The sequence below is a fragment of the Stutzerimonas sp. KH-1 genome, assembly GCF_054483855.1.
In genome coordinates, this window is record NZ_CM137011.1 from 446,392 (window position 1) to 557,033 (window position 110,642).

A 110,642-nucleotide genomic window follows, 5' to 3' on the forward strand; every position below is an offset into this window, starting at 1 on the left:
AGGCAAAAAGCCAAGAAGCGGACACTGCTCTAAACGTTTCGTCTGTTGAGTGGGATGAATGGGTTGAGATAAAAACAAAATGGGGAAAGCAGAGGCAAAAGAAGTCGTTTTCGGCTAAAGATTGTAGTTTGCGTTTCTCTGGAAGACGTATCTATATCAAGCTTCCGGACGGCAGAGAATTAATAAAATTAGAGTCGAACGTGCGTTGGCAAACGATATCTGGCGTAGAAGATATTATTACATCAGATTTGAAAGAGCAGGCCTGACGTCCAAGCAACTGCTGCTCTGCAGGAACTTGACCAATACTTCATTAAACGGCAAGTTTCGGCATGAATGCCTGAGCACTGGTCACTCGCGGCGGCGAGCGAGCCAGCACCAACGGTGCTTAATCTGAGGGCAGGCCTGCTAATGCCTCTAAAATTGGGCCGCGTAGTGATTGTAGAATAAACGGTTATAAAACAAGTAAGCCGCGCCGCCTGCGCATACCGCTACGATGCTGGACAACGCCATGGCACCGTAGAGCGGGAGGGAGAGGGCCGGCAGGTATTCGCCTAAGTTACGAAGGATGGCTTCATGTAATGCGACGGCAGAGGAGGGAGCCAGGGTAACCCCATAGACCAAGCAGCCGACGTATGTCGAGATGGCCCAGCGAAAGCCAAGCAGACGGCCAAGGGGTGCAGACCATTGCCGTAGGCGTTGGACAGGTACTTGCAACAGCTCATGACAAATAGCCTGACAATCGCTACGTTCGGCGGCCAGCTCAGAGATTTCCGTATTCAGTCTGGCGCCCAATGCGCTGCCGGCGTGAAATAAGCCATCCTTGCGGCGCCGCAGTTGCTGGCCTTCTATCTGAATTCGCTGCAGACGCTTTTCGATTGTTAGCATGCGTTCCTGAGCTTCGGACAGCTCGTCTTCCTCCTCCGCATTCAGCAGGATGTCTGCTTCATCGGGGACACGAGGATGCTTGGCGTAAAGCAGCTCGGAGATGAGCCAGCCCACCCAGATAAAGGAAGTGGCTAGCAGAGTGAAGACGAACACCAGCCAGCCAATCAAGAGGATTACCAAGCCAAGTGGGTTGCCTTCTTGTTTTCTCTTTCTGCTCATAAGGCGTTACTCGGGAAAAGCGATATTGGGGTCAAGCGACGGGGCCTTGCCCTTGACGCGCCGGATGACTTGCACGAGCAAAGCCCGACACTCATCGCGCTTCTGCTTGTGACTGAACATCAGTTGGTAGGAGCCGAAGTCACCAGACAGATTCAGGCCATAACGTCTGCGCCGGCTGCGCCCCTGTCCCACCCGCTGTGTATCGTTGTCTAGCCGCTGTATATCGTCGACGGCTATCTGGATGCGTTGGGCGTGGTCGAAGAAGCGCCGCAGACTGAGGATGTCGTGCAGGCTGTTTTCCAGATCGTCAGCGCTGAAACTCAGCGTCGCGGATGACGGGTCGATGCGTATGCCGGCTGACTGGGCCTGCCAGACTCGCCAGCCAAATACGCTGGCCGCAACCACGCTGCCGCAACACCAGATACCGACCCAGAGTGCTGGTCTGAAATCGCTTAGCAAGAGCAGGATTAATAATGTGCCGATCAAGCATAGGCTGATCAGCAGGGCCAGCCAGCAACCGAAGGTGGCGCGTATGGCATGCCAGATATCCACCACCGTATAGGCTTTACCATAGACGGAACGATGATGACGACGACTCATGACAGCCAACCTCGCAAAAGAAAAACGGTGACTGCCAAGGCCGCTACGATCGCCGGCAGTTGGAAATGCCACCGCGCAACCGGTACGAGTATTGGCTCGGGTGGTGTCTGCTCATGGTTGTGCACTGGTTCACTTTCAGGACTTGGTGCATCACGGCGCGCCTCCGCCGCAACAGGTTCGGCTACACTCTCGAAGTTGACGGAGAGATCGCTTTGCTCGTCGCCGTCATCCGTTTCATCTATGTCTTCGTGCTGTTCCAGAGCTTGCCGGAAGAGCATCTCCACATCCTGCAGCAGATCGACGCCATAAGCATCGATATAGGCGTGCGTATGCCGCAGGCTGGTTTTAAGTAGCTCGCGGTTCATCCGGGAATGTCCTCAAGCGTGAGGGTGCGGAGTTGGTCGCGGCTGGGCTTTTCTATTTGCGAAAGGCGATTGGCATGGGCTTGCATCACCTCCTCGAAGAATGTCCTTATTTCGCGTGCATTGCCGTAATGAGCGCCGCGCGATTCCCAGCGATTCTTTATGGTCTGCCTGCTCTTATGCCAGGCCTCGGCACGAAAACGCAGTTCGTTTCTGTCGCAAAGACGACGGAATACTTGCAGCAGGTCGTCAGGTTCGTAGTCGTCGAATTGGATGTAACGGGTAAAGCGCGACTTCAAACCGGGGTTCGAGTCAATGAACGTCTGCATTTCCTCGGTATATCCGGCCACTATAACTATGAGGTCGTCGCGGTGGTCTTCCATCAACTTGAGCAGGGTGGCGACCGCCTCGTGCCCGTAATCGGTTTCGTGAGCGCTTTTAACCAGTGCGTAGGCTTCATCGATGAAAAGCACGCCACCGAAGGCGCTTTCAACGACTTCACGAACGAGTCCGGGCGTCTGGCCAAGGTACTGCCCGATCATCCCTGAGCGATCAGTTTCCACCAGATGGCCTTTGCGCAGCAGGCCGATGTCGCGGTAGATATCGGCGACCAGCCGGGCTACGGTAGTTTTGCCTGTGCCTGGATTGCCGGTGAACACCATGTGCATGGAAACGGGCGGAACCGGCAGGCCATTCATTTTGCGGTTGAGGATGTAGCGGGCGAAGTTGATGCTATTGCGCACCTCGCGCTTCACGCCCTCCAGGCCAACCAGACTTTCCAATTCCTTCAAGGCTTCGCCGGGCGCCATTGCAGAGTGGCCGGAGCCCGGTTCGGATTCAAGCTCAAAGTGCTTGCGAATAGGTTCCAGCACCTGCTCAGCCCTATCCATGTCCTGCGGCGTCTTGTCACCATCCCAGGCCACGGCTGCCTGGATCAGATCGTCCAGACAGCTATAAGCCTCCTCGCAGAACCCCGGCTGCAAGCGCTCGGCAATCAGCAAAAAGGCCGGCAAAATCTGTGGGTCGAATGAGACCTGCTGGTCACGCAGTGCACCATCAGCCAGATTAAGTTCCTTCACGCTAAGATCGTTAGCCAGGATGGTGTTAATGAACTCTTGGTGCCGCGAGCGCATCAGGCGGTCGCCGGTCATCACGAAATCGAGCATCGGAAACAGCCAACCCAGCGTTAGCCGCACCAATGAATGAGGCAGCTTGGGATTGGCCCGAGTGAATCGCTCGTCCAGCCCGCCGGTTATCAGCAGATCTAGCAGGTGCATCAGGGCGATTTTGGCTTGGTCGAGGTAGGAGACTGGTGAACTCATGGATTATTCGAGCAGCTCAAGGTCGTATTCGTAGTTGGCATAATCGACTATGCGTGAAATTAGGTCATTCTTTCTGCCCTTGTCATCCGATAACAAATGGAATGCGACGGATTTTATTTCATCTTCCGAAATTCGGTTGGATGTTTTTTCAAAAAACTCTTCAACGCTAAAATAATCAAATATCTCAAAGAAAATGTCGAAACTGCTGCGGCGATTCTCAAGGTCAAGCTGCAATTCGTTCTCTGCCATGGATATGGCCTTAGCTCTTTTTTCGTGGCTTTTATAAGTTTTTGAAAAAGCGTCTATTATTTCGTTGATACGGTCTCGCTCTTCAGTTTCCTCAGAAAACTCTCGGTATTCTTTGTTTAGGATCCAGTTGCCCATGTTGCTTTTGATGTACGATGCATCTCCAGTGTTGTCAATATGAAGGTCCTTGCATATATTCTTGAGTAGGCCGAGGCTGAGCGACTCAGCTATCGCGTCAATGATAGGCAGGCTTTTGGTCTGGCTGTTAAATAAAATTCTGAGCTTGCTGGATAAAAAGGCTATTATTTCTTCTGTTGCCTTTTCTCCGCCTAAGCTTTCGAAAAGGCCTATGAGTGTTTTGCTCTGCTCTTCCGTAGAGATGTGCCTTAAGTTTCTTATATAGCTTTCAATTAGTTGGTCTTTGTTTGTTGTTATTCGACTGAGTAGTTTTGAAAGTTCGGGCTCAAAGTGATCGTGGCCAAAAGTTAGAGCGTCCCTTCTGCATATATCTTCGATGCCGGGAGGGAGAATTGCAGGGAAACCTTGCTCGCCATTAACAAAGATAGGGATTATCGGTTTTCCGCTTGCCAACGCGATGCGTATTTCGCGATATACCCAGTCTGCGTCGGATAGCAGGGGGTCGTACTGGCCATTAGCATTTTTGCCCCGATCAAAGAGGCCGGGGGAAACTATTAAGATGAAATTTCGTGCGGCGTGTAGGTTGTGTTCAATGGCATCATCGAAATTACCCTCGCCTAAGCTTTCTTTATCAAAAAATATGCTTATGTTGCGCTGTGTTAGGACATCGCACAGAAGCCGCGCAACGGTTGCGCCACTGCTTCTTCGGTAGCTGATGAAAACGTCTTTAATTTCTGCTGTGGTATTCATTCGGTTAATTTGGGATTTCAAATTTACGTTGGCGATGTAAAAGTAGCCATTCGCCATTCTCGGCGAGAGCTTCTTTGCCTATGAGCTTCAGAACGCTTCTGGCTGACTCAGTGTTTCCTGCTTCAATATGCTGACTGAGCACGATGATTGCGCGGTCGAATAGATTTCCCATTTTTTTATATCTATTGGCATCTTCTTCATAGGCCATTAGGTCCGAATGGTTTCTGAAGATCGCCGACAGCACGAAAAGGATCGCTGCGAAGAATGTGAGCCATGGCAAGAGTTGAATTGACAAGCTAGTGAATGACTTGAGCAAAAGTAGTAGGGTAGTGGCGCCGCCTGAAAAGAACAGGATACGGCTATACAGCATACGCTTTGCAAGTTTCTGCTGTTTTTTTGGTGCGCTACTTCCCCCCCTCAAAAAGTAAATTTTTTGATCTTCCAGCCAGCGCTCTTTTACCCATGGAAAATCTGAGCTGGCCAGGGAGGTACTCCCAGTTCTAGTGCTATTTTGAATGGCATAACGAATCCAGCCGAGCTCATCGTTTTGGCTGCTCAGGTAATATTTGCTGGCGCACTCGTCTATACCAGCCGCCTTCCAACAGATTTGTACGCGTAACCCCTCCGCCAGCGCGCGCCAGTCCATATATTGGACTTCGCTATTTCTTGTCCCGCTGAAAAATGCTCGGTGGCTGGCGAAAGCAATTAGGCCAAAACCGATATGTAAGGTCAGCCAGTACCATTGCGTGTCTGGTCCCAGATGCAGTTGCTGGAAAAAAATAGACAGGAAAACAAGCGAACTGAGCAGCCATAGGGTGGTGGTGCGTTGCTTTTGCTTGCTACGGGATAGAGCATCGGCAATGGCGAATGTCTGTAAGCTGGATTCTATGACAGAAGGGTAGTTTGTCTTACCAGTCAACCACTGGTGGCTTTTGACTATCTCGTCTGGAGCTGCTTGTTGAATCTTTATTGCTGCTTGGTTGAAATCTTCTATGGATTGGAATATTTCATTCCAGCACTTTCGTGTGCCGATAGCGATATCTGTGATTGTGGGGGCCCAACTGCTGGCCTCTTCGGCCGTATAAGCCAGTGGGTTCTTTCGTCTATTGCAGCGCAGATGCCGAACCTGACATGTTTCCGGCTGTGCCAGCGGATTTTCTCCGTTCTCGATGCCTTCACGACAAAGCCTCACAACATCTGCGGTTCCGCCAGGCAAGGAATTTTCTGTGCTACCGTCCCACAGAGCATAGAGACGCTGTGCTTGCTGCGCTAGGTACATTCCCAAAGCTCGGTAGCGCGCATCACGTGATGAGTCGCGAGCGAGAAACCTTGGCAGGGGCGCTACTTGAATTTCGGTAGCCTTGCTCAGCAGCAGTCGAAATCTTGCAAGTGTTTCGGGTGTAGAGAAATCCTGTTCGTATGCTGCTTGGGGCATGGGCAATATGGCTATCAGCTCAAAGCCATGTTCCAGCGCTTCTTCGGCGATTAGCCAATCGGCCCCCTCGGCAAGGCCGTTCATTAATTGAAAGCGTGTGCCAGGATATTGCTTACGTAGTGTTGTGAACTCGGTATGCAGCGCCTTGCGAATCGAGGGGATTTCTGTATCCAGTAAATCGCGATGGCCGCTGGTGGCCAGCACAACAGGAATTGGCCCGAATGTCATTGATCACTCCAAGCAAGGTCAATCAGAGCTGATGTCAGGTTTTCCGGATTGCGCTTGTGCTTGGCGCGTTGCATCAGGCATACACAATCGGTCAGCGGCTCGCCGGCGGTTCCCAGTGGCATTTGCGGATTGAATTTGCCCAAGGCAGCCGAAAATGTGTCCAGAAGGGTATCTCGATCATCGGCATAGCCCTTTTCGGCGAGCGCCAAGGTTTCCAGCACTGCAAGTTCGATAAGTAACGAATCAAGCCAACCGACTTCATGGCGGTAGGCAAATACCCATCGAGTCTTATTGATAAGGATGGGCGCCCATAGGTTGGATTCCCGCGAGCCGACTAAGCAACTGCTGACGATGACCCCTTCTATTTTGTCACCGTGAAGCGCCACCTTTTCCAGCAGTGTGCTAGCGCGCCCATTGGCAATGCCGCTCTTACTGCCATGGGCACCTATATATAGAATCTGGCGTTTTTCTTGGGTATGAATCAGATCCTGCGAGAGGGCGACCTCGAAGCTTCTGGTGTCGTAGAAAGTCGAATAATAAATATTGAAGTAATCATGCAGGCGCTCCAGCCCCTGAAAGAAGGGCAGGGATGAAGCGCGGGTAGGGTTGCTTTTAGGTGTCCACCAAGGGGACTCCAGCAAAAGAAGGGCAAAATCGTCTAGCATTGGAAGTCATGGTCATGTCCTGAGAGGCAAATTGATATCACACTGTTAGACCTAGGTCACTTACATCTGCAGCCATGCGGCTGCGCCAGTGCCCAGATCAGATGTTGTGCGGTCAACGCGACAGGCAGACACATATCAGTGATAATCCAGAGCAGTTTCGCCTTCGCCTTGACGCGTGCATCAAGCGTAGCCGGCTGGTTTGGTAGATTTTGCGCGCTCGTCAAGACCGTAACTGAGACCTATCGCCGCGGTGAATGAACGACTGCCTATACCACTCGATCAAATGTTAACCGCGTCGCCGTGTCTTAACCGTCGCAAGCCACGCATCATGCAGCCAGGGCAGGTTTTCAGCTTGACCTGGTCGGGGTGCTCCAAGTACGAGAAGCGTTCCATCATGGCGTTGAACACCAGCGTGATGCGCATGTAGTCGCTGGTGAAGTAGTGACAACCCGCTCGCCGTTGCAGTGAGGTTGATGCGCGGACGGCTGAAATTCTAGGACAAATTTAGGACAAAACGCCGGCCTTTCTAGGCCGTCGTAGCCCATTTTTAACGGTAAGAACTTCCGATTTCAGCGGCCTCAAGCGGACTAGGAATTATGGTCATAGCCTTCAAATCCCTATCTCTCCGCCATTACATGTAGCCTGAACCCCTGTACTCGCGAGAGTGCGGGGGTTTTTGCTTTTGGGTTGGCGTTTACCGTGCGGTGCATCGGTATGCGATACGACCTGCCCGGGAGAGGACGGGCTTGCTGTTCATTCAGGTGCCGGGGAGGCTGATGTCGCAGTTGCAGCAGGGTTTTATCCTGACCCGCCACTGGCGAGAGACGCCTGCGGGTACCGAGGTGAGTTTCTGGCTCGCGACCGACAGCGGGGCGCGGCGGGTGTGCGTGCCGCACCGGCATTCGGTTGCCTTCTTTGCGCAGGAGCGGTGCGCCTTCGTCGAGTCCGTGCTGCGACAGGAGCCTGACGTCGAGCTGCGGCCGCTCGACCTGCACGACTTCCATCATCGCCCGGTCATGGGGCTGTACTGCCGGTCGCATCGCCGACTGATGGACTGCGCGCGGCGGCTGCGCGATGTCGGTGTGGATGTCTACGAGGCGGATATCAGGCCGCCCGAGCGTTACCTCATGGAGCGCTTCATCACCGCACCGGTGTGTTTCGAGGATGGCGCCGATCGCGATGACGCCTCACCCGTGCAGCTCAAACCCGCGGCGGACTATCGTCCGAGGCTCAGGCTGGTCTCGCTGGACATCGAGACCACGGCCCGTGGCGATCTGTATTCTATTGCCCTGGAAGGCTGCGGCCAGCGTCAGGTCTATATGCTCGGCCCGGAAAACGGCGATGCTTCGGCCGTCGATTTTTCTCTGGAGTACTGCGAAAGCCGAGGGCAACTGCTGGAACGGCTGAACACCTGGTTCGCCGAACACGACCCGGACGCGATCATCGGCTGGAATCTGGTGCAGTTCGACCTGCGGGTACTGCATGAACATGCGCAGCGCTTGCAGGTGCCGCTGCGCCTGGGGCGCGCCGGGGCGACGATGGAATGGCGCGAGCATGGCGCACGCAGTAATCACTTCTTCGCCGCGGCCGAGGGCCGGCTGATCATCGACGGTATCGAGGCGCTGCGTTCGGCGACCTGGAGCTTCCCCTCGTTCAGTCTGGAGAATGTCGCCCAGACCTTGCTGGGGGAGGGCAAGGCGATCGACAACCCCTACCAGCGCATGGCGGAGATCGACCGTATGTTCGCCGAGGACAAGCCGGCGCTGGCCCGCTACAACCTCAAGGATTGCGAGCTGGTGACGCGCATCTTCGCCCATACCGAGCTGCTGACCTTTCTCCTCGAGCGAGCCACTGTCACCGGCCTTGCGGCAGACCGCAGCGGCGGTTCGGTGGCGGCGTTCGAGCATCTTTATCTGCCGTTGATGCACCGGCAGGGCTTCGTTGCGCCTAACCTGGGCGAGCGCCAGGGCGAGGCGAGCCCGGGCGGTTTCGTCATGGACTCGCAGCCGGGGCTATACGAATCGGTGCTGGTGCTGGACTACAAGAGCCTGTACCCATCGATCATTCGCACCTTCCTCATCGACCCCGTGGGGCTGATCGAGGGGCTGCGCCAGCCGACCGACGAGGCATCGGTCGCAGGCTTTCGCGGGGCGCGCTTCTCGCGCACCCGGCACTGCCTGCCAGCCATCGTCGAGCGCGTCTGGGAAGGGCGCGAGGCGGCGAAGCGCGAGCACAACAAACCGTTGTCACAGGCGCTGAAGATCATCATGAATGCCTTCTACGGCGTGCTCGGCTCCAGTGGTTGTCGCTTCTTCGACTCGCGGCTGGCATCGTCGATCACCCTGCGTGGCCACGAGATCATGCGCCGCACGCGGGAACTGATCGAGGCCGAGGGTCACGTGGTGATCTACGGCGACACCGACTCGACGTTCGTCTGGCTGGGCCGAGCGCATTCGGATGTGGCGGCCGAACGCATCGGTCGCGACCTGGTACGGCGGATCAACGACTGGTGGCGTGGGCATCTGCGTGACGAGTATGGCCTGAGCAGTGCCTTGGAGCTGCAGTACGAAACGCACTTCCGGCGCTTCCTGATGCCGACTATCCGCGGCGCCGAGGAGGGTAGCAAGAAGCGTTATGCCGGCCTGGTCACGCGCGCGGATGGCAGCGACGGGATGGTATTCAAGGGGCTGGAAACCGTGCGCACGGACTGGTCGCCGCTGGCGCAGCGCTTTCAGCAGGAGCTGTACCTGCGCATCTTCCACCGTCAGCCGCACCAGGATTACGTGCGTGAGTATGTGCGCCGAACCCTGGCTGGCGAGTTCGACGAGCTGCTGGTCTACCGCAAGCGCCTGCGCCGCCGGCTGGACGACTACCAGCGCAACGTGCCGCCGCATGTGCGGGCGGCGCGCCTGGCCGACGAGTGCAATGATCGTCTTGGTCGGCCGCGGCAGTACCAGAACGGCGGCTGGATCAGCTACCTGATTACCGTTGCCGGGCCTGAGCCGCTGGAGGCGCGCGCCTCTGCCGTCGATTACGACCACTACGTGACGCGCCAGCTGCAGCCGGTGGCCGACGCGATCCTGCCCTTTGTCGGCGACGATTTCGCCTCGTTGATCGACGGGCAGCTGGGGTTGTTCTGACTGCCGGCCGGGCGTCATCTCCGGCAGTGCGGGGTCGAAAGCTTGCTCCCACTTTCCTCGCCGAGGTCGCGTATGTTCCTTGTCCAGTTGCTGTTGCCGCTTTACGACAACGATCAGCAGGCGTTGCCGAGGTCGCTTTTTCGCACCGTGAGCGAGGAGCTGATCGAGCGCTTCGGCGGTTTGACCACCTACAGCCGTGCGCCGGCTAATGGCTACTGGCTGGAGGACGGCGAGCACGCGGTGCGAGACGAGACGGTGGTCTACGAAGTGATGGTCGATGAGCTGGACCGGGACTGGTGGGCGCAGTATCGCGTCGATCTGGAGTGCAGGTTTCGGCAGAAGTCGCTGGTGGTCAGGGCACACAGCCTGACGCTGCTGTAGGCGTCGATGGGCGGTGGGAGCGATGGCCAGGCAGGCCCGGCCATCGTCTGAGGTCACTTGCGGACCCAGTTGCCGTTGAGCTGGATGATCTGGCCGGGCGGCGTCTTTTCGATGGCCTTCTTGCCGGCGATGGCTTCGACGTCGCTGACGCTGATGCCGTTCTGCTTGGCGACGCGGTGATACTCGGCGCGGCGCGCCTGGTTGATCTGGCTGGCGATGTCCTCGGCGTTCTGGCTGGAGCGCACCACGCCCAGGTAGCCGTCGGGCTTCTCACCGAGCACGCCACTGGCCTTGGCTTCGCCCAGGGCGGACATAGCTTCGTTGAGGGTCATGGCCGCGGCGGGCAGGGCCAGCAGGAGCGCCAGGAGCAGGCTGGTCAGTTTCAGATAGGCTTTCATGGTCGTCCTCAGAACAGTCCGCTGTCTTGGTTGATGATCGAGTCGAGCTGCTTGTCCACGCGGATATAAATCTCGTGCTCGATCTTCACGTTCAGGTTGATATTGATTGGCTCGTTCGGCACGGCCAGTTCCACCCGCGGTGTACAGGCGCTGGCGAAGAGACCCAGCAGCACAATGGTCAGCGTATGGCGCAACCGCATGGCGGTTTCTCCTGTGTCTATTGCGGGTCTGCATTGCCTTGCCTGAGGCGTTCCTGCACCCGTCGTTGAATGGTCTCGCTTACCCGGTCGCTTAGCTGCAAGCTGGTCAACAGCGCCGGAATGTCCTCTTCCAGATTGATCGAGAAGTTGATCGGCCGACCGCCTTCCAGGGCCGGGTTGTGGCCGTTCAGGCGCAGCCCGAGGTTCAGCTTGCCGTTCTCATCATAGCGAACGTCGCTGGTGAGCAGATCATAGTGAAAATCGTGCAGGGCTTCGGTGACGATCTTCATGGCCGGGTTCGCCTGGCCGAGGGCTTCGATCTTCGGCGAGCGAAAGCGCAACACGCCGCCAGGCGCACGCGCGGCGAGCTTGCCATCCCGCACGCTCAGCCCTTCTGCGCTGCGCTGCACGTCGAAGCTGCCGTCGATCACACCGCTGCCGCTGAGGCCTTCGGTCGGATAGGCGGCGAGCACGTCGCCTAGTTGTACGCCCTCGAGCCGGGCGCTGAGCCGTTGCTGTGGTGCCGCAAGGTCAAGGGCGCCGGCCGGCAACCAGAAGCGCCCACCGAGAATCTGGGTTTCTGCGATCTGCCAGGTCAGGCGTCCCTTTGCCGGCTGGTCGATCGCGGCCTCGTAATGCCCGCGCAACAGCAACGGGCCGAAGGTGAAGCCGGGGTTGAGCTCGACCAGCCGTAGTTCGCTGACGTCCAGTCGTAGGCGGTCGCGCCGCAGTTGGGCGGTCAGGCGTGCATCGAGTCCGGAAATCTCGCTGCGGTCGAAGATGCCGGCCAGGCCTCGCGCTTCGAGCGTCAGGTTTGCAGTTGGTTTGCCATTGCCAGCGGGCAGTGTCAGCTTGCCGTCGCCCGACAGGCGACCACTGCTGAGCTCAAGCGACGCCGGCCATGTGACCAGGCTGCCGGCGATCGGGTTGCCGGCGCGCAGGAAAATTTTCTGCAGCTTGCCGCCGACCTGCAAGGGTCCGTTCCAGCGCTGCTCGAGGTTAACCGCCATTGTCAGTCCGGCATCGTTGCTCACGGAGCCATTGGCGTCCAATGCGGTACTGTCGGCTTTCAGTTGGCCGCTCCAGCGCCAGCCCTGGGCGAGCAGCAGCGGGTGTTCGAGACGACTCAGGCGCAGCTCCAGCGGCCCTTCGGCACGCCAGGCGGTTGGTTGCTCAAGGTTGCGCTCGATCTTCAGAGCCAGTGTGCGTGGCAGCGTCGCGCTCAACTGACTGGCGACGACCTCGCCCGTGGCGAGGCGGGCCAGCTTGGCTTGGGATGATTTCTGCAGCTGCAGCTCGACCTTCTGGAGGTCGGCACGACCAGAGAAATCCAGAGTGGCGTCGAGGTTCTGCAGCGTCAGGGCGTCCAGCTGCAGCCGCGTACTGCGTGTCTGTAGGCGGGCCTGCTCGATGTCCAGCGAATACGGGGGGGAGGTCGCCAGTCGCATGCGCGCCTGCAGGCTGGACGGTGCGCCGCCCTGGGCGTCCAGTCGAAGTTGCACGGGTAGCTGCCCTCGCGTCACCTGAGTGGCAATTGGCTCGACGCTGATATTCAGCTGGCTTGGGCGTAGCGCGGCCGGCACGTCCGTCAGCAGGGTGGACGCTGGACGCAGTTGTAGGTTGGCTTTCAGTTCGGTGGGCAACCACAGTCCATCCTGCCCTCGAGCGGCCAGGTCGAGGTCGCCCTGCAGCTCCCCGAGGCCTACGATCGGCCAGGCGGCCGGGATGTGCGCAGAGAGGCGCAGCTCGCCGGCTGCGTTCGACCAGTCGTAGGTGCCGCCGACGGTCTGCGCCAGGGCCAGTGCCCAGCCCGCACCGATGCGCATGTCGGTTGGCATATCTGGCAGGGCGGCGGTTGGGGTGGCCGTCCACTCGCCGAGCCAATCCAGGAGCCAGGGTGCCTCCGGTAGGTTGCCCATGGAAAGGGTGCCGTCCCATTGCAGCGTCTCGCCTGAGTGCTGCAGCCGGTTGCGGGCTTCCAGTCGTGGTTGGTCGTCGATAGCCAGTGTGGCCAGAATGAGGCTGTTCCCTGGCCCAGCGCTCTGTGCATCGATGATCATTGAAAGCCTATGTTCGTTGCGCCGGAGGTCGAGGCGGCCAGCCAGCGGCAGCAACGATTCGCCCTTCCGCTCGAACCGCAGTGCCCCCCGTTCGTCGCAGCGCCCCTTGGCGCAGGGTAGGCTGACCCGCAGATCCGCTATGGTTAATCGCTGCGGGAGCCAGGCGGCCCATCGTTCGTACTGCTCGAGATTCGTTGCTGGCGGCTCGCTATCGCCGGCGGAGGTAAATGAGCGGATGTCCAGCTCAAGCTGTTCGATATGCAGCGAACGAGGCGGTAATGGGTGAAAAAAGCTGGCTAAATCCAGTGTGATGTTGGTGGCCTCGGTAGCCAGGCTGGGGCCGTTTTCCGGCGCTTGGATGTAGCGCACGCGTTTTGCCGAGATACCGCTGGATGAGAGCCGCAGCCCTTGCCAGTCCAGCTGCTCGATGCCCTGTTCGTGTTTGAACCCCTGCCACTGATGCCAGGCGAACGCGGCGAGCACCAGGAGCAAGGCGAGCAGCCCGACGCACAGTAGTAAAACGGTTCTCCACGGTTTGGTCATGGCTGCATCCATAAAGCGAGGGCTACAGCATAGCCGTAGAACGGCCGTGGCGACCGTGCGCCGGCGAGGTGCACCGCAGGACACCAAGATTACGAAAAAGTTCGTTCCTGTAGCGCTGCAACCCTTGTGGCAAGCCGCTTTGCGTCCGGTGCGCTGAACTTGTGCACATTTGGGAAAGCCGTCTGTCAAGCGCTTATGACAAACTGTCGCAAACGCCTGGAATCCATAGATCGTTAATAACCAATTGAAAAATAAGCAATTTTTTCATTGGTGAAAAAAGCGTCAGTTTAACCGCAGCCCCCATGAGACGCGGGATCGAGAGATTTGTCTGCTGTTTGTCCACCGAGTTATCCACAGCTTCTGTGGATTACTAAGGTGTGTGATATGGATCTAATTTTTTCGCTTTTGACAAGACTTTAACTCTGTCGAAAAAGGAGTAGAGTGCGCGGCCTTATCCATCCAGCCCTTGATGTGCATGAGACCGCGTACTTCTGTTTCCGCTAGTCAGATCCCTTCCGCTTCCCCGTCGCGTCTGCCGCTGCGTATGGCGCTCTGGCTGCTCGACAGCCAGCGGCTGGGCAGCAAGCAAGGGGTCAAGCGGATTGCCGGCCGGCTGCTCAAACAGCCGGCGCGCGAGGGTGTGGTCGAAGCACAGAGTCGCCTTGGTCGCTTGCTGTGTTGCGAGTGCGATGGCCAGCGTGACCGCCGGATCGGCCTGGAGCTGCTGCGTCAGGCGGCTCGCGCCGGAGACTGCCAGGCGCAGCTGGAGCTTGGCCGGTTGTACAGTCAGGCCGAGCACGCTGAGCCCGCCAAAGCACGGCAGTGGCTCGAACAGGCTGCGGCTCAGGGGTCTCAGGAAGCCCTGCGCTTCCTTCAGCGCGTCAAGGGCTGACCGGCTCGCCTGACCGGCCTCCTGCGGCTGGTTATACTGCCCGGCATTTCGCCGGAGCCTCTCATGTCGTTCGATCCCCTTCATCTATTGGTTGGCCTGGCGCTCGGCCTGATCGCCCTGGCCGGGCTCTGTCTGTCCCTCCAGCGGCGCCTGGCTGCTGGTCGCGCCGAGCAGGCAGCCCTCGATGAGCGCCTCCGTCAGGCGGTGCTCGCCGAGCAAGGTCTGGCGGCTCAGCTCGACGGCTGCAGGGGCGAGCTTGCCGAGTTGAACGGCATTCGATCAGCACAGCATGCCGAGCTGGCGGCGTTGCGTCGTGAGATCGAGTTGCTGCGAGCCCAGCGTGACGAGGATCTCGAAAGTATCGCCGACCTGCAGGCCGAACGTGACGCGCAGCAGGGCGAGCTGCGACGCCTGAGCGCGGCCCATGCCGCCCTGGATGCCGAACTGCGCGAACAGCAGAACTCGCATCAGCAGCGTCTCGCTGATCTTCAGGCTGCCCGTGACGAGCTGCGCGCACAGTTCGCCGAGCTCGCCGGCAAAATCTTCGACGAGCGCGAACAGCGCTTCAGCGAGTCCAGTCACGAGAGGCTGGGGCAGCTGCTGGAGCCGTTGAAAGAGCGCATCCAGACGTTCGAGAAACGCGTCGAGGAAAGCTATCAGAACGAGGCGCGCGAGCGCTTTTCCCTGGCCCGCGAGCTGGAACGTTTGCAGCAGCTGAACCAGCGGCTGGGCGATGAAGCGACCAACCTGACGCGCGCGCTGCAGGGCCAGAAAACCCAGGGCAACTGGGGTGAACTGGTGCTGGAGCGAGTGCTGGAACATGCAGGGCTGGAGAAGGGCCGCGAGTACCAGACGCAGGTCAGTCTGAAGAGTCCCGATGGCGAGCGCTTTCAGCCGGACGTGCTGATTCGCTTGCCCGGTGACAAGCAGGTGGTGGTGGATGCGAAGGTCAGCCTGACCGCCTATCAGGCGCTGACCTGTGCCGAAGACGATAACAGTCGTGCCTTGGCGCTGAAGCAGCATGTGCAATCGCTGCGCAGCCATTTGAAAGGGCTGTCGGTGAAGGATTACCAGCGTCTGGATGGGCTGCACAGTCTGGACTTCGTATTGCTGTTCGTTCCGATCGAAGCTGCGTTCGCGGCGGCCTTGCAGGCCGACCCGGAGCTGTTTCAGGAGGCCTATGGTCGGCATGTGGTAATCGTCAGCCCGACCACGCTGCTGGCCACCCTGCGAGTCATCGACAGCCTCTGGCGGCAAGAGCGGCAGAGCCAGAACGCGCGCGAGATCGCCGAGAAGGCCGGGGCACTGTACGACAAGTTCGTCGCCTTCATTCAGGACCTCGACGAAATCGGCAGCCGGTTGCAGCAGCTCGATCGCGCCTACCTGGCAGCGCGCACCAAGCTCAGTGATGGGCGCGGCAATCTGGTAGGGCGCGCCGAGCAACTCAAGGCGCTTGGGGCTAGGGCCAGCAAGCGCCTGCCGGGCGACTGGCTGGAGCGGGCCGGCGCCGAAGCGTTTGGCGAGGCGGGCGACTGAGCGTCGTCTGGCTCAGCCCAGCAGTAACACCGCAAGCGCTGTCAGCAGGCCAGCGAACATGATCGGCAGCGTGCGCACGGCCAGCTCGCGGCCGCCTATCACCGCGATCAGCATGGCCTTGACCAGGCTATTGCTCAGCGCCGCAAACACGATGCCACGCGCCGCTACCTCGTGGCTCAGTCCGTCGCGCGCCTTGCTGGCCAGCGACAGGGTAATCGCATCGACATCGGTCAGGCCCGCCAGCAGCGAAACCAGGTAGATGCCGGCGTCGCCCAGCCAGCGCCGGGCGCCTTCCACCAGCAGAAGAATCAGCACGAGCAGGGCGGCAAAGCGCAGGGCCGGGCCCAGCTCGAACGGGTTTCTGAGCAGCGGTTCGGGATTGTCATCGGCTGTTCGCGCGGCGCGCAGATAGTAGAAGAGCGCGCCGACGGCGTAGATGGCACCAGCACACGCCAGCGGCAGCGTCAGACCGGACAGCAGCAGCGGATTGACCAGCCCCACCTCCAGCAGCACGCGCGGAAACATCAGCGCTGAGGTCGCCAGCAGGCCGGCCGCCAGAGCGGCGCGCAGCTTCGGTGCGTCAAGCCGGGCCAGCGTGATGGTCATGGCCGTGGAGGAGACGATACCGCCAAGCAGGGCGGTCACCAGCAGGCCATGACGAGTCCCGAGGACACGAATAGCGACGTACGCGGCGAAGCCGATACCGGCGATCAGCACGACCATCATCCAGGTCGTGTAGGGATTGAGCGCTTGCCAGGGGCCATAGCCCTGATTGGGCAGCGTCGGCAACAGGACGACGGAGATGAACAGCATCTTCAGGGCGCCGCCCAGCTCGGCTTCGCTGAGGCGCCTGAGCGCCTGGTGCAGGCGCGCCTTGAGGCTGAGCAGCAGGGCCACGACGATCGCACAGGCCGCTGCCAGCTGACGGCTTTCCGCCACGGCCAGGCTGCCGAGGACGAAAGTCAGCAACAGGGCGACCTCGGTAGTCATGCCGTGATCGCCGCTGCGCCGGGCATCGATCACGTAGCCGGCGATCACCAGCAGCGCCAGCATGCAGAACATGGCGACCCAGGCGATTGCGCCTAAATGGCTGATGCTGATTGCGGCGAGCCCGCCGAACAGACCGGCCAGGCCAAAGGTGCGGATGCCGGCGACCAGCTCCTGGCCGGGACTCTCCCGGCCACTCCAGCTGCGTTCGGTACCGATCAGCAAGCCGACGGCCAGGGCCATGGCGAGATTCAGAAATAGCTCGATTGTCATCGCTCACCTAGCGGCGCTGTCAGCAGATTGCCAGCAGTGTAACCGGCCGTGCGGCAGAGGGCTCGTGGCGCGGCAGGTGGTCTGGCGCCCACGGACCCGATGCGCTCAGCGCAGGGTCAGGTGGCGGCTCATCAGTGCACGCAACGCAGCGGGTTTGACCGGCTTGGCCAGATAATCCAGGCCGCTGGCATGGATTGCCGCCACCAGCTCCGGGCGGCCGTCAGCGCTGATCACCACGCCAGGTATCGGCTCGCCAAGACGAGTGCGCAGCCAGGCCATCAGTTCGGTACCGGTCTGGCCTTCGTCCAGGTGGTAGTCCACCAGCACCAGCTGCGGGCGGATGTCCTCGGCCAGCAGCGCCTCGCAGTCGGTGCGGTTGCGGGCGGTCCAGACCTGGCAGCCCCAGCGCGTGAGCAGGCTGTTCATGCCGACCAGGATACTGTCCTCGTTATCGATGCACAGCACCTGGGTGCCGGTCAGTGCGCTGAGCTGCGGCTCGCCGCGCTTGACTGCTGGGCGGGGCTGGCTGACCGCACGCGCGATCGGGACGGTGACGCTGAACACGCTGCCCTTGCCGGGCCAGGAACGGACCTCCAGCGGATGGCCGAGCACGTGACACAGGCCGTCGGCGATTGCCAGCCCAAGTCCCAGGCCCTTCTCGGCACGCGTCTGATGGCTGTCCAGCCGTTTGAACTCCTCGAAGATCACTTTCAGCTTGTCCTGTGGAATGCCCGGGCCGCGGTCCCAGACTTCCAGCCGCAGCGACGATCCCTGCCGGCGTACGCCCAGCACCACGCGACCCTTGGCGTAGCGGAACGCATTGGTCAGGAAGTTCTGCAGCACCCGTCGCAGCAGGCGTATGTCACTGTCCACGCGCAGCTTGCTGCCGTGCACTCGCAGGGTGATGCCTTGCTCGCGGGCGAGCGCCGTGAATTCGGTGCTCAGCGTGTCGAACAGCGTCGCCAGCGGGAACGGATTGCGATCCGGAGTGACTCGGCCGCTTTCCAGGCGTGAGATGTCCAGCAGGTCGGTGATCAGGTCCTCGGCCGAACGCAGCGAGCTGTCCAGGTGCTGGATCAGCTCCTGCGCCTCCTTGGGCAATGCGCTCTGCTGGTGCGACAGCGCCGCGGAGAACAGCCGGGCCGCATTGAGTGGCTGCATCAGGTCATGGCTGACCGCAGCGAGGAAGCGGGTCTTCGACTGGTTGGCGGCTTCGGCGGTGCTCTTGGCTTCGATCAGTGCCTGGTTGAGCTGCGACAGCTCCTGGGTGCGCTCGCTGACGCGCTGCTCGAGCCCCTCGTTGGCGTCTTTCAGCGCGCGTTCGGCCTCGCGGTAGGCGGTGATGTCGCTGAAGCTCATGACGAAGCCCCCGCCAGGCATCGGGTTGCCGATCAGCTCGACTACGCGACCGTTGGGGAACAGCCGCTCCGAGGTGTGAGCGCGGCCCTGGCGCATCCAGTACAGGCGCTTGGCCACGTGGGTATCGGGATCGCCGGGGCCGCACAGGCCGCGTTCGGCGTTGTAGCGGATGATGTCGGCGATCGGTCGGCCGATGTAGACCAGCCCGTCCGGGTACTCGAACAGTTCGAGATAGCGGTGGTTCCAGGCCACCAGGCGCAGCGACTGGTCGACCACGCTGATGCCCTGGGTGATATTCTCGATCGCCCCTTGCAGCAGGGCCCGGTTGAACTGCAGCACTTCCGAGGCCTCGCCGACGATGCGCACCACGTCATCGACCTGCATATCGCGGCCTTCGAGGGCGGCCTTGACCACTGCACGGGTGGAAGAAGCACCGAGCACGCCGGCCAGCAGGCGCTCGGTATGTGCGATCCATTGGCCGTCGGCCTGCAGCTTGGGCGAGAAGTCTTGGCCATGGCGGCGGGCGAAGCGATGGAAGCTCTGTTCGGCCCGCTCGGCGCCGACGAAGCGGGAGGCGAGCATCAGCAGGTCTTCGACCCGTACGGCAAGCAGACGGCGGCCGCCAGTCGGCGAGGCGATTTCCTGGCCGATGAAGCGGCTTGCCTGCCAGTGTTCGGCGACATGTGTCTGACTCAGGATCGACACCCAGAAGAACAGCGTCGCATTGCCCACCAGCGAAAGTGTCACGCCAAGGGTCAGGCCGCTGAGGCCGAAGCCCAGGCCGCCGTTGTACATCCAGCTCAGCCCGGGGAACATGTCCAGCGGCCAGCCCAGCAGGGGCAGGATCAGCGTATAGAACCAGATTGCCGCACCGGCGGTCAGGCCGGCGAACACGCCTCGGCGGTTGGCCTGTTTCCAGTACAGTGCGCCGACCATCGCCGGCGCCAGCTGGGTGATAGCGGCGAATGCGATCTGGCCGATGGTAGCCAGCGAGGCGGTTGAGCCGAGCAGTCGGTAGCTGACATAGGCCAGGAGCAGAATCACCACGATGCTGATGCGGCGTACCGACAGCATCCAGTGGCGGAACGCCTCGAACGGGCGCTCCGTTTCCTGTCGACGTAGCAGCCAGGGCAGCAGCATGTCGTTGGAGACCATGGTCGACAGCGCCACGCTGGCGACGATGACCATGCCGGTCGCCGCCGAAGCGCCGCCGATGAAGGCCAGCAGCGCCAGCCACGGATGCAGTTCGGCCAGCGGCAGGCTGATCACGAAGGAGTCAGGAGTGACGCCCGCCGGCAGCAGCATTTGCCCGGCAAGCGCGATCGGCACGACGAACACGGCGGCCAGCACCAGGTAGAGCGGGAATACCCAGCGCGCCAGGCGGAAGTCGCGCGGCTCGATGTTTTCCACTACCGAAACGTGAAACTGCCGCGGCAGACAGACGATCGCCATCATCGCGACGGTGGTCTGGACCAGCATGGCTGACCAGTTGACGTTCTCGCTCCAGAAGTCGGCAAGTTCGGGGGCGTCGTGGGCGCGGTTGAACAGGTCGCCGAAGCCGTCGAACAGGCCGAAGGTGACGAAGGCGCCCACCGCCAGGAATGCCAGCAGCTTGATCAGTGATTCGAAAGCGATCGCCAGGACCATGCCTCGATGGTGCTCGGTGACATCCAGGTTGCGCGTGCCGAAGAGAATGGTGAACAGCGCCAGGACGATCGAGACGATGAGCGCGGTGTCGCGGGTGCCGGTTCCTGCAGCCTCGATGTTGATGCCGCTGAGCACGTTCACCCCGAGCACGATGCCCTTGAGCTGCAGCGCAATATACGGCAGCACACCGACCAGGCAGATCAGCGTGACGACCACTGCGAGCAGCTGCGACTTGCCGTAGCGTGCCGCGATGAAGTCGGCGATGGAGGTGATGTTTTCCTGCTTGCTGATCATGATCATCTTCTGGATCACGTGGGGTGCGAACAGCAGCAACAGAATCGGGCCGAGGTAGATCGGTAGGAACGCCCACAGTTGCTCGGCGGATTGGCCGACCGCACCGAAGAATGTCCAACTGGTGCAGTACACCGCCAGCGACAGGCTGTAGACCCACGGCCGGAGGCGGGGTGACAGGGAGGCGTTGTTGCGGTCGCCATAGAAAGCGATGGCAAACAGAATGGCCATATAGACGAGGGCGACCGCAGCGATCAGCCCGCCTGACAGCGTCATGCAAACTCCAGAAGCAAGGGGGTGCCGGACCGGCATCGGCGTGCCGTGGCGGGCGCCGAATTTAATCAGTCCTGGCGACTCATTAGTATGGTGAATTCGTGAAGTTTCGCAGCATTGGCGTGCCCGTGTACGGTGTTGCTACCAAGGTCGCATGTGTCTAGCACGGGCATGCCGGCCGTCCTTTAACTACCGCATCACGCGCGCTGCTGGAGTTGCCCGGCAACGGCCAGCCATCCACAAGCCTTTACAGGAGATCGCCATGTTCAGCCCACTTCCGGTAACCCTGCAACGCGGAGCGCTGCGTCTGGAGCCGATGGTGGACGCGGATATCCCCGAGCTGGTCGCCCTGGCTGAGAGAAACCGCGCCGAGCTGGCCTACATGAATGGCCCGCTGCGCCCGGATTGGTATCGCCAGGCCGTTGCCGAGCAGCGCGACGGCAGGGCTGTGGTATTCAGCATTCGGATGGCCGAGCGCCTGGTCGGCACCACGCGCTTCGCTGACTTCGTCAGCGGTCTTCCGGCCGCCGAGCTGGGCTGGACCTGGCTCGACCAGGCGGAGCATGGCAGCGGCTTGAACGCCTCGATCAAGTTCCTGCTGTTGCGCCATGCATTCGAGGAGTGGCAACTGGTCCGGCTGCAGTTGAAGACTGCGGCCAGCAATCTGCGCTCCCAGCGCGCGATCGAGAAGCTCGGCGCACAGCGCGAAGGCCTGCTGCGCAACCATCGCCGGCTGGCGGACGGCCGGCTCGACGACACGGTGCTGTACAGCATCACCGACCGCGAATGGAGCCAGGTCCGGCAGCGGCTCGCGGCCGACTGACCTCGGGCGCCGCTCTGGATCGCCTGTTGCCGTCAGTTCGGTTATCGTGCGGTGCTTTGTCGCAACAGTCCGCCTGATCGACCGAAGCCTTTCGTCGTGCCATGCCCGTACAGCCGGTGGTGCGGCGTATGGTTCGTCGACGCGAGGCCTACAAGGAGTTCCTATGTCCCGCTCGCAAGAGTTCGCCCACGGTTGCCGTGACATCCTGCCGCTGATTCTCGGGGCGATCCCCTTCGGCGTCATTTTCGGCACGCTGGCGGTGGGGGCGGGCCTGACGGGCTGGCAGGCGATGGGGATGTCCACGCTGGTATTCGCCGGCTCCGCGCAGTTCATCGCGATCACCCTGATCACCGGTGGGGTCGGCGCGGCGGTAGTGCTGCTCACCACATTCGTTGTGAACCTTCGCCACGCCTTGTACAGCGCCGCCTTGCAGCCGTTCGTTCGCCATCTGCCTGGCCGTTGGCGTGCGCCGTTGGCGTTCTGGTTGACGGACGAGGCATTCGCTGTGGTGCAGAATCGCTATGCGCGCGACGACGCATCGCCCTACAAGCACTGGTTCTTTCTCGGGGCGGCGTTGACCATGTACGTCAACTGGCAATTGTCGACGCTCGTGGGGATCGCCTTTGGCCAGGCCGTGCCGGATATCGCCAGCTGGGGACTGGACTTCGCCATGATTGCCACCTTCATCGGCATTGCCGTGCCGATGATGCGTACCCGCCCTCAGGTGGCGTCGGCATTGGTGGCCGGTGCCGTCGCGCTGCTGACCTGGGAACTGCCCTACAAGCTCGGGCTGATTGCCGCCGCGCTGGCGGGCATCGTCATCGGCGTATGGCTGGAGCGACGGGCCGATGCCGCGGCCCGACCGCAGGGGGCGCTATGAGTACCTGGCTGCTGATCCTCGGCATGCTGGCGATCACCTTCGTGATCCGCTACAGCTTCTTTGCCTGGCCGAATCTGCGCTTTCCACGCGCCATCGAGCAGGGCCTGCATTACGTGCCGGTGGCGGTGCTGACCGCGATCGTGGTGCCCGGCATGCTGATGCCTGACGGACGGTTGGCGTTGAGCTGGGACAACGCCTATCTGTTGGCCGGGCTGCTGGCTATCGCCATCGCCGCGCTCAGCCGCAACCTGCTGGCGACCATCGCCGGCGGTCTGCTGAGCTTCTTCGTGCTGCGCTGGGCGCTCGGGCAGTTGCCGATATGAGCGGCGAGTCAGCCAAACGCGCCGCGCGATCGGCATCGGCCAGGGACGAGCAAGCGCCACGCTCGCAGTTCCGTCTGCTCGGCAAGCGCCGCTTTCTGCCGTTCTTCTGCACTCAGCTGCTCGGCGCGTTCAACGACAACGTGTTCAAGCAGGCGTTGATCCTTGCGATTCTGTTCAAGCTCGGTACGACCGCCGACAAGAGCCTGCTGATCAATCTCTGCGCTCTGCTGTTCATTCTGCCGTTCTTTCTCTTTTCCGCGCTGGGCGGGCAGTTGGGTGAACGCTTCGAGAAGGCCGTGCTGATCCGTCGGATCAAGTTCGCCGAGATCCTCATCATGCTGGCCGGTGCCCTGGGGATGCTGTTGGGCAACCTGCCGCTGCTGCTCTTGGTGCTGTTCTGCATGGGGACCCAATCGGCGCTGTTCGGCCCGGTCAAGTATTCGATCCTGCCGCAACAGCTGGCCGAGGACGAACTGGTCGGCGGCAATGCACTGGTGGAGATGGGAACGTTCCTGGCCATTCTCGGCGGCACCATCGGTGCGGGTGTGCTGATGGCGAGCGACGCCTATGCGGAGTGGGTGGCGCTCAGCGTGGTGCTGATCGCCTTGATCGGGTATCTGGCCAGCCTCGCGATTCCCGCTGCGACGGCCGCCTTGCCAACATTGCATATGGACTGGCGCGTGCTGCGCCAGTCATGGCGAATCCTGCGGCTGGGCTTCGGCCAGCAGCGCGCCGTGTCCCGGGCGATGCTGGGCAATTCCTGGTTCTGGTTTCTTGGCGCAACCTACCTGACGCAGATCCCGGCGTTTGCCAAGGACTATCTCGGCGGCGATGAAAGCGTGGTCACGCTGATCCTCACCCTGTTCTCGGTGGGCATCGCGCTGGGGTCGCTGCTCTGCGAACGACTGTCCCGGCATCACGTGGAGATCGGCCTGGTGCCATTCGGGGCGATCGGTCTGAGCCTGTGCGGGGTGCTGCTTTGGTGGCATGCCGGCGAGCATCCGTTGCCTGCGGCCAGCGTGGACTGGCTGACCCTGCTTGGTGAGCCTTCCGCCTGGTGGATACTGGCGGACATCCTCGGGCTGGGGATCTTCGGCGGCGTTTACATCGTCCCGCTGTATGCCCTGATCCAGTCACGCAGTGTGGTGCACGAGCGCTCGCGGGTGGTGGCGGCGAACAACATTCTCAATGCGCTGTTCATGGTCGCCTCGGCGATCATCGCGATCGTGCTCTTGGTCGTGCTGAAACTGTCGATACCGCAGCTGTTCCTGGTCGTCTCGCTGCTCAGCGTACTGGTCTGCGGCGCGCTGTTCATCGATGCCCCGGAGTTCATCGAACGCTTCATGCTCTGGGCATTGGGGGATCGGCTGGGAGGGAAATTGCTGGTGCAGCTCGGATTGCGCTGAGGCGGGGAGGGGGCGCCGAGCGGCGCCCCGTGCGGGTCAGATGCCCTGCGGAACCTCTTCGCCGCCGAACGCCTCGAACAGCGCCGGCAGAAATTCGCGGAAGGTCATCATCATCAGCAGGAAGCTGGCGTCCTGCTGGGCGAGGGCGTCGTCGCCACCATCCTGTTCGGCCTGGTCCTGCAGCAGCTCCTCGAAGCGCAGGCGCTTGATGATCAGCTTGTCGTCCAGTACGAAGGACAGCTTGTCCTGCCAGGCCAGTGACAGCTGAGTGACCTGCTTGCCGGCTTCCATATGCTGCTGGATCTCGTCGCTGGTCAGGTCCTGGCGCTTGCAGCGCACCACACCGCCATCTTCGTGGGTGTCGCGCAGTTCGCATTCGTCGAGCACGAAGAAGTCCTCAGCGGCCTTCTGTGTCTTGACCCAGTCGGTGAGTGTGGCGCTGGGCGCGATCTTCACCGTCAGTGGGCGCACCGGCAGCGAACCGATCGCCTCGCGCAGCGTGGAGAGCAGGTCCTCCGCCTTCTTCGGGCTGGCCGAGTTGACCAGGATCAGGCCGCGCTCGGCGTCGATCGCGGCGAAGGTGCCGGACTTGCGAATGAAGGCGCGTGGCAGGAAGGCCTGGATGATCTCGTCCTTGATCTGGTCGCGCTCCTTCTTATAGACCTTGCGCATCTGCTCGGCTTCGATCTCGTCGACCTTCTCCTTCACCGCGTCCTTGACCACGCTGCCGGGCAGGATGCGTTCTTCTTTGCGCGTGGCGATCAGCAGGAAGCCCTGGCTGACATGCACCAGCGGGGCGTCTTCGCCCTTGCCGAACGGCGCGACGAAACCATAGGTGCTTAGCTCCTGGCTGGCGCAGGGGCGGGCGGGTTTGGCGGCCAGTGCAGCTTCGAGCGTCTCCGCATCTAGCGCGACATCCTGGGTGAGACGGTATACGAGCAGGTTGCGAAACCACATGGCGGGGTAGATCTCCGGAAAGCAAAGGGGTGCATTATTCCTGCCTGGCCAGTTCAGGCCAACCCTGCCGGCGGTTAATGCGCAGCAGGTGGGGAAAAACGGCTGGTAAACCGGGTGTTTCCTAAGTCTTTGGAACTTCTGCAATTTTTTTTTCAAAAGGGGGTTGCCAAGGTGCGGAACCCTCTCTAGAATGCGCCCCACTTCGAGAGCAAACGGGTGATTAGCTCAGCTGGGAGAGCATCTGCCTTACAAGCAGAGGGTCGGCGGTTCGATCCCGTCATCACCCACCACTCGAGGTTTAGCGCAGCGGTAGTTCAGTCGGTTAGAATACCGGCCTGTCACGCCGGGGGTCGCGGGTTCGAGTCCCGTCCGCTGCGCCATATTCGCTTCACGGGAATACTGAACGCCCTGAAGCAACGAAGAAAACGGCCTTAGGGGCCGTTTTTTTTTGCCCGCTTTCTGGCGGTCCGGATCGCTGCCCCGGTTCATTCATCGCCCCGCGCAGAAATGCTACGCGCTTCCTTTCTTTGCCATCTCTTTACGATCGTTGCCGGGAGGCGCGGTAGCCAGTGTCCGGATGCACTGATAAGCTCGGCCATTCGTTATCGATATGCCTCCAGCGTAATTAAGGAAACAGCATGAGACTGAGACATCAACGTTTGGCACCTGCGGTTGCGCTGGTCGGCCTGGTACTTGCCGGCTGCGATTCGCAGACCAGTGTCAAACTGGACACTCCGGCGCAGAAGGCGTCCTACGGTATCGGCCTGAACATGGGCAAGAGCCTTGCGCAGGAGGGCATGGATGATCTCGATTCCCAGGCTGTAGCGCAGGGTATCGAAGACGCCATCGGCAACAAGGAGCAGAAGCTCACCGATGAGCAGCTGATGGAAGCCTTCACGTTCCTGCAGACGCGCGCCGAAGAGCGTATGGCCGAGATGAACGCCAAGGCGGTCGAGGCCGGCAAGAAGTTTCTCGAAGAGAATGCCAAGCGTGAGGGTGTGAAGACCACCGAATCCGGCCTGCAGTACGAAGTCATCAAGTCGGCCGAGGGGCGTCAGCCGACTGAGAACGACGTAGTGACCGTTCACTACGAAGGCAGCCTGACCGATGGCACCGTTTTCGATAGCTCGATCAAGCGCGGCAGTCCGATCGACCTGCCGGTTGGCGGTGTGATTCCTGGCTGGGTCGAAGGCCTGCAGCTGATGCACGTCGGCGAGAAGTTCAAGCTCTATATCCCGAGCGAGCTGGCCTACGGCGAGCAGAGCCCGAGCCCGCTGATTCCGGCCAATTCGGTGCTGGTATTCGATCTCGAACTGCTGGACATCAAAGGTGACGAGGCCGAGGAGTCGGCTGCCGAGCAGCCTGCGGAGGCCCCGGAGCAGCAGTAAGCTAGATCGCTGGAAACGAAAACGCCCCGATCTGATCGGGGCGTTTTGTTTTGCGACTGTGCTTGGTGGATCAGTCGTCCATTTGCGACTGCAGGTAGTTCTCCAGGCCGACCTTGTCGATCAGGCCCAGCTGGGTTTCCAGCCAGTCGATATGTTCTTCCTCGGACTCGAGGATGTCTTCCAGCAGCTCCCGGCTGCCGTAGTCGCCGACGCTTTCGCAGTAGGCGATCGCGACCTTCAGATCCTGTACGCCGCCCTGTTCCAGCTTGAGATCGCACTCGAGCATCTCGCGGGTGTTCTCGCCGATCAGCAGCTTGCCGAGATCCTGCAGATTTGGCAGGCCTTCGAGGAAGAGGATGCGCTTGATCAGCTTGTCGGCATGCTTCATCTCGTCGATGGATTCGTCGTACTCGTGCTTGCCGAGCTTGCCGAGGCCCCAGTCCTCGTACATTCGCGCGTGCAGAAAGTACTGGTTAATGGCTACCAGCTCGTTACCGAGGATCTTGTTGAGATGCTGAATGACCAGCTTGTCGCCTTTCATGGAATTGTCTGCCTGGGCCGGTGGAAATAAATGCAGTCTGGGCACGCCAGGTCGAGCTGTCAAACCGTAACACTGTGCTAAGTGCTTGAATCAGAAAGCCAAAATCCAATGAGAATGGTTGCGTTCTGCGTCGCTTTAGCAAGCCTATGATTTGCGGGCAAAAAAAAGCCGGGTTCGCCCCGGCTCTTCTGGAATCCGTTTTTTCAGGCCTGGGCGAAACTGGCAGGGAAGGCGAGGGAGGCCTGGGCATTCTGTACGTCGCTGAGTGTTTCGCGCACCACCTGCTTGGCGACGCAGGCGCATTTGCCGCATTGGGTGGCCACGCCGGTGGTCTCGCGGACCTCACGATAACTGCAGCAGCCATCGTAGATGGCATCGCGAATCTGACCGTCGGTGACGCCTTGGCAAAGACAGACGTACATAAACACTGCTCGCTGTAGTTCGTTGATGCGGGTGATGCTAATCAGAATGAGAATAGTTGTCAAAGATCGTTCGTCGGCTTGTTGTCAGGGAGTGGGGAAAGAAGGGCTGCTGCGCTGCATTGTGCTCATGCATCCGAGCGACGCCCTGGCGCCCGTCGGTGCTCGCTGGCTTCTTGCCTCAGGCGCCGCGTAAACTGCCGTCCTCTTTGATCCCGCCTTTATCCGAGCCCAGTGAAGGATGCGGGGCTATTCCTGCGGAGCTGCACTGTGCATCTGGACGTTCCCACCCTGACGCTGGTGGACATATATGTGCTGCTCCTGCTCGGCGTACTGGTATTCTGCGCCTGGCGTAGCGGGCAGCGGGATTCGACGCTGGGTTGCACCTGTCTCATGCTGCTGTTCGGGACCGTCTCTACGGTGCTTGGCTCTCTGCGAGGCCTCGGTATCGACGTGGTGCCGATCGTGCTCGGCAACATCGCCCTGCAGCTGGCGCTGGCCATGAACTGGACGGCGATGCGCACCTTCGCCGGCCGGCGGCCTTATCTGCCTGGCATCGTTGCCGGGGCGCTGCTTTGGGGCGGGCTGTGTCTGGTGCCGGCGTTTTACTCGTCGCTGACTGCTCGGCTACTGCTGGCTTCGGCGCTGACGGTCATCTATACCGCGCTTGCCATGTTCGAACTCTGGCGTAGCCGGCTGCAAATATCCGTGTCACTGCGGCCCGCCATCGGGTTGATGATGTTCCATGTGGCGTTCTATCTGCTGCGCATGGTGGTGGACCGCGGCCAGCCGTTCGGTGACCCGGAGGCGGTGAGTTTCTTCGCCTTCGTGATCTTCGAGACGTTGCTCTATGCCATCGGAATTTCCTTCGTCACCCTGGCGATGGTCCGTGAGCGCGCCGAGCAGCAATATCGGCACGCCTCGCTCAGCGATCCGCTGACCGGCATCGGCAACCGGCGTTCGTTCATCGATGCCGGACAGGCTTTGCTCCAGCGTGGGCGCCTGCGTGGTGAACCGGTGGCTTTGCTGCTTTGCGATCTGGACTTCTTCAAGCGGCTCAACGACACCTTCGGTCATCAGGCTGGTGATCGCGCGCTGATCGATTTTGGCCAGGTGATCGCACGACGAATGCGGCGGCAAGATGTGTTCGGGCGGATCGGTGGTGAGGAGTTCGCCTGTCTGTTGGCCGATGCCGACGCGCTTGTCGCTCGCGAGGTGGCCGAGCGTATCCGTGCTGAGTTCGCGGCCATGCCCTTCGCCGAGCAAGGGCGGTTGAGCGTCAGCATCGGTGTGGCGGCTACCACCTCGCGTTACGAACTCGATGAGCTATTGGCGCAGGCTGATAGGGCGCTTTACGTGGCCAAGGCTGCGGGCCGCAATTGCACCCGCCTGGCCTGCGAAGATGGTGGGGCGCTGGTCGAGACTGCCACCGCTGCGCGGGGCGCGCCGGGGGTCGAGCTTTGAGGTAGACTGCCTGCCTTTTTTCCAACACGAAGCCCGCCAAAATGGCCCTGCAAGCTACGCCTTACAAAGTCGAGCTGAACCTCACGGACTTGGACCGTGGCGTCTATGAGAATCTGCGCTTCACCGTTGCCAGGCACCCTTCGGAAACCGAGGAGCGCCTGGGTGTGCGTCTGATCGCTTATGCGCTCTGGTATAGCGAGCAGCTGGCGTTCGGCCGCGGGCTGTCGGATGTGGATGAACCGGCGCTCTGGGAGAAGAGCCTGGATGGCCGCGTCCTGCACTGGATCGAGGTCGGTCAGCCGGACGCCGAGCGCCTGACCTGGTGCTCGCGGCGCGCCGAGCGAGTCAGTCTTTTGGCCTACGGCAACCTGCGGGTCTGGCAGGGCAAGGTGGTCGAGGCGGTTAAGGGGCTGAAGAACCTTTCCATCGCCACGGTCGACTCCGAGTCGCTTGCCGACCTGGTGAAAGACCTGCCGAGAAGCCTGCAATGGGGGGTGATGATCAGCGACGGTACGCTGTTCATCACCGACGAGCGCGGGCAGTTCGAAGTGTCGCTCAGCTGGCTGCTCGGCGAGCGCTGATGGCATGACCTGTTCGCCGCGTTGAGCCTAGCGCCATTGGTTGAGCAGCGACCGTTGCTCGCGCTGCGCAGCCTCCAGCGAGACAGGTCTGAGGCGGATCACGCTACCTGGCAGGCACTGCGCCAACTGCGCCACAGCAAAGGGTGTCAGTGCGCCGAGCCGAGGGTAGCCGCCGATTGTCTGGCGGTCGTTGAGCAGGATGATCGGCTGGCCGTCGGCCGGGACCTGAATCGCGCCCAGCGGAATTCCTTCGGAAACCATCGACGAAGCCTTGCAATGAAGCGTCGGGCCGAGCAAGCGGACGCCCATTCGATCGGCGCGCTGATCGACGACCCACTCGCCATTGAATGCCGCAAACAGGCTCGTCCCGCTGAAGGCGGCGATCTGTGCCCCTGGCACCACTGAAAGGACACCGCCGGACAGCGCCGTTATCGCTTGTGCTGGCAGTTCCCTCGAGACGGCAGCGTGGCCCTGCCAGCACAAGCGGTCGCCCTCGCGCAGCGCGCGTCCGTCGCCGGCTAGCCCACCCATCTGCTCCCGTCCCACCGTTGCGCAGCTCCCGAGCACTCGCGGGGCCTGAAAGCCGCCCGGAGCGGCGAGATAGGCGCGGACGCCATGACGTGGCTGGCTGAAGGTCAGCAGCTGGCCCCGGCTGATCGTGAAGGCGTGCCCCGGTGCGATGGGCTGGCCGTCCAGCGTTGCGCCGAGATCGGCGCCACAGATGGCGAGGCGGGCATCGGTCTCGGCGCGTAGACGGAAGTTTCCGAGGGTCACCTCCACCACCGGCGCGGCAAGAGGGTTGCCGAGCAGCCAGTTCGCCCAGGCGCAAGAGAGCCAATCCACCGCGCCGCCCTGGGTCACCCCGAGGTGGCGAACACCGAAACGCCCACGGTCCTGAATGCTGGCGAGTGCGCCGGCCTGCTCGACGACCAGGCTCATGGCGCGGCCTCGAACGGGCTGTCGTCGCCGCCCAGGCGGATGAATTCGGTGCGCTCGACCGCGACGAAACGTACCCGGTCGCCAGGTTGCAATAGGCTGTGTTGGTCGGACTCGCGGTCGAACAGGCGCGTCGGACTGCGGCCGATCAGGTTCCAGCCGCCCGGTGACTGCGCCGGATAAATCGCGGTCTGCCGGTCGGCGATACCCACGCTGCCAGCCGGTACCTGCTTGCGCGGCGTGGCCAGGCGCGGGCTGGCGAGCCGCTCATCGATTAGTCCGAGGAAGGCGAAGCCCGGCGCGAACCCGAGGGCGAACACCTGGTAAACATGCGCGCTGTGTCGTTCGATGACTCCGCCGACGCCCAACCCGCTGCGCTCGCCAAGGTACTCCAGCTCAGGGCCGACGTGGCGGTCATACCACACCGGGATCTCGTGCAGGCGGCCGCTTCGGGTCGTTGCCGGGCGCAGGCCATCCAGGGCGGTGGCGATCAGGCCGCGCGCCTGGCGATCATCGAGCAGGGTCAGGTCATAGTGGACGAGGAGTGTGGTGTAGGAGGGCACCAGGTCGATCAGCGCGGTATCGAAGGCCTCCTCGATGCGGTCCCTGGCGGCGAGCAGCCAGGGCATGTTGCCTTCGTCGATCTGGTCGAAAAGTCGCAGCATCAAGCAATCGACACCGACCACCTCGATTTGCGGCTTCACGGTGTGATCGCCTGTAAGGACTGGCGAATGCGCTGCACGGCGAGAATGGAAGCGGCGTTGTCGCCATGCACGCAGAGCGTGTCGGCCTGCAGGGTCAAGGTGCCGCCATCGAGGGTGGTGAGGGCCTCGCCGCGAGCCAGGCGCAGGGCCTGGTCGGCCACCCTGTCGCTGTCATGGTGTACCGCGCCTGGCAGCTTGCGGTTCACCAGCATGCCGGCGTTGTCGTAAGCGCGGTCGGCGAAAACCTCGAACCACAGGGTGATGCCCATCTCCGCTGCCATCGCCTGGCTGGCACTGTTGTCACGAGTGGACATCAGCATCAGCGGCAGGCTGTCGCTGTACGCCTTGATCGCTGCCATTACAGCCCGTAGCAGCTCCGGGTCACGCATCATGTCGTTGTACAGCGCGCCGTGAGGCTTGATGTAGCGGACCTGGGTTCCTTCGGCACGGCAAATTCCCTCGAGGGCGCCGACCTGATAGAGCAGCATGTTCTCCACTTCGGCTGGCGTACAGGCCATTGAGCGACGGCCGAAACCGACCAGATCCGGATAGCCCGGATGTGCGCCGATGAGCACGCCATGCCGTTGTGCGAGTGCAACCGTGCGGCGCATGACCTGCGGGTCGGATGCATGGAAGCCGCAGGCGATGTTGGCGCAGTCGATGAGCGGCATCACTTCGGCGTCGAGGCCCATCGTCCAGGCGCCGAAGCTCTCGCCAATGTCGCAGTTCAATAACAGACGTCCCATTTGGAGGGCTCCTTCGAATGGTCGATGCGCAGCGGTGTAGCGGATGGCCAGGCGCCGTGGTTGCGTTAGATTATCCGACATAGCGCCGGCAGCCTGCACGAGTGCCGGATTCGACATTGCTGTATGCTTGCCCGCCTCGTCGGCCAAGCCGGCGGAGCCAGGTCATGATCCGTTCCGATCCGCTGAGTCCCTTTGCTTCGCAGGCGGCCCGCAGGGCAAGCAGTTCACGCCCTCAATCCGTTTTGACCGAGACCGGAACCCATGCGTATCGAACCCCGCCCCCTGCCCGAGCAGCTGCCCGACCTTGGCGAGCTGCCGCCGCTGCTGCAGCGCCTCTACGCGGCGCGTGGCGTGACTTGCGCGGAGGAGCTGGACAAGGGGTTGGCGCGGTTGATTCCTTATAAGCAGCTCAAGGGCATCGATGCCGCGGTCGAGCTGCTGGTCGAGGCGCTGGAAAAGCGCCAGCGCATCCTGTTCGTCGGCGACTTCGATGCCGACGGCGCCACCGCGAGCAGCGTCGGCGTGCTCGGCCTGCGTCAGCTGGGGGCGGCGCATGTCGATTATCTGGTGCCCAATCGCTTCGAATACGGCTACGGGCTGACGCCCGAAATCGTTGCCGTCGCCTTGCAGCGCGAACCCGACCTGCTGGTGACCGTGGATAACGGCATTTCCAGCGTCGACGGTGTCGCGGCGGCCAAGGCGGCCGGGCTCAAGGTGCTGGTCACCGACCACCATCTGCCGGGCCACGAACTGCCTGCGGCGGATGCCATCGTCAATCCCAACCAGCCGGAATGTACCTTCCCGAGCAAGTGCATCGCCGGTGTCGGGGTGATCTTCTACGTGCTGCTGGCCCTGCGCGCACGGCTGCGTGACCTCGGTTGGTTCGCCCGTCAGGGCTGGCCCGAGCCGAACCTGGCCGAGCTGCTCGATCTGGTGGCGCTGGGCAGCGTCGCCGACGTGGTGCCGCTGGACGCCAACAACCGCATCCTCGTCCATCAGGGCCTGGCGCGAATTCGCGCGGGGCGGGCTCGGCCGGGGCTGCGGGCGATTCTCGAGGTTGCCGGGCGGGATCATCGGCGCATCACCTCCACCGACCTGGGCTTCATCCTCGGCCCGCGATTGAACGCGGCCGGTCGGCTGGATGATATGTCGCTGGGCATCGAATGCCTGCTCTGCGAGGACGAGGCGCTGGCGCGGGATATGGCGACCCAGCTCGATCAGCTCAATCAAGACCGCAAGAGCATCGAGCAGGGCATGCAACGCGAGGCGCTGGCGCAGCTCAAGGACCTGCCGCTGGAGGACCTGCCGTTCGGCCTGTGCCTGTTCGAGCCGGACTGGCACCAGGGCGTGATCGGCATCCTCGCCTCGCGCCTGAAGGAGCGCTACCACCGCCCGACCATCGCCTTCGCCGATGCTGGCGACGGGCTGCTCAAAGGGTCGGCGCGCTCGGTGCCGGGCTTTCATATCCGCGATGCGCTGGACGCGGTCGCCGCCAGGCATCCCGGCCTGATCAGCAAGTTCGGCGGGCACGCCATGGCGGCCGGGCTGTCGCTGCCACAAGCGAACTTCGGTGCCTTCGCCGCGGCCTTCGATGCCGAAGTGCGCCGCCAGCTGTGCGAGGACGATCTTACCGGTCGGCTGCTCACCGACGGCCAGCTCAGCGTCGAGGAATTCCATCTGGAGCTGGCGCGTGCGCTGCGCAACGCCGGACCCTGGGGCCAGCATTTTCCCGAGCCGATGTTCCATGGTGTGTTCCAGCTGGTGCAGCAACGTATCGTCGGCGAGCGCCATCTCAAGCTTGTGCTCAAGAGCGAATGCGGATCGCTGACGCTGGACGGCATCGCCTTCAACGTCGACCGCGAGATCTGGCCGAACCCGACGGTGCGCTGGGCGGAGCTGGCCTACAAGCTCGACGTCAACGAGTACCGTGGCCAGGAAAGCGTGCAGCTGATGGTGGCGCATATCGCCCCGCGCTGACCGATGCATGCCAGCCGACGATAGGCCGGCTGAATCGGCCGGCATTCCCCGCCGGAACGTTCGATTGTTGCCTGCCGCCGCCGCGCCTAGAGTGGCGAGACAACAACAGCGCCATGCGGGAACCCGAAATGAGCGATATCAGCGTCCATCACCGTGCCTGCCATCTGTGCGAAGCCATCTGCGGCCTGACCATCCAGACCGAAGGCGAGCGCATCCTTTCGATCAAGGGCGACCCCCTCGACAGCTTCAGCCGCGGCCATATCTGTCCGAAGGCAGTGGCGCTGCAGGACATCCAGGACGACCCCGATCGCCTGCGCCACCCGATGCGCCGCTGCGGCGAAGAGTGGCAGGCCATCAGCTGGGACGAGGCCTACGAGCTGGTCGCCGAGCGCCTGGCCGAGATCCGCGAGCGCCACGGCAGCAATGCCGTGGCCATCTACCAAGGCAACCCGAGTGTGCATAACTACGGGCTGACGACCCACAGCAACTATTTCCTCGGCTTGCTGAAAACGCGCAACCGCTTCTCCGCGACCTCGGTCGACCAGCTGCCGCACCACCTAACCAGCCATCTGATGTACGGTCACGGCCTGCTGCTGCCGGTGCCGGATATCGATCACACCGATTTCATGCTGATTCTCGGCGGCAACCCTTTGGCCTCTAACGGCAGCATCATGACCGTGCCCGATGTGGAAAAGCGGCTGAAGGCGATCCGCGCCCGCGGCGGCAAGCTGGTGGTGGTCGACCCGCGCCGCAGCGAGACTGCCGCCATCGCCGATCAGCATCTGTTCGTGCGGCCCGGACAGGACGCCGCGCTGTTGTTCGGCCTGCTCAACACCCTGTTCGAGGAAGGGCTGACGCGTGCCAGCGAACTGCCGCTGGACGGCATCGAGGAAGTGCGCACGGCGATCGCCGCCTTTACGGCAGAAGCGATGAGCGCCCGTTGCGGAGTACCGGCCCAGCAGATCCGCCAGCTGGCGCGGGACTTCGCGGCAGCGGACAGGGCGGTTTGCTACGGACGCATGGGCGTTTCGACTCAGGCCTTCGGCACGCTCTGCCAGTGGCTGGTGCAGCTGATCAACCTGATCACCGGTAATCTCGATCGGGTCGGTGGCGCGCTGTGCACCGAGCCGGCGGTGGATCTGGTGGAGACCACCAAGGGCGGCCATTTTGACGCCTGGCGTAGTCGGGTTTCGCAACTGCCCGAATACGGCGGCGAACTACCGGTAGCGGCATTGGCCGAAGAGATGCTCGAGCCTGGGGACGGGCAGGTACGTGCGCTGATCACCGTGGCCGGCAACCCGGTGCTCTCCACGCCCAACGGCCGCAAGCTGGAGCAGGCGCTGGATGGCCTGGAGTTCATGCTCAGCGTGGACTTCTACATCAACGAGACGACCCGCTATGCCGACGTGATCCTGCCGCCGACCGCACCGCTGGAGCACGACCATTACGACACGACATTCAATCTGCTCGCCGTGCGCAACGTCACCCGCTTCAACCAGCCGGTGCTGCCCAAGCCCGTGGGCGCGCAGCACGACTGGGAAATCTTTATCGGCCTGGCCAAGGCCTACGCCGGGCGGGTGGGCGTCGAGCTCAAGCCGACCATGCCGCCGCAGCAGATGATGGACCTGGCGCTGCGTCATGGGCCCTATGGTGACAAGTCCGAGCGCAAGCTGAGCCTGGCAGCGCTGGAGGATTATCCCCACGGGCTGGATCTCGGGCCGCTCAAGCCGAATCTGGCGCGGCGCTTGAAAACGCCGAACAAGCGCATCCAGGCCGCGCCGGCGCTGATGCTGGACGATCTGCAGCGTTTCGCCGCGCAGCCCCAGGCGGGGGCCGACGAGCTGTTGCTGATCGGCCGTCGCCATGTACGCAGCAACAACTCCTGGATGCACAACTACCAGCGCCTGGTGAAGGGCAAGCCGCGTCATCAGCTGCTGATGCACCCTGCGGACATGGCGGCGCGGACGTTGCAGGACGGCCAGCGGGTGCGCGTGCATTCGCGGGTCGGCGTGGTCGAGGTGGAGGCGCTGGCCAGCGAGGAGATGATGCCCGGCGTGGTCAGCCTGCCGCACGGCTGGGGCCATGCGCGGCCGGGCGTGCAGCTGGATATCGCGCGACAGCAACCGGGCGCCAGCAGCAACGACCTGACCGACGAGCGCCAGCTGGACGTTTCTGGCAACGCCGCGCTCAACGGTGTGCCGGTGCAGGTCAGCGCCGCCTGACCAGCGACTTTGCCCGCCGCGGGCTGGGCATGGCCGCGGAAACGGTCTCTACTGACGGGTGTCCAACCCGCATCCACGACAGTAGAGGCCGTCATGTCCCAGCTCTTCCAGCCGCTTACCCTGCGCCAGCTCAAACTGCCCAACCGGATTGCCGTATCGCCCATGTGCCAGTACTCGGCGAAGGCGGGGATGGCCAACGACTGGCATCTGGTGCATCTGGGCAGTCGAGCCGTCGGTGGCGCCGGGCTGGTGATTGTCGAGGCGACGGCGGTCAGCCCTGAGGGGCGTATTTCGCCGGACGACCTGGGTATCTGGTCCGACGAGCATGTCGAGCCATTGCGGCGGATCACCCGCTTCATCGAGGCGCAGGGCGCATTCGCCGGTGTGCAGCTGGCCCATGCCGGGCGCAAGGCGAGCACCTGGCGGCCCTGGCTCGGCAAGCATGGCAGCGTACCGATCGCTGCCGGCGGCTGGACCCCGGTGGGGCCGTCCGCCATCGCCTTCTCGCCGGAACATGCCGTGCCCACGGCGCTGGACGATGCCGGCATCGCGGGCGTCGTGCAGGCGTTCGTCGAGGCAGCCGAGCGCTCGCTGGCAGCTGGTTTCAAGATCGCCGAAGTGCATGCGGCCCATGGCTACCTGCTGCATCAGTTTCTTTCACCGCTTTCCAACCAGCGTCAGGATCGCTATGGCGGCTCGTTCGACAATCGCATCCGTCTGCTGCTGGAGGTCACCGCTGCGGTGCGCCAGGTCTGGCCCGAGGAGTTGCCGCTGTTCGTCCGCCTCTCGGCGACCGACTGGGTCGATGATGGCTGGAATGCAGACGAAACGGTCGAGCTTGCACGGCGGCTCAAGGATGTCGGCGTCGACCTGATCGACGTGTCGTCGGGCGGCACCGCGGCCAACGCCGATATTCCAGTCGGGCCGGGCTACCAGACTCAGTTTGCCGAGCGCGTGCGTAAGGAAGCGGGTATTGCCACCGGAACGGTCGGCATGATTACCGAGGCGGTGCAGGCCGAACATATCCTGCGCACCGGCCAGGCCGACCTGATCCTGCTCGCCCGCGAACTGCTGCGCGACCCGTACTGGCCGCTGCATGCCGCCGAATACCTGCGCGACGGGTCGGTGGCCTGGCCGGCGCAGTACGTGCGTGCCGCCCATCGCGATACGCCGATCCGTCAGGTGCCCGAGTCGTTTGACTGAGCACTGCTGTTCAATCCTGATCTAATCCTTTTGGGGACTTCGATGAAAACCAGTGGCCTTCTCGATCAACTGCTCAGGTCCGGTCAGGACCTGCTGCAGAAGCAGCAATCCAGTGCAGGTGGCAAACCTGGCAAAGGCGGTTTGAGCGACCTGCTTTCCGGCGTTGGCGGCGGTTCGCTCGGCAATGCCCTGTCGGGCGCCGGTGGCGGCGCGCTGGCGGCCGGTGCCATGGGCTTGCTGCTGGGCAACCGCAAGGTACGCAAGATGGGAGGCAAGGCGGTGACCTACGGCGGTCTGGCGGCACTCGGGGTGCTGGCCTACAAGGCTTACAGCAACTGGCAGGCACAGCAGGGCGGGACACAGCAGCAGACGCCTCAGACCATCGATCGCCTGCCGCCGGCAGAGGTCGAGGTCCACAGCCAGGGCATTCTCAAGGCACTGGTGGCAGCAGCCAAGGCCGACGGCCATGTCGATGCCCGAGAGCGTCAGCTGATCGAGGCGGAGCTGGGCAAGCTGGCCGATGCTGATCTGCAGCAGTGGCTGGAGGCCGAACTGAACAAGCCGCTGGACCCGGCCGACGTGGCCAGTGCCGCCAGCACCCCGGAGATGGCTGCCGAGATGTACCTGGCCAGCGTACTGATGGTCGACGAGGAGCATTTCATGGAGCGTGCCTACCTCGACGAACTGGCTCGCTGCCTGCAGCTCGATCCGCAACTCAAAGGCGAACTGGAAAGCCAGGTACGTGGTGTCAGTGCCTGACCAGCCATCATGAGGGCAAATCCGTTTCCTGACCGTCCGCCGGCACGCCCAGCGGGCTGTCAGCACGGGTTGGCTGAGTTATAATCGCCGGCTTTTGCACCGTCCGATTGAGAGCTGCCTACCTATGGAAATCAACCCGATCCTCACCAGCATCAAGGACCTGTCCGAGCGCACCCAGTCAATTCGGGGGTATCTTTGACTACGATCAGAAGCATGATCGTCTCGTCGAAGTAAACCGCGAACTCGAAGACCCGAACGTCTGGAACAAGCCCGAATACGCCCAGAGCCTGGGCCGTGAACGCGCTACCCTGGCGCAGATCGTCGAAACCATCGACGACCTGACCGGTAGCCTGGCCGATTCGCGCGACCTGCTGGAAATGGCCGCCGAAGAAAACGACGAAGGCGCCGTGAACGACATCGTGGCCGAAGTCGAGCGCCTGCGCGAAATTCTCGAGAAGCTCGAGTTCCGCCGCATGTTCAGCCACGAGATGGACCCCAACAACTGCTACCTCGATATCCAGGCTGGCTCCGGCGGTACCGAGGCCCAGGATTGGGCCAACATCCTGCTGCGCATGTACCTGCGCTGGGCCGACAAGCGCGGCTTCAGCGCCGAGATCGTCGAGCTGTCCGAGGGTGAGGTCGCCGGCATCAAGGGCGCCACCGTACACATCAAGGGCGAATACGCCTTCGGCTGGCTGCGCACCGAGATCGGCGTGCACCGCCTGGTGCGCAAGAGTCCGTTCGACTCCGGCGCCCGTCGCCACACCTCGTTCTCGGCGGTATTCGTATCGCCCGAGATCGACGACAAGGTGGAGATCGAGATCAACCCGGCCGACCTGCGCATCGACACCTACCGCTCCTCTGGTGCCGGTGGTCAGCACGTCAACACCACCGATTCGGCAGTGCGTATCACCCACGTGCCGACCAATACCGTGGTGGCCTGCCAGAACGAACGTTCCCAGCACGCGAACAAGGACACCGCCATGAAGATGCTGCGGGCCAAGTTGTACGAGCTGGAAATGCAGAAGCGCAACGCCGCCTCTCAGGCGCTGGAAGACAGCAAGTCGGACATCGGCTGGGGCCACCAGATCCGTTCCTACGTGCTCGACGACTCGCGCATCAAGGATCTGCGTACCGGCGTGGAACGCAGCGATTGCCAGAAGGTGCTCGACGGCGACCTCGACGGGTACCTCGAAGCCAGCCTCAAACAGGGGCTCTGAGCGCAGCCGCACGCCTCAAGCCGCAAGCACCCCATTGAAACGATTTGACCGGGACGACCCGCAATGAGCGAACAACCGCTGAACCAGCACGCCATCCAAGAGGAAGAAAACAAGCTGATTGCCCAGCGCAAGGAAAAGCTTGCTGCCGTGCGTGAGCAGGGCAATGCCTTCCCCAACGACTTCCGTCGTGACAGCTATGCAGGCGACCTGCAGAAACAGTACGCCGAGAAGACCAAGGAGGAGCTGGAAGCGGCCGCCATTCCGGTCAAGGTCGCCGGACGTATCATGCTCAACCGCGGGCCGTTCATGGTGCTGCAGGACATGAGCGGGCGCATCCAGGTCTATGTCGATCGCAAGATGCTGCCGGCCGAGCAGGTCGAGGCGGTCAAGCACTTCGACCTGGGCGACATCATCGCCGCCGAGGGCACCCTGGCGCGCTCCGGCAAGGGTGACCTGTACGTCTACATGAGCAACGTGCGCCTGCTGACCAAGTCGCTGCGCCCGCTGCCGGACAAGTTCCACGGCCTGACCGACACCGAGCAGCGCTATCGCCAGCGCTACGTCGACCTGATGGTGAACGAGGAGGTGCGCGAAACCTTCCGCGTGCGCTCGAAGGTCATCGCCCACATCCGCAAGTTCCTCGCCGAGCGTGATTTCCTCGAAGTGGAAACGCCGATGCTGCAGACCATCCCCGGCGGCGCCGCGGCCAAGCCGTTCGAAACCCACCACAACGCGCTGGACATGCCGATGTTCCTGCGCATCGCGCCGGAGCTCTACCTCAAGCGTCTGGTGGTCGGTGGCTTCGAGCGCGTGTTCGAGATCAACCGCAACTTCCGTAACGAAGGCGTCTCGACCCGGCACAACCCCGAGTTCACCATGCTCGAGTTCTACCAGGCCTATGCCGACTACGAAGACAACATGGACCTGACCGAGGAGCTGTTCCGCGAGCTGGCCCAGGCCGTGCTCGGCAGCACCGACGTGCCCTATGGCGACAAGGTGTTCCACTTCGGCGAGCCGTTCGCGCGCCTGTCGGTGTTCGACTCGATCCTCAAGTTCAACCCGGAAATCTCGGCCTCCGATCTCAACGATCTGGAGAAGGCCCGCACCATCGCCAAGAAGGCCGGCGCCAAGCTGCTCGGTCACGAAGGCCTGGGCAAGCTGCAGGTGATGATTTTCGAGGAGCTGGTCGAGCACAAGCTGGAACAGCCGACCTTCATCACCGAGTATCCGTTCGAGGTCTCGCCGCTGGCCCGGCGCAACGATCGCAACCCCAACGTCACCGACCGCTTCGAGCTGTTCATTGGTGGCCGCGAGATCGCCAACGCCTATTCCGAGCTCAACGATGCCGAGGATCAGGCCGAGCGCTTCCACGCCCAGGTGGCCGACAAGGACGCCGGCGATGACGAGGCCATGCACTTCGACGCCGACTTCGTTCGTGCGCTGGAATACGGCATGCCGCCGACCGCCGGCGAGGGCATCGGCATCGACCGTCTGGTGATGCTGCTGACCAACTCGCCATCGATCCGCGACGTGATCCTCTTCCCGCACATGCGCCCGGAAGTCTGATCCACTGGCTGTGAAGGTCACCAACCCGCAGTGTGCTGGCGCAGCATCTGCGGGTATAACCTCAACGGTACGGATCATCCGTGAAGAGGTAGCGATGAATACCCGCAACAACCTGGACGAATACCAGAGCATTGTGCGTGCGCTGTCCGACCGCATCGTAGAGGCGCAAACCCCGGTGCGCGTGCTGGACGCGGTGAAGTGGGACGAGAACACCCGCCAGGGCTTTTTCGCCGCCAAGGGCCGTGAGCTGCCGAAGATCGATCGCGCCTACTACGAAGGCCGCCCGCTGGCCTTCGACTCCAGCGCGAAGAAGCAGGAATTCCAGGACATCGAGCGTGACATCACCCGTCAGCTCGGCCAGTTCAACCCGGTCGGGCAGATCATGCGGCGCATGTGCAAGGAATACCGCATGGTCATCCGCATGCTCGAGGCGCGCGGCACGCCGGACTTCGGCATGATCTCCCAGGAACTCTACGGCGCGGCATCCGATGCCTTCCACGCCGGTGACCCAACCCTGGCCGACCTCGGTCTGATGCTCTCCGATTACCTGAACAACATCGCCGATCGCGGTGACCTGCGCGACGAGCCGAAGAATCTCACCGCGCCGCAGGCCGTGGAGCTGCTGCAGAAACGGCTGGACGTGGTGTTCGGCGAAGGCGAGGGCGTGATCCGCGTCTTCGAGTCCGACGGCATCCTCGCCGACGCTGCGGCCGGTGCCGACTACATCAAGATCCGCAGCGACGCGCTGTTCAACGAGCGTGACGTACGCGCACTGGAAGTCCACGAAGGGCTGGTGCACGTCGGCACCACGCTCAACGGGCAGAACCAGCCGATCTGCACCTTCCTGGCCAAGGGGCCGCCGTCTTCCACGGTCACTCAGGAAGGCCTGGCAATCCTGATGGAGGTGATTGCCTTCGCCTCCTACCCGACGCGCCTGCGCAAGCTGACCAACCGCACCCGCGCCATCCACATGGCCGAGGAGGGCGCGGATTTCCTCGACGTGTTTGGCTTTTTCCGCGAGCAGGGCTATGGCGACGACGAGAGCTACAGCAACGCCAGCCGCGTGTTCCGCGGCTCGACCCCCGATGGTCTGCCCTTCACCAAGGACCTGTCCTACCTCAAGGGCTTCATCATGATCTACAACTACATCCAGCTCGCCGTGCGTAAAGGCCGGCTGGAGCAGATCCCGCTGCTGTTCTGCGGCAAGACCACGCTTGAGGACATGCGCACGCTGCGCCAGCTGGTAGACGAGGGCATGGTCGCCCCGCCCAAGTACCTGCCGCAGCAGTTCCAGGACCTCAATGCGCTGTCGGCCTGGATGTGCTTCTCCAACTTCCTCAATCACCTGAGCCTCGATCGTATCGAGGCGGACTACGCCAACATCCTCTGAGCCGACTCGGCGCAGGCCCCGAATCAATCATCACGCAAGGAAGCGTATCGACATGGAAAACCCCGTCTTCGCCCGGCAGTCCAGCCCACTGGACCGTACCCTCTCGGCTGGCGCCTACAACCTCGTCATCGGGCTGACCCTCTGCTGGGGCTTCTGGGTCAACTGGTGGATGGTCGGCAACATTCCGGTCGAGTCCATTCGCAGCATCCATCCCTGGCTGTTCTTCGGCGGCTACTTCGCCAGCTGCCTGACCGGCGCGTGGCTGTTCCACCGCTCGAACAAGCCCTGGGTGAGCTTTCTCGGCTATAACCTGGTGGTGGTCCCGTTCGGGCTGATCGTCAACCTGGTGGTGAGCCGCTACGACAGCGCACTGGTGCACGAGGCGATCCGTATCACGGCGCTGGTGACCCTGGGCATGATGGCGCTCGGCACGCTGTTTCCGCGCTTCTTCGCCAGCATCGCCAGTGCACTGACGGTGGCGCTGCTGCTGGTGATCGTCGTCGAGCTGGTCGAGCTGTTCATCCTCGGCATCCACCATGGCGTGATCGACTGGATCGTGGTGCTGATCTTCTGCGGTTATGTGGGCGTCGATTGGGGGCGGGCGAACCAGATTCCCAAGACCCTGGACAACGCCATCGACAGCGCCGCCGCGCTCTATATGGACATCATCAATCTGTTCCTGCGTATCCTGCGCATTCTCGGGCGCAAGTAGGCGAGGGCAGCCGAGGCCGCTTTCGCCGCGCTGCAATCACAGGATCAGGAGCTCGCCGTGGCCAGTCACGAACTCGAATACGAAATCCTCGGACAATCCGCGCAGAGCGTGGAAATCATTCTCGACCCCGGCGAGACGGTGATCGCCGAGGCCGGCGCAATGAACTACATGACCGACGGTGTGCGCTTCGAAGCACGCATGGGCGACGGCTCGGCGAGCGGTGTGCTCGGCAAGCTGTTGGGCATGGGCAAGCGGATGATCACCGGCGAGTCGCTGTTCCTCACCCATTTCACCAATGAAGGCAAAGGCAAGTCGCGTGTGGCCTTCGCTGCGCCTTATCCCGGTACGGTGGTGCCGGTGGACCTCGCCGCGGTAGGCGGCACGCTGATCTGCCAGAAGGACTCGTTCCTCTGTGCCGCTTTCGGCACGCGGATCGGCGTGAGCTTCAGCAAGCGCATCGGCGCGGGCTTCTTCGGCGGCGAGGGCTTCGTCCTGCAGCGTCTGGATGGCGATGGGCTGGCCTTCGTACACGCGGGTGGAACGGTAATCCGCAAGGAGTTGAACAACGAAACCCTGCGCCTGGATACCGGCTGCCTGGTCGCGTTCACCCAGGGCATCGACTACGACATCCAGCTGGCCGGTGGGCTGCGCAGCATGCTGTTCGGCGGCGAAGGGCTGCTGCTGACGACCCTGAAGGGCACCGGCAGCGTCTGGATCCAGAGCCTGCCGTTCTCGCGGCTGGCCGAACGGGTCTACGAGGCGACCTACCAGGCCCGCGGCGAAACCCGTGCCGGTGGAAAATGAGGCGACTCGCAGCGCGCCAGATTTGTCACAATCCGCTTTTGACTTTGTCCTGCCGAGATTATCCATGTCCGAACGTAATCTGATCCCCTATATCCTCACCGCCGTCGGCACCGTCATCGGGACGGTCGGGGTGCTCAGCTACTACGGCTACGTGCATGTCGCCAAGCCCGAGGATGCCTTGTTGCTGGCGGACTTCACCATGCTCAAGACCATACCGGGCGAGGATTATCGGGTATCGCTGAAGCCGGCCTCGCAGGTGGCTCAGTGCATTGATGGTGTGCTGGTGCTGTTCGATACCGAGCAGAAGGGCCTGACCGGCGTGCTGGTGGACAACAGGAAGCGGGCAGTGCGCTGCATGGGCCAGGACGCGCCGCAGGCGAGCAAATAGAACAGCCCGTCAGGGCGACGGGCTGCAAAAGGGGCTGGGCATCAGTGCGCGATGCCCATGCTTCACGGTCACTCCATCGACGAGCGTGGCGCGACGCGCTTGTCGTCGTTGGAGATGGTCACCTCGACGCGGCGATTCATGGCGCGGCTGGACGGCGAGTCGTTGCTCGCAACCGGGTACTGCTCGCCATAGCCCACCGCCTGGATGCGCTGTGGGTCGACGCCCGCGTGGGTCAATGCGCGGCGCACGGATTGGGCGCGGCGCTCGGACAGCTGCTGGTTGTAAGAGTCGGAGCCGGTGCTGTCGGTATAACCCTCGACCACCACCTTGCGCTCCGGATTCTCGTTCAGGAACTCAGCAAGCTTCTGGATGCCGCGCATGCCGGCGGGTTTCAGTTCGGCCTTGTCCAGGTCGAACAGCACGTCACCGAAGGTCACCAGCGTGCCGCGTTCGGTCTGCTTGGCCTGCATGTCTTCCTGCAGCTTGCGAATCTGCGCCTCGCGCGCTTCCAGGCGCGCCTCGGCGCGCTGTGCCGAAGTCTTGCCCAGATCCTCTTCGGCGCTGCGCAGGGCAATGGTCTGTTCGGCCAGCTCGATGCGGCGCTTGGTCAGGTAGGCCAGCTGGTCCACCGTCTCCTCGTCCGCATCGTTCAGATAGGCCTTGTTGGCCTTGTCCAGCATGGTGCCGGCATCCTGGGTTTCCAGAGCGGCCAGCTTGTTGGCACGCGAGTCGGCCTGCAGCGCGGAGTAGCTGCTGCGGGCTTCTTCGAGGTTCTGATTGGGCTGGTTGGCGCAGGCCACCAGGCCAATGCTCAGAGCCAGAAGAGTCGGTAGGGTTACGAGCTTGTGCATGACGAATTCATCCTTTGTGCAATAAACGGAATGTCGAACCTGATGCGGGTTCAGCGAACGCTGCGCATACTTTCCTCGCGCAGCTCACGGATTCCCTGCTGTGCGTCCTCAACGGCCTTCTGCGCCTTGGCCGCTTCGGCCTTGCGCTCGGCAACGCGGGCATCCCATTCGGCCTGTTCGGCCAGCTTGCGGGCTTGTTCGTAGTTTTCCTTCTGCATGGCCAGCTCGGCCTCTTTCCATTTTTCCTGCGCGGCACGCATCTCCACGGCGGCGTACTCGGTGCCGCCCGCGCTGACCGCGCTGCGCACTGCCGATTCGGTCACCGCGAACTGCTCGGTCGGTGGGTTGCCCGCACAGGCCGTCAGCAGCAGGCCGCCCAATGCAATGGCTGCAAGCTTGGGTAGCTGGAATCTCGAAGCGTGGGTTGCGACAGCTTTGTTCATGGTCAGTCTCCAGTTCGAATTGCTTAACGGATAGCTACCGTCCCTGGCCGGGCAGTGGGCTGATTAGTGCACTACCGATGTCGGGACATATTTTTGTGAGGTCACACGGCGCCAAACGTTCCGTCGAATTGGCGGGCTAGAGCGGTCGTCAGCGAAACGGCAAGGGGGTGAAGTGTGTAGCGAGGGCGGAGCCGCGCGGGATTCCGCGCAGCAGAGGGGAGTGCGGCCGCCGGCGCTGCGCGCTCGCGGCCGCTAGCAGCGACCGATGACTCAGCTGTCTGCGTCTGGCTCGTCGAGCATGCGCTTGAGGTGCTTGCGCGACAGCTCGAGAAAGCGCGGAGTGGGGCCCACGTCTTCATAGACCGGGTCGCCCTGTTCGTCGGTGGCGATCACATGCGTGCCGCGTACATAGGGCAGGCTGGTCTCGACCGCTTCGAGGGCGGCGCCGACCAGTTCGCCGAGCAGCGCCTCTGTGCTGCGCTTGGGATACATCTCGGCCAAGGCGGCCAGCCGTGCCGCGCTCTCGACATCCAGGGGGATGCTGTAGGTGGTATGGCTCATGCGGCCCTTGGCGTCGCGCTCCCAATGACTGACAAGCTCGGAAATTCTCATGGTTACTCCTTAATGCCCGCGCGCACGAGCGGTGATAGCGGTGATTACTGGGCTTGCATGCCCACGCGCGCTAGCCATTGATGCCTTGTCATGGCGCTGCGCGGTGGGCACTCTGGTTGGAGATAATTTCAGCGTAGCCGTTCAGGATCGTTTGCCCAGCGAAGCGTCTGATGCATAGCGGCGAATCGGTCGTGCAAGACTGGCGAGGCTCGCGAAACTCATTGGCCGTATTGGCGGGAGGAGCAAAGGTCATGGCGAAAATCATCGATGCGCGCCTGCGCGACAACGTGCATCTGCTCGGCGAGCTGCTCGGCAATACCATCCGTGCCCAGCACGGCGATCAGTTCTTCGACAAGATCGAGCGCATTCGCAAGGGGGCCAAGGCCGCCCGGCGAGGATCGGCCGAGGGCGCGCAGCAGCTGGCCGAGACGCTGGACAGCCTGGACGAGCACGAGCTGCTGCCAATGACCCGGGCGTTCAACCAGTTTCTCAACCTGGCCAACATCGCCGAGCAGTATCACCAGGTCCGTCGCCGTACAGCCAGTGAGCCTGCGCCGTTCGAGGCGAGCGTCTTCCCCGATCTGCTCGAACGCCTGAAGGCGGCCGGCCACGGCGACGAGTTTCTCGCCCGCCAGGTCAGCCGGCTGGATATCGAGCTGGTGCTGACAGCCCACCCGACCGAGGTATCGCGGCGCACCCTGATCCAGAAATACGACGCCATCGCCGAGCAGCTGGCGGCACGCGACCACACCGATCTCTCGGCCGCCGAGCTGGCCCGGATCGAGCTGCAGCTGCAGCGTCTGGTCGCCGAGGTGTGGCACACCGAGGAAATCCGTCGCAACCGGCCGACGCCCGTGGAAGAGGCCAGGTGGGGCTTTGCGGCGATCGAGAACTCGTTGTGGAAGGCCGTACCCAATGTCCTGCGCCAGACCGATGCCACGCTGCGCCGACTGACCGGCCTGCACCTGCCGCTGGAGGCAGCACCGATTCGCTTCGCTTCCTGGATGGGCGGCGACCGCGACGGCAACCCCAATGTCACCGCAATGGTCTCCCGCGAAGTTCTGCTGACGGCACGCTGGGTCGCCGCCGACCTGTACCTGCGGGAGATCGAGGGGCTGATCACGGCGCTGTCGATGAGCGCGGCCAGTGACGAGCTGCTACGCCAGACGGGGGAGTCGCCCGAACCCTACCGCGTATTGCTCAAGCCACTGCGTCAGCGCTTGCGGGCGACCCGTGACTGGGCGCGGGCCGCCATCGAGCACGGCCAGCCAGCGCCGGCAGACGTGCTGCAGGATTGCGCGCAGCTGCGGCGACCGCTGGAACTGTGCTACCGCTCGCTGCATGCCTGCGGCATGGGCATGATCGCCGACGGCGCCTTGCTCGATTGCCTGCGTCGGCTTGCCGTGTTCGGCCTGTTCCTGGTGCGCCTGGATATCCGCCAGGATGCCGCTCGCCATGCCGCTGCGCTGGCCGAGATCACCGACTATCTGGGCCTGGGCGACTACCAGCAGTGGGACGAGCAGCGTCGGCTGGAGTGGCTTCAGCAGGAGCTGGGCAACCGCCGCCCATTGTTGCCGGCCCACTATCATCCGTCGGCCGATACCGCCGAAGTGCTGGCTACCTGCGCGGTGATCGCCGAGGCGCCTGCCACTTCTCTGGGCTCCTATGTGATTTCCATGGCGCATGCGGCCTCCGACGTGCTCGCCGTGCAGCTTTTGCTCAAGGAGGCGGGCCTGCAGCGTCCGATGCGCGTGGTGCCGCTGTTCGAAACCCTTGATGACCTGAACAACGCCGCGCCGATCATCGACCGTCTGCTGTCTCTGCCCGGCTACCGTCAGCGCCTGCACGGACCGCAGGAAGTGATGATCGGCTACTCCGATTCGGCTAAGGATGCCGGCACCACGGCGGCGGCCTGGGCTCAGTACCGCGCTCAGGAGCAGCTGGTGGACGTCTGTCGCGAGCACGGCGTGGAGCTGTTGTTGTTCCACGGCCGTGGTGGCACCGTCGGGCGTGGGGGCGGCCCGGCGCACGCGGCGATCCTTTCGCAACCGCCGGGATCGGTCGACGGGCGGTTCCGTACGACCGAACAGGGCGAAATGATTCGCTTCAAGTTCGGGCTTCCGGATATCGCCGAGCAGAATCTGAATCTTTACCTCGCCGCCGTGCTGGAAGCGACGCTTCTGCCGCCACCGTTGCCTGAAGCCGGTTGGCGGGAAACCATGGATCGCCTGGCCGAGGATGGGGTCAGCGCCTACCGCGGCGTAGTGCGTGAGCACCCACTGTTCGTCGAGTATTTCCGCCAGGCCACGCCTGAGCTTGAGCTGGGCCGCCTGCCGTTGGGCAGCCGCCCAGCCAAGCGCCGCGAAGGCGGCGTGGAGAGCCTGCGGGCGATCCCCTGGATCTTCGCCTGGACCCAGACCCGACTGATGCTGCCGGCCTGGCTGGGCTGGGAGCACGCCCTGCATCGTGCGCTGGAGCGCGGCGAGGCGGAAAGGCTGGCCGAGATGCGTGCGCGCTGGCCATTCTTCAGCACACGCATCGACATGCTGGAGATGGTGCTGGCCAAGGCCGACGCCGACATCGCTCGGCGCTACGACGAGCGGCTGGTGCAACCTGAGCTGCTTTCGCTGGGCGGCGATCTGCGTGACCGATTGTCGCAGGTAATCGGTGCGGTGCTGAGCCTGACCGGCCAGTCAGATCTGCTCGATCACAGCCCCAAGACCCAGGAGGCGTTCAGTCTGCGCAACACTTACCTGGATCCGCTGCACCTGATGCAGATCGAGTTGCTGGCACGTTCGCGAAATTGCCAGAGCCCGGCCGAGAGCCCTTTGGAGCAAGCCTTGCTGGTCAGCGTGGCGGGTATCGCCGCTGGGCTGCGCAACACCGGCTAAGGTGTCCGGCGAGCGGATCGGCGGGTATACAGCTACCCTGACAGCCCGGTCGTCCGGCTACCAATTCCGCGATTTATGCAGGGTGATAGACGCTTTGGGGACGGCTTGTGCCGTCCCGGTGCGCTGTGTATCGTGTTCAACCTTTTGTCGCATGGCGGCAAACCAGAATTTTTGATTCGACAGCGACGAGCCGCACCGGCCCGCTGGCGATCGCCCCCCTTCCAAGAAAATCGAGGACTCATCCATGCGTGTGATTCTGCTGGGAGCGCCCGGTGCCGGCAAAGGTACCCAGGCAGGCTTCATTACCAAAAAATTCGGTATTCCGCAGATCTCCACGGGCGACATGCTGCGTGCGGCTGTCAAGGCCGGCACCGAACTCGGCCTCAAGGCCAAGAGCGTGATGGATGCTGGCGGTCTGGTGTCCGATGACCTGATCATCAACCTGGTCAAGGAGCGCATCGCTCAGCCCGATTGCGCCAATGGTTTTCTCTTCGACGGTTTCCCACGCACCATTCCGCAGGCCGAAGCGCTGAAGGAAGCCGGTGTGCGCATCGACAACGTGATCGAAATCGCCGTGGACGATGAAGAGATCGTTGGCCGTATCGCCGGTCGTCGTGTGCATCCGGCCTCCGGTCGCGTCTATCACACCGAGCACAATCCGCCGAAGGTTGCCGGCAAGGACGACGAGACTGGAGAAGAGCTGATCCAGCGCGAAGACGACAAGGAAGAGACCGTGCGTCACCGCCTGTCCGTCTACCACGCGCAGACCAAGCCGCTGGTGGACTTCTACCAGAGCCTGGCCGCGGCCGAAGGCACGCCGAAGTACAGCCGTATCGAAGGTGTCGGTTCCGTGGAAGAGATCACTGCCAAGGTCTTTGCTGCCCTGAGCTGATCATTTCGAGCGACACGCGTCGATGATGCCCGTATCCCCGGATACGGGCATTTTCGTTTCCGGCTGCGCGACGCAACCCGGTGCGTGAATACGTTAGAATCGGCGCCTTTTTCACCCACCGGAACGCCCTGATGACCACTCTGCTGGCCCTGGATACCGCCACCGAAGCCTGCTCAGTCGCGCTGTTGCATGACGGCGAGGTGCTGAGTCACTACGAGGTGATTCCGCGCCTGCATGCCCAGCGGCTGTTGCCGATGGTGCAGACGCTTCTCGGCGAGGCGGGGGTCGGGCTATCCGCCGTCGATGCCATTGCCTTCGGGCGCGGGCCGGGCGCCTTCACTGGCGTGCGCATCTCCATCGGCGTGGTGCAGGGGCTGGCGTTCGCTCTGCAGCGCCCGGTGCTGCCGGTGTCCACGCTGGCGACCATCGCGCAGCGGGCCTGGCGCGAACAGGGCGCGACGCAGGTCGCCGCCGCCATCGACGCACGCATGGACGAGGTGTACTGGGGCTGTTATCGCGAGCATGGCGGGGAGATGCGGCTGGTCGGCAGCGAGGACGTGCTTCCGCCCGAGCAGGCCGCTCTGCCGCGCGCTGCGGACGGCGACTGGTTCGGCGCCGGCACTGGCTGGGGCTATGCCGAGCGTATGCCGGTAGTGGTGCAGGGCTGCGACGCCGCCCTGTTGCCCCATGCCGAAGACCTGCTGCGCCTGGCTGCGTTTGCCTGGCAGCGTGGCGAGGCGCTGGAGGCCGATCAGGCCCAGCCGGTTTACCTGCGCGACAACGTCGCGACGCCGAAAGGGATCAAATGACGCGAGCCGTTGCCAAAGCCATGGCCGCCCGTTAGAGTCGCCGGGCCTCTGATCGAGTCCAATGATGCGCGTCGATAGCTTCTTCCCTGTCCCCTATGCAACGGATCGTTCTGCCCGTACCGGCAGGGCGGCGGACAGCTATGGCGAAACCCAGCGCTTGGCGCAGGCTCAGCGCGGCGTCGATTCGCGCACCGGGCAAGACTATCAGCCCCAGGCCGATCGCCCGCAGCAGCGGGTCAATTCCAGCGCGCTGGTCGAGCGTTACGCCGCCTTCCGCTATGACGAGCCGCAACCCGAGCGGCCGCTTTCCAGCCGTGTCGCGCAGGCCTTGGCCAGCTATACCAGCACCGCCAGCATGCGTATCGACCTCGATGACACCGAGGTGCTCGGGCTCGATCTCTACGCCTGAGGCGCTTCGCTCTGCTACAGCTTCCCTATTTTCTCGGTTGCCCCTCCTGGAACGAGAGCGCCTGGCTCGGCTCGCTCTACCCGCCGGGTACGCCGGCGTCCGAGTTCCTGGTCGGCTATTGCGCGGTATTCAATACGGTCGAGGGCAATACCACGCTCTATGCGTGGCCGTCGGACGACAAGGTTCAGCGCTGGGCCAGCCAGATGCCGGACGATTTTCGCTTCTGCGCCAAGTTTCCCCGGGAGATCAGCCAGGCCGAGAATCTGCATGCAGCGCTGGATGCGGCGCAGTCCTTCCGGCGCCTGTTGCAGCCGCTGGGGCGGCGGGTAACGCCATTCTGGCTGCAGCTGCCGGCCAGCGTCGGTCCGGCCCGGCTGGCGGAGCTGGTCGCCTTCATCGAAGGCTTCGCGGCGCCGCTGGCCATCGAGGTGCGCCATCCGGGGTTCTTCGACAAGGGTGAGGGCGAGCGAGCACTCAATCGTCTTCTGCGCGATCGCGGCGTGGAGCGCATCTGTCTCGACAGTCGGGCGCTGTTCAGCTGCCAATCCCGTGATCCGGCTGTGCTGCATGCGCAGAGCAAGAAGCCACGTTTGCCGGTGCGGCCGGTGGCGTTCAGCGATTCGCCGCAGCTGCGCTTCGTGGGGCATCCGCAGCTGGAAGCCAACGATGCTTTTCTCGCACCCTGGCTGGACAAGGTGGCGGGCTGGATCGAGGCGGGCAAGACGCCGCACGTCTATCTGCATACGCCGGACAATCATCGCGCGCCGCAGCTGGCGATGCGCTTTCATCAGCTGTTGAGCGAGCGTCTGCCCGGTATGCCAGCGCTTCCCACGGTTCGCCCGGCACCGCAGCTTTCGCTGCTGGACTGGGCGTCGGTCCGACCAGTTTTGTAAAACACTGCGCTCAAACTCCACCGCTGAGTCGTTGCCCATAAGGTATGACCTTCGGCCGATTCTTCCTCCTTTTGTTGACGCTGCTGGCCGGCTTCGTGCTGGCGGTGCAGCAGCTGATCGATATCCCGCCGCGTTGGAATCCCTGGGCGCCGCTGGATATTCGCGAGCCGCCGAACCTGCTGACCTCGCTCAAGCTAAGGCGCCTGCAGCAGGATCGTTCGCTCTGCGAACAGGCGCTCGCCACGGCACCGCTGCGTTACGCTGCCGTGCCGAACAGCACGCCGGAACCTGGCTGCCCGGTGCAGAACAGTGTGCGGGTGCAGGGTTCGGACGTGCGTTTCAACGGCCCGTTTCTGGCCACCTGTCCACTGGCGGCCGCCTATGCGATGTTCGAGATGCACGGCCTGCAACCGGCCGCGCAGGCTGTGTTCGGCCAGCCGGTGGTGCGTATTGATCATTTCGGCAGCTTTGCCTGCCGCAACATCGCCCGCAGCAATCGCCGTAGCCAGCATGCCAGTGCCAATGCGCTGGATCTGGCCGGCTTTCATCTGCAGGACGGCACAAGTATCACGGTGGCCAGGGATTGGCAGGGCGAGGGCGACAAGGCGCGCTTCCTGCGTCAGGTGCGCGATGCGGCCTGCAAGGCCTTCAACGTGACGCTGGGGCCGGAGTACAACGCGGCCCATCACGATCACTTCCATGTGGATATGGGCGGTTTCGGCATGTGCCGTTAGGTGCGCTAGCCCGGACGTCCGCAGGCCCGCTCTGGCACAATGCGCCGCTTTGAATCGTCCTCGGGTGCCCCATGTCCGCAAGCAATCCTCTGGTTCGGGTCGAGCCGCTCGCGCCGTCATTCGCCGCAGTCGCTGGCCAATGGGCGCAGCGCCTCGGTTTGCCGCAGGAGCTGGCCGAGGCCGAGTTCGCGCTGCAGGTGGGTGAGGCCGGTTTGCAGTTGCAGTTGCTCGAGGCACAGGCGCCGGGGCCGGTGCGGGTGGATTTCGTGGAGGGTGCGGCGGCGCACCGGCGGCAGTTCGGTGGTGGCAGCGGACAGATGATCGCCAAGGCAGTGGGCATTCAGCCCGGTATCCGACCGCGGGTGCTGGACGCCACCGCCGGGCTCGGGCGTGATGCCTTCGTACTGGCGACGCTGGGTTGCGAGGTCAGTCTGATCGAGCGTCAACCGTTGATCGCTGCGCTGCTGGAGGATGGTCTGAGCCGCGCGGCTGCGGATGCGGACGTGGCCATCATCGCCGCGAGGATGAGGCTGCTCAAGGGTAACGCCATCGAATTGATGCAGCACTGGCAGGGCGAGCCGCCGCAGGTCGTCTACCTCGACCCGATGTTCCCGCACCGTGACAAAAGTGCACTGGTGAAGAAAGAGATGCGCCTGTTCCGGCCCTTCGTCGGCGACGACCTGGACGCGCCGGCGTTGCTTGCCGCCGCGCTGGAGCTGGCCAGTCACCGGGTGGTGGTCAAGCGCCCGCGCAAGGCGCCGGCCATTGATGGCGCCAAGCCCGGCTACAGTCTGGAAGGCAAGTCCAGCCGCTACGACATCTACCCGAAGAAGAAGCTGCAGGCCTGACTCCGGGCAGACGACGCTGCGCCGGGCTTAGCCGCGGTAGGCGCGCAGAAAGACGCCCACCGCATCCTTCACGTGCTGATCGCTTTCCGCCTGGCTCGGTGCTTCGGCATAGCCAACCAGCAGGCGAAAGTGTTGCGCGCCCTTGATCAGTGAACAGTAATGCTCGGCTGCACGCAGCGGGTCGTCGATGCGTAGCAGGCCGAGCGCGTCGGCCTGGCCGAACAGCTGTTGCAGATCCAGCAGCAGCTGCTGCGGACCGGCATCGAAGAACATCTTCACCAGCCCCGGATTCTGCGTCGCCATCGCCACCATCACACGATGCAGACCGATGGACTCAGGGCTGTTGACCAGTTCATTGAAGGCGCCGCCGATCGCCAGCAGCACCTTCTCGATGTCGCAATCGGCCTCCAACTGAAACAGCCGCCTGGGCAGGCGCGTTTCGCAGGTGGTCTTCACGGCGGCGCTGAAGAGCGCCTCCTTGTCCTTGAAGTGGCTGTACAGCGTGAGCTTGGAAACCCCGGCTTCGCTGGCGATGGCTTCCATGCTGCTGCCCTCGTAACCGTTGCCGAGGAACAGCACCTGCGCCGCGGCGAGAATCGCCTCGCGCTTGGCAGGGTCCTTCGGGCGGCCGGGACCGGGGGATGGAGAATGACTTTCGATCATGGGCGTTTTAATAGTGGACTGGCTGGTACGCTATTTTTACTATACCGCGCAGTATAAGTATTCCAATCCGCTTCGCGACAGAGAGACCTTCATCGTGTTCCGACATGTCCTGTCCTTCGCCTCCGTGCTTGGTTTAGCGCTCACTCTGACCGCCTGTGGCAATGGCGAGCCGCCAGAGCAGCTACCGCGGCCGGTCATGGTCGTGCATCCGCAACCGGCCAGCGAGGCGCGCGAGAGCTATCCGGGCGAAGTGCACGCGCGCTACGAGCCGGAGCTGGCGTTCCGTATCGGCGGCAAGGTCGTCGAGCGGCTGGTGGAGGCCGGCGATCGGGTGCGCAAGGACCAACCGCTGGCGCGCCTCGACCCGCAGGACGTGCGCCTGCAGCTGGACGGCATGCGCGCCCAGGTCGCCGCCGCGGAAGCCAACCTGCGGGTGGCCAAGGCGGAATACGATCGCTATCAGGCGCTGCTCGGCCGCCAGCTGGTCAGCCAGTCGCAATTCGACAATGCGGACAACGCCTACCGCGCCGCGGCGGCCCGTCTGCAACAGGCTCGGGCCGAGTTCGACGTGGCCAGCAACCAGGTCGATTACGCGGTGCTGCGTGCCACCCGCGATGGCCTGATCGCCCAGCGTCGCATCGAAGTCGGGCAGGTGGTGGCGGCCGGGCAGACCGCTTTCGTCCTGGCGGCCGATGGTGAGCGCGAGGTCGCCATCGATCTGCCGGAGCAGTCGCTGGAGCGCTATCGGATCGGCCAGGAAGTGGAGGTCGAGCTCTGGTCGCAGCCGGGCCGGCAATACCGCGGCCAGATTCGCGAGCTCTCGCCGGCCGCCGACGCGCAGTCTCGGACCTATTCCGCGCGCGTCGCCTTCACCGAGCAGGATGTGCCGGCCGAGCTGGGCCAGAGCGCGCTGGTGAGCATTCGCCGCGACGATGATGTCGCGCTGGCCGTACCGCTCTCCGCGCTCAGCGCCGAACAGGGCAGGGCGCACGTCTGGCGACTAAAGCCCGACTCCACAGTGGAGCGTGTCGAGGTACGCACCGGCCCATTCGGGGAGCGGCTGGTGCCGGTGCTCGACGGCCTCGCTGCCGACGACTGGATCGTGCTGGCCGGGGTGCAGATGCTCAGCGACAACCAGCCGGTGCGGCCGGTGGATCGCCACAACCGCCCCGTCGAGCTGGCCGCCCGGGAGTAACGCGATGCGCTTCAATCTTTCCGCCTGGGCGCTGCAGAACCGGCAGATCGTCGTCTACCTGATGCTGCTGTTGGCTCTTGTCGGTGCGCTGTCCTACAGCAAGCTCGGGCAGAGCGAGGATCCGCCGTTCACCTTCAAGGCCATGGTCATCCAGACCCAGTGGCCTGGCGCCACCGCCGAAGAGGTTTCACGCCAGGTCACCGAACGCATCGAGAAGAAGCTGATGGAGACCGGCGAGTACGAGCGCATCGTCTCCTTCTCACGGCCGGGCGAGTCCAACGTCACCTTCATGGCACGAGACTCGATGCGCTCGAAGGACATCCCCGACCTCTGGTACCAGATCCGCAAGAAGATCGGCGACATTCGCCACACGCTGCCACCGGGCGTACAGGGGCCGTTCTTCAACGACGAGTTCGGCACCACCTTCGGCAACATCTACGCGCTGACCGGTGAAGGTTTCGACTACGCGATCCTCAAGGACTACGCCGACCGCATTCAGCTGCAACTGCAGCGGGTGAAGAACGTTGGCAAGGTCGAGCTGATCGGCCTGCAGGACGAGAAAATCTGGATCGAACTGTCCAACGTCAAGCTGGCCACCCTCGGTGTTCCGCTGGAAGCCGTGCGCCAGGCGCTGGAGGCGCAGAACGCGGTGACCGCCGCCGGTTTCGTCGAGACGATCAGCGACCGGGTGCAATTGCGCGTGACCGGTAGCTTCGAGACGGTCAAGGAGATTCGCGATTTTCCCATCCGCGTCGCCGGGCGCACGTTCCGCATCGGTGATGTGGCCGAAGTGCACCGCGGTTTCAACGACCCGCCTGCACCGCGGATGCGCTTCATGGGCGAGCCTGCCCTTGGCCTCGCCGTGTCGATGAAGAGCGGCGGCGACATCCTGGTGCTCGGCGAGGCACTGGAGCAGGAGTTCGCTCGTCTGCAGCAAGAACTGCCGGCCGGCATGCAGCTGCGCAAGGTCTCGGACCAGCCGGCGGCGGTGAAGACCAGCGTCGGCGAGTTCGTCAAGGTGCTGATCGAGGCGCTGGTGATCGTGCTGCTGGTAAGCTTCTTCTCCCTCGGTGTGCGCACCGGCCTGGTGGTGGCGCTGTCGATTCCGCTGGTGCTGGCGATGACCTTCGCCGCCATGAACTACCTGGACATCGGCCTGCACAAGATTTCCCTCGGCGCGCTGGTGCTGGCGCTGGGGTTGATGGTGGACGACGCGATCATCGCGGTGGAGATGATGGCGATCAAGATGGAACAGGGCTATGACCGGCTGCGCGCCGCCAGCTTCGCCTGGACCAGCACGGCTTTTCCGATGCTGACCGGCACGCTGATCACCGCGGCGGGATTCCTGCCCATCGCCACGGCCAACTCCAGCACCGGCGAGTACACCCGCTCGATCTTCCAGGTCGTGGCGATCTCGCTGATTGCCTCCTGGATCGCCGCGGTAATGTTCGTGCCGCTGATCGGCGAGAAGCTGCTGCCGGACATGGCCAAGAAAACTGCGCACAAGCACGGCGGAATGGGCGAGGGTCACGATCCCTACGCCACACCGTTCTACCAGCGCGTACGGCGCGTGGTGACCTTCTGCGTGCGCCGGCGCAAGACCGTCATCCTGCTCACCCTGGCGATCTTCGCCGCCGCGGTAGTGCTGTTCCGTCTGGTGCCGCAACAGTTCTTCCCCGCGTCCGGCCGTTTGGAGCTGATGGTGGACCTCAAGCTGGCCGAAGGCGCCTCGCTGAAGGCGACCGAAGCGGAGGTGGCGCGGCTGGAACAGCTGCTCAAGGAACGGGCCGGCATCGACAACTACGTGGCCTATGTCGGCACCGGCTCGCCGCGTTTCTACCTGCCGCTGGATCAGCAGCTGCCGGCGACCAGCTTCGCCCAGTTCGTCGTGCTGGCCGACAGCATCGAGTCCCGCGAGGCCCTGCGCAGCTGGCTGATCGAGCGCATGCGTGAGGACTTCCCGAGCCTGCGCGGCCGCGTGACGCGGCTGGAGAACGGCCCGCCGGTGGGTTACCCGGTGCAGTTCCGTGTCACCGGCGAGCACATCGATGTGGTGCGCGGGCTGGCGCGGCAGGTCGCCGCCAAGGTGGGCGAGAACCCGCACGTGGCCAACGTCCATCTGGACTGGCAGGAGCCAAGCAAGATGGTGCGCCTGAACGTCGATCAGGATCGCGCTCGTGCGCTGGGGGTGAGTACCGCGGAGCTGTCCGGCTTTCTGCGGCGGACTTTCATTGGCAACAGGGTCAGCCAGTTCCGTGAAGACAACGAGCTGATCGAGATCCTCCTGCGCGGCACCGAGCGTGAGCGGCTGGAGCTGTCCATGCTGCCGAGCCTGGCGATTCCTACCGAAAGCGGCCGCAGCGTACCGTTGTCGCAGGTGGCAACGCTGGAGTACGGCTTCGAGGAGGGCGTGATCTGGCACCGCAACCGCCTGCCGACAGTCACCGTGCGCGCCGATGTCTACGGCGACGAGCAGCCGGCCGCGCTGGTGCGGCAGATCGAGCCGACCCTGGCCGATATCCGCGCGCAGCTGCCCAGTGGCTACCTGCTGGAGGTCGGCGGCACGGTGGAGGATTCCGAACGTGGCCAGCGTTCTGTGAATGCCGGCCTGCCGTTGTTCGTCATCGTCGTGATGACCCTGCTGATGGCGCAGCTCAAGAGCTTCTCGCGTTCGGCCATGGTGTTCCTCACCGCGCCGCTGGGCATCATCGGGGTGGCGCTGTTCCTGCTGCTGTTCGGCCAGCCGTTCGGCTTCGTGGCGATGCTCGGTACCATCGCGCTGTCGGGAATGATCATGCGCAACTCGGTGATCCTGGTGGATCAGATCGAGCAGGATATCGGTGCCGGGCAGGCGCGCTTCAGCGCCATCGTCGAGGCTACGGTGCGGCGCTTCCGACCCATCGTGCTGACGGCGCTGGCCTCGGTGCTGGCGATGATTCCGCTATCGCGCAGCATCTTCTTCGGGCCGATGGCGGTGGCGATCATGGGCGGGCTGATCGTCGCCACGGCGCTAACGCTGCTGTTCCTGCCGGCGCTGTACGCGGCCTGGTTCCGGGTTCGCGAAGACGAGGCGAGCGCCGGCTGACGGTGTTTATCGGGCGCGCCTGACCGGCGCGCTCAGATGCCTGCGGCGGTCAGCAGGCACTCGGCGGCGGCCTTGGCGTCCAGCGCCTGCTCGCCTGGACCCTCGATGTGCGCCATGCTCAGCGCCCCTTCGAGCAGGTACTGCAGCTGTCGCGCCAGCCGCAGCGGCTCGGGGGCATCCAACCGTTCCAGCAGTTCGCGCAGATGACTCTGCAGCTCCGTCTTGTAGGCCGCCGAGCGCCGATGGATGGGGTGCTCACGGTCCTGATATTCGGCCGCAGCGTTGATGAACAGGCAACCGCAGAAGGCGCCGTTGCCATGGATCATCCCGTGCAGCCCATCGAAAACGCCCAGTAGCGCCTCGCGCGGCGGCAGCTTGCCGGCGCGCTCGCGCAGGCGCGCCAGCATCAGCTCGTGACGGGCGTCCAGCACGGCGAGGATCAGCTCGTCCTTGGACTTGAAGTGCTTGTACAGGGTCATCTTGGCCACACCGGACTCGGCCAGGATGCGGTCGATGCCGGTGGCGTGATAACCCTCGCGATAGAACAGATTCTCTGCGGTGTTGAGCAGCTGGTCGCGCTTGTTCGATGCCATGGATACCTCCTGCGGTTCGACCATTATGCGGGAGCGCTCGTCGCTCGCTCCAGCTGGCAGTTCCTCCGTGAGTGCTTGAAGTGTACAGACAGGTCTGTCTATTATCCAGTCGTGCCCAATGACCAAGCACACCAATGAAGAGGACAACACCATGAAGCTCCATGACCTGTCGCTGTCCGGCAATTGCCACAAGGTTCGCCTGTTCCTCAGCCTGATCGGCAAGCCGGTCGAGTGTCTGCCGGTGAATCTGCTGGCGGGCGAGCACAAGCAGCCGGCGTTCCGTGCGATCAACCCGCGCGGGCAGATTCCGGTGCTCGAGGATGGCGAATTCCGTCTCGAGGACTCCCAGGCGATCCTGGTCTATCTGGCCCAGCGTTATGCCCCTGAGTGGTACCCGCAGGACGCCGAGACCCAGGGCCGCATCGCCAGCTGGCTGAGCTTCGCTGCCAACGAGGTGCAGCACGGGCCGGCTACCCTGCGTCTGGGCAAGCTGTTCGGCCGGCCTATCGACGAGTCGCTGGCCCAGGCACGTGCCGCCAGCGCCTTGCGCACGCTCGAACGGCACCTCGCGCAGCATGCCTGGCTGGCGCAGACGGGGGCGCCGACTATCGCCGACGTCGCCGTCTACCCGAATGTCGCGCTCGGTGGCGACGGCGGGCTCGATCTGCAGGTATATCCGTCGCTGCAGGCCTGGTTCGGGCGCATCCGCGCGCTGCCCGGCTATGTCGGCATGCCCGGGTTGTAGCCGTCATGAACATGCGCAAAGTGTGGACGCTCGGCGAGCGCATCCAGCAGCGGGCCGGGCGAATCGCCGCAATGTTGCTGGTTGCGCTGCTGGGTGCGGTGGCTTCGGCCAATGCCGTAGCGGAAGGGTTGCGTTTCAGCCTGGTGAAGACGGCGCAGAGCGAAAGTGGAGACTTCCTGCTGCGCCGTGGCGGTTGGCAGCCGCTGCCCACGATCCAGCACATCGCCATTCTGATCGAGCATCGCGGCACCCGTCTGCTGTTCGGTACCGGGTTGGGGCGGCAGATCGATGCGCAGCTGGACGCCGAGCTGCCGTGGCGGATCAAGCGCTACGGCGAGGTGCAACCGGCACGCGACCAGCTGGAGCGGGACGGGCTGGACATCGACCGTATAGTGCTGGGCTGCGTGCGCTGGGAGCATGCTTCGGGGCTGGCCGACTTCCCAGGTGTGCCGGTGCTGGCCAGCCCGGACAGCCTCGACTACCTGCAGACGGCGACACCTCCGGCGGTACTGCCGAGCCAGTTCCGCCATCCGATCGACTGGCAGCCCCTGCAATTCGAGCCGCGGCCTTATCTCGGGCACGGGCAAAGTCTCGATCTGTTCGGCGACGGGCAGCTGGTACTGGTGCCGCTGACCGAGCACGGTGCGGTCGGCCTGTACCTGGCCCTGGCCGACGGCCGTCGATTCTTCTTCCGCGGTGACCGCGAGCAGGGCAGTGCGCCACAGGGTGTGGCGGCGTTGCGCGATGCCGACATTCAGGCCGCGCTCGGCTTCTATCCGCGTTGGGTGCAATGAGATGCGAGCAGGAAGAAAAAAACAGCGCGGCCGTCACCGATTTAGGCGATGCTAAAAGCATGGCACGGGCGATCACGCGGTTGCGAAAGCGTCGATCGTCCGGCCTGCGCCCAATGGCCGAAGTAGGTCTGCCGCTGTGAAGACGGATAGCTGCGAGCCCCTGGCAAGTGTCGTCGATTTGTTACTGGATGCGATCTGCGTTGTCGATGCGCAGGGCAACTTCGTTTACGCCAGCGCCGCCTGCGAGCGCATCTTCGGCTATACGCCGCAGGAGATGCTCGGCAAGCGCATGATCGAGATGGTCTATCCCGAAGACCGCGCCCGTACCCTGGCGGCCGCCAAGGAGGTCATGGCCGATCAGCCGCTGCTGCACTTCGAGAACCGCTACGTGCGCAAGGACGGCGGTGTCGTGCACATCATGTGGTCGGCCTGCTGGTCGACCGATAACAAGCTGCGCATCGGCGTGGCGCGCGACATCACCCAGCGCAAGCAGTCCGAAGCGATGCAGGCCGCGCTCTATTCGATCTCCGAGGCGGCGCACGGGGCCAAGGATCTCGCGGCGCTGTATCAGCAGATCCATCTGACCATCGCCCAGCTGCTGCCGGTGGACGATTTCATCGTCGCCATCCGCAATGCCGCCAGCGGCGAGCTGACTTATCCCTACCAGGCGCTGGCGCTCGATTCGACCGGTCTGCCAGCGGAACCCGCGGCGTCCCTGTGCTTTTCCGTTCTGCATGGCGCGCAGCCGTTGCGCTTCAATGCGGATTCGATGCGTGCCCTGGCGCTTCCGCTCGCAGACGGGGATCTCCATGCCTGGTGGCTGGGCGTGCCGCTCAGTTCGAGCGAGGGCGTGATCGGTGCGCTGTTGCTCAAGAGCACGGCGGCGCCCTACACCGAGAAGGATCAGGAGCTGTTGCAGTTCGTTTCCACCCAGGTGGTCACGGCAATCGAGCGCAAGCAGCTCTATGCGCGTTTGGAGCGCATGGCGCAGTACGACGAACTCACTGGTCTGCCGAACCGCGCCTGCTTCCGCGATCGACTGAGCACGGCGCTGGCACGGGTGCGGCGCAACGGCGGGCGCATCGCCTTGCTCTACCTGGACCTGGACCGGTTCAAGCAGGTCAACGACACCTACGGGCATGGCGGCGGTGATCAGCTGCTGCAGACCGTCGCCGAACGCCTCGGCGGTTGCGTGCGGGACACCGATACGGTGGCGCGGCTGGGCGGTGACGAGTTCGTGGTATTGCTGGAAAGCATCATCGACGCGGAGGACGCCCAGCGGGTGGTGGCCAAGATCCGCGACGCCTTCGAGGCGCCGTTGCCGATTGCCGGACACAGCCTGGAGATCGGCATGAGCATTGGTATCGCCCTCTACCCGGAGGACGGCGAAGTGGAGGCGCAGCTGCTCAAGCAGGCCGATGAGCGCATGTACCTGATGAAGAGCGGCCGCGGGCAGCGACCGGTGGATTGCGCCTGAGTCAGGCGCTCAGAAGGACCTCAGCATCCTGCCCAGCAGCTCCATCGCCTGCTCGCTTCGGGTGTCCCATGGATGGCCATGGTTCAGCCGCGCGCAGTTGCGAAAGCGCTGGGTGGCCGAGAAGATCGGCCCCGGCGCCAGGCTGATGCCCTGGGCCAGCGCCAGTTGCAGCAGCTGCAGCGAGTCCACCTGCTCGGGAAATTCGAACCAGAGAAAGTAGCCCCCAGAAGGGCGCGTAACCCGCGTGCTCGCCGGGAAATGGCGCGCGGCGGAGGCGAGCATCGCGCCCTGCTGCATCTCCAGTGCGTGGCGCAGCTTGCGCAAGTGGCGGTCGTAGCCGCCATGCTGCAAATAGTCGGCAATGGCGGCTTGCGCCGGCACGGAAGGGGAGATGGTGGTCATTAGCTTCAGCCGGGTGATCTGCTCGGCGTAGCGGCCGCCGGCGACCCAGCCGACCCGGTAGCCGGGCGCCAGGCTCTTGGAAAACGAACCGCAATGCATCACCAGGCCTTCGCGATCATGGCTCTTCACCGGCTTGGGCGGCTCGCGGGTGAAGTACAGCTCGGCGTAGACGTCGTCCTCGATCAGCGGCACCTGATGGCGCTGCAGCAGATTGTAGAGCTGCTGCTTCTTCGCCTCGCCCATGCTCGCGCCCAGGGGGTTCTGCAGGCTGCTCATGAACCAGCAGGCCTTGATCGGCAGGTGCGCCAGGCGATCGGCGAGAATCTCCAGATCGATGCCTTCGCGCGGGTGGACGGGAATCTCCACCGCTTTGAGCTTGAGCCGTTCCAGCACCTGCAGCGTGGCGTAGAACGCCGGCGACTCGATCGCCACCAGGTCACCCGGCTCCGTCACCACCTGCAGGCAGAGGTTCAGCGCCTCCATCGCACCTGTGGTGATCACCAGCTCGTCCATCGGCAGCATCACGCCGCTGACCATGTAGCGCAGGGCGATCTGCCGGCGCAGGTCCGGGTTGCCCGCGGTCATCTCGGCGATCACTTCGCGTGCCGGCATGTCGCGCACGCTTTGCGCCATCGAGCGTGCGAGCCGTTGCAGGGGAAACAGCTCGGGGCTGGGAAAGGCCGAACCGAAGGGTACGGTGGCCGGATCGCGCAGCGAGGCGAGCACGGAGAAGACTAGCTCGCTGACGCCCACCTCGGTGGTTTCCGCCGGGCGGGTGCTGATGTCTGGTTCGTGCAGCGGGCGCTTGGCATGTTCGCGAACGAAATAGCCCGAACGCGCCCGCGCCTGGATCAGCCCGCGGTCTTCCAGCAGGTAGTAGGCCTGGAACACGGTGGACGGGCTGACGCCATAGGTGCGGCTGGCGTGGCGCACCGAGGGTACCTTTTCCCCGGGGGCGAGCACGCCGCTGCGGATCAGTTCGGCAATCTCATCGGCGAATTTCTCGTAGCGCTTCATCGTGTCCGGGCCGTGGCGGTTGGGCATGGCCAGTCTACTGGCGTAGCGCCGCGATGGGGGCGACGAAGGTGCTCGGTGTGCTCACCCGACTGTCCGGCTCGGCCAGGTCGCTGACCTCGAAGCGCAGCTCGCGGCTGAAGTCGCGGGCGTTGTCGAGCAGTGCCACGCTGACCGGCAGATCGGCGATTTCGCCCGGAGCCAGCGCGATCTCGCGCGGGCCCTGCAGCTCGAAGGGGCCGCCGTCCAATGCCAGCGCGTAGCGGCGCGGCTGCTGCGTCTTGTTGATCAGCTTGAGGCGATACATGTTCTCGATCTGGCCCTGCATGTTCTCGCGGTACAGCGTGCGGTCGCGGGTCACGTCCAACTGCAGCTGCGGCCGCGCATCCAGTGCCCAGATGAAGGCGGCGATCATCGCCGTCATCGCCACCGCATAGCCGACCAGCCGCGGACGCAAGAGGCGGGTGATGCCGCCCTTAAGCGCACGTTCGGAGGTGTAGCGCAGCAGGCCGCGGGCGTAACCCATCCGGTCCATGACGCTGTCGCAGACGTCGATGCAGGCGCCGCAGCTGATGCAGTCCAGCTGCAGGCCGTCGCGGATGTCGATGCCGGTGGGGCAGACCTGCACGCACAGCGTGCAGTCGACGCAGTCACCGAGGCCCTGGGCTCGCGGATCACTGCCCTTGCGCCGCGCGCCGCGATTCTCGCCGCGGGCTGTGTCGTACGAGACGAGAAGGGTGTCGGCGTCGAACATCACGCTCTGGAAGCGCGAGTAGGGGCACATGTGCAGGCACACCTGCTCACGCAGCCAGCCGGCATTGATGTAGGTCGCGGCGGTGAAGAACAGCAGCCAGAAAGCGGTCGTGCCACCGATCTCGAAGCGGGCAAGGTCGGCCACCAGCTCGCGTACCGGGGTGAAATAGCCGACGAAGGCCAGCGCCGTGGCCAGGCTGATGGCCAGCCACAGCGTGTGCTTGGCGGCACGGCGCAGCAGCTTGGCGGCGGACCAGCGTGCAGCATCGAGCTTGATGCGCTGCAGGCGGTCGCCTTCAGTGATCTTTTCCACCCACATGAACATCCAGGTCCAGGTGCTCTGCGGGCAGGCGTAGCCGCACCAGATGCGCCCGGCCAGCACGGTGATGAAGAACAGGCCGAACGCGGCGATGATCAGGATCGCCGAGAGCAGGATGAAATCCTGCGGCCAGAAGGTGGCGCCGAAGATGTGGAACTGCTGCCGGTCCAGGTCCCACAGCACCGCCTGGCGCCCGTTCCAGTTCAGCCAGACGGTGCCGAAGTAGAGCAGCATCAGCAGGGCGCCGCCCAACAGGCGCAGGTTGCGGAAACGTCCGCTGAAACTGCGCGTGTGGATGGGCCCGCCGCTCTGGGCGGGCGTCAGGCGGATCGGCTGGCTGGGATCAACGGTTTCGATGATCCGCGCGGGTATGCGGTCGGTCATTGGCTTTCGCCCCATAGGCAGTTCAGGCGAGGCGGATGATCCCCGTCAAGGCTCATGCATAACAGACTCAGATGTGACGGCTAAATACAGATCAGATCGGGCGCGGCAGCGCTGTCGGAACGTAGGCATCGCTAGGCGTTGACCTGCATCAGCGGAAGCTGTCGGGATCGGCTGATCCGCTTTTTTTGTCTGCATCTGATGCTGTTCTGTTGCCGCCAGGCCGGCCATAGTCGAGGCCTTTTGCCGAATGAAGAGGAGCCAACGCATGATTCATCCAATGCTGCCGAGGGAGCATCGCCGATGATTCTCCAAGGCCTGACCTGGCTCGTGCTGCTGCAGCTGCTCGGCAATCTGATCAACCTGGTGCTGCTGCCGGCACTACCGGGGCCGATCATCGGCATGCTGTTGCTGTTCGGCCTGTTGCTGCTGCGCCGCAGCATTCCGGAGTCTCTGGAGAAGACCGCGGCCTTGCTGCTGCAGTATCTGCCGCTGCTGCTGATCGTGCCGGCCGCCGGCATCATGACCAGCGCTGGCGCACTGCTGGATGATCTGCCAGCGATCGCCGCCGGCCTGGTGTTGTCGCTGCTGATCACGGTGCCGTTCTGCGGCTGGCTGATGCAGCGGCTGATCCGCCGACTCGATCGCCAGCGGGAGGATCAGGCATGACCGTACTCGATTGGCGTACCGCCTGGGCGGCGGTGGTGGTCCATCCGCTGTTTGCCGTGGCACTGACCCTGATCGCGTTCCAGCTGGCGCTGATGCTGTATCGCCGCAGCGGCTGGCTGGTGCTGCAACCGGTCATGGTGGGCATGCTGCTGGTGGTCGGCACACTGACCCTGGTGGGCCTCGACTATGCGCGCTACCGCGACGGCGCTGCGCTGGTCGCCATGCTGCTGGGGCCTGCCACCGTGGCGCTGGCGGTGCCGCTGCATCGTCACCTCAAACGGATTCAGCAATTGTTCTGGCCGATCGTCATTACCCTGGCGGTCGGCGGCGTGCTCAGCGTGGTACTGACGCTGGCGATCGCCTGGGCGCTGGGCGCAGAGCTGCCGGTGCTGATGAGCCTGGCGCCAAAGTCCGCGACCATGCCCATCGCCATGCTGGTGGCCGAGCAGCTCGGCGGCCTGGCCTCGCTGGCGGCAGTGTTCGTCATGCTGACCGGTGTCATCGGCACCGCGTTGGGACCGCTGCTGCTGCGCTGGGCCGGGGTCGAGCATCCCGCCGCGCGAGGCCTGAGCTATGGCCTCAACGCCCATGCCATCGGTACCGCCAGGGCGCTGGAGGAGGGTGACGAATGTGGCGCCTTCGCTGCGCTGGGCATGAGCCTGCTGGGCATTCTGGTCGCGTTGCTGCTGCCGTTCGCCCTGGGCTGATGTGCGGCGCCGTCGCAAGTAGATGAAGCGGACGGATTCCGGGCCCTTCAGCCTTCACGCGCCACTGGCTAGCACCCCGTCAGACCCGTTAGAGTAGGCGGCGGTCGCTTGACCGTGCACAGGGTGCAAACCATGAAATTGCGGATGTTCCAGGTCGATGCTTTCACTGCTGAACGTTTCCGGGGCAATCCCGCGGCGGTGATCCCCTTGCAAGCCTGGCTGCCGGACGAGCTGATGCAAGCCATCGCCGCCGAAAACAACCTTTCCGAGACGGCCTTTTTCGTTCGCGAGGCGGACGGGGCCTTTCACATCCGCTGGTTCTCGCCGCTCACCGAAATCGATTTCTGTGGCCATGCCACGCTGGCCAGCGCCTTCGTGCTGCTGGAACAGGGGCTGGCCCGCGCGCCGCTGACCTTTCGCGCCGCTGCCGTGGGCGAACTGGCCGTGCAGCGGCGGGCTGACGGGCTGCTGGAAATGAGTTTTCCCAATCGCGCGCCGGAGCCGGTCGCCGAGCCGCCGGCCGCGTTGCTGCAGGGGCTCGGTCTCGCGCCGGAAGCGGTGCTGCGCAATCGTCAGGCATGGTTCGCCATCTACCGCGACGAGCGGCAGGTGCGCGCCCTGGCGCCCGATCTCGAGGCGTTGCGCACGCTGGCACCACTGGACGTGGTGGTGACCGCGCCGGGGCGCGAGCAGGATTTCGCCTCGCGCTATTTCTGGCCAGCCAATGGCGGCGCCGAGGACCCGGTCACCGGTTCCATCCATGCCGGGCTCGCTCCCTACTGGGCCGAGCGGCTGGGGCGCAACGAACTGGTGGCGCTGCAAGCGTCGGCGCGCACAGGCATCCTGCACTGCCGGGTCGAGGCGGATCGTGTGATGGTGGCCGGGCAGGCCGTGCTTTATCTCGACGGCACCATCGAACTTTAAAAAAACGCTCTAACCCATTGCGATCGGTCTTCACGGCCGGCGCGATGGGTGTGCCTGTGTGTGGCTGATCGGTTGATAGGGGAATGGGGTTGTGATGATGAAAAGGCTGTTGCCGTTTGTCCTGCTTGCCAGCGCAATGGGCTCCTTCGCCAGCGTGGCACAGCCCGCGCTGCCGCTGGATGACCGGCAGGCATTGATCGAGACCCTGCTCGAGCGCATGACCCTGGCGGAGAAGATTGGCCAGCTGCGGCTGATCAGCATTGGTGGCGACATGCCGCGCGAGCGCATCGTCGAGGAGATCGCGGCCGGCCGCATCGGTGCCACCTTCAATTCGGTGACCCGCGCCGACAACCGCCCCATGCAGGACGCGGCCTTGCGCAGCCGCCTGGGCATTCCGATCTTCTTCGCCTATGACGTGGTTCATGGCCATCGCACCATCTTCCCGATCAGCCTGGCGCTGGCGTCGAGCTGGGATCTGGAGGCCATCGCCCTGAGCGGTCGGGTGTCGGCCAGCGAGGCCAGTGCCGACGGCCTCGACCTGACCTTCGCGCCTATGGTCGACATCACCCGTGATCCGCGCTGGGGCCGGACCTCCGAAGGCTTCGGCGAAGATCCTTATCTGGTCTCGCAGATCGCCGGCACGCTGGTGCGCGCCTATCAGGGCGAGCGCCTGAGCGCCGCGGACAGCGTGATGGCCAGCGTCAAGCACTTCGCCCTGTACGGTGCGGTGGAGGGCGGGCGTGACTACAACGTGGTCGACATGAGCCCGCAGCGCATGCATCAGGACTACCTGCCGCCATACCGTGCCGCGGTGGACGCCGGGGCCGGTGGCGTGATGGTGGCGCTGAACACCGTCAACGGCGTGCCGGCCAGTGCCAACCGCTGGCTGTTGCGCGACCTGCTGCGCGACGACTGGGGCTTCCGCGGGCTGAACATCAGCGATCACGGCGCCATCGATGAACTGCTGCGCCATGGCGTGGCCCGCGATGGCCGTGAGGCCGCGCGCCTGGCGATCGAGGCGGGCATCGATCTGAGCATGCACGACTCGCTCTATCTGCAGGAGCTGCCCGGCCTGGTCGAACGCGGCGAAGTGCCCCTCGAGCTGATCGACCAGGCGGTCGGCCGTGTGCTCGGCGCCAAGTACGACCTGGGTCTGTTCCATGATCCCTATCGCCGCATCGGCCGGGCGGTGGACGACCCCGCCGAGGTCAACGCCGAAAGCCGCCTGCACCGCGAGGCCGCTCGGCGGGTGGCGCGCGATTCGCTGGTACTGCTGGAAAACCGTGACAACGCACTGCCGCTGCGCAAGGAGGCGACCATTGCGCTGGTCGGCCCGCTGGCCGATTCCCACGTCGACATGCTCGGCAGCTGGTCGGCGGCCGGTGTGGCGGCACAGACGGTGACGCTGCGTCAGGGCCTCGAGGCAGCAATTGGCGAGTCCGGCCGGGTCATCCATGCCCGCGGTGCAAACGTCACCGATGATCCGCGACAGATCGAGTACCTGAACTTTCTCAACTGGGATCGCCCGGAGGTGACGCAGGACCCGCGGCCGCCGCAAACGATGATCGACGAGGCCGCGCGCGCCGCGCGCGAGGCTGACGTGATCGTTGCTGCGGTGGGCGAGTCACGCGGCATGTCCCACGAATCATCCAGCCGTACCAGCCTCACGCTGCCGGCCAGCCAGCAGGCACTGCTCGAAGCGCTGGCTGTCACCGGCAAACCGCTGGTGGTGGTACTGATGAACGGTCGGCCGTTGCAGCTGGGCTGGGTCAGAGAGCACGCCGACGCGGTGCTGGAAACCTGGTTCGCCGGCACCGAGGGTGGGCACGCGATTGCCGAGGTGCTGCTCGGTGCGCACAACCCGTCCGGCAAGCTGCCGATCTCCTTTCCGCGCTCGGTGGGCCAGATTCCAACCTACTACAACCACCCGCGACTCGGCCGACCCTACGTCGAGGGCCGCCCCGGCAACTACACCTCGCAGTACTTCGAAGAACCCAACGGCGCGCTGTACCCGTTCGGCTACGGCCTGAGCTACACCGAGTTCGAGCTGACGAAGCCACAGCTTTCACGGTATCAGCTGAAACGCGGCCAAAATCTGGAGGTCAGCGTAACGGTGAAGAACACCGGAGCACGCGCCGGCGCGACGGTGGTGCAGCTGTATCTGCAGGATCTGGTCGGCTCCAGCGTGCGCCCGGTCAAGGAACTCAAGCGCTTCGAAAAGCTCGTGTTAGAGCCGGGCGAGTCGCAGGTAGTGAGCTTTGAACTGGGCGAGGACGATCTGAAGTTTCCGGACGCGCGACTCGACTACGTGGCCGAGCCTGGCGAGTTCGAAGTCCAGCTGGGGCTCGACTCGCGGTCGGTGCAAAGCGCGCGATTCGAGTTGTTGTAAGACTTTTTCTGTATGGCGATCTGCATCCAGCCCACGATCGCTGCCGCGCTTCCTAGCAAAGCGGCGGATTACGTGAGTTGTAGGCGATCAGAAACAGCGAAGCAGAGCGAACTCTGCACAAACGTGTAATTCGGAGGCGGTGTGTTACGCATTTTTCAATGGAACACGGGGAATCAGCCGGCACGCATGCTGGCCGGTCTGGCGGGTGGCCTGTGCATGCTGATGGCCGGCAGTGCGCTGGCGTTCAGCCTCGACGATGTGGCCAAACGGGCTCAGGAACTGGCTGCCAGCGGTTACGAGGAGCCGGTGAGCAACCTGCCCGACGAGTTCCGCAAGATGGCATTCGCCGACTACCAGCGCGTGCGCTTCAACCCGGAGCATGCCTACTGGAAGGACGTCGAAACCCCGTTTCACCTGCAGTTCTATCATCAGGGCATGCACTTCGACACGCCGGTGCGCATCAATGAAATCACCGCGACGAAAGTGCGCGAGATTCGCTACGACCCGTCGATGTTCGAGTTCGGCGGCGTCGACATTGACCCGGCCTCGCTGGAGGGGCTGGGCTTCGCCGGCTTCAAGGTGCTCTATCCGTTGAACAGGAAGGACAAGCAGGACGAGGTGATGACCCTGCTCGGCGCCAGCTATTTCCGCGTCATCGGCAAGGGGCAGTGGTACGGGCTCTCCGCGCGCGGGCTGGCGATCGACACGGCGCTGCCGGTGGGCGAGGAGTTTCCGCGTTTCCGCGAATTCTGGGTCGAGCGGCCGCAGCCTGACCGGCGCAACCTGGTGATCTACGCGCTGCTCGATTCGCCGCGCGCCACCGGCGCCTATCGCATGGTGCTGACGCCGGGCAAGGACAGCACCCTCGACGTGCAGGCCAAGGTGTTCCTGCGCGAGCAGGTCGGCAAGCTCGGCATTGCGCCGCTGACCAGCATGTTTCTGTTCGGCGCCAACCAGCCGAGCAATGTCACCAACTTCCGTCCGCAGCTGCATGACTCCGAGGGCCTGGCGATCCATGCCGGCAATGGCGAATGGATCTGGCGCCCGCTGAACAATCCGAAGCGGCTGGCCGTGAGTGCGTTCAGCGTGGAGAACCCGCGCGGCTTCGGGCTGATGCAGCGCACCCGTGATTTCAACCGCTACGAAGACCTGGACGACCGCTACGAGCTGCGCCCGAGCGGCTGGGTCGAGACCCGCGGCGACTGGGGTAAGGGCCACGTCGAGCTGGTTGAGATTCCGACGCCCGACGAGACCAATGACAACATCGTCGCCTTCTGGTCTCCGGAAAAGCAGCCGGAGCCGGGCCAGCCGCTTGATCTGGAATACCGCCTGCATTTCTCCATGGACGAACCGAGCCTGCACGATCCTGAGCTGGCGTGGGTGCAACAGACCCGTATTTCCACCGGCGACGTCAAGCAGGCCAACCTGATCCGCCAGCCGGACGGCAGCACCGCGCTGGTCGTGGACTTCGTCGGGCCGGTGCTGGAGAAGCTCGCCGAGGATGCGCCGGTGAGCACGCGCGTCAGCGTCGATGACAATGCCGAGCTGGTGGAAAACAACCTGCGCTACAACACCGTCACCAAGGGCTGGCGCCTGACGCTGCGCTTGAAGGTGCGCGACCCGGCGCGCCCGGTCGAGATGCGTGCGGCGCTGGTCGATGGTGACAAGACCCTTTCCGAAACCTGGACTTACCAGATTCCTCCCCATGAATGAGCAGCATGCAGTGAATGGCCTGACGCAAAACTATTGCGACGGTCTGGCGTTGAACGAAAGCGAGGACCCGGCCAGATACCGGCAGGCGGTCGAGCAGGGCGGCCTGCTCGCGCTGCATGATGAACTGTCTGCCGAGACCAGCGCGCAACGCAGCCCGTCGCGGCGTCTGCTCGACTCGGTGGTCGCGCGACTGCGGCTGGGCTGGGGCGATCTGTTCGACCGCGCCGGCGTGATCGCCGAGGATCACCAGGGGCGCGCCTATGTGCAGTCGACCCCGCCGATCGTGCGCACACGCATGGTGCCGGAGCCCTGGCATACCAATATCCTGCGCCGCGGCTGGCGCCGGATGCTGGGTCGCACGCCGCCGCGGCGTCACTTCGAGCCCAGTCCGCAGCCGCTCGACGAGGCGCGCTGGCGCCGGGTCGCGGCCCTGCGCCGCGCGGCGCTGCTGTTGCTGATGCTCGGCCAGACCGCCTTCGCCACCTGGCAGATGAAGGCGGTGCTGCCTTACCAGGGCTGGTTCCTGGTCGACATGCAGGAAGTGTTCGTCCAGCCGCTGTCCGAATCGGCCCGGCAGATCCTTCCCTATGTGGTGCAGACCAGCATCCTGCTGCTCTTCGCACTGCTGTTTTGCTGGGTCTCGGTGGGCTTCTGGACCGCGCTGATGGGCTTCTTCCAGCTGCTGCGCGGCAAGGACCGTTACAGCATCTCGGCCAGCAGCCCCGGCACCGAAACGATACCGGCCGAGGCCCGTACGGCGCTGGTGATGCCGATCGCCAACGAGGACGTGCCGCGTGTGTTCGCCGGCCTGCGCGCGACTTACGAGTCGCTCAAGGCAACCGGTGAACTCGAGCATTTCGACATCTTCGTGCTCAGCGACAGCAACGACCCGGACACCTGTGTTGCCGAGCAGAAGGCCTGGGTCGAGTTGTGCCGTGCGGTGGATGGCTTCGGCCACATCTTCTACCGTCGCCGTCGGCGCCGGGTGAAGCGCAAGAGCGGCAACATCGACGACTTCTGTCGTCGCTGGGGCAGCAGCTACCGCTACATGGTGGTGCTGGACGCCGACAGCGTGATGAGCGGCGAATGTCTGACCAGCCTGGTGCGACTGATGGAGGCCAACCCCAACGCCGGTATCATCCAGACTGCGCCCAAGGCGTCGGGCATGGACACTCTCTATGCGCGGCTGCAGCAGTTCGCCACCCGCGTCTACGGTCCGCTGTTCACCGCCGGGCTCAACTTCTGGCAGCTGGGTGAATCGCACTACTGGGGCCACAACGCGATTATTCGCGTGAAGCCGTTCATCGACCACTGCGCGTTGGCGCCGTTGCCCGGCACCGGTTCGTTCGCCGGGGCGATCCTTTCCCACGACTTCGTCGAAGCCGCGCTGATGCGCCGTGCCGGCTGGGGCGTGTGGATCGCTTACGACCTGCCGGGCAGTTACGAAGAGCTGCCGCCGAACCTGCTCGACGAGCTCAAGCGTGATCGTCGCTGGTGCCACGGCAACCTGATGAACTTCCGCCTGTTCATGGTGCGCGGCGTGCACACGGTGCATCGCCTGGTGTTCCTCACCGGAGTGATGTCCTACCTGTCGGCGCCGCTGTGGTTCCTCTTCCTGCTGCTGTCCACCGGCCTGCTGGCGATCCATACGCTGATGGAGCCGGAGTACTTCCTGCAGCCGAACCAGCTCTACCCGCTGTGGCCGCGCTGGCACCCGCAGGAAGCCATCGCGCTGTTCTCGGCAACCATGACGCTGCTGTTCCTGCCCAAGCTGCTCAGTGTGCTGCTGGTCTGCATCCAGGGCGCCCAGGCCTATGGCGGGCGGCTGCGGGTGGTGCTGTCGATGCTGATCGAGACGCTGTTCTCGGTGCTGCTGGCGCCAGTGCGCATGCTCTTTCACAGCGTGTTCGTCACTGCGGCCTTCCTCGGCTGGTCGGTGCAGTGGAACTCGCCGCAGCGCGGCGATAACGCCACCCCCTGGGGCGAGGCGCTGCGCCGGCATGGCTCGCAGATCGTCATCGGCGTGCTCTGGACGGCACTGGTCGCCTGGCTGGATGCGGCCTTTCTCTGGTGGCTGGCGCCGATCGTGGTGTCGCTGATCCTGTCGGCGCCGGTATCGGTGATCACCAGCCGTACCGGCCTTGGCCTGGCTGCGCGGCGCAGCAAGCTGTTCCTCATTCCAGAGGAGTACGCACCGCCTATCGAGCTGGCCAATACCGACCTGTACCAGCAGCAGAACCAGGCGGTTGCCTTGCGCCATGGCTTCCTCGTGGCGGTGGTCGATCCGCTCTACAACGCGCTGGTCTGTGCCATGGCGCGAGCCCGGCATGCCAAGGTGGTCAGCGGCGCCGAGCGACTACGCGAGCAGCGCCTCGGCCAGGTGCTGACGGTCGGCCCGGACGGCGCGGATGCCGAGGCGGCGCGCTGGCGCCTGCTGAACGATCCGGACGGCATGGCGCTGTTGCACCGTCACGCCTGGGAAGACCCGGCCGGGGCCGTCTGGTTGGCGCGCTATCGCGAGCAGTATCCCCTTGGTGTGGCGCGCCCGGACCTCGCCGGCGAGGCCTGATACGCGACATTCTGGCGGCCCGCAGGGGTCGTCAGAGAGGCTGGTCAGTCGTCTCGCGTCAGCACTTCGAGCAGCTCGATCTCGAAGTGCAGATCCGAATTGGGCGGGATATGCGCGCCGACCTGGCGTTCGCCATAGCCCAGCTGCGCCGGGACGAACATCCGGCGCTTGCCGCCGACTCGCATGCCCATCAGCCCGATGTCCCACCCCTTGATCACCCGACCGGTGCCGATCACGCACTGGAAGGGTTTGCCGCGCTCGTAGGAGCTGTCGAACAGCGTGCCGTCGCTCAGCGTGCCGCGGTATTGGGTGGTGATCAGCGCACCCTTGACCACCGCTTTGCCATCGCCGAGCTGAATGTCTTCGACCAGCAATTCATCGTTCATTCATGCGCTTCCTGAAAGCTGAAAGAGGGAGCGCTTTGTGGCAGGTAAACGCGCTACGGGCAAGAGACTGGTCGCTACGCCAGATCGCCCAGACCAGTTCGTCTGCATACGTATCGATTTTATAGATGATTATCGGCTGAAAATTGCAAACAATATTGATCTGATTGAATGGATCATCTTCCTCATCGGCCGGGGTAGTCCCGGTGCCCGATCTGTGGAGAGCGAGATGATCGAACTACGTCCATATGCCCAGCTTGGCCATGCGCAGCACGGCTGGCTGAACGCGCGCCACCACTTTTCCTTTGCTGGATATCACGACGTCGAGCGCATGCGCTGGGGCCGCCTGCGGGTCTGGAACGACGACAGCATCGCGCCGCAGTCTGGCTTCGAACCGCACTCGCACCGGGACATGGAAATCATCACCTACGTCCGCCAGGGCGCCGTTACGCATGAAGACAGCCTCGGCAACCGCGGCCGTACCGTCGCCGGCGATGTGCAGGTGATGAGTGCCGGCACCGGCATCGTGCACAGCGAGTACAACCTGGAGGCTGTGGAGACACGCATCTTCCAGATCTGGATTCACCCGCAGCAGACCGGGCTGCCGCCGGCCTGGGGCACTCGCCAGTTCCCCAGCGGCGAGCGCGCCGGCGCCTTCGTCACGCTCGCCAGTGGCCTGCCCGGCGATGACGAGGCGCTGCCTATTCGTGCTGAAGCCAGGCTGGCAGCGGCTACGCTTGCAGCAGGGCAGAGCGCCGACTACGTCATTGCCGCCGGGCACCGGGTGTACCTGGTGCCGGCCAGCGGCCAGATCGAGGTCAATGGACTCGCGGTTGCCGCCGGCGATGGTGTGGCCGTGCGTGATGAAACACGGCTGAGCGTCAGGGCCGTGGAAGACAGCGAAGTCATCCTGGTCGAGTCGCTCTGACGGCCACCATCGGAACGACCCGCTTGGCGCGTTATCCCATTCACAACTTTATTCAGACTCACCCACCGAAAGAGGAAAGCAAGATGGCGAAGATTCTCGTGCTCTATCACTCCATGTACGGCCACATCGAAACGATGGCCAATGCCGTCGCCGAGGGCGCACGCCGCGTTCCCGGCGTCGAGGTGACGATCAAGCGCGTGCCGGAAACCATGCCGGAAGACGCCTTCCGCAACGCCGGCGGCAAGGTCGATCAGCCCGCCGACATCGCCGATCCGAATGAGCTGCCGGACTACGACGGCATCATCTTTGGCACCCCGACCCGCTTCGGCAACATGTCCGGCCAGATGCGCAACTTCCTCGACCGCACCGGCGGCCTGTGGGCCAAGGGCGCGCTGCACGGCAAGGTCGCCAGCGTGTTCGCCTCGACCGGCACCGGCGGTGGGCAGGAGATGACCATTACCTCGACCTGGACCACCCTGGCGCACCACGGCATGGTCATCGTGCCGACCGGTTATGGCATCAGCGAGTTCTTCGACATCTCCGAAACCAACGGTGGCACGCCCTATGGCGCCACGACCATCGCCGGTGGCGACGGCTCGCGTCAGCCTTCGGAGAAGGAACTGGCCATCGCACGCTACCAGGGTGAGCACGTGGCGAAGATCACCAGCAAGCTCAAGGGCTGACGAACGACGCAGTACCTACGCTGGGGCCCGTCCGGGTCCCAGCAACAGGCCATACATCAGTTCGTCGACGAAGCCGTCGTCGCTGCTGCGCTTGTAGGCAGCGCGCTGCGTGCCTTCGTGGGCGAAGCCGAAACGCTCGTAAAAGGCGATCGCCCTCGGGTTGTCCGCCTCCACCGTCAATTCCACACGACGAATGCCGCTGCTGGCCAGCTTGGCGAGGGCTTCCTGCATCATCCGTCGCGCCAGGCCGCGGCCCCTGACCTCGGGCGCGACGGCCAGGGTGCCGAGGTAGGCGACATGGGCGGCGCGGCCCAGATGGCGCTGCACTTTGTAGAAGCCCTGCACCACGCCATCGTCTTCGAAGACATAGAAGCCGGCGCTCTCGAACAGCGGCTCGAAGACCTTGCCGAAATGCTCGCGAGGCATGGGATCGAAGCCCAGGTAGGGCACCACGTCCGGGTGCATGTAGATGTCGTAGACCCGCTGCTCATCGGCGGGCGTGGCGAGGCGGCGCATGGTTTTCTCCAGTTGAGGCGGGCCCAGCATAGCCGGAGCGCGGTAGATACTGCGCTGTATCAGTTACCGCACGGCGATTGAGGTGATAATGACCGCCGCACATCTTTTGCCTCAGCCAAGGACATCGCCCCGTGGTGCTATTCGAGATCGTTCCGCTCAGCCCCGAAACCTATCGCCAGCAGACCCGGCGCAGCACCCTGATCGTCGCCGTGACCTTTGCCGTCCTCGCCATGGGCTTGTCGACCCTTGCCGTGGCGCTGTTCGGTGAGCCCGGTGGCGACAACCTGCGGCTGAACATCGTCGGCGTGGTAGCCGGACTGGCGCTGACGATCGGAATCGTCAGGTGGCTGTACTGGCAGCAGCCGTGGATGGCGGCGGCGGTGTACGGCTGGCAGCTCAAGCGCAGCCTGATGCGCGTGACCAACATGATGCACCAGGTCAAGGCAGGCATAAGTGCGGGCGATCCGGATGCGATGAAGCTGCTGCGCTTCTATCACCTTGGATTGACGCAGATGCACCAGCTCGACGGCAACCTCACCGGGCTCAGCGATTCGGTCGCCGAGATCGACCGTCACCGCGAGGCGATGGAGGCGCGGAACATGGACACCGACCAGCCACGCCTGGAGTCGGGCTGGCTGGAACGCGTCGGACAGATCGAGGCGAAGCGCTGAGGTGCAAGGAGCGGTAGCGTTGCGGTCTGGCAGGGGAGTGCGAGTGACGGCGCTTCCCTGCGCTGCCGTCGAGCTGGTAGCCGTATCGCTACGCGATTGATGTGACTGCGTTACCAGAGTGCCAGCGTGTAGCCGAGGATCACCCGGTTTTCATCGATAGCGGTCTTCAGTCCGTTACCCGATCTGAAGCTCAGATTGCGCCACTGCAGGCTCAGCCCCTTCAGGGCACCGCTCTGCACGACATAGGTGATGTCGCTGTCGCGCTCCCATTCCTCGCCGCTGTTGCTGAAGTCCGTCCTGGCGCTGCGGCCATCGACGTAGCGAGTCATGAAGGACAACCCGGGCAGGCCCTGCGCGGCAAAGTTGTAGTCATAGCGCAGCTGCCAGGAATCCTGCTCGGCATGGGTGAAGTCATGCAGGGTGACCAGGTTGACGACATAGGCGGCTCCGCCATTGAGCGACGGGAAGCGGCTGTCGCCGGACTGGATCTGCCAGCCGGCACTGACCCTGTGCCCGCCATGGCTGAGACCAACGATGCCGTTGAAATTGCGGTTGTCGATTTCGCCGGCACGCTTTTCGCCATCGCCGCGGCTGTCGAAGTAGCGCAGGTCTGTGCGCAGGCTGAAGCCCTTGCCCAGCGGCGCGTTATGAACCAGCCCGATGAAATGCTGGCGGTAGATGTTTTCCAGATTGCCGTAGTAATAGCTCACCGCCAGGCTGGGATTGATGGCGTAGCTACCGCCGGCAAAGTCGAAGGCGTCACTGGCGGCGCTGCCGAAACCGACCTTTTCCCGCGCCGAGGAATCCCGTGGATTGGCCTGAGTGAGCCGCCCGCCATCGAACGTCAGGCCATCCAGCGCCTGTGAGGTGAGCATGCCGCCCTGGAATGTCGAAGGTAGCAGGCGGGTGTCGTTGAAAATCACCACGGGAAGCCAGGGCTGCAGGGTGCCCAGGCGCAGCACGTTCTTGTCGACGCGCAGTTTCGCCGTCAGGCCCAGCTCGCTGTAGTCATCGACCGGCTCCTTGCTGGTCGGGCCGAACGGCAACAGGCCGGTGCCGCGGCGGTCGCTGCTGGAATCCAGCTTCACGCCCAGCTCGCCGATGGCGTCCAGGCCAAGGCCAATCGGCCCCTCGGTGAAACCGGATTCGAAGCGGGTAACGAAACCCTGCGCCCATTCGGCGGCCTTGGCCTGTTTGGCTCCGTCCTGGCGAAAATCACGGTTCAGGTAGTAGTTGCGCAGCTGCAGGCTGGCCTTGCTGTCGTCGATGAAATCGGCCATCGCGGCAGGTGCGGTGAGCAGCCAGGGCGCGCCAAGCAGGCAGGCGATGGCGCGCGAGCCAACGGATTGGATGCGATTCATTGTTGTTATTCCCGGTTGAGGTTGAAGCTGCTTGTTGTGAGGGTTCGCCCGTCTGGCGGCGCCGGCGGTATCAGCCACCCGCCGGCTGTTCTCTTTGTTGTGTGGCGACAGCGGCAGGACTTTTCGGAATCCGCCGCCGTCTCCTTGGCTCGATCAGACGCCTTGAGCAACGACTCGGTTGAGTGTGCCGGTCGCGTGTGCGGCCGCTTCGACCGGGCTGTCCTCGTCAACCACGGCGAGCTGCGCCTCGTGGGTGCGATCGATGAGGCAGAACGAGCCGATCAGGCCCAGCGTCACCGCGAAGAGCACGTAGAACACCGGGGCGATGGCCATACCGGTGTTCTGGATCAGCCAGGTCACGATGAACTGGGCGAAACCGCCGAAGATCATCACTGCGAGGTTGTAGGCCAGCGCCAGGCCGGTGGAGCGCACGCCGGCGGGAAACTGCTCGGCCACGGCGGCAGAGAAAGGACCGAAGAACATGGCGAGCAGCGAGCAGAGGATCAGCTGCATGGTCAGCAGACGACCGAACGAGGGGGCTGCATGAATCCAGCTGAACAGTGGATAGAGGGCGACCAGCAGGCCCAGGGTGGCGACGATCATCAGCGGCTTGCGGCCGACCCGGTCGGATAGCGCACCGAATACCGGCATCAGCAGCGTCAGTGCTGCGACGGCGACGACCTGGGCGGTGAAAGCGTCCTTCAGTTCCATGCCTAGCTGGCGGTTGGCGAAGGTCGGCATATAGACCAGGATCACGTAGAACGCCACGGTGCCGCAGACCGTCAGAGCCATCACGGTGACCACCTGACGCAGGTGCGAGCGCAGCATGCGGGCCAGCGACTGCTTCTCCTTAGGCGCCTGGCGAGCCTCGAGGAAAGCCTCGGTTTCGGACAGGTTGCGTCGCATCCACAGGCCGACCGGGCCGATGATCAGACCGATGATGAACGGAATCCGCCAGCCCCAGCTGTCCAGGTCTGCGGGCGACAGGTTGCTGGTCACCAGCGCGGTTACGCCGGCGCCGCAAAATACTGCCAGCCCCTGGCCGAACATCTGCCACGAGCCATACAGGCCACGGCGGTTGGCCGGTGCGCTCTCGATCAGGAATGACGTGGCGCTGGCGAACTCACCGCCGGTGGCGAAGCCCTGCATCAGGCGCGCCAGCACGATAAGCAGCGGTGCGGCAATGCCGATGGCGGCGAACGGTGGGGCGAAGGCGATCATCGCGATGGAGAGGGTCATCAGGCTGATGATCAGTTGCAGCGCGGCCTTGCGGCCCTTGCGGTCGGCGTAGATGCCGAGCAGTACGCCGCCGATCGGGCGCATGAAAAAGCCCACACCGAAGGTGGCGGTTGCCATCAGCAGGGCGCTGTACTCGCTTTCAGCGGGAAAGAACAGGCGTGAAATCACCACGGCGAGGAAGCCGAAGACGATGAAGTCGTACCATTCCAGTGCGTTGCCGATGACGGCTGCAAGAACCTGATTCTTGCGGGGTGCTGCGGTTGAATTGCTCATGCTGTCGTGTCCTGCTTGTTGTTATTGCCACGTCGCGGAACGATCTCAGCAGCCGAAGAACCGGCTCCCCAGCGCCAGCCAGAAGGCCGCGCCCGGTGCCAGACAGGCATCATTGAAATCGTAGTGAGGGTTGTGCACGCTGCAAGGCCCAAGGTGTTCTCCACCACCGAAGCCGTTGTCGCCGTTGCCGATCAGCAGGTAACAACCCGGTACCTGCTGCAAGATGAATGCGAAGTCTTCGCTGCCGCTGATGGGCGCACCATCGACTTCCATCCGCTCGTCACCCACCAGCGCGCGCGCCGCCTCGACCGCCAGGCGCGTCTCGCGCGCACTGTTGATCAGCACCGGGTAGCCGCGCTCGTAAAGCACTTCGCAGGTGACGCCAAACGCCGCGGCCTGTCCTTCGACGAGCGTGCGGATGCGCATTTCGAGCAGGTCGCGAACGTCCGGGCGCAGGGCGCGCACGCTGAGTTCCATCTCGGCGCTTTCGGGAATTACGTTGTAGGTGTTGCCTGCAGCGATGCGCCCGACGCTGATCACCGCAGCGTCGACCGGATCGACATTGCGCCCGACGATGCTTTGCAAGGCGAGCACGGTGGCCGCTGCGGGCAGCATCGGGTCGATTGCCATATGCGGCAGCGCACCATGCCCGCCCTTGCCATTGAAGCGAATCACTGCCCGGTCGGAGGAGGCCATGAACGGCCCTTCGCGAAAACGGAAATGGCCGGTCGGAATACCCGGGTAGTTGTGCATGGCGAAGATTGCGTCGCAGGGGAAGCGCTCGAGCAGGCCCTCGTCGAGCATGCGTCGTGCACCGCCGCTGCCCCCCAGTTCCTCGGCCGGCTGGAAGATCAGCGTGAGTGTGCCGCTGGCACCCAGAAGCCCTTCGCGCTGCATGAGCGCGAAGGCTTGCGCCGCGCCCAGCAGGATCGAGGTGTGTCCGTCATGGCCGCAGGCGTGCATCTGGCCCGGTGTGCGGCTTGCCCAGGGCAGGCCGGTGAGTTCCTGTACGGGCAGTGCGTCCATGTCGGCGCGCAGGCCCAGTCGTGGTTGCTCGTCGCCCCAGCGCAGGATGCCGACCACGCCCGTCGTGGCGATGCCGGCGTGTACCTCATAGCCCCACGCTTCGAGGCAATCGGCGACCAGCCGACTGGTGGCGAATTCGGCAAAACCGAGCTCGGGATTCTGATGAATGGCGTGCCTCCACGTTTTCATGGCGGCTTCGTCGGGCTGGATAACGGCTGAAGTATTCATGTGCCGATCATAGGATTTGTGGTGATCAGCGGAAGGCAGTATTTTCGCCCCAGTGACAACCATAAGGAATCACCGCGGCCATGAAAGATCACCAGCTCAAAGCACTCATACAGGTCGCCGAATCCGGCTCGATCCGTGCTGCGGCTCGGGCGATGAACCTCAGTCAGAGCGCGCTGACCAAGGCGTTGCGTGAGCTGGAAGAGGATGTTGGCGCGGAGCTGCTCAGGCGCAGCTACAAGGGCATCGGCTTCACGCCGGCCGGGGATGCGTTGCTGGTGCGCGCGCGGCTGGCGCAGGCGACGCTGGACAAGGCCCGTGAGGAGATTCGTCAGCTGCGCGGCGGCGCAGGTGCGCGCATTGCCATCGCGCTGACGCCGCTCGTGGCCGCGACCATCCTGCCGCCGATTCTCACGGAGTTTCGCCGCGTCCAGCCGGATGCGGCACTGAGCCTAGAAGAAGGGTTGCTGACCTATGTACTGCCGGGACTTCTGGAAGGACGCCTGGATTTCGCTGTTGCGCTGGCCAGCCCGAGCGATCTGCCCCACGAAATCGTTTTCGAACCCCTGGTGCAGGCGCATGCCGTGCCGACCGGGCGTCTCGGTCATCCGCTGGCCCATGCGCGCAGCTGGGATGAGCTGAAGGACGCCAGCTGGGTGCTCAATCTCACGGATGGAAGCCTGGGTAACCACCTGCTGCGCTGGCTGGCCAGCCAGGGGATCGAGGCGCCGAAGAACATCGTTCGCTGCTCATCGCTGACGCTGATGCTCGAACTGATGAGACGCACCGATTACATCGGCTTCGGGCCGACAGCACTGCTCAGCGACTCGCTGTTTGCGGTGGGGCTGCAGCAGTTCGAAGTCGCCCCGGTTCCCGGGCCGATGACGCTGGGGATTCTCAGCCTGCGTGGCGTTCCGCTGGGTAGCTCGGCGCAGGTGCTCGCCCGACTTTTCGCGCGGCGGCTGCGCAAGTAGGGTCAGCCTATGCGCCGGGCCGGCCCCGCTCAATGCACGTGGCGGCTGCCATCCGGGTGATGGTGCACGTTGTCCTGCGCCTCCGGCTTCTCCGGGGCATGGTCGTCGTGCGCACCGTGGTGATCGTCTCCGCCTGAGGCTGATCCCCGGGGCATGCCAGGAGTGGAATGCTGGCCGCTGTGATCGTGCATATCCGACTCGCCGCCGCCGTGCTGGTGGCCATCGCTGGAAGCGACCAGTGACCGATATTGCGCTGCATCCAGCTGTGGCAGACGTTCGATGAAGGCGACCATGCTCCAGATGTAGTCGTCGCTCATGCTCTTGCCCCAGGCCGGCATGCCGCTGGCCTTGATGCCGTGCTTGATGACCCAGAACGTCGCGGCTGGATCGCCGCCGGTGCCGCGCTGCGCGAGGTTGGGAGGGGCCGGGTAGAGGCTTTGACTGAGCTCGGTGGAGCCCATCTCCGGTGCCAGGTGGCAGCCGATACACATGGCGTGATAGTTGCCGGCACCGGAGCGGATCAGCGCGTCATCTGCAAGGCTGGGTACCTCGATGTCACGCGCGCGTACGGCAATCGAGCGCTCCCGGGTGATCTCGAGCAGCGCCTCGACCACCTGGGAGTGCGGCTCGTCGGCGGCGACGTTGATGATGCCCGAGTACAGCACCCCGGCACTGGCGACAGCCAGAACGGCGCCGGTCAGCGCCAGGGTCTTGATTGTTGTTGTCATGGGTCAGGGTACTCAGAACCAGAAGCGGATGCCGGCTACCAGGCGGGTGTCGCTGACATCCTCGTCATCGGCACGCAGCATGTCAGCGGTATTGCCGTAGGCACGACCCCAGCTGACGCCGACATAAGGCGCGAACTGACGGCTGATCTCGTAACGCAGGCGCAGTCCGACACTGGCGTCGCTGAGACCGGAGCCGACGCCGCGCGCCTCGTCGTTGCGCCCGTGCAGGTTCAGCTCCGCGGTGGGCTGCAGTACCCAGCGCTGGGTCAGCAGGATGTCGTATTCGGCCTCCAGGCGCAGCGCAGTCTGGCCACCCTCGCCGAGAAACGCGGTGGCTTCGGTTTCCAGGCCGAACAGCGGCATGCCCTGCACGCCAAAGGCGGCCCAGGTCTGTGGCGAACCAGGCTTGAAGTCCTGACGCACGCCGGTGACGGTTTCCCACCAGGGGCCGATGGCGTGGCTCCAGAGCAGCTGCAGCTCGGCCTCCTCGGTGTGGCCATTGGTGCGCTCACCCTCGGAACGGAAGGCGAGGCGGTCGATATCGCCGCCATACCAGCCGGAAATGTCCCAGGCCAGCGTGCTGCCTTCATCGGCGTCCTGCCATTCCAGCTGATCGGCGAGGAACAGGAAGTTGCTGCCACCCTGGTGCATGGTGTGAGGTGGCAGGTCGGGGAACGCGGCCGCGCGGTCTGCATCTCTGATGGTGGGGACTGGCGGTCGTTGCTGCTGTTCGGGTGGAACGCCGGTTGCCGGTGGGTGAGGCATCCCGTCGTGGTTCATGTCGCCATGGTTCACGGGCTCATGGTTCATCTGGCTGTGATCCGCAGGCGCAGCGTGTCCGTCGTGGCCGGAATGATCCATCACCTGCTGCGCCTGGCTCGCCGTCGCAGCCAGGGCGAGGGCGATGGCGACCGGCAGTGTCTTAATGATCATGCTGCTTGCCCTGTTCGGGGCCCTTCGGCATGTCCTTCTGCATCTTTCCGTTGCCCATGCTGCCGTGGTCCATATGGCCGGAACCCATGTGCTGGTCGTGCATGTCCTGCATCTTGTCGTGGTCCATGCCCTGCATCATGCCGCCCTGTTGTTGTCCGGGCTTGGGTTGACTGGCCTGCGGCGCGGCCTGTTCGGCTGGCGCGTTGGCGGGATGATGACCGTCGTGCTCGCTTTGCGCGTAGGCGGTGTTGAGGCTGAGCGCGGTAGTCAGGCCGAAGGCGAGCAGGGCGTGCTGTTTGATCGTGTTCATAGGCTTCTCCGTCATTCTTCTACGCGGACTTCGCGGAACATCCCGAGGTCCATGTGCATCAGCATGTGGCAGTGGTAGGCCCAGCGCCCGAGGGCGTCGGCGGTGACGCGATAGCTGCGTTTGGAGCCCGGCGGCATGTCGATGGTGTGCTTGCGCACCTGGAAATTGCCGTGTTCGTCCTCCAGATCGCTCCACAGCCCGTGCAGGTGGATGGGGTGGTGCATCATGGTGTCGTTGACCAGGACGAAGCGCACCCGCTCGCCGTACTTGAGGCGGATCGGCTCGGCATCGGCGAAGGGAATGCCGTCGAACGACCAGGCGAAGCGCTCCATATGGCCGGTCAGGTGCAGTTCGATGGTGCGCGTCGGCTCACGGCCGTCCGGGTCGGCGAAGGTGCTGCGCAGGTCGGCGTAGGTCAGCACGCGCCGGCCGTTGTCGCGCAGGCCGATGCCGGGATCGTCCAGCTTGGGCACCGGCATCATGGTCTGCATGTCCACCAGCGGATTGTCGGTTTCGCTGGCCGGATGCGCCTGCATGCCGCTGCCGGACGAGCCGTGGCCCATGGCGGCGTGGTCCATCTGGCCATTCATCCCACTCTGATTCATCGCGCCATGATTCATGTCGCCATGCCCGGCGTGAGGATCGTCACTCTGCACAGGCGCAGCAGCCTGGCCATGGGCGGAATGATCGCCATGGCCCATGTCTTCCATGCTCAGTTCGGGGCGCGGATCGGGCTCGGGTACCGGCGCCTGCAAACCATCGCGCACGGCCAGGGTGCCGCGGGCAAAGCCGCTACGGTCCATGGACTGGGCAAACAGGGTGTAGGCGTCCTGGCTGCCGTCCGGCTCGACGATCACGTCGAGGGTTTCCGCCACGGCCAGGCGCACTTCGTCCACCAGCACCGGTTCGACGTTCTGTCCGTCCGCGGCGACCACGGTGAGCTTGAGGCCGGGGATGCGGAAGTCGAAGTAGCTCATCGCCGAGCCGTTGATCAGCCGCAGGCGGATGCGCTCGCCTGGCTGGAACAGGCCGGTCCAGTTGCCGTCCGGTGCATGGCCGTTGAGCAGGTAGGTGTAGGTGGCACCGCTGATGTCGGCCAGATCCGTCGGCGACATGTTCATCTTCGCCCAGGCCCAGCGTTCGCTGATGGTGTCGGTCCAGCCGTTGTCGGCGACATCGTCGATGAAATCGCCAAGCGTACGCCGGCCCTGGTTGTAGTAGTCCGAGCGCTTCTTCAGCTTGGCCAGCACCCGTGCCGGGCTTTCGTCGGTCCAGTCGGAGAGAAACACCACGTAGTCGCGGTCGTAGGCGAACGGCTCCGGCTCCTTGGGATCGATGATCAGCGGGCCGTAGACGCCGAGTTGTTCCTGGAACGCCGAATGGCTGTGGTACCAGTAGGTGCCGCTCTGTTTGACCTTGAAGCGGTATTCGTACATGCCGTCCGGGGCGATGCCGGCGAAGCTGAAGCCGGGCACGCCGTCCATGTTGGCGGGCAGCAGGATGCCGTGCCAGTGGATCGAGGTGTCCTGCGGCAGCCGGTTGCGCACGCGCAAGGTCACGGTATCGCCCTCGCGCCAGCGCAGCAGCGGGCCGGGAATGCTGCCGTTGATGGCCATGGCGGTGCGGCGCTTGCCGGTGAAGTCCACGCTCATGGAGTCGATGGTGAGGTCGAACTCGGTGCCGCTGAGCACCGTCGGCTGACCTGGGCTGGTCAGCGCCCAGACGGGCTGGCGCCACAGCCCGAGGCCGGCGACGGCACCGCCGGCAGCCAGGCTTTTGACGAAGGTGCGCCGGGATTGGTTGGCGTGCATGTGGATCCTTTGCGGGTTTGTTCAGGCACTGATTGCGCTGCGCTTAGCGCAGCAATAGAGCAACGATAACCGGGCCGAGCTGACCACTGGCTGAGCGGAACATTACGCTTCTGTCAGCTGGCAACCGCCGTGCGCGTGGCTAGAGCAGCTGTACGCCGAAGCGCCGCAGCAACAGCGCTAGCAGGCCGAAACAGGCGACGGTCAGCAGGGCGCCGGCCAGCAGCGCGGGCCAGAAGCCCAGCCGCGCCAGCAGGCGTGGGAACAGCAGGAACATCGGCAGCGTCGGCAGCACGTACCAGAAGGTGTACCAGGCATGATTGGCGATCTTCTCCAGCGGTTGGCGCTCGACATAAAGCCAGATCATCGCCAGTACCGTGATCAGCGGCAGGGCAGCGAGAAAGCCGCCGAGCCGATCGCTGCGCTTGGCGACTTCCGATACCAGCACCACCACGGCAGCGGTAAGCAGGTACTTGGCGATGAGCCAGCCCATCGGCGTGCCCGCCTGCGGCTCAGCGCTGCAGCTGATCGCCCTGGTACTCGCCGAGCACCATGTCGCGCCCCTCGCGGGTCAGGCCGATGACCTGGTAACGCTGCTTGGCCTGTCCATAATCCATGCCAGGCGAGCCGGCGGGCATGCCCGGTGCGGCGACGCCGAGCAGGTCATCGCGCTGCTGTAACTCGCGGATCGCTGCCACCGGCACGTGGCCCTCGACGAACTTGCCGTCGATCACCCCGGTGTGGCACGAGCCCAGCCGGGGTACGACCCCGAGGCTCTGCTTGACTGCCGGCATGTTGTTTTCCACATGGTCGCGCACCTCGAAGCCGTTGGCTTGCAGGTACTTGATCCAGTCCTTGCAGCAGCCGCAGTTGGCGTCGCGATGCACGTCGATGACCGTGGCGGCCTGGGCCATGCCCGACATCAGCAGGGCGGTGAGCGTGACGAGGTACTTGTTCATGCGCATTCTCCAGAGCGTGTGTCAGCGGCAGCAGCAGCCAGAGCTGCCGCCGCAGCCGGTTTTCTTCGCCGGCGCGGCGGCGGCCTCGGCGATGGGTTCTGCCGGGTAGCCGGCTTCGTCGAGGGCGGCGACGAGCGCCTGGGGCTCGGCGTCGCCGCGGACGCGGACGATACCGCTGGCCAGTTCCACGTCGACCTGTACGACGCCATCGAGTGCCGCAAGGGCGGCGTTGACATGGCGAACGCAGGAGCCGCAGCTCATGCCGGTGACCTTCAGCGTAGTGGTGTTCATGGCGATCTCCTCAGTGGCCTGGCTCGATGCTCGACCTTGACATCGTGGCAAGGTCAAGCCCTCCGTCAACATCGGCGTTGCGCAGGCGCAGCGCGTTGAACACCACCGAGGCGGAGCTGACGCTCATCGCCAGCGCGGCGATCATCGGCGATAGCAGGTGGCCGGTCAGCGGGTAGAACAGCCCGGCGGCCAGCGGGATGCCCAGGCTGTTGTAGAGAAAAGCGAACGTCAGGTTCTGGTGCATGTTGCGCACCGTGGCCACCGACAGGCTGCGGGCGCGCAGGATGCCCAGCAGGTCGCCCTTGACCAGGGTGACCTGGGCGCTGTTCATCGCCACGTCGGTGCCGGTGCCCATGGCGATGCCGACGTCGGCGCGCGCCAGCGCCGGCGCGTCGTTGATGCCGTCGCCGGCCATCGCTACGCGGTGCCCGGCCTGCTGCAGGGTGGCGGCCAGGCGCTCCTTGTCCTGTGGCTTGACCTCGCCGTGCACCTCCTCGATGCCCAGCTGGCGTGCCACCGAGCGCGCGGTGGTCAGCCCGTCGCCAGTGGCCATGACCACCCGGACGCCATCGGCCTGCAGCCGCTCGACCGCCAGGCGCGAGGTTGGCTTGATCGGATCGGCCACCGCCAGCAGCCCGGCCAGCGTGCCATCGACCGCCAGGTACATGATGCTCACGCCTTCGGCACGCAGCGCTTCGGAGCGCTGGCGCAGGGCGCCGCTGTCGACGCCGCCTTCATCGAGCAGCGCGGTGTTGCCGAGCAGCAGCTGGCGACCGGCGACGCGCCCGCGCACGCCGATGCCCGAGGCCGACTCGAACTGTTCGACCGGGCTCAGTTGCACGCCGGTCGCGCGGGCGCGCTCGACGATGGCGTGGGCCAGCGGGTGCTCGCTGCCCTGGTCGAGGCTGGCCGCCAGTTGCAGCACCTCGTCCTCGCCGAAGCCGGGCGCGGCGACCACGCTGTGGAAGGCCGGGCGGCCCTCGGTGAGAGTGCCGGTCTTGTCGACGATCAGCGTGTCGATCTTGCGCAGGTTCTCGATGGCGCTGGCGTCGCGGAACAGCACGCCGCTGCCGGCGGCCTTGCCGGTGGCGACCATCACCGACATCGGCGTGGCCAGGCCCAGCGCGCAGGGGCAAGCGATGATCAGCACCGCCACCGCGTTGATCAGGCCGAACACCCAGCTCGGCTGCGGGCCGAAAAGGCCCCAGCCGAAGAAGGTCAGCACGGCGATGGCGATCACCACCAGCACGAACCAGCCGGCGATCAGATCGGCCAGGCGTTGCATCGGCGCGCGGCTGCGCTGGGCCTGGGCGACCATCTGCACGATCTGCGCAAGCATGGTCGCCGAGCCGACCTTCTGCGCTTCCATCACCAGGCTGCCATGGGTGTTGAGCGTGGCGCCGATCAGCGTGTCGCCGCTGCGCTTGGTCACCGGCAGCGGCTCGCCGGTGAGCATCGACTCGTCCACCGCGCTTTCGCCCTCGAGCACGCGACCGTCCACCGGCACTTTCTCGCCGGGGCGCACGCGCAGGCGGTCGCCAAGGTGCACGTGGGTCAGCGCGATGTCCTCCTCGCTGCCGTCGGCGTTGATCCGTCGCGCGGTCTTCGGCGCCAGGCCGAGCAGCGACTTGATCGCCGCCGAGGTCTGCGAGCGCGCGCGCAGCTCGAGCATCTGGCCGAGCAGGGTCAGTGAGATGATCACCGCCGCCGCCTCGTAGTAGACGCCGATGCGCCCGTCTTGCAGAAAGGTCGCCGGGAACAGCTGTGGCGCCAAGGTAGCCGCCACGCTGTAGACATAGGCCGCGGCGGTGCCGAGGCCGATCAGCGTCCACATGTTCGGGCTGTGCTGGCGGATCGACCGCACCCCGCGCACAAAGAACGGCCAGCCGGCCCAGAGCACCACCGGCGTCGCCAGCACCAGCTCGACCCAGTTCTGCGTGGTGCCGTGGAACAGCGCCAGCGAATGCCCGGCCATCGCCAGCAGGGTGACGATCACGGTCAGCGGCAGGGTCCACCAGAAGCGCCGGGAGAAATCGCGCAGCTCGGGGTTCTCCTGCTCCTCCAACTCGGGGATCACCGGCTCCAGCGCCATGCCGCACTTGGGGCAGGTGCCGGGGCCGATCTGGCGGATTTCCGGGTGCATCGGGCAGGTATATTCGGCAGCCGGATCGGCCACGGCCGGCGCCACCGCGGGTTCGGCACTGGCGTAGCGCTGCGGCTCGGCGACGAACCGGTCCAGGCAGCGCTGGCTGCAGAAGTGGTAGTCGCGCCCGCCATGGCTGGCATGCAGTGGGCTATCGCCGGCCACCGGCATGCCGCACACCGGGTCCTGTTCGGTCGCGGTTTCGGCAGAGTGGGGTGGATGCGAATGGTGGGCGGGATGGTGATGCGCGTGTGCGTGGTTGCCGGGCTGGTCAGCGGTCGCCATCGTGGCCTCCGTGCCTGTGGCCGAACAGATGCATGAGCGGGCAGAGCAGCAGGATCAGGTAGGGCAGTACTTCGGCGGTATGCGTCAGATGTTCGCGCACCAGGTAGAACAGCCCGATCATCGCCAGCATCAGCAGTGCGATGCCGGCAGGGCTGCGCCAGAAAGGCTGGGGAGTTCCGCTGCGTTGCATGGCCGGCCTCCGGAATGGGATGGTTTCACCATAGTCCTCGCCGCCTTACGCAACGCTGATAGAAAGATTACGTTTCTGTCAGTTGATGGCGTGCCGGCCGTTGTGGCTGCCACACTTCGCCCATCGCCGAGCCGAGGAAAGGGACATGAAACTGCTGGTCGCCGAAGACGAGCCCAAGACAGGCATCTACCTGCAGCAGGGCCTGAGCGAGGCGGGGTTCACCGTCGACCGGGTCACGACCGGCACCGACGCGCTGCAACACGCGCTGAGCATGCCCTACGACCTGCTGATCCTCGACGTGATGATGCCGGGGCTGGATGGTTGGGAAGTGCTGCGCCTGGTGCGTGCCTCCGGGCGCGAGGTGCCGGTGCTCTTTCTCACTGCGCGCGACCGTGTCGAGGATCGCGTGAAGGGGCTGGAGCTGGGCGCCGACGACTATCTGGTCAAGCCGTTCGCCTTTTCCGAGCTGCTGGCCCGTGTGCGCACCCTGCTGCGACGCGGCAACGCGGCGGCATTGCAGACCCAGCTGAAGGTTGCCGATCTGGAGGTCGACCTGCTCAAGCGCCGCGCCACGCGGGCTGGCCAGCGCATCGACCTGACCGCCAAGGAATTCGCCCTGCTGGAACTGCTGCTGCGCCGGCGCGGCGAGGTGCTGCCCAAGTCGCTGATCGCCTCGCAGGTGTGGGACATGAATTTCGACAGCGACACCAACGTCATCGAGGTGGCGATCCGCCGCTTGCGGGTGAAGATCGACGATGGCTTCGAGCCCAAACTGATCCACACCGCGCGCGGCATGGGTTACATGCTCGACGAGCCGGACCCGTCATGACGCGGCTGTCGCTCACGGCGCGGCTGAGCCTGATGTTCATGCTCGCGGTGACCGGCGTGCTGGCGGCTGCGGGGTACTTCTTTCACCAGCTCAGCGAACGCCACTTCAACGAGCTGGACCAGCACACCCTGCACGAGAAGCTTCGCGCCGGCGAGGCGCTGCTCGGCGAGCTGCAGGCTGATGATGACTTCGAGCGGCTGCGTCCGCGGTTGCAGGCCCTGCTCGGTGGGCACAGCGAGATAAGGGGGTTCGTCTTCGATGCAGCGGGGCGCCAGCTGTTTCCCGAGCCGCTGCCAGGCGGGGCCGACCCGAGCCTGGTCGCGCTGGCCGCTGAGCGTGATGGCGAGCTGTCGCTGGATGGGCGCCTCTGGCGCGCGGAGGTGACGCAGGTGCCGGTCGGTCAGACAGCGCTGACGCTGCTGATCCTGCTCGATGTCACCGTGCACAAGGCGTTCTTCCATACCTTCAGCGGCTGGCTGTGGGGCGCGCTGATACTCTGCGCGGTGCTCAGCGGCCTGCTCGGCTGGCTGCTGGTGCGTAGCGGGCTGCGACCGCTGCGCGACGTCACCCAGGTGGCCGCCTCGGTCTCGGCCAAGTCGCTGCGCGAGCGCATCCCCGACGAGTCGACACCGGCCGAACTGCAGCAGCTGGTGCAGGCTTTCAACGCCATGCTGGCGAGGCTGGAAGACGCCTTCGTGCGGCTGTCGAACTTCTCCGCCGACATCGCCCACGAGCTGCGCACGCCGCTGAGCAATCTGATGACCCACACCGAGGTGGCGCTGACCCGCGCGCGCACGCTGGACCAGTACCAGGACAATCTGCATTCGAACCTGGAGGAGCTGCAGCGCATGTCGCGGATGATCGACGACATGCTGTTTCTGGCCAAGGCGGATAACGGGCTGATCGTGCCGGACGCCAAACCCGTCGTGCTGGAGGCGTTGTGCACGCAGCTGCTGGACTATTACCAGCTCTCGGCCGACGAGCGCGGGGTGCGCTTCGAGCTGTCCGGTGGCGGTACGATTCAGGGCGATCTGCTGATGCTGCGCCGGGCGTTGTCGAACCTGCTGTCCAATGCGCTGCGCTACACCCCCGACGGCGAGCGCATCCGGGTGGCCATCGAGCGCGGCGCGGGCCAGGTGACGCTTGAGGTGAGCAATCCCGGCGCGACCATCGCGCCCGAGCATCTGGAGCGATTGTTCGACCGCTTCTATCGGGTCGATCCGGCGCGCCGCGAAGGCAGCCCGAGCAATGCCGGCCTGGGGCTGGCGATCACCCGTTCGATCGTTCAGGCTCATCAAGGCCGTATTCACTGCAGTTCCGAGCAGGGCTGGACGTCCTTCCGCCTGGAATTCCCCGGCTAAGCGCCTGCTCAGCGCTGCAACGGCACCGTCAGCGAAACGCGCAGGCCGTCGGTCTGGCTGTCGAAGGCGAGGGTGCAGTCGCAGCGTTGCGCGATCGCCTGGACGATGGCCAGGCCCAGGCCGCTGCCGCTGCTGGCGGCGTGTCGCCAGAAGCGCCGGGTCAGGTGCTCGAGATGCTCGGCGGCGATGCCCGACCCCTGGTCGCGTACTTCGAAGCGTACTCGCCCGGCTTCAGGCTGCAGGGTCAGCGTGACGGCGCTGCCCGGCGCGGTGTGGCGCTGGGCATTCTCCAGCAGGTTGCGCAGCGCGGCGATGGCCAGCACCGGCGGCATGGCCAGCGGCGTGTCGGGCAAGTCCGCCGGGACCTGCAACAGGACTGCCGCGCCGTCCCCGCCACTGGCGTCCTGAATCGCCAGCCGCGCGACCTCGGCGGCGGTGCACTGCAGGCCATCGTCGAAATCCAGACTGCCTTCTACCCGGGCCAGCAACAGCAACTGCTCGAGCGTGCGCTGCAGGCGGTCGGCGCCGGCCTCGGCGTTCGCCAGCGCCTGTTCGGCGGCGGCGCCTTCGGTCATGCGTGCCACCTGCAGGTGGGTCTTGATCGCCGTCAGCGGGCTGCGCAGTTCGTGGGCGGCGTCACCGGTCAGTCGGCGTTCGCGTTCGATGGCCTGGGCGATGCGCTGGAACAGCTGATTCTGCGTCTGCACCAGCGGCAGCAGCTCCGCCGGCAGACCTTCGACCGGCAAGGGTTCGAGGGAGTCGGCGCTGCGTCGGGTCAGAGCCTCGCGAATCCTGCGCAGGGGCGACAGCCCACGGCCCAGGCCGAGCCAGAGCAGACCTAGGCTGCCGAGCAGGGCGACCGCCACGGGCAGCGCCGCCGCCAGCAGCACCGAGCGTTTCAGCGCGGCACGCTCATCCAGGCGATCGGCCGTGGTGATGCGCAGTTCGCCTTGCACCAGCGTGAAGCTGCGCCAGGGCACGCCGTCGATCAACTGGTCGCGAAAGCCGCTCTGCTCGGCGTCCAGCTGCTGGTCGGGCGCACTGTGGCTGCGCGCCAGCACCTCGCCACGCAGCGAGCTGACCTGGCAGGCCAGGCCGTTAGGGATGCCCAGTTGCTCGGCGCTCAGACGCTGCGGCGGGCCGTCGCCGGGCACCGGCTGCGGCAACTGCATCAGCAGGCCGGCGACCATGCGCGCCGAGGCCGCCAGGCGCTGGTCGAGCGAGAGCATCATCTGGCTGCGCAGATCGACCAGCATCCAGGTCGCGGCCACAGCCCAGAGCAGCACGAAGGCCGAGCCGAGCATCAGGGTCAGGCGCAGGCGCAGGCTCATGGCGCGTCCTCGTCGCCTGCCGGGCCGAGGCGGTAGCCGAGGCCGCGCACGGTTTCGACGATGCCGCTGCCGAGCTTGCGGCGCAGGTGGTGGATATGCACGTTGAGGGCATTGCTCTCGACATCATCGGCAAAACCGTAGACCGCGTCCTTGAGCTGCTCGCTGCTGAGCACCCGGCCCTGGTTGTTGAGCAGTGCCTGCAGCAGTGCCTGTTCACGGCGCGACAGGTCGACGAGGCGGCCGTCCAGGCGTGCTTCGCAGCGGCTCGGGTCGTAGCTCAGCCGGCCATGTTCGATGAGGTTGACGCTGCGCCCGGACATGCGCCGCATCAGCGTGTGTAGGCGCGCGGCCAGCTCGCGCAGGTCGAAGGGCTTGAGCAGGTAATCGTCGGCCCCCGCCTGCAGGCCGGTGACCCGGTCGCTGACCGCATCGCGCGCGGTGAGCACCAGCACCGGCAGCTCCAGGCCCTGCTGGCGCAGGCGTCGCAACAGGGCGAGGCCGTCTTCGTCGGGCAGGCCGAGGTCGAGGATCAGCACATCGAAGTGCGCCGCACGCAGCAGGGCTTCGGCAGCCGCCGCGGTCGCGGCATGGTCGACGATCAGGCCCTGGGCGTTGAGCCCGGCGACGATACCGCTGGCGATCAGCGCGTCGTCTTCGGCAAGCAGCACGTGCATGGGGAGGGTCCGCAGAAAAAGCTCAAGGGTGGACCTTAGCGATTAAGGCAACGTTATGCAGCCCGTGCCATGGCGTTAATGGCGCGTTAATCCCGTCCCGGCATGCTGCGCGGCAGTCATTTCTCGGCCAGGACTCTCATGCGCATATTGGTTCTTCTGCTGTTTCTGTTGGCGCCCGGATTGGCGCTGCCGGCCGGTGGGCTGTTTGGCGGCGGCTCGCAGGATGATTTTCTGCCGGTGGAAGAGGCGTTCGCGCTGACGGTCAGCCCGCAGGAGAACGGCGCGACGCTGCTGCACTGGCGGATCGCACCGGGCTATTACCTCTATCAGCAGCGCCTGCAGTTCGACGGCCTGCCGCCGGAGCGCCGGCCGCCACTGCCCGAGGGCGAGCCCTACAGCGACGAGTTCTTCGGCGACTCGCAGATCTACCGCGACAGCCTCGAACTGCTGATCCCGCCGGGCGCAGAGAACAGTGTGCGTCTCGGCTGGCAGGGCTGCGCCGATGCCGGGCTCTGCTATCCACCGCAGACCCGTGAGGTGTCGCTGAGCGGTAACGGCACGGCGTCGGCAGCGTCCGGGTTGGCCGAAGATCAGGCACTGGTCAGCGGCCTAGAGAGTCAGGCTCTGGCCTGGAGCCTGCTGGTCTTCTTCGGCCTCGGCTTGCTGCTGGCCTTCACCCCCTGTTCGCTGCCGATGCTGCCGATCCTGGCGGGCATCGTGGTCGGTAGCGGCGCCACCTCGCGCCGTGGTTTCGCCCTGGCGGCGACCTACGTGGTCAGCATGGCGCTGGTCTATGCCGGGCTCGGTGTGCTGGCGGCGCTGCTCGGCGCCAACTTGCAGGCGGCGCTGCAGCAGCCCTGGTTGCTGACCAGCTTCGCCGTGCTGTTCGTGCTGCTGGCGCTGCCAATGTTCGGTTTGTTCGAGCTGCAATTGCCGGTGGCGCTGCGCGATCGTCTGCAGCGTGTCGGTGATCGCCAGCGCGGGGGCAGCCTCGCCGGGGCTGGCGCGCTGGGCGTGCTCTCCGGCCTGCTGGTCGGCCCCTGCATGACCGCTCCACTGGCCGCCGCGCTGCTTTTCATCGCACAGAGCGGCAGTGCGCTGCAGGGTGGCCTGGTGCTGTTCGCGCTGGGCCTGGGCATCGGCACGCCGCTGCTGTTGCTGGTGACGGTTGGCCAGCGCTTTGTGCCCAAGCCGGGCGCCTGGATGGATCGCGTGAAAGTGGTGTTTGGCTTTCTCTTCCTCGCGGCCGCGCTGTTCGTCGCGCGTCCGTTGCTGGCCGACTGGCTGTGGCTGGGCCTTTGGGGCGCGCTGCTGGTGGTGCTCGCCACCGCCTTGCTGCATGTGGCGCAGGCGGTGCAACGCCAGCGCGTGCTCTGTCAGGCAAGCGGCGTGCTGCTGGGGCTGTGGGGCGCGGCGATGCTGCTGGGTGCCGCCGGCGGAGCGGATGATCCGCGTCGGCCGCTGGCGATCTATGCCGGCGGCGTGGCGACGGCCACGGCTGTCGAGTCCCACGCGCTCGGTTTCAGCGATCCAGCGGTGTTGGATCGCGAGCTGGCGGCAGCCAAGGCGCAGGGCCAATGGGTGCTGATCGATTACTACGCCGACTGGTGCGTCTCCTGTAAGGTCATGGAGAAGGAGGTCTTTGGCAATGCCGAGGTGCAGGCGAGCCTGGACGGTGTGCGCGTGCTGCGCCCCGACGTGACCCGCAGCGACGCCGCCAGCCGCGAGTTGCTGGGCCGTTACCAGGTGCTCGGCCCGCCGACGCTGCTATGGATCGGCCCGGACGGCGTCGAGCGTCGCGATCGCCGCATCACCGGCGAGGTCGGTGCCGGGGACTTTCTGCAGAACTGGAACCAGACCCGGGAGCGAGGTTGATGCTGACTGTGAATATCGGGCCGCTGGCCCTGGCGGTGCCCCATGTATTGCTGCTGGGCAGCCTGCTGCTGGCGACCTTGACCGGCTGGTGGGTCGGCCGGCGCAGCGAGCGCAACCCGGAGCGGCAGCTGTTTCGCCTGCTGCTGGTGGCGCTGCTGGTGGCACGCCTGGCCTTCGTCGCGATGTACTGGGCGTACTACCGGGATGACTGGCTGAGCGTCATCGATATCCGCGATGGTGGCTTCATTGCCTGGCCTGGGCTGGTCGCCGCGCTGGCGTTGGGCATCTGGTGGGGCTGGCGCGACCGCGAGCTGCGCAAGCCGCTGGGTATCGCGCTGACGGTGGGAATCCTCAGCTGGGGCTTCAGTAATCTGGCCTGGCATTCCTTCGAGCAAGGCACGCGGTTGCCGGAAATGGCCCTGCGCGACAATCAGGGCCGTCCGGTGGCGCTGGAGGATTACTCCGGCCAGCCACTGGTGATCAATCTCTGGGCGACCTGGTGCCCGCCGTGCCGGCGCGAGATGCCTGTGCTCGCTGACGCCCAAGCCCGGGAAAGCGACACCCTGTTTCTGTTCGTCAATCAGGGCGAGGGGGAGGGGGAGATCAATCGCTTTCTGGAAACCGCGGGGCTGAGTCTCGATAACGTCCTGCTCGACAGTGGCGGGCGTCTCGGGCAGCACGTGGGCTCCACGGCGCTGCCGACCACGCTGTTCTACAACGCCGATGGCCGCCAGGTCAGCAGCCATCTCGGCGAACTCTCGCACGCCAGCCTGGCGCGCGCGCTGAAAAAACTGAAAGAGGAAGCTGCGCAGTGATTCAATTCAAGCCGTTACCCTACCTGCTGGCCGGCGTCAGCCTGCTGGCCCTGCCCGTGGCACAGGCCGAGGAATTGCCGGAGGCGATCAAGGCCGTCGAGGCGCGTGGCGCCGAGGTCGTCGGCAGTTTCGCGGCACCCGGAGGGCTCAAGGGCTATGCCGCGCGTTACAACGGGCAGGGCATGGCGCTGTATCTCACCCCGGATGGCGAGCACGTGCTGATCGGCAGCCTGCTCGATGCCAAGGGTGAGGACCTGACCCGCGCGCGCCTGGAGAAGCTGGTCTACGAACCCTTGGGCAAGGAAATGTGGACGCGCATGGAGAACAGCACCTGGATCGCCGACGGCAACGCCGACGCGCCGCGCGTCATCTACATGTTCAGCGACCCGAACTGTCCGTACTGCAACATGTTCTGGAAGCAGGCCCGGCCCTGGGTCGAGTCCGGCAAGGTGCAGTTGCGGCACATCATGGTCGGCATGCTGCGCGCCGACAGTGCCGGCAAATCCGCCGCCCTGCTCAGTGCCAAGGATCCTCAGGCAGCGCTCAACGAGCACGAGGCGGCCGGCAAGGCGAGCAAGCTGAAGCCGTTGGAGAAGATTCCAGCAGCACTGGAAAAACAGCTCACCGACAACCTGATGCTGATGAGCGAACTGGGTGGCCAGGCGACTCCGGCGATCTTCTACCTCGACGATAACGGTCGTCTGCAGCAGCACCAGGGCGCGCCGCGGCCCGATGCGCTGGATACCATCATGGGGCCGCGCTGACGCGGCGCTAGGGATGCGTGGAAAAACGCTGCGCGCGTTTTCCACCCTGCGGCGGGGCAATAGAGACTGGGTGGATGGCCAAAGCCATCCACCCAGTAGGCGACTCGCTAGTACGCATCAAAGCGCGCCGAACACCTTCTTCGCCAGGCTGGTGGCCGCCGCGGCGGGATTCTTGCGAATGCTCGCCTCCTGCTCGGCAATCACCGTGAACAGGCCGTTGAGCGCCTGTTCGGTCACATAGCTTTCGATATTGGCGTAGTTGCCGTTCAGCCCCGCCGGCACCTTGGCCGCCACCGCGTTGTACTGCTGTGCCAGTCCGACCTGGTCGGTGGCCTGCTTGACGATGGGCAGGAACCTGGCGCGGATCTGCTCGCGGCTGGACTTGTTCAGGTACTGGGTAGCCGAATCGTCACCGCCGGCGAGAATCGCCTTGGCGTCCTGCACGGTCATCTTGCGCACGGCATCGAGCAGCAGTTGCTGGGCCTCGGGCACGGCCTTCTCGGCGGCGAGGTTCATGCTGTTTTCCAGCTGCTCGACCTGGGCCCCCATGCCGACCATCTTCAGCATCCGCGAGGCCTTGCCGATGTTGCCCGGCAGCTCGATGCGCACGTTCGGGTCGCTGCTGAAGCCGCCCGGGCGTCCGAGCTGCTGCACCGCGACCTTGGCGCCCTGGCTGAGGGCATCCTTGAGGCCGGCGCTGGCATCGCGTTGGGTCAGGTCGGCGAGCGACAGGGCGAAGGCACTGGCGGAGAGGGCTAGGCCGGCGACGAGAGTGGTGATGCGATACATGGTGGTTACCTTGCTGGCAGATGGGGCGTGTCTGGCGTCAGAGCGCCGGTGGATACTGACGTTGATGCTAGTGGATTCCCGGCGGCGCGACATCCAGGCGACGATGCGCTACCGTCGTGCCCCCGCAGTTCTGGAGACGTTTCACATGATCCGCCCCTACCGCCCCGATGACCTGGAAACGCTGCTGAGCATCTGGCTCGAGGCATCCAGCCGGGCCCATGACTTCGTCGAGCGCGGCTTCTGGGAGGCGCGGCTGGATGACATGCGCAACCTCTATCTACCCGCTGCGCAGACCTGGGTCTACGAGCGGGATGGCACGGTGGTCGGCTTCGTGTCGCTGCTCGATGACGTCCTGGCCGCTATCTTCGTGGCGCCAACGGAGCAGGGCCATGGCATCGGCTCGGCGCTGCTCGAGCACGCCAAGGGCCTGCGCGAGCGGCTGAGCCTGACTGTTTATGCCGCCAACGGCGCCAGTATCGCCTTCTACCGTCGCCACGGTTTCCAGACCGCAGGCGAGCAGCTGGACGCGCACACCGGCCACCCGGAACGGGTGATGACCTGGCAGCGTCAGGCGTCGGTTGCAGGCGGCGGTGAATCGCTTTCGTCGTGATGACGTTCCAGCGCGACCTGACGGATCGACAGGCGAATCTCCGCCGGTAGGACGCGCTTGGCCGCGCCCTCGGCCAGTTCCGCGAGCTTCTCGTGATAGCCGAGCCGGCCGTTTTCGTCCGGGCTGACCACGCCCTGTTCCTGCATGCTCTGGATGAAATGACGGAACAGCGCCTTGTCGAAGAACTCCGGCGCGTTAAGCCCATGCAGGATCGACAGGCGCTGGGCCATGACCGTGCAGAGGTTTTCCAGCTCCTCGGCGCTCAGGCTGTGCTGGCCGCTGTTGAGCAGCAGCGAAGTGGCCATGTAGAAGCGCTGCAGAGTCTGCACCACGACGCGAGCGAGAAGGGTAAGCAGGACGAACTGCCGCGAGCTCGGGGCCGGGCGCACGTAGTGGTTGCCGTCCACCTTGAGCAGGCCGCGCTCGACGAAGGCCGCCAGCCACTGGTCGACCACCGCTTCCAGCTCCTCGACTTCCCAGCGCATGAACAGCTCGGCACGCAGGTACGGGTACAGCGCCTCGGTGAAGCGCTGGATCTGCTCGCGGCTGATGCGTGAGCTGCTCTGGAAGAAGCTCGCCAACAGCGCCGGCAACGCGAAGATGTGCATCACGTTGTTGCGGTAGTAGGTCATCAGGACGGCATTCTGCTCGTCCAGATAGAGGATGTTGCCCAACGCGTCCTTCTGCTCGGCGAGCAGGTCGAGGCTCTTCACGTAGGCGATCAGCGCGTTGCCGTCGCCCTCCGGCAGGGTGGTGTGTGGCGAGTAGGGCACCGCGCGCAACAGCGCCTGGTAGAGATCGAGGATGCGTGCCAGGGATTGCTGGTCCAGCGCCTGACGGCTGGTGGAGAGCATCGCCAGCGCTACCAGGTTGACCGGGTTGACCGCCGCCGCCTCGTTGAGGCGCTGGGCGATGCGCTCGGCCAGGCGATTGGTGGTGTCGTTCAGCCATTCGGGGCGGTAATCCGGCGCGTAGGTCTGCTGACGCCAGCCGGGTTGTTCCTGCTCGAGGAATTCGTTGAGCTTGAGTGGCTCGCCGAAGTTGACCCAGACCTGACCGAAGCGCTGCTTGAGCGCGCCGATGACCTTGAAGATGTCGAAGATCGACTCCTTCTTCTTCGCCGCGCCGCGCAGCTCGCCGAGGTAGGTGCGGCCCTCCAGCACCCGCTCGTAGCCGATGTAGACCGGCACGAAGAGGATCGGCAGGCGCGACGAGCGCAGGTAGCTGCGCAGGGTCAGGGCCAGCATGCCTGTCTTGGGTTGCAGCATGCGGCCGGTACGCGAACGCCCGCCTTCCACGAAGTACTCGACGGGGAAGCCGCGGGTGAACAGGTTGTGCAGGTATTCGTTGAACACCGAGGTGTACAGCGGGTTGCCCTTGAACGAGCGGCGCATGAAGAAGGCGCCGCCGCGGCGCAGCAGGCTGCCGATCACCGGCATGTTGAGGTTAATGCCAGCGGCGATGTGCGGCGGCGTCAGGCCGTTGCGGAACAGCAGGTAAGAGAGCAGCAGGTAATCGATATGGCTGCGGTGGCAGGGCACGTAAATCACTTCGTAGCCGCGCACGGCGTCCTGCAGCGGCTCGATATGGTTGACGCGGATGCCGTCGTAGATCTTGTTCCAGAACCAGGAAAGCACCACCTCGAGAAAGCGCACCGCCGTGTAGGCGTAGTCCGAAGCGATCTCGTTGCCATAGCGCAGCGCCTTGGCCTCGGCCTTCTCGATGGTGATCTTCTCGCGTTCGGCTTCCTCGCGAATCGCCTGGCGGACCTGCGGTGCGTGCACCAGACCCTTCACCAGATTGCGCCGGTGCGACAGGTCCGGCCCGATCACCGCAGTCTTCTGGTTGCGGAAGTGCACCCGCAGCATGCGATGGACCATGCGCAGCGTGCGCTCGTGCCCCTTGTTCTGCGCCACCAGCTCGTTGAGCTGGATCGGCGCGGAGAACTGCACGCGGGTCTTGCGCCCCAGCACCAGGATGCTGAGCAGCTTGCGCAGGCGCCCGGTGACCGCCCAGCTGTCGGCGAACAGCAACTTCCAGGCGCTGGTCTCGCGATTCGGCGACTGTCCCCAGAACACGCTGACCGGAACGATCTGCGCGTTCTCCACCGCGTTGTGTTCCAGCGCGCCGACCAGCCGCACCAGCGCCTGTGGCGCGACCAGTCGGGTGCGTCGGCCGAACCAGCTGGGTGCCGGATTGAGGAAGAAGAAAGCGGCCGGTTCCACCAGTTCGCCCACCGCCACGTCGGCCACCGGGCGCGGCAGCCCGGCCTTGCTGCACTCGGCATCGAGCACGGCGAGATCACTCAGCGAGGGTTGCTGCAGCACATAGAACACCGGTTTGCTGCGATCCAGCTTGAGGGTAAAGGCGGACTGGTTGATGGTCTCCGAGCGCACCCAGGTGTACAGCACACGGCGCAGCAGGGAGAAGATCAGACGGCGAACGGGGGAGCGGGTCATACGGCGGATTCGACTGTGGAAGGGGCGGGCCCTCGAAGGCGGCAAGTGTGCCCCAAGCGAGGTGGGCGGGCAAAACCTGCGCTGCTCGGTTGGGGCCCGATCGGACCGGCAACTGCCCGGCTCGTGACCTGCGATGGCTCGCTAGGCAGCCGTTTCGAAGCGCGTCAACGGCTACGAAGACGCGCGCCGGCATAGGCCCCGGCGAGAAACAGCAGCGACCAGAGCAGCAGAAACGCGAGGCCCACGGCGAGCAACGGACTGAGGGGCAGGAACAGGAGCAGGTACAGCACCTGACCGACGACGCCCCCCAGGTACTGTGCCCAGAGCGGTCGCGGCACGATAAAACCGGACAGCACGCCGGCGGTAAACAGCGCACCACTGTAGTACAGGCCGTCGCCGTCCCAGGGTTCGGCCTGACCACTGGCCCAGGGCGACAATGCCCAGATGAAAGCGCCGGCGAGAGAGGCGATCAGCAGCGCCTGCACGACCGGCCGGGCGCTAGGGCGCATCGGCTCGCCGCGCGTATCACGCATGGATCAGCCCGGCCTGGTAGAACGGCACGGGGCAGGCAAAGCCGCCGGCCTCGATGATGGACGCGACCTGCTCCGGGGGCAGTATCGCCACGTCACGGTCATAGGCGGCACGCATCTGCTCTAGGCCTGCCGCGGGAATGCCGGCGAGGGTCATCATGTTCAGCCAGGTTTCCAGCAGCGCCGCATACGCTGGCGTGGTGACGTCCGCTGCCAGGTCAGAGCTGGCCAATAGCGCTCCCGGGCCGAGTCGGGCGGCTATGTCACGAAAGAAGCCGATGCGTACGTCGCGCTCGAGAATGAACTGGGATACCAGCAGGGAGGTTGCCGCGTCGAAGGGGGCCTGCTCAGGCAGTGTCTCCAGGTAGCCCTCATGGAACTGGCAGCGCTGTTCGATTCCGGCTCGGATTGCCTTGTCGCGAAGGACGTGCAGCATCGCGCCCGATGGCTCCACCGCGGTGAAGGTCCAACCGGGTCGGCACTGGGCCAGGTGCAGAATTTCCTCGCCGGTGCCGGCGCCGATGCACAGTACCCGCGCCTCGGCCGGCAGCGGTGCGAACACCGCCTCCAGAAGAAAATGCAGGGCATTGCGAATGGGCGCGGTTCTGGCCCAGCGCTCGTCATAGCTGGAGGCCTGTTGATCGAATACCGCTTTGATCTCGTCGCTGCGCATGGCGGCTCCATGTGGGGTGGTGCAGATCGTGGCTTCGCCGGCTACCGCGGAACTCGCCGGAGGATTCATTCGGCAGGCAGGATGCCCTTGGCCCGCAGCGCATCCAGCGCGATCCGCTGGCGCAGGGGCAGATCGGTCGCATCGCGGGTGTCCAGATTCAGCGCGAACAGCCAAGTGCCGGCGCCGGCTTCAACATAGCCGATGTACCAGCCGATGCCAGGATTGTCGCGAGCCGCCCAACCGGTCTTGGCATACAGGCTATAAGCCGGCGTGCTGTCGACGCGCATGATGGTCCTGAGGGTGTCGTAGCTGTTCGCCCGGTACGGCAGGCTGCGCGCGACCACCTGGCGCAGCAGGCCCACCTGTTGTTCGGCGCTGACCCGCAGCGAGCCATCGAGCCAGAACTCGGTGACGATGACAGGTTCGTGCAGCTGCCCGTAATGCGCCTGGCGGATGTGGCGCAGATAGGCCGCCGTGCCCACCCGCCGGGCCAGCCTCTGGTAGCACCAGACGCAGCTGACCCTGAATGCGCTCTTCAAGGTCTGGTCGCGGTTCCAGTCCTCGATCTCGTAACGGGTGCCGTCCCAGGGGATGATCTCGTCCGCCCCGGCGATGGCACCTTCCTCCAGTGCGATCAGGGTGTTCAGCACCTTGAACGTGGACGCTGCGGGAAAAGCCGTGCCGGCGCGTTCATCGTTGTGGACGAAGCGCTGGCCCGTGGCGACGGACTCGATCACCAGTGTCCCCTCGACCCCCGCGCGTTCGAACAGACGGGCAATTGCCCCGTCCTCCGCATGGGCGAAGCCGGGAGCAGCGAGCAGCAACAGGGAGAGCAACAGGACGGGCATGACCAGGACCAGGTTGTAGGTGGGAGCGTGTTCGGACGGGGCTCAGTCACCTGCAATCCGCTGCGCCCGATAGTCCACCTGCGAAAGACGGTACAGGCAGTGTGCGCGAAGTGGATGACCGATGGGTATGCTCGGATGCTCGAAGCGGCTCGCCTCGCGCATGCCGATTCGTTGCATGACCGCGCGCGAACGCTGATTGCCGACCGTGGTGAAAGAGACGATTTCCGCCAAATCCAGCCTGTCGAAGGCCACCGCGAGCGCACCGCGCGCGGCCTCCGTTGCCAAACCTCTGTGCCAGTGCTGGAAGGCCAGGCGCCAGCCGATCTCCACGCAGGGCGAAAAGGGCAGCTCGGCGATTGGTACATGCAGGCCGAGAAAGCCGATGAACTCGGCGGATGCCTTCAGCTCCACGGCCCAGAAACCCCATCCTCGCTGCTCGATCAGCGCCTGGCAGCGATCGGCCAGCGCATCGCTCTCGTCGCGCTCGAGCGGGGCAGGGAAATACTCCATGACCCGCGGGTCTGCGTTCAGTTCGGCAAAGGGCGGCCGGTCGCTCGGGCGCCATTGCCGCATGAACAGGCGTTCGGTTTCGAATTCGATCGGGTTCGGCATTGCAGTGTTCTCGGATCAAAGGAGGAGGCTGTTGCTTGCAGCTCCGTTTGCAGCAAGGGCGGCGACTTGACCGTGGCTAACCGGAATCACCTGAATAGCTGAGCGTGAGGCGCAGCATGTCCATGTGGCGGATCCCGTCCTCGATGATCGGCTCGGGGTAATGCTCGACGAAGAAATCTCGTTCTATTCGCGTTACGCGAAAGCCCTGGCGTTGATAGAACGTCAGTTGATAGCCGAACGACCCCGTGCCCACTTCGAGCCGGCCGGCGCCTAGCCTGCGATAGTGCTCGATGATCCATTCCAGTAGTGCCGTGCCGTAGCCCGCTTTCTGCCGGGTGGGTCGTACCGCGATATTCATCAGCTCGTGCGCGCCTTCGCCGATCGGCCGCACGACACCGATGCCGACGACCGTTCCGTCGAGCGATGCGGCGAAGCACGTCGAGTCCGCCAGATACGAGCGCACCTTGCTCGGCGAGGGATCGGCGAGCAGCAACAGCTCCATTGGCGCCAGTGAGGCAGGAATTTCTCCGAAGCGTAGGGACATGTGTCGGTAACCACCTTGAGAGGCGCCGTGATCAGGCATATCGATCGCCGCTTTCCATGGATTCGAGAACGTACTCCAAGCGCTGTGCGGGGTCCATTGCATCGCTTGGAGGCTTGGCGGCAACGTCCGGCAAACGTTGCCGCCAAGCCGCGTGGTTGCATTCGTCCAGTAGCTGTTCTTATAGTTCCGCCGGCATTTTTGCAGGGCCTGGCTCGGGTCGCGCGGCGGCACGCCAGGCCTTGTGCGCACTGGTGAGAGCCCATGATCGAAATAAGCAACCTGACCAAGCGTTTTGCCCAGCACACCGCGGTCGACGACCTGTCGTTCCAGGTCCAGCGCGGAGAGGTGCTGGGGTTCCTCGGCCCCAATGGGGCCGGCAAGTCCACCACGATGAAGATGCTGACCGGCTTTCTCGCGCCGACATCCGGCACTGCCCGCATCCTCGGTCACGACATCTGTACCCAGACCCTCCAGGCCCAGCGGCTGATCGGCTATCTGCCCGAAGGCGCACCTTGCTATGGCGACATGACGGTGCGTGGCTTTCTCGAGTTCATCGCCGAAGTGCGCGGTTTTCGCGGTGCGGACAAGCGTCAGCGGGTCGATGCAGCTGTCGCCCAGGTGGAATTGCAGAAGGTGCTGGGGCAGAGCATCGAGACGCTGTCCAAGGGCTTCAAGCGGCGTGTCGGTCTGGCCCAGGCGATCCTGCACGACCCTGACGTGCTGATCCTCGACGAGCCCACCGACGGGCTCGATCCGAACCAGAAGCATCAGGTGCGCCAGCTGATCCAGGGGCTGGCGCAGGACAAGATCGTCATCATTTCCACCCATATTCTCGAAGAGGTGAGTGCGGTCTGCACCCGCGCGGTGGTGATCGCCAATGGCCGGCTGGTGGCCGATGGCACGCCGCTGGAGCTGGAAAGCCGCTCGAAGCATCACCAGGCGGTCACGCTGGTCAGTGATGCGCCGCTGGACGAAGTCGCCCTGGCGGCCTTGCCGGGTGTCGCCGGCGTCGAGCGCAACGAGCGCGAGCACAGCCTGACCGTACTGGCGCAGCCCGGGCACGTGATCTTCCCGCAGGTCAACGCGCTGATCGCCCAGCAGGGCTGGGCCGTCACCGAGCTGGACGTGGAGCGCGGCCGGCTCGATGAGGTGTTCCGTAACCTGACGCGAGGGGAAGCGCTATGAGCCAGTTGCCGGTCATCTTCAAGCGCGAGCTGGGCAGCTATTTCGCCACGCCGCTCGCCTATGTGTTCATCGTGATCTTCCTGGTGCTGTCCGGGGTATTCACCTTCTACCTGGGCGGTTTCTACGAGCGCGGCCAGGCGGACCTGACGCCCTTCTTCAGCTTTCATACCTGGCTCTACCTGTTCCTGGTACCCGCTATCGCCATGCGCCTGTGGGCCGAGGAGCGCAAGTCCGGTTCCATCGAGCTGCTGATGACGCTGCCGATCACCCGTTTCGAGGCGGTCGCCGGCAAGTTCCTCGCCGCCTGGGTTTTTGCCGGGATCGCGCTGCTGCTGACGTTCCCGATGGTCATCACCGTCAATTACCTGGGTGAGCCGGACAATGGCGTGATCGTCGCCGGCTATCTCGGCAGCTGGCTGCTGGCCGGCGCCTTCCTGGCCATTGGCTCGTGCATGTCGGCGCTGGCGAAGAACCAAGTGATCGCCTTCATCCTCTCGGTGGCGGTGTGCTTCCTGTTCATCGTCAGCGGCTTGCCGATGGTGCTCGACGCCCTCGCCTGGGCGCCGCAGTGGCTGATCGACGCGGTGGCTTCGCTGAGCTTCCTGATCCGTTTCGACTCCATCAGCAAGGGCGTGATCGACCTGCGTGACCTGCTGTATTTCGTCACGCTGATCGTCGCCTGGCTGGCGGCCACCGCCGTGGTCGTCGACCTGAAGAAAGCCGCCTGAGGAGTCACCATGAAACGAGTCATCTATTCCGGTGCCGGGCTGCTGCTGATCGCGCTGGCATTCCTGCTGTTCAATGGGCTGACCGGCACGCTGCTGACCAATGTCCGGCTGGACCTGACCGAGCAGAAGCTCTACACCATTTCCGAAGGTACCGAGCGCATCCTCGAGGGGCTGCAGTCACCCATCGAGCTGCATTTCTTCTATTCGGACGAGACCGCCAAGGACCTGGTCGCGCTGCGCAACTACGCGCGTCGGGTCGAGGAGATGCTGCGTGCCTATCAGCGGGCCTCTGGCGGCAAGCTCAAGCTGCACGTGATCGATCCGCAGCCGTTCTCCGAGGAAGAAGACCGCGCCGCCGAGTTCGGCCTGCAGGCGGTACCGCTCAACCAGGGCGGTGACAAGGTCTACTTCGGGCTGGCCGGCACCAATGCCGAGGGCAATACGCAGATCATCCCGTTCTTCCCGCTGGATCAGGAGGAGTTTCTCGAGTACGAGGTCAGCCGCCTGGTTCAGAGCCTGGCGACTGTCGAGCTGCCGGTGGTGGGTGTGCTTTCCGGCCTGCAGCTGACCGGGGGCTTCGACATGCGCACGCAGCAGGCGACGCCGCCCTGGATGGTGCTGGAGGAAGTCCGCCAGCTGTTCCATATCGAGAGCCTGCAGCGCGATGTCGATCTGATCCCCACCAATGTATCGGTGCTGCTGCTGATCCATCCGAAGGATCTGCCCGAGCAGACGCTGTTCGCCATCGACCAATTCGTGCTGCGCGGTGGCAAGCTCCTGGTGTTCCTCGATCCGCATAGCGAGATCGATCCGGGCATGGGCATCGGCCCGGGCGAGTTCGGCGAGGAGCGTGTCTCTGACCTGGAACCGCTGTTCAAGGCCTGGGGCGTGCGCATGCTGCCGAAGAAGGCGCTGGCCGATGCCGCTTACGGCATGTCGGTGGGCATGGGCGCCGAGCGCCGGCCGGTTCGGCATGCCGGTTGGCTGAGCCTGCCGCGCGCCGCGCTGGACCAGGATGACGTGAGCATCGCCGCGCTGGAGAACATCACGCTTGGCAGTGCCGGCATTCTCGAGCCGCTGGAAGGGGCGACCACGCGCTTCACCCCGCTGATGCGCAGCTCCGAATACGCCATGCCGGTGGATGCCGAACGCTTCGCCACACTGGATAACCCGGAGACCCTGCTGCTTGGCTTCGAGCCCACCGGCGAGCGCTATACCTTGGCAGCGCGTATTCAGGGCCCGGCCAAGACGGCATTCCCCAATGGTATCGAAGGGCGCGAGAAGGGCATCCAGGAGAGCCAGAACATCAACGTCATCGCGGTGGCTGATACCGACATGCTGGCCGACCGCATGTGGGTGCAGGTGCAGGACTTTTTCGGTCAGCGCGTGCCCCAGCCCTGGGCCGATAATGGCGCCTTCGTGATCAATGCGCTGGACAACCTCTCCGGCACCGATGCGCTGATCAGCGTGCGCTCGCGCGGGCGCTTCACCCGGCCGTTCGTGGTAGTGGAAGCCTTGCAGCGCCAGGCCGAGGATCGTTTCCGCGAGAAGGAGGAGGTGCTGCAGCAGCGTCTGGCCGATACCGAGCAAAAGCTGGCCGAGCTGCAGAGCCCGGACCCCGAACAGGCACTGGAGCTCACCGGCGAGCAGGAGCAGGCGTTGCGCCAGTTCCTGCAAGAGAAGGTGCGCATCCGCAAAGAACTGCGCGAGGTGCGCTACCAGCTCAACGCCGATATCGAGGCGCTGGGGCGCACACTGAAATTCGTCAACATCGCCCTGGTACCGCTGGTACTGACGCTGGGCGTGCTCGCGCTGTGGTTGTGGCGCCGCCGCCGTAGTGCCTGACGCTGGCCTGCACGGCGGCCACGGCCGTCGTGCAGACGGACAATGCGAGACGGAAAGGGGCTGACAGCAGAAATCCTTGGCTTATACTCCGGCGACGGCTGCTTTCGAGTCGCATTTGCAAGCTGACGAATGCACGAGGGCCAGGCTGTGCAAACCCTCTTCCGAGGAATAACAAAAAGCGAGTTGGAGAAGTGGTAATGGCTGAGCGCGAAACCGGGACCGTCAAGTGGTTCAACGATGCAAAAGGCTATGGATTCATTCAGCGGGGTAATGGCGCCGACGTGTTCGTGCATTACCGCGCCATTCGTGGCGACGGCCATCGCTCGCTGGCCGAGGGGCAGCAGGTGGAATTCTCGGTGATCCAGGGCCAGAAGGGCCTGCAGGCCGAGGACGTCGCCGGCCTCTGACTCCGGTCGCAGAAGAACGAAGCCCGTCCTGATGACGGGCTTTGTTTTTTGAGCTGGCGACGCTCCGCTGCAGGCCACCAAGGGCCAATCTGCTGGTTCCTGGTGGGGGTTTCACGACCCAGGTGCGATCAACCCGTGCGCCAGACGATCTCTTCCTCGCCGTCGGCACTGACGCGCATCCAGCGGTCGGCCTCTTCCTCGGCTTCCTCTTCCTGCCAGCCGCCCGGGGCGCAACGGATTTCCACGCCCAGCGCCTGATGCGCCGCGCGTGCACAGGCCAGGTCATCGGCCCAGGGCGTGGCATCGCTTTCCAAGAGCAGGCAGTGCCATTTGCCGACCGCCTTGGGCAGCCAGGTCACGGGAATCCCGGCGGCGTTGCACTTGAAGGTCTGGCCTTTCTGCTGCCAGGCGGAGCAGGGGCCGATGGCCTCGGCCAGCCACTCGCCGACGGCTTCCTGGCTGGCATCCCTGAGGTAGATCTCGATATCGGGTTGACGCATGGGCGACTGCCTTCTGTGTTGTGCCTTGGCCTGCCTCGCATGCTATCGAGGCGTTTGCCTTAGGAAATTCGTTCGATCCAGTCGTAGCGTATCGCAACCCGCACCGCCAGCGGCGTGTCGATGACGGCGGCGCGCCGCTCGGCGCTGGCGCGCCAGCCGTGCGGGGTCATCGCCAGGAGGTCGGCGCGGGCCTGGGCGTCGTCCAGCTGCAGTTCATAGCTGATTGTTTCGCTGTGGGTCAGGCGCATGCCGTCCGGAATGAGCGACAGGTGCTTCTCGTCGTCGTAGTCGCGTACCTCGTCGTAGAGCCGCGCGCGCAGCTCCCAGAGGTGCTCGCGGGTCGGCCCCATGCGCAGCAGTCCGCCGCCGGGCGGGAGCAGGCGTCGCGCGTCCTGCCAGTCCAGCGGGCTGAACACGCTGGCCAGCAGGTCGCAGCTGGCATCGGCCAGCGGCACGCGGGCCATGCTCGCCACCAGCCACTCGAGTTGCGGGGCGCGTTTGCAGGCGCGCTTGATCGCCTCGCGGGAGATGTCCAGTGCATAGCCTTCTGCATCCGGCAGCGCGGCGGCCAGTTGGGCTGTGTAGTAGCCCTCGCCACAGCCGATGTCCAGCCAGCGTTGCGGCGTGCGCTCGGCGGCCAGCTCGGCGAGGCGTCGGGCCAGCGGCGCATAGTGACCGCCATCGAGAAAGCGCCGGCGCGCCTCGACCATCGCCTGGTTGTCGCCCGGATCGCGGCTGTTCTTGTGCTGCACGGGCAGCAGGTTCAGGTAGCCCTGGCGCGCGCGGTCGAAACGGTGGTTGGCCGGGCAGGCCACGCCGTTTTCCACCGCGCTGAGCGGCGCCTGGCAGATCGGGCAGATCAGCATGCCAGCAGGTTCACCAGGGTCTGGTAGTAGATGTCGGTCAGCACATCGAGATCGCTGGCCAGGATGTGCTCGTCGACCTGGTGGATGGTGGCATTGACCGGGCCGAGCTCGACCACCTGGGTACCCAGGGTGGCGATAAAGCGTCCGTCCGAGGTGCCGCCGCTGGTGGACGGCGTGGTTTCGCGGCCGGTGACGCTGCGGATCGCCTTGGCCACGCCGTCGAGCAGGTCACCCGGCTCGGTGAGGAACGGCAGGCCGGACAGCGCCCAGTCGACGCTCCAGTCCAGACCGTGCTTGTCGAGGATCGCCGCGGTGCGTTGCTGCAAGCCTTCGACGGTCGACTCGGTGGAGAAGCGGAAGTTGAATACCGCTTCCAGCGTGCCGGGGATGACGTTGGTGGCGCCGGTGCCGGCGTTCAGGTTGGAGATCTGGAAGCTGGTCGGCGGGAAGAACGCATT

General features: G+C 64.3%; 106 protein-coding genes and 2 tRNA genes (2 of these 108 only partly in view). 56 read left to right on the top strand and 52 right to left on the bottom strand.

Going from position 1 to position 110,642, the window contains the following annotated elements; genetic code table 11:
* Positions 1-266, top strand: the 3' end of a protein-coding gene (locus ACX1DW_RS02240) for a hypothetical protein (protein ID WP_458992680.1). 709 nt of this gene lie to the left of the window's left edge; 266 of the gene's 975 nt are visible here — the last part of the coding sequence; the start codon falls outside the window, past its left edge; it ends in the stop codon at positions 264-266.
* A 148-nt stretch (positions 267-414) separates the two neighbouring features.
* Here ACX1DW_RS02240 and ACX1DW_RS02245 read toward each other — a convergent pair whose 3' ends face one another.
* The 8 genes from ACX1DW_RS02245 to ACX1DW_RS02280 form a co-directional block, all read right to left on the bottom strand.
* Entirely contained in the window at positions 415-1,104 is a 690-nt protein-coding gene (locus ACX1DW_RS02245) for a hypothetical protein (protein ID WP_458992681.1), read from the bottom strand.
* Positions 1,105-1,110: 6 nt separating this feature from the next.
* Positions 1,111-1,704, bottom strand: a complete 594-nt coding sequence (locus ACX1DW_RS02250; RefSeq protein WP_058064864.1) for a hypothetical protein — start codon at positions 1,702-1,704, stop codon at positions 1,111-1,113.
* Positions 1,701-2,069 (bottom strand): hypothetical protein, encoded by a 369-nt coding sequence (locus tag ACX1DW_RS02255; protein WP_458992682.1) that lies wholly within the window; start codon positions 2,067-2,069, stop codon positions 1,701-1,703. The genes ACX1DW_RS02250 and ACX1DW_RS02255 overlap by 4 nt, the downstream gene beginning before the upstream one ends.
* On the bottom strand, positions 2,066-3,388 hold the full coding sequence (locus ACX1DW_RS02260) for an AAA family ATPase (RefSeq protein ID WP_458992683.1): 1,323 nt from the start codon (positions 3,386-3,388) through the stop codon (positions 2,066-2,068). The genes ACX1DW_RS02255 and ACX1DW_RS02260 overlap by 4 nt, the downstream gene beginning before the upstream one ends.
* Before the next feature lie 3 nt (positions 3,389-3,391).
* Positions 3,392-4,522 carry a toll/interleukin-1 receptor domain-containing protein gene (locus ACX1DW_RS02265; RefSeq protein WP_458992684.1) on the bottom strand — a complete coding sequence of 377 codons (1,131 nt, stop codon included), beginning with the start codon at positions 4,520-4,522 and terminating at the stop codon, positions 3,392-3,394.
* A gap of 4 nt (positions 4,523-4,526) precedes the next feature.
* Positions 4,527-6,185, bottom strand: a complete 1,659-nt coding sequence (locus ACX1DW_RS02270; protein ID WP_458992685.1) for a hypothetical protein — start codon at positions 6,183-6,185, stop codon at positions 4,527-4,529.
* Positions 6,182-6,850 (bottom strand): hypothetical protein, encoded by a 669-nt coding sequence (locus ACX1DW_RS02275; RefSeq protein ID WP_458992686.1) that lies wholly within the window; start codon positions 6,848-6,850, stop codon positions 6,182-6,184. Before ACX1DW_RS02275 ends, ACX1DW_RS02270 begins: the two co-directional genes overlap by 4 nt.
* A 279-nt stretch (positions 6,851-7,129) precedes the next feature.
* On the bottom strand, positions 7,130-7,273 hold the full coding sequence (locus tag ACX1DW_RS02280) for a hypothetical protein (RefSeq protein WP_313285306.1): 144 nt from the start codon (positions 7,271-7,273) through the stop codon (positions 7,130-7,132).
* 353 nt (positions 7,274-7,626) lie between these two features.
* On the opposite strand from ACX1DW_RS02280, the gene ACX1DW_RS02285 reads away from it, so the two are divergent.
* Both ACX1DW_RS02285 and ACX1DW_RS02290 read left to right on the top strand, forming a co-directional pair.
* A complete protein-coding gene (locus ACX1DW_RS02285; RefSeq protein WP_458992687.1) occupies positions 7,627-9,990 on the top strand; it encodes a DNA polymerase II in 2,364 nt (787 codons plus the stop codon).
* Between the two features lie 72 nt (positions 9,991-10,062).
* Positions 10,063-10,371, top strand: a complete 309-nt coding sequence (locus ACX1DW_RS02290; RefSeq protein WP_458992688.1) for a hypothetical protein — start codon at positions 10,063-10,065, stop codon at positions 10,369-10,371.
* Between the two features lie 53 nt (positions 10,372-10,424).
* Here ACX1DW_RS02290 and ACX1DW_RS02295 read toward each other — a convergent pair whose 3' ends face one another.
* The 3 genes from ACX1DW_RS02295 to ACX1DW_RS02305 are packed head-to-tail and all read right to left on the bottom strand — an operon-like array spanning position 10,425 to position 13,572.
* Positions 10,425-10,769 (bottom strand): YdbL family probable chaperone protein, encoded by a 345-nt coding sequence (locus ACX1DW_RS02295; RefSeq protein WP_063540005.1) that lies wholly within the window; start codon positions 10,767-10,769, stop codon positions 10,425-10,427.
* Positions 10,770-10,777: 8 nt separating this feature from the next.
* Positions 10,778-10,969 (bottom strand): YnbE family lipoprotein, encoded by a 192-nt coding sequence (locus ACX1DW_RS02300; RefSeq protein ID WP_013983382.1) that lies wholly within the window; start codon positions 10,967-10,969, stop codon positions 10,778-10,780.
* Between the two features lie 17 nt (positions 10,970-10,986).
* On the bottom strand, positions 10,987-13,572 hold the full coding sequence (locus tag ACX1DW_RS02305; RefSeq protein WP_458992689.1) for an intermembrane phospholipid transport protein YdbH family protein: 2,586 nt from the start codon (positions 13,570-13,572) through the stop codon (positions 10,987-10,989).
* A gap of 544 nt (positions 13,573-14,116) precedes the next feature.
* Here ACX1DW_RS02305 and ACX1DW_RS02310 point away from each other — a divergent pair.
* Both ACX1DW_RS02310 and ACX1DW_RS02315 read left to right on the top strand, forming a co-directional pair.
* Positions 14,117-14,464 (top strand): tetratricopeptide repeat protein, encoded by a 348-nt coding sequence (locus ACX1DW_RS02310; RefSeq protein ID WP_063540003.1) that lies wholly within the window; start codon positions 14,117-14,119, stop codon positions 14,462-14,464.
* A 63-nt stretch (positions 14,465-14,527) separates the two neighbouring features.
* Entirely contained in the window at positions 14,528-16,000 is a 1,473-nt protein-coding gene (locus ACX1DW_RS02315; RefSeq protein WP_458992690.1) for a DNA recombination protein RmuC, read from the top strand.
* Positions 16,001-16,012: 12 nt separating this feature from the next.
* Here ACX1DW_RS02315 and ACX1DW_RS02320 read toward each other — a convergent pair whose 3' ends face one another.
* Entirely contained in the window at positions 16,013-17,260 is a 1,248-nt protein-coding gene (locus ACX1DW_RS02320; protein ID WP_458992691.1) for an MgtC/SapB family protein, read from the bottom strand.
* A gap of 105 nt (positions 17,261-17,365) precedes the next feature.
* On the bottom strand, positions 17,366-20,833 hold the full coding sequence (locus ACX1DW_RS02325) for a hybrid sensor histidine kinase/response regulator (protein WP_253751002.1): 3,468 nt from the start codon (positions 20,831-20,833) through the stop codon (positions 17,366-17,368).
* A gap of 259 nt (positions 20,834-21,092) precedes the next feature.
* Between ACX1DW_RS02325 and ACX1DW_RS02330 the strand changes: the two genes are divergently transcribed.
* From ACX1DW_RS02330 to ACX1DW_RS02345, 4 genes are all read left to right on the top strand, one after another.
* A complete protein-coding gene (locus tag ACX1DW_RS02330) occupies positions 21,093-21,653 on the top strand; it encodes a GNAT family N-acetyltransferase (RefSeq protein ID WP_063539999.1) in 561 nt (186 codons plus the stop codon).
* Between the two features lie 163 nt (positions 21,654-21,816).
* A complete protein-coding gene (locus ACX1DW_RS02335; RefSeq protein WP_063539998.1) occupies positions 21,817-22,533 on the top strand; it encodes an AzlC family ABC transporter permease in 717 nt (238 codons plus the stop codon).
* Positions 22,530-22,856, top strand: coding sequence for an AzlD domain-containing protein (locus ACX1DW_RS02340; protein ID WP_458992692.1), 327 nt, complete (start codon positions 22,530-22,532; stop codon positions 22,854-22,856). The genes ACX1DW_RS02335 and ACX1DW_RS02340 overlap by 4 nt, the downstream gene beginning before the upstream one ends.
* A complete protein-coding gene (locus tag ACX1DW_RS02345; protein WP_458992693.1) occupies positions 22,853-24,262 on the top strand; it encodes an MFS transporter in 1,410 nt (469 codons plus the stop codon). The genes ACX1DW_RS02340 and ACX1DW_RS02345 overlap by 4 nt, the downstream gene beginning before the upstream one ends.
* Before the next feature lie 36 nt (positions 24,263-24,298).
* On the opposite strand, the gene rdgC is transcribed toward ACX1DW_RS02345, so the two are convergent.
* Positions 24,299-25,219, bottom strand: coding sequence for a recombination-associated protein RdgC (gene rdgC / locus ACX1DW_RS02350; protein ID WP_102840075.1), 921 nt, complete (start codon positions 25,217-25,219; stop codon positions 24,299-24,301).
* 214 nt (positions 25,220-25,433) lie between these two features.
* On the opposite strand from rdgC, the gene ACX1DW_RS02355 reads away from it, so the two are divergent.
* From ACX1DW_RS02355 to ACX1DW_RS02365, 3 genes are all read left to right on the top strand, one after another.
* A tRNA-Val gene (locus tag ACX1DW_RS02355) sits at positions 25,434-25,509 on the top strand.
* 13 nt (positions 25,510-25,522) lie between these two features.
* Positions 25,523-25,599, top strand: a tRNA-Asp gene (locus tag ACX1DW_RS02360).
* Positions 25,600-25,857: 258 nt separating this feature from the next.
* Positions 25,858-26,607: an FKBP-type peptidyl-prolyl cis-trans isomerase gene (locus tag ACX1DW_RS02365; protein ID WP_063539994.1), complete on the top strand. Its 750-nt coding sequence runs from the start codon at positions 25,858-25,860 to the stop codon at positions 26,605-26,607.
* A gap of 70 nt (positions 26,608-26,677) precedes the next feature.
* Here the strand turns inward: ACX1DW_RS02365 and bfr are convergent, their stop codons facing one another.
* On the bottom strand, positions 26,678-27,148 hold the full coding sequence (gene bfr, locus ACX1DW_RS02370; protein WP_011913876.1) for a bacterioferritin: 471 nt from the start codon (positions 27,146-27,148) through the stop codon (positions 26,678-26,680).
* Positions 27,149-27,351: 203 nt separating this feature from the next.
* Positions 27,352-27,570 carry a bacterioferritin-associated ferredoxin gene (locus tag ACX1DW_RS02375; RefSeq protein ID WP_063539993.1) on the bottom strand — a complete coding sequence of 73 codons (219 nt, stop codon included), beginning with the start codon at positions 27,568-27,570 and terminating at the stop codon, positions 27,352-27,354.
* Positions 27,571-27,837: 267 nt separating this feature from the next.
* On the opposite strand from ACX1DW_RS02375, the gene ACX1DW_RS02380 reads away from it, so the two are divergent.
* On the top strand, positions 27,838-29,031 hold the full coding sequence (locus ACX1DW_RS02380) for a GGDEF domain-containing protein (protein ID WP_458992694.1): 1,194 nt from the start codon (positions 27,838-27,840) through the stop codon (positions 29,029-29,031).
* Positions 29,032-29,072: 41 nt separating this feature from the next.
* Positions 29,073-29,612: a YaeQ family protein gene (locus ACX1DW_RS02385; protein ID WP_133456584.1), complete on the top strand. Its 540-nt coding sequence runs from the start codon at positions 29,073-29,075 to the stop codon at positions 29,610-29,612.
* Positions 29,613-29,639: 27 nt separating this feature from the next.
* On the opposite strand, the gene ACX1DW_RS02390 is transcribed toward ACX1DW_RS02385, so the two are convergent.
* The 3 genes from ACX1DW_RS02390 to ACX1DW_RS02400 are packed head-to-tail and all read right to left on the bottom strand — an operon-like array spanning position 29,640 to position 31,998.
* Positions 29,640-30,551, bottom strand: coding sequence for a 5-oxoprolinase subunit C family protein (locus tag ACX1DW_RS02390; RefSeq protein ID WP_458992695.1), 912 nt, complete (start codon positions 30,549-30,551; stop codon positions 29,640-29,642).
* On the bottom strand, positions 30,548-31,252 hold the full coding sequence (pxpB, locus tag ACX1DW_RS02395; protein ID WP_125868015.1) for a 5-oxoprolinase subunit PxpB: 705 nt from the start codon (positions 31,250-31,252) through the stop codon (positions 30,548-30,550). Before pxpB ends, ACX1DW_RS02390 begins: the two co-directional genes overlap by 4 nt.
* The gene (locus ACX1DW_RS02400; RefSeq protein ID WP_458992696.1) at positions 31,249-31,998 is read right to left on the bottom strand and encodes a 5-oxoprolinase subunit PxpA; all 750 of its coding nucleotides are present in this window, start codon (positions 31,996-31,998) and stop codon (positions 31,249-31,251) included. Before ACX1DW_RS02400 ends, pxpB begins: the two co-directional genes overlap by 4 nt.
* A 261-nt stretch (positions 31,999-32,259) precedes the next feature.
* On the opposite strand from ACX1DW_RS02400, the gene recJ reads away from it, so the two are divergent.
* The 10 genes from recJ (at position 32,260) to ACX1DW_RS02450 (ending at position 44,239) form a co-directional block, all read left to right on the top strand.
* The gene (recJ, locus tag ACX1DW_RS02405; RefSeq protein ID WP_458992697.1) at positions 32,260-33,975 is read left to right on the top strand and encodes a single-stranded-DNA-specific exonuclease RecJ; all 1,716 of its coding nucleotides are present in this window, start codon (positions 32,260-32,262) and stop codon (positions 33,973-33,975) included.
* 128 nt (positions 33,976-34,103) lie between these two features.
* Positions 34,104-36,197, top strand: a complete 2,094-nt coding sequence (locus ACX1DW_RS02410) for a molybdopterin oxidoreductase family protein (RefSeq protein WP_458992698.1) — start codon at positions 34,104-34,106, stop codon at positions 36,195-36,197.
* Positions 36,198-36,290: 93 nt separating this feature from the next.
* The gene (locus tag ACX1DW_RS02415; protein ID WP_458992699.1) at positions 36,291-37,400 is read left to right on the top strand and encodes an NADH:flavin oxidoreductase/NADH oxidase; all 1,110 of its coding nucleotides are present in this window, start codon (positions 36,291-36,293) and stop codon (positions 37,398-37,400) included.
* Between the two features lie 42 nt (positions 37,401-37,442).
* Positions 37,443-38,159 carry a tellurite resistance TerB family protein gene (locus ACX1DW_RS02420; protein ID WP_110776401.1) on the top strand — a complete coding sequence of 239 codons (717 nt, stop codon included), beginning with the start codon at positions 37,443-37,445 and terminating at the stop codon, positions 38,157-38,159.
* Positions 38,160-38,283: 124 nt separating this feature from the next.
* A protein-coding gene (gene prfB, locus ACX1DW_RS02425; RefSeq protein ID WP_458992700.1) for a peptide chain release factor 2 occupies positions 38,284-39,379 on the top strand; the annotation gives its coding sequence in 2 pieces (ribosomal slippage) (positions 38,284-38,355 and positions 38,357-39,379; 1,095 coding nt in all).
* A gap of 63 nt (positions 39,380-39,442) precedes the next feature.
* Positions 39,443-40,945, top strand: coding sequence for a lysine--tRNA ligase (gene lysS, locus ACX1DW_RS02430; protein WP_458992701.1), 1,503 nt, complete (start codon positions 39,443-39,445; stop codon positions 40,943-40,945).
* Between the two features lie 94 nt (positions 40,946-41,039).
* Complete coding sequence (locus ACX1DW_RS02435; RefSeq protein ID WP_458992702.1) at positions 41,040-42,335, top strand: flavohemoglobin expression-modulating QEGLA motif protein; 1,296 nt, start codon at positions 41,040-41,042, stop codon at positions 42,333-42,335.
* Positions 42,336-42,387: 52 nt separating this feature from the next.
* Complete coding sequence (locus ACX1DW_RS02440; protein WP_133456594.1) at positions 42,388-43,047, top strand: Bax inhibitor-1 family protein; 660 nt, start codon at positions 42,388-42,390, stop codon at positions 43,045-43,047.
* A gap of 57 nt (positions 43,048-43,104) precedes the next feature.
* Positions 43,105-43,851, top strand: coding sequence for a TIGR00266 family protein (locus ACX1DW_RS02445; RefSeq protein ID WP_133456595.1), 747 nt, complete (start codon positions 43,105-43,107; stop codon positions 43,849-43,851).
* Positions 43,852-43,915: 64 nt separating this feature from the next.
* On the top strand, positions 43,916-44,239 hold the full coding sequence (locus tag ACX1DW_RS02450; protein WP_458992703.1) for a hypothetical protein: 324 nt from the start codon (positions 43,916-43,918) through the stop codon (positions 44,237-44,239).
* A 68-nt stretch (positions 44,240-44,307) separates the two neighbouring features.
* Here ACX1DW_RS02450 and ACX1DW_RS02455 read toward each other — a convergent pair whose 3' ends face one another.
* The 3 genes from ACX1DW_RS02455 to ACX1DW_RS02465 all read right to left on the bottom strand — a co-directional run bounded on the left by ACX1DW_RS02455 (position 44,308) and on the right by ACX1DW_RS02465 (position 46,145).
* Positions 44,308-45,090 carry an OmpA family protein gene (locus tag ACX1DW_RS02455; protein WP_133456596.1) on the bottom strand — a complete coding sequence of 261 codons (783 nt, stop codon included), beginning with the start codon at positions 45,088-45,090 and terminating at the stop codon, positions 44,308-44,310.
* A gap of 50 nt (positions 45,091-45,140) precedes the next feature.
* Entirely contained in the window at positions 45,141-45,533 is a 393-nt protein-coding gene (locus ACX1DW_RS02460; protein WP_063539978.1) for a DUF4398 domain-containing protein, read from the bottom strand.
* Positions 45,534-45,803: 270 nt separating this feature from the next.
* The gene (locus ACX1DW_RS02465; protein WP_063539977.1) at positions 45,804-46,145 is read right to left on the bottom strand and encodes a hypothetical protein; all 342 of its coding nucleotides are present in this window, start codon (positions 46,143-46,145) and stop codon (positions 45,804-45,806) included.
* 251 nt (positions 46,146-46,396) lie between these two features.
* Here ACX1DW_RS02465 and ppc point away from each other — a divergent pair, with 251 nt between their 5' ends.
* The 7 genes from ppc to ACX1DW_RS02500 all read left to right on the top strand — a co-directional run bounded on the left by ppc (position 46,397) and on the right by ACX1DW_RS02500 (position 53,621).
* Positions 46,397-49,036: a phosphoenolpyruvate carboxylase gene (ppc, locus tag ACX1DW_RS02470; RefSeq protein ID WP_102840091.1), complete on the top strand. Its 2,640-nt coding sequence runs from the start codon at positions 46,397-46,399 to the stop codon at positions 49,034-49,036.
* A 244-nt stretch (positions 49,037-49,280) separates the two neighbouring features.
* On the top strand, positions 49,281-49,928 hold the full coding sequence (gene adk / locus ACX1DW_RS02475; protein ID WP_011913851.1) for an adenylate kinase: 648 nt from the start codon (positions 49,281-49,283) through the stop codon (positions 49,926-49,928).
* 131 nt (positions 49,929-50,059) lie between these two features.
* Positions 50,060-50,737, top strand: a complete 678-nt coding sequence (gene tsaB / locus ACX1DW_RS02480; RefSeq protein WP_458992704.1) for a tRNA (adenosine(37)-N6)-threonylcarbamoyltransferase complex dimerization subunit type 1 TsaB — start codon at positions 50,060-50,062, stop codon at positions 50,735-50,737.
* A 64-nt stretch (positions 50,738-50,801) separates the two neighbouring features.
* On the top strand, positions 50,802-51,146 hold the full coding sequence (locus ACX1DW_RS02485) for a hypothetical protein (protein ID WP_458992705.1): 345 nt from the start codon (positions 50,802-50,804) through the stop codon (positions 51,144-51,146).
* Between the two features lie 11 nt (positions 51,147-51,157).
* Complete coding sequence (locus ACX1DW_RS02490) at positions 51,158-52,039, top strand: DUF72 domain-containing protein (protein ID WP_458993433.1); 882 nt, start codon at positions 51,158-51,160, stop codon at positions 52,037-52,039.
* A gap of 44 nt (positions 52,040-52,083) precedes the next feature.
* On the top strand, positions 52,084-52,773 hold the full coding sequence (locus tag ACX1DW_RS02495; RefSeq protein ID WP_458992706.1) for an extensin-like domain-containing protein: 690 nt from the start codon (positions 52,084-52,086) through the stop codon (positions 52,771-52,773).
* A 71-nt stretch (positions 52,774-52,844) separates the two neighbouring features.
* Positions 52,845-53,621 (top strand): class I SAM-dependent methyltransferase, encoded by a 777-nt coding sequence (locus ACX1DW_RS02500; protein WP_063539970.1) that lies wholly within the window; start codon positions 52,845-52,847, stop codon positions 53,619-53,621.
* Positions 53,622-53,648: 27 nt separating this feature from the next.
* Here the strand turns inward: ACX1DW_RS02500 and ACX1DW_RS02505 are convergent, their stop codons facing one another.
* Positions 53,649-54,284 (bottom strand): TetR/AcrR family transcriptional regulator, encoded by a 636-nt coding sequence (locus ACX1DW_RS02505; protein ID WP_063539969.1) that lies wholly within the window; start codon positions 54,282-54,284, stop codon positions 53,649-53,651.
* A gap of 94 nt (positions 54,285-54,378) precedes the next feature.
* On the opposite strand from ACX1DW_RS02505, the gene ACX1DW_RS02510 reads away from it, so the two are divergent.
* Positions 54,379-55,479 (top strand): efflux RND transporter periplasmic adaptor subunit, encoded by a 1,101-nt coding sequence (locus tag ACX1DW_RS02510; protein ID WP_458992707.1) that lies wholly within the window; start codon positions 54,379-54,381, stop codon positions 55,477-55,479.
* Positions 55,480-55,483: 4 nt separating this feature from the next.
* Positions 55,484-58,564 carry an efflux RND transporter permease subunit gene (locus ACX1DW_RS02515; protein WP_458992708.1) on the top strand — a complete coding sequence of 1,027 codons (3,081 nt, stop codon included), beginning with the start codon at positions 55,484-55,486 and terminating at the stop codon, positions 58,562-58,564.
* A gap of 32 nt (positions 58,565-58,596) precedes the next feature.
* On the opposite strand, the gene ACX1DW_RS02520 is transcribed toward ACX1DW_RS02515, so the two are convergent.
* The gene (locus ACX1DW_RS02520) at positions 58,597-59,157 is read right to left on the bottom strand and encodes a TetR/AcrR family transcriptional regulator (protein ID WP_458992709.1); all 561 of its coding nucleotides are present in this window, start codon (positions 59,155-59,157) and stop codon (positions 58,597-58,599) included.
* 151 nt (positions 59,158-59,308) lie between these two features.
* Between ACX1DW_RS02520 and ACX1DW_RS02525 the strand changes: the two genes are divergently transcribed.
* The 3 genes from ACX1DW_RS02525 (at position 59,309) to ACX1DW_RS02535 (ending at position 62,173) form a co-directional block, all read left to right on the top strand.
* Positions 59,309-59,902, top strand: a complete 594-nt coding sequence (locus tag ACX1DW_RS02525) for a glutathione S-transferase family protein (protein WP_458992710.1) — start codon at positions 59,309-59,311, stop codon at positions 59,900-59,902.
* Positions 59,903-59,907: 5 nt separating this feature from the next.
* Positions 59,908-60,696, top strand: coding sequence for an MBL fold metallo-hydrolase (locus ACX1DW_RS02530; protein ID WP_458992711.1), 789 nt, complete (start codon positions 59,908-59,910; stop codon positions 60,694-60,696).
* A gap of 136 nt (positions 60,697-60,832) precedes the next feature.
* Positions 60,833-62,173, top strand: coding sequence for a sensor domain-containing protein (locus tag ACX1DW_RS02535; RefSeq protein WP_458992712.1), 1,341 nt, complete (start codon positions 60,833-60,835; stop codon positions 62,171-62,173).
* 9 nt (positions 62,174-62,182) lie between these two features.
* On the opposite strand, the gene mapR is transcribed toward ACX1DW_RS02535, so the two are convergent.
* Positions 62,183-63,592 carry a GntR family transcriptional regulator MpaR gene (mapR, locus tag ACX1DW_RS02540; RefSeq protein ID WP_458993434.1) on the bottom strand — a complete coding sequence of 470 codons (1,410 nt, stop codon included), beginning with the start codon at positions 63,590-63,592 and terminating at the stop codon, positions 62,183-62,185.
* Positions 63,593-63,626: 34 nt separating this feature from the next.
* Complete coding sequence (gene ccoG / locus ACX1DW_RS02545) at positions 63,627-65,045, bottom strand: cytochrome c oxidase accessory protein CcoG (protein ID WP_458992713.1); 1,419 nt, start codon at positions 65,043-65,045, stop codon at positions 63,627-63,629.
* Between the two features lie 300 nt (positions 65,046-65,345).
* Between ccoG and ACX1DW_RS02550 the strand changes: the two genes are divergently transcribed.
* The 6 genes from ACX1DW_RS02550 to mdoH all read left to right on the top strand — a co-directional run bounded on the left by ACX1DW_RS02550 (position 65,346) and on the right by mdoH (position 74,013).
* Positions 65,346-65,711: a CidA/LrgA family protein gene (locus ACX1DW_RS02550; protein WP_003300577.1), complete on the top strand. Its 366-nt coding sequence runs from the start codon at positions 65,346-65,348 to the stop codon at positions 65,709-65,711.
* The gene (locus ACX1DW_RS02555) at positions 65,708-66,418 is read left to right on the top strand and encodes an LrgB family protein (protein ID WP_458992714.1); all 711 of its coding nucleotides are present in this window, start codon (positions 65,708-65,710) and stop codon (positions 66,416-66,418) included. The genes ACX1DW_RS02550 and ACX1DW_RS02555 overlap by 4 nt, the downstream gene beginning before the upstream one ends.
* A gap of 144 nt (positions 66,419-66,562) precedes the next feature.
* Positions 66,563-67,342 (top strand): PhzF family phenazine biosynthesis protein, encoded by a 780-nt coding sequence (locus ACX1DW_RS02560; RefSeq protein ID WP_458993435.1) that lies wholly within the window; start codon positions 66,563-66,565, stop codon positions 67,340-67,342.
* 97 nt (positions 67,343-67,439) lie between these two features.
* Complete coding sequence (gene bglX / locus ACX1DW_RS02565) at positions 67,440-69,731, top strand: beta-glucosidase BglX (protein ID WP_458992715.1); 2,292 nt, start codon at positions 67,440-67,442, stop codon at positions 69,729-69,731.
* Between the two features lie 186 nt (positions 69,732-69,917).
* A complete protein-coding gene (locus ACX1DW_RS02570; RefSeq protein WP_458993436.1) occupies positions 69,918-71,444 on the top strand; it encodes a glucan biosynthesis protein G in 1,527 nt (508 codons plus the stop codon).
* Positions 71,437-74,013: a glucans biosynthesis glucosyltransferase MdoH gene (mdoH, locus tag ACX1DW_RS02575; protein WP_458992716.1), complete on the top strand. Its 2,577-nt coding sequence runs from the start codon at positions 71,437-71,439 to the stop codon at positions 74,011-74,013. The genes ACX1DW_RS02570 and mdoH overlap by 8 nt, the downstream gene beginning before the upstream one ends.
* A 44-nt stretch (positions 74,014-74,057) precedes the next feature.
* On the opposite strand, the gene ACX1DW_RS02580 is transcribed toward mdoH, so the two are convergent.
* Positions 74,058-74,399, bottom strand: coding sequence for an FKBP-type peptidyl-prolyl cis-trans isomerase (locus ACX1DW_RS02580; protein WP_458992717.1), 342 nt, complete (start codon positions 74,397-74,399; stop codon positions 74,058-74,060).
* A gap of 226 nt (positions 74,400-74,625) precedes the next feature.
* Here ACX1DW_RS02580 and ACX1DW_RS02585 point away from each other — a divergent pair, with 226 nt between their 5' ends.
* Together ACX1DW_RS02585 and wrbA are read left to right on the top strand one after the other, a co-directional pair.
* Positions 74,626-75,324 (top strand): pirin family protein, encoded by a 699-nt coding sequence (locus ACX1DW_RS02585; RefSeq protein WP_458992718.1) that lies wholly within the window; start codon positions 74,626-74,628, stop codon positions 75,322-75,324.
* A gap of 83 nt (positions 75,325-75,407) precedes the next feature.
* A complete protein-coding gene (gene wrbA, locus ACX1DW_RS02590) occupies positions 75,408-76,007 on the top strand; it encodes an NAD(P)H:quinone oxidoreductase (RefSeq protein WP_014820960.1) in 600 nt (199 codons plus the stop codon).
* 15 nt (positions 76,008-76,022) lie between these two features.
* Here the strand turns inward: wrbA and ACX1DW_RS02595 are convergent, their stop codons facing one another.
* Complete coding sequence (locus tag ACX1DW_RS02595; RefSeq protein WP_458992719.1) at positions 76,023-76,523, bottom strand: GNAT family N-acetyltransferase; 501 nt, start codon at positions 76,521-76,523, stop codon at positions 76,023-76,025.
* A 131-nt stretch (positions 76,524-76,654) separates the two neighbouring features.
* Here ACX1DW_RS02595 and ACX1DW_RS02600 point away from each other — a divergent pair, with 131 nt between their 5' ends.
* Positions 76,655-77,194: a DUF3087 domain-containing protein gene (locus ACX1DW_RS02600; RefSeq protein WP_458992720.1), complete on the top strand. Its 540-nt coding sequence runs from the start codon at positions 76,655-76,657 to the stop codon at positions 77,192-77,194.
* Between the two features lie 110 nt (positions 77,195-77,304).
* On the opposite strand, the gene ACX1DW_RS02605 is transcribed toward ACX1DW_RS02600, so the two are convergent.
* The 3 genes from ACX1DW_RS02605 to ACX1DW_RS02615 form a co-directional block, all read right to left on the bottom strand.
* A complete protein-coding gene (locus ACX1DW_RS02605) occupies positions 77,305-78,555 on the bottom strand; it encodes an OprD family porin (RefSeq protein ID WP_458992721.1) in 1,251 nt (416 codons plus the stop codon).
* A 153-nt stretch (positions 78,556-78,708) separates the two neighbouring features.
* A complete protein-coding gene (locus tag ACX1DW_RS02610) occupies positions 78,709-80,067 on the bottom strand; it encodes an MFS transporter (RefSeq protein WP_458992722.1) in 1,359 nt (452 codons plus the stop codon).
* A gap of 45 nt (positions 80,068-80,112) precedes the next feature.
* On the bottom strand, positions 80,113-81,321 hold the full coding sequence (locus tag ACX1DW_RS02615) for a M20 aminoacylase family protein (protein ID WP_458992723.1): 1,209 nt from the start codon (positions 81,319-81,321) through the stop codon (positions 80,113-80,115).
* An 80-nt stretch (positions 81,322-81,401) separates the two neighbouring features.
* On the opposite strand from ACX1DW_RS02615, the gene ACX1DW_RS02620 reads away from it, so the two are divergent.
* Positions 81,402-82,292, top strand: a complete 891-nt coding sequence (locus ACX1DW_RS02620) for a LysR substrate-binding domain-containing protein (protein ID WP_015276444.1) — start codon at positions 81,402-81,404, stop codon at positions 82,290-82,292.
* A 29-nt stretch (positions 82,293-82,321) separates the two neighbouring features.
* Here ACX1DW_RS02620 and ACX1DW_RS02625 read toward each other — a convergent pair whose 3' ends face one another.
* From ACX1DW_RS02625 to ACX1DW_RS02665, 9 genes are all read right to left on the bottom strand, one after another.
* Positions 82,322-83,020, bottom strand: a complete 699-nt coding sequence (locus tag ACX1DW_RS02625) for a c-type cytochrome (RefSeq protein WP_458992724.1) — start codon at positions 83,018-83,020, stop codon at positions 82,322-82,324.
* A 12-nt stretch (positions 83,021-83,032) separates the two neighbouring features.
* Complete coding sequence (locus ACX1DW_RS02630) at positions 83,033-83,953, bottom strand: copper resistance protein B (protein WP_458992725.1); 921 nt, start codon at positions 83,951-83,953, stop codon at positions 83,033-83,035.
* Positions 83,943-84,263: a hypothetical protein gene (locus tag ACX1DW_RS02635; RefSeq protein WP_395764586.1), complete on the bottom strand. Its 321-nt coding sequence runs from the start codon at positions 84,261-84,263 to the stop codon at positions 83,943-83,945. The genes ACX1DW_RS02630 and ACX1DW_RS02635 overlap by 11 nt, the downstream gene beginning before the upstream one ends.
* Positions 84,264-84,274: 11 nt before the next feature.
* Positions 84,275-86,074: a copper resistance system multicopper oxidase gene (locus ACX1DW_RS02640; protein ID WP_458992726.1), complete on the bottom strand. Its 1,800-nt coding sequence runs from the start codon at positions 86,072-86,074 to the stop codon at positions 84,275-84,277.
* A 139-nt stretch (positions 86,075-86,213) separates the two neighbouring features.
* Positions 86,214-86,564 (bottom strand): DUF3147 family protein, encoded by a 351-nt coding sequence (locus ACX1DW_RS02645; protein ID WP_043219156.1) that lies wholly within the window; start codon positions 86,562-86,564, stop codon positions 86,214-86,216.
* A gap of 19 nt (positions 86,565-86,583) precedes the next feature.
* Entirely contained in the window at positions 86,584-87,030 is a 447-nt protein-coding gene (locus tag ACX1DW_RS02650; RefSeq protein WP_418596009.1) for a DUF411 domain-containing protein, read from the bottom strand.
* 21 nt (positions 87,031-87,051) lie between these two features.
* Positions 87,052-87,321 (bottom strand): heavy-metal-associated domain-containing protein, encoded by a 270-nt coding sequence (locus ACX1DW_RS02655; RefSeq protein ID WP_061338562.1) that lies wholly within the window; start codon positions 87,319-87,321, stop codon positions 87,052-87,054.
* A gap of 10 nt (positions 87,322-87,331) precedes the next feature.
* Positions 87,332-89,635, bottom strand: a complete 2,304-nt coding sequence (locus ACX1DW_RS02660; RefSeq protein WP_458993437.1) for a heavy metal translocating P-type ATPase — start codon at positions 89,633-89,635, stop codon at positions 87,332-87,334.
* Between the two features lie 100 nt (positions 89,636-89,735).
* Positions 89,736-89,939, bottom strand: a complete 204-nt coding sequence (locus ACX1DW_RS02665; RefSeq protein WP_106443497.1) for a DUF2933 domain-containing protein — start codon at positions 89,937-89,939, stop codon at positions 89,736-89,738.
* 145 nt (positions 89,940-90,084) lie between these two features.
* Here ACX1DW_RS02665 and ACX1DW_RS02670 point away from each other — a divergent pair, with 145 nt between their 5' ends.
* Both ACX1DW_RS02670 and ACX1DW_RS02675 read left to right on the top strand, forming a co-directional pair.
* On the top strand, positions 90,085-90,768 hold the full coding sequence (locus tag ACX1DW_RS02670) for a heavy metal response regulator transcription factor (protein ID WP_110776435.1): 684 nt from the start codon (positions 90,085-90,087) through the stop codon (positions 90,766-90,768).
* Positions 90,765-92,129 carry a heavy metal sensor histidine kinase gene (locus tag ACX1DW_RS02675; protein ID WP_285361368.1) on the top strand — a complete coding sequence of 455 codons (1,365 nt, stop codon included), beginning with the start codon at positions 90,765-90,767 and terminating at the stop codon, positions 92,127-92,129. Before ACX1DW_RS02670 ends, ACX1DW_RS02675 begins: the two co-directional genes overlap by 4 nt.
* An 8-nt stretch (positions 92,130-92,137) precedes the next feature.
* Here the strand turns inward: ACX1DW_RS02675 and ACX1DW_RS02680 are convergent, their stop codons facing one another.
* Both ACX1DW_RS02680 and ACX1DW_RS02685 read right to left on the bottom strand, forming a co-directional pair.
* Positions 92,138-93,460, bottom strand: a complete 1,323-nt coding sequence (locus ACX1DW_RS02680; protein WP_458992727.1) for an ATP-binding protein — start codon at positions 93,458-93,460, stop codon at positions 92,138-92,140.
* Positions 93,457-94,134, bottom strand: coding sequence for a response regulator (locus ACX1DW_RS02685; RefSeq protein WP_242100116.1), 678 nt, complete (start codon positions 94,132-94,134; stop codon positions 93,457-93,459). Before ACX1DW_RS02685 ends, ACX1DW_RS02680 begins: the two co-directional genes overlap by 4 nt.
* A gap of 138 nt (positions 94,135-94,272) precedes the next feature.
* On the opposite strand from ACX1DW_RS02685, the gene dsbD reads away from it, so the two are divergent.
* From dsbD to dsbG, 3 genes are read left to right on the top strand one after another with little or no spacing between them, the layout of a single operon-like run.
* Positions 94,273-96,009, top strand: coding sequence for a protein-disulfide reductase DsbD (gene dsbD / locus ACX1DW_RS02690; protein WP_458992728.1), 1,737 nt, complete (start codon positions 94,273-94,275; stop codon positions 96,007-96,009).
* Positions 96,009-96,824 (top strand): TlpA family protein disulfide reductase, encoded by an 816-nt coding sequence (locus tag ACX1DW_RS02695; RefSeq protein WP_458992729.1) that lies wholly within the window; start codon positions 96,009-96,011, stop codon positions 96,822-96,824. The genes dsbD and ACX1DW_RS02695 overlap by 1 nt, the downstream gene beginning before the upstream one ends.
* Positions 96,821-97,588, top strand: coding sequence for a thiol:disulfide interchange protein DsbG (gene dsbG, locus ACX1DW_RS02700; RefSeq protein ID WP_458992730.1), 768 nt, complete (start codon positions 96,821-96,823; stop codon positions 97,586-97,588). The genes ACX1DW_RS02695 and dsbG overlap by 4 nt, the downstream gene beginning before the upstream one ends.
* A gap of 117 nt (positions 97,589-97,705) precedes the next feature.
* Here dsbG and ACX1DW_RS02705 read toward each other — a convergent pair whose 3' ends face one another.
* A complete protein-coding gene (locus ACX1DW_RS02705) occupies positions 97,706-98,377 on the bottom strand; it encodes a DUF4197 domain-containing protein (RefSeq protein WP_458992731.1) in 672 nt (223 codons plus the stop codon).
* Positions 98,378-98,522: 145 nt separating this feature from the next.
* Here ACX1DW_RS02705 and ACX1DW_RS02710 point away from each other — a divergent pair, with 145 nt between their 5' ends.
* Complete coding sequence (locus tag ACX1DW_RS02710) at positions 98,523-98,987, top strand: N-acetyltransferase (RefSeq protein WP_458992732.1); 465 nt, start codon at positions 98,523-98,525, stop codon at positions 98,985-98,987.
* Here the strand turns inward: ACX1DW_RS02710 and plsB are convergent.
* The 6 genes from plsB to ACX1DW_RS02740 all read right to left on the bottom strand — a co-directional run bounded on the left by plsB (position 98,945) and on the right by ACX1DW_RS02740 (position 104,611).
* Positions 98,945-101,446 carry a glycerol-3-phosphate 1-O-acyltransferase PlsB gene (plsB, locus tag ACX1DW_RS02715; protein WP_279947219.1) on the bottom strand — a complete coding sequence of 834 codons (2,502 nt, stop codon included), beginning with the start codon at positions 101,444-101,446 and terminating at the stop codon, positions 98,945-98,947. The genes ACX1DW_RS02710 and plsB overlap by 43 nt on opposite strands.
* A 164-nt stretch (positions 101,447-101,610) precedes the next feature.
* A complete protein-coding gene (locus tag ACX1DW_RS02720) occupies positions 101,611-101,979 on the bottom strand; it encodes a hypothetical protein (protein WP_152481497.1) in 369 nt (122 codons plus the stop codon).
* A complete protein-coding gene (locus ACX1DW_RS02725; protein WP_152481496.1) occupies positions 101,972-102,649 on the bottom strand; it encodes a class I SAM-dependent methyltransferase in 678 nt (225 codons plus the stop codon). Before ACX1DW_RS02725 ends, ACX1DW_RS02720 begins: the two co-directional genes overlap by 8 nt.
* Before the next feature lie 65 nt (positions 102,650-102,714).
* Positions 102,715-103,485 carry a class D beta-lactamase gene (gene blaOXA, locus ACX1DW_RS02730; protein WP_458993438.1) on the bottom strand — a complete coding sequence of 257 codons (771 nt, stop codon included), beginning with the start codon at positions 103,483-103,485 and terminating at the stop codon, positions 102,715-102,717.
* A gap of 54 nt (positions 103,486-103,539) precedes the next feature.
* On the bottom strand, positions 103,540-104,109 hold the full coding sequence (locus tag ACX1DW_RS02735) for a GNAT family N-acetyltransferase (protein WP_458992733.1): 570 nt from the start codon (positions 104,107-104,109) through the stop codon (positions 103,540-103,542).
* A 76-nt stretch (positions 104,110-104,185) separates the two neighbouring features.
* The gene (locus tag ACX1DW_RS02740) at positions 104,186-104,611 is read right to left on the bottom strand and encodes a GNAT family N-acetyltransferase (protein ID WP_102840125.1); all 426 of its coding nucleotides are present in this window, start codon (positions 104,609-104,611) and stop codon (positions 104,186-104,188) included.
* A 303-nt stretch (positions 104,612-104,914) separates the two neighbouring features.
* On the opposite strand from ACX1DW_RS02740, the gene ACX1DW_RS02745 reads away from it, so the two are divergent.
* From ACX1DW_RS02745 to ACX1DW_RS02760, 4 genes are all read left to right on the top strand, one after another.
* Positions 104,915-105,838 (top strand): ABC transporter ATP-binding protein, encoded by a 924-nt coding sequence (locus ACX1DW_RS02745; protein ID WP_253751138.1) that lies wholly within the window; start codon positions 104,915-104,917, stop codon positions 105,836-105,838.
* The gene (locus ACX1DW_RS02750) at positions 105,835-106,566 is read left to right on the top strand and encodes an ABC transporter permease subunit (RefSeq protein WP_013983311.1); all 732 of its coding nucleotides are present in this window, start codon (positions 105,835-105,837) and stop codon (positions 106,564-106,566) included. Before ACX1DW_RS02745 ends, ACX1DW_RS02750 begins: the two co-directional genes overlap by 4 nt.
* A 9-nt stretch (positions 106,567-106,575) precedes the next feature.
* Complete coding sequence (locus ACX1DW_RS02755) at positions 106,576-108,411, top strand: Gldg family protein (RefSeq protein ID WP_458992734.1); 1,836 nt, start codon at positions 106,576-106,578, stop codon at positions 108,409-108,411.
* A 197-nt stretch (positions 108,412-108,608) separates the two neighbouring features.
* Positions 108,609-108,818, top strand: a complete 210-nt coding sequence (locus tag ACX1DW_RS02760; RefSeq protein WP_014597146.1) for a cold-shock protein — start codon at positions 108,609-108,611, stop codon at positions 108,816-108,818.
* A 128-nt stretch (positions 108,819-108,946) separates the two neighbouring features.
* Here ACX1DW_RS02760 and ACX1DW_RS02765 read toward each other — a convergent pair whose 3' ends face one another.
* The 3 genes in view from ACX1DW_RS02765 to dapE are tightly spaced (at most 59 nt apart) and all read right to left on the bottom strand, a layout consistent with a single transcriptional unit that may run on beyond the window.
* Complete coding sequence (locus ACX1DW_RS02765) at positions 108,947-109,318, bottom strand: hypothetical protein (RefSeq protein ID WP_053527791.1); 372 nt, start codon at positions 109,316-109,318, stop codon at positions 108,947-108,949.
* 59 nt (positions 109,319-109,377) lie between these two features.
* Complete coding sequence (locus tag ACX1DW_RS02770; RefSeq protein ID WP_125912031.1) at positions 109,378-110,184, bottom strand: putative RNA methyltransferase; 807 nt, start codon at positions 110,182-110,184, stop codon at positions 109,378-109,380.
* A protein-coding gene (gene dapE / locus ACX1DW_RS02775) for a succinyl-diaminopimelate desuccinylase (protein ID WP_200595530.1) crosses the window boundary here: on the bottom strand, positions 110,178-110,642 show its 3' end. Its footprint extends 684 nt past the window's final position; only the last 465 of its 1,149 coding nucleotides appear in the window; its start codon lies beyond the right edge, outside the window; the stop codon is at positions 110,178-110,180. Before dapE ends, ACX1DW_RS02770 begins: the two co-directional genes overlap by 7 nt.

Excerpts from the sequence above, each read along its gene's own strand:
- ACX1DW_RS02245 (WP_458992681.1), bottom strand. The coding sequence starts at position 1,104 with ATGAGCAGAAAGAGAAAACAAGAAGGCAACCCACTTGGCTTGGTAATC.
- ACX1DW_RS02250 (WP_058064864.1), bottom strand. The coding sequence starts at position 1,704 with ATGAGTCGTCGTCATCATCGTTCCGTCTATGGTAAAGCCTATACGGTG.
- ACX1DW_RS02255 (WP_458992682.1), bottom strand. The coding sequence starts at position 2,069 with ATGAACCGCGAGCTACTTAAAACCAGCCTGCGGCATACGCACGCCTAT.
- ACX1DW_RS02260 (WP_458992683.1), bottom strand. The coding sequence starts at position 3,388 with ATGAGTTCACCAGTCTCCTACCTCGACCAAGCCAAAATCGCCCTGATG.
- ACX1DW_RS02265 (WP_458992684.1), bottom strand. The coding sequence starts at position 4,522 with ATGAATACCACAGCAGAAATTAAAGACGTTTTCATCAGCTACCGAAGA.
- ACX1DW_RS02270 (WP_458992685.1), bottom strand. The coding sequence starts at position 6,185 with ATGACATTCGGGCCAATTCCTGTTGTGCTGGCCACCAGCGGCCATCGC.
- ACX1DW_RS02275 (WP_458992686.1), bottom strand. The coding sequence starts at position 6,850 with ATGCTAGACGATTTTGCCCTTCTTTTGCTGGAGTCCCCTTGGTGGACA.
- ACX1DW_RS02280 (WP_313285306.1), bottom strand. The coding sequence starts at position 7,273 with ATGCGCATCACGCTGGTGTTCAACGCCATGATGGAACGCTTCTCGTAC.
- ACX1DW_RS02285 (WP_458992687.1), top strand. The coding sequence starts at position 7,627 with ATGTCGCAGTTGCAGCAGGGTTTTATCCTGACCCGCCACTGGCGAGAG.
- ACX1DW_RS02290 (WP_458992688.1), top strand. The coding sequence starts at position 10,063 with ATGTTCCTTGTCCAGTTGCTGTTGCCGCTTTACGACAACGATCAGCAG.
- ACX1DW_RS02295 (WP_063540005.1), bottom strand. The coding sequence starts at position 10,769 with ATGAAAGCCTATCTGAAACTGACCAGCCTGCTCCTGGCGCTCCTGCTG.
- ACX1DW_RS02300 (WP_013983382.1), bottom strand. The coding sequence starts at position 10,969 with ATGCGGTTGCGCCATACGCTGACCATTGTGCTGCTGGGTCTCTTCGCC.
- ACX1DW_RS02305 (WP_458992689.1), bottom strand. The coding sequence starts at position 13,572 with ATGACCAAACCGTGGAGAACCGTTTTACTACTGTGCGTCGGGCTGCTC.
- ACX1DW_RS02310 (WP_063540003.1), top strand. The coding sequence starts at position 14,117 with ATGGCGCTCTGGCTGCTCGACAGCCAGCGGCTGGGCAGCAAGCAAGGG.
- ACX1DW_RS02315 (WP_458992690.1), top strand. The coding sequence starts at position 14,528 with ATGTCGTTCGATCCCCTTCATCTATTGGTTGGCCTGGCGCTCGGCCTG.
- ACX1DW_RS02320 (WP_458992691.1), bottom strand. The coding sequence starts at position 17,260 with ATGACAATCGAGCTATTTCTGAATCTCGCCATGGCCCTGGCCGTCGGC.
- ACX1DW_RS02325 (WP_253751002.1), bottom strand. The coding sequence starts at position 20,833 with ATGACGCTGTCAGGCGGGCTGATCGCTGCGGTCGCCCTCGTCTATATG.
- ACX1DW_RS02330 (WP_063539999.1), top strand. The coding sequence starts at position 21,093 with ATGTTCAGCCCACTTCCGGTAACCCTGCAACGCGGAGCGCTGCGTCTG.
- ACX1DW_RS02335 (WP_063539998.1), top strand. The coding sequence starts at position 21,817 with ATGTCCCGCTCGCAAGAGTTCGCCCACGGTTGCCGTGACATCCTGCCG.
- ACX1DW_RS02340 (WP_458992692.1), top strand. The coding sequence starts at position 22,530 with ATGAGTACCTGGCTGCTGATCCTCGGCATGCTGGCGATCACCTTCGTG.
- ACX1DW_RS02345 (WP_458992693.1), top strand. The coding sequence starts at position 22,853 with ATGAGCGGCGAGTCAGCCAAACGCGCCGCGCGATCGGCATCGGCCAGG.
- rdgC (WP_102840075.1), bottom strand. The coding sequence starts at position 25,219 with ATGTGGTTTCGCAACCTGCTCGTATACCGTCTCACCCAGGATGTCGCG.
- ACX1DW_RS02365 (WP_063539994.1), top strand. The coding sequence starts at position 25,858 with ATGAGACTGAGACATCAACGTTTGGCACCTGCGGTTGCGCTGGTCGGC.
- bfr (WP_011913876.1), bottom strand. The coding sequence starts at position 27,148 with ATGAAAGGCGACAAGCTGGTCATTCAGCATCTCAACAAGATCCTCGGT.
- ACX1DW_RS02375 (WP_063539993.1), bottom strand. The coding sequence starts at position 27,570 with ATGTACGTCTGTCTTTGCCAAGGCGTCACCGACGGTCAGATTCGCGAT.
- ACX1DW_RS02385 (WP_133456584.1), top strand. The coding sequence starts at position 29,073 with ATGGCCCTGCAAGCTACGCCTTACAAAGTCGAGCTGAACCTCACGGAC.
- ACX1DW_RS02390 (WP_458992695.1), bottom strand. The coding sequence starts at position 30,551 with ATGAGCCTGGTCGTCGAGCAGGCCGGCGCACTCGCCAGCATTCAGGAC.
- ACX1DW_RS02400 (WP_458992696.1), bottom strand. The coding sequence starts at position 31,998 with ATGGGACGTCTGTTATTGAACTGCGACATTGGCGAGAGCTTCGGCGCC.
- recJ (WP_458992697.1), top strand. The coding sequence starts at position 32,260 with ATGCGTATCGAACCCCGCCCCCTGCCCGAGCAGCTGCCCGACCTTGGC.
- ACX1DW_RS02410 (WP_458992698.1), top strand. The coding sequence starts at position 34,104 with ATGAGCGATATCAGCGTCCATCACCGTGCCTGCCATCTGTGCGAAGCC.
- ACX1DW_RS02415 (WP_458992699.1), top strand. The coding sequence starts at position 36,291 with ATGTCCCAGCTCTTCCAGCCGCTTACCCTGCGCCAGCTCAAACTGCCC.
- ACX1DW_RS02420 (WP_110776401.1), top strand. The coding sequence starts at position 37,443 with ATGAAAACCAGTGGCCTTCTCGATCAACTGCTCAGGTCCGGTCAGGAC.
- lysS (WP_458992701.1), top strand. The coding sequence starts at position 39,443 with ATGAGCGAACAACCGCTGAACCAGCACGCCATCCAAGAGGAAGAAAAC.
- ACX1DW_RS02435 (WP_458992702.1), top strand. The coding sequence starts at position 41,040 with ATGAATACCCGCAACAACCTGGACGAATACCAGAGCATTGTGCGTGCG.
- ACX1DW_RS02440 (WP_133456594.1), top strand. The coding sequence starts at position 42,388 with ATGGAAAACCCCGTCTTCGCCCGGCAGTCCAGCCCACTGGACCGTACC.
- ACX1DW_RS02450 (WP_458992703.1), top strand. The coding sequence starts at position 43,916 with ATGTCCGAACGTAATCTGATCCCCTATATCCTCACCGCCGTCGGCACC.
- ACX1DW_RS02455 (WP_133456596.1), bottom strand. The coding sequence starts at position 45,090 with ATGCACAAGCTCGTAACCCTACCGACTCTTCTGGCTCTGAGCATTGGC.
- ACX1DW_RS02460 (WP_063539978.1), bottom strand. The coding sequence starts at position 45,533 with ATGAACAAAGCTGTCGCAACCCACGCTTCGAGATTCCAGCTACCCAAG.
- ACX1DW_RS02465 (WP_063539977.1), bottom strand. The coding sequence starts at position 46,145 with ATGAGAATTTCCGAGCTTGTCAGTCATTGGGAGCGCGACGCCAAGGGC.
- ppc (WP_102840091.1), top strand. The coding sequence starts at position 46,397 with ATGGCGAAAATCATCGATGCGCGCCTGCGCGACAACGTGCATCTGCTC.
- adk (WP_011913851.1), top strand. The coding sequence starts at position 49,281 with ATGCGTGTGATTCTGCTGGGAGCGCCCGGTGCCGGCAAAGGTACCCAG.
- tsaB (WP_458992704.1), top strand. The coding sequence starts at position 50,060 with ATGACCACTCTGCTGGCCCTGGATACCGCCACCGAAGCCTGCTCAGTC.
- ACX1DW_RS02485 (WP_458992705.1), top strand. The coding sequence starts at position 50,802 with ATGCGCGTCGATAGCTTCTTCCCTGTCCCCTATGCAACGGATCGTTCT.
- ACX1DW_RS02495 (WP_458992706.1), top strand. The coding sequence starts at position 52,084 with ATGACCTTCGGCCGATTCTTCCTCCTTTTGTTGACGCTGCTGGCCGGC.
- ACX1DW_RS02500 (WP_063539970.1), top strand. The coding sequence starts at position 52,845 with ATGTCCGCAAGCAATCCTCTGGTTCGGGTCGAGCCGCTCGCGCCGTCA.
- ACX1DW_RS02505 (WP_063539969.1), bottom strand. The coding sequence starts at position 54,284 with ATGATCGAAAGTCATTCTCCATCCCCCGGTCCCGGCCGCCCGAAGGAC.
- ACX1DW_RS02515 (WP_458992708.1), top strand. The coding sequence starts at position 55,484 with ATGCGCTTCAATCTTTCCGCCTGGGCGCTGCAGAACCGGCAGATCGTC.
- ACX1DW_RS02520 (WP_458992709.1), bottom strand. The coding sequence starts at position 59,157 with ATGGCATCGAACAAGCGCGACCAGCTGCTCAACACCGCAGAGAATCTG.
- ACX1DW_RS02525 (WP_458992710.1), top strand. The coding sequence starts at position 59,309 with ATGAAGCTCCATGACCTGTCGCTGTCCGGCAATTGCCACAAGGTTCGC.
- ACX1DW_RS02530 (WP_458992711.1), top strand. The coding sequence starts at position 59,908 with ATGAACATGCGCAAAGTGTGGACGCTCGGCGAGCGCATCCAGCAGCGG.
- mapR (WP_458993434.1), bottom strand. The coding sequence starts at position 63,592 with ATGAAGCGCTACGAGAAATTCGCCGATGAGATTGCCGAACTGATCCGC.
- ccoG (WP_458992713.1), bottom strand. The coding sequence starts at position 65,045 with ATGACCGACCGCATACCCGCGCGGATCATCGAAACCGTTGATCCCAGC.
- ACX1DW_RS02550 (WP_003300577.1), top strand. The coding sequence starts at position 65,346 with ATGATTCTCCAAGGCCTGACCTGGCTCGTGCTGCTGCAGCTGCTCGGC.
- ACX1DW_RS02555 (WP_458992714.1), top strand. The coding sequence starts at position 65,708 with ATGACCGTACTCGATTGGCGTACCGCCTGGGCGGCGGTGGTGGTCCAT.
- ACX1DW_RS02560 (WP_458993435.1), top strand. The coding sequence starts at position 66,563 with ATGTTCCAGGTCGATGCTTTCACTGCTGAACGTTTCCGGGGCAATCCC.
- bglX (WP_458992715.1), top strand. The coding sequence starts at position 67,440 with ATGAAAAGGCTGTTGCCGTTTGTCCTGCTTGCCAGCGCAATGGGCTCC.
- ACX1DW_RS02570 (WP_458993436.1), top strand. The coding sequence starts at position 69,918 with ATGCTGGCCGGTCTGGCGGGTGGCCTGTGCATGCTGATGGCCGGCAGT.
- mdoH (WP_458992716.1), top strand. The coding sequence starts at position 71,437 with ATGAATGAGCAGCATGCAGTGAATGGCCTGACGCAAAACTATTGCGAC.
- ACX1DW_RS02580 (WP_458992717.1), bottom strand. The coding sequence starts at position 74,399 with ATGAACGATGAATTGCTGGTCGAAGACATTCAGCTCGGCGATGGCAAA.
- ACX1DW_RS02585 (WP_458992718.1), top strand. The coding sequence starts at position 74,626 with ATGATCGAACTACGTCCATATGCCCAGCTTGGCCATGCGCAGCACGGC.
- wrbA (WP_014820960.1), top strand. The coding sequence starts at position 75,408 with ATGGCGAAGATTCTCGTGCTCTATCACTCCATGTACGGCCACATCGAA.
- ACX1DW_RS02595 (WP_458992719.1), bottom strand. The coding sequence starts at position 76,523 with ATGCGCCGCCTCGCCACGCCCGCCGATGAGCAGCGGGTCTACGACATC.
- ACX1DW_RS02605 (WP_458992721.1), bottom strand. The coding sequence starts at position 78,555 with ATGAATCGCATCCAATCCGTTGGCTCGCGCGCCATCGCCTGCCTGCTT.
- ACX1DW_RS02610 (WP_458992722.1), bottom strand. The coding sequence starts at position 80,067 with ATGAGCAATTCAACCGCAGCACCCCGCAAGAATCAGGTTCTTGCAGCC.
- ACX1DW_RS02615 (WP_458992723.1), bottom strand. The coding sequence starts at position 81,321 with ATGAATACTTCAGCCGTTATCCAGCCCGACGAAGCCGCCATGAAAACG.
- ACX1DW_RS02620 (WP_015276444.1), top strand. The coding sequence starts at position 81,402 with ATGAAAGATCACCAGCTCAAAGCACTCATACAGGTCGCCGAATCCGGC.
- ACX1DW_RS02625 (WP_458992724.1), bottom strand. The coding sequence starts at position 83,020 with ATGACAACAACAATCAAGACCCTGGCGCTGACCGGCGCCGTTCTGGCT.
- ACX1DW_RS02630 (WP_458992725.1), bottom strand. The coding sequence starts at position 83,953 with ATGATCATTAAGACACTGCCGGTCGCCATCGCCCTCGCCCTGGCTGCG.
- ACX1DW_RS02635 (WP_395764586.1), bottom strand. The coding sequence starts at position 84,263 with ATGAACACGATCAAACAGCACGCCCTGCTCGCCTTCGGCCTGACTACC.
- ACX1DW_RS02640 (WP_458992726.1), bottom strand. The coding sequence starts at position 86,074 with ATGCACGCCAACCAATCCCGGCGCACCTTCGTCAAAAGCCTGGCTGCC.
- ACX1DW_RS02645 (WP_043219156.1), bottom strand. The coding sequence starts at position 86,564 with ATGGGCTGGCTCATCGCCAAGTACCTGCTTACCGCTGCCGTGGTGGTG.
- ACX1DW_RS02650 (WP_418596009.1), bottom strand. The coding sequence starts at position 87,030 with ATGAACAAGTACCTCGTCACGCTCACCGCCCTGCTGATGTCGGGCATG.
- ACX1DW_RS02655 (WP_061338562.1), bottom strand. The coding sequence starts at position 87,321 with ATGAACACCACTACGCTGAAGGTCACCGGCATGAGCTGCGGCTCCTGC.
- ACX1DW_RS02660 (WP_458993437.1), bottom strand. The coding sequence starts at position 89,635 with ATGCCGGTGGCCGGCGATAGCCCACTGCATGCCAGCCATGGCGGGCGC.
- ACX1DW_RS02665 (WP_106443497.1), bottom strand. The coding sequence starts at position 89,939 with ATGCAACGCAGCGGAACTCCCCAGCCTTTCTGGCGCAGCCCTGCCGGC.
- ACX1DW_RS02670 (WP_110776435.1), top strand. The coding sequence starts at position 90,085 with ATGAAACTGCTGGTCGCCGAAGACGAGCCCAAGACAGGCATCTACCTG.
- ACX1DW_RS02675 (WP_285361368.1), top strand. The coding sequence starts at position 90,765 with ATGACGCGGCTGTCGCTCACGGCGCGGCTGAGCCTGATGTTCATGCTC.
- ACX1DW_RS02680 (WP_458992727.1), bottom strand. The coding sequence starts at position 93,460 with ATGAGCCTGCGCCTGCGCCTGACCCTGATGCTCGGCTCGGCCTTCGTG.
- ACX1DW_RS02685 (WP_242100116.1), bottom strand. The coding sequence starts at position 94,134 with ATGCACGTGCTGCTTGCCGAAGACGACGCGCTGATCGCCAGCGGTATC.
- dsbD (WP_458992728.1), top strand. The coding sequence starts at position 94,273 with ATGCGCATATTGGTTCTTCTGCTGTTTCTGTTGGCGCCCGGATTGGCG.
- ACX1DW_RS02695 (WP_458992729.1), top strand. The coding sequence starts at position 96,009 with ATGCTGACTGTGAATATCGGGCCGCTGGCCCTGGCGGTGCCCCATGTA.
- ACX1DW_RS02705 (WP_458992731.1), bottom strand. The coding sequence starts at position 98,377 with ATGTATCGCATCACCACTCTCGTCGCCGGCCTAGCCCTCTCCGCCAGT.
- ACX1DW_RS02710 (WP_458992732.1), top strand. The coding sequence starts at position 98,523 with ATGATCCGCCCCTACCGCCCCGATGACCTGGAAACGCTGCTGAGCATC.
- plsB (WP_279947219.1), bottom strand. The coding sequence starts at position 101,446 with ATGACCCGCTCCCCCGTTCGCCGTCTGATCTTCTCCCTGCTGCGCCGT.
- ACX1DW_RS02720 (WP_152481497.1), bottom strand. The coding sequence starts at position 101,979 with ATGCGTGATACGCGCGGCGAGCCGATGCGCCCTAGCGCCCGGCCGGTC.
- ACX1DW_RS02725 (WP_152481496.1), bottom strand. The coding sequence starts at position 102,649 with ATGCGCAGCGACGAGATCAAAGCGGTATTCGATCAACAGGCCTCCAGC.
- ACX1DW_RS02735 (WP_458992733.1), bottom strand. The coding sequence starts at position 104,109 with ATGCCGAACCCGATCGAATTCGAAACCGAACGCCTGTTCATGCGGCAA.
- ACX1DW_RS02740 (WP_102840125.1), bottom strand. The coding sequence starts at position 104,611 with ATGGAGCTGTTGCTGCTCGCCGATCCCTCGCCGAGCAAGGTGCGCTCG.
- ACX1DW_RS02745 (WP_253751138.1), top strand. The coding sequence starts at position 104,915 with ATGATCGAAATAAGCAACCTGACCAAGCGTTTTGCCCAGCACACCGCG.
- ACX1DW_RS02750 (WP_013983311.1), top strand. The coding sequence starts at position 105,835 with ATGAGCCAGTTGCCGGTCATCTTCAAGCGCGAGCTGGGCAGCTATTTC.
- ACX1DW_RS02755 (WP_458992734.1), top strand. The coding sequence starts at position 106,576 with ATGAAACGAGTCATCTATTCCGGTGCCGGGCTGCTGCTGATCGCGCTG.
- ACX1DW_RS02760 (WP_014597146.1), top strand. The coding sequence starts at position 108,609 with ATGGCTGAGCGCGAAACCGGGACCGTCAAGTGGTTCAACGATGCAAAA.
- ACX1DW_RS02765 (WP_053527791.1), bottom strand. The coding sequence starts at position 109,318 with ATGCGTCAACCCGATATCGAGATCTACCTCAGGGATGCCAGCCAGGAA.
- ACX1DW_RS02770 (WP_125912031.1), bottom strand. The coding sequence starts at position 110,184 with ATGCTGATCTGCCCGATCTGCCAGGCGCCGCTCAGCGCGGTGGAAAAC.